We start from the raw sequence: 87,833 nt of genomic DNA on the forward strand, positions 1-87,833 counted from the left end.
GCGGGCGGCACCTGGGCGGCGGCCTTGCCCGCGCTGCGCCCGGAGCCGGAGGCGGGCTTGACCGGCGGGCGGCCGCCGCGGCGGCTCTCGATCAGGGCGACGGCCCGCTCGGGCAGCCAGGCGGAGGCGGTCCCTGAGTCGTCGGAGCCGGAGGAGAACAGGTGCGGGGCGAGCTGGGCCTGGAGGTCGGCGGGCGAGGGCCGCATCGCCGCCTCCATGTGCATACAGGTCTCGATCAGCGGCCGCAGCTCCTCGGGCAGCCCCTCCAGGTCGGGCCCTTCGCGCAGCAGCATGAAGACGGTCTCGACGGGGTTGGCGCCGTGGAAGGGCGCGTGCCCGGTCGCCGCGAAGGCGAGGGTGGAGCCGAGCGAGAAGATGTCACTGGCCCCGGTGACGCTGCGGGAGTCCTTGGCCTGCTCCGGCGACATGTACGCGGGCGTGCCGACGGCGACGTTCGTCATCGTCAGCCGGGTGTTGGAGACGCCGGACGCGATCCCGAAGTCGATCACGCGCGGCCCGTCCTCGACGACGAGGACGTTGGACGGCTTCAGGTCGCGGTGGACCAGGCCCGCGCCGTGGATGGACTGCAGGGCCTCGGCGACACCCGCGGCCAGCCAGCGGACGGCCTGGGCCGGCAGCGGCCCGCACTCGTTCACTATCTCTTCGAGCGAAGGGGCCGGTACGTAGGCGGTGGCGAGCCAGGGCACGGCCGCGCGCGGGTCGGCGTCGACGACGGCCGCGGTGTAGAAGCCGGACACGGCGCGGGCCGCCTCGACCTCGCGCGTGAAGCGGACGCGGAACAGCTGGTCCTCGGCGAGCTCCGTCCTGACCGTCTTGATCGCGACGCGTCGGCCGGAGGCCGAGCGCGCGAGATAGACGAGCCCCATGCCGCCGGCACCGAGCCGGCCAAGCACCTCGAACGGCCCGATCCGCCTCGGATCGTGCTGCGTCAGCTGCTCCACCACTTGCCTGCCACCTCCCCGTACGAGACCGCGACGTATCGCGTATGCGTCGCATGAGTCGCGTACGAACCGACCGAGCGTGCAAACCGCTTCCGGTCAGCGTCTCACCAAGGAGCCGCGGCGGCGGCACGCACCCCGATTCTTCCGGTACTGGGCGATGGTTGCGAACCCGAGGGCGAACCGGGATGTCTCGCTCATTCAAGGCGATATCAGGTCATTCTCGGCACTTTTCCGGCGGCCTTCGATCCGCTTCGGTGCCTGTACGTGACCGTAACCACGGCCTCCGGGATCACGTCACCGGGTCCTGGAGCACGGCGAAGCCCGCGCCCTGATCGTCCACGATCGCGGCCATCCTCCCGTACGGGATGTCGAAGGGCTCGGCGCGCAGCCGCCCGCCGAGGCGCACGGCGGCGTCCGCGACGGCATCACAGTCCGTGACGTTGAAATAGACGAGGAAATGGGCGGGCATCTCCGCCGGGAACTGCCCGGCGACCAGGGACCGCCCGCCGATCGCGGTCTCCGGGCCGGGCGCGGTACCGGCGGGCGACCAGGTGCGGAAGTCCTCGCCCGCGTCGGCCAGGTCGGTGCCTCCGTACCCGAAGACCGACTCGTAGAACGGGTCGACGACGCCCTTGTCCCTCGAATACACCTCGGTCCAGCAGAAGGAGTCCGGCTCGCCCCGCTTCTCGAAGCCGGGGTGCGTGCCGCCCTGCCAGAGGCCGAAGACGGCGCCCTCGGGGTCGGCCGCGAGCGCCACGGTGCCGAGGGGCCCGACCGGGACGGGCTCACTCACGACCTGCCCGCCCTCGTCGCGGATCCGGCGGCAGAGGGCGTACGCGTCCGGGGTGGCGAAGTAGACGTTCCAGACCGTCGGCATGCGGCCGTCCCGCTTGGGCGCGAGCGCGGCGACGGCACGGCCCTCGCTGTACGCCCGCGCGAAGGGCCCGTACTCCGGATCCGCGCCCGGGGCGTCGAAGGTCCAGCCGAAGAGCTCGCCGTAGAACCGCTTGCCCGCCTCGACGTCGGACAGCTGGGCGTCCACCCAGCAGGGGACGCCCTCCGCGAAACCGGCCACCGGGGTGTCTGGCATGAGCCCGCCCTTTCTCGGGAGCTTTCCCCCTCAAAGTAAGGGTGCGACGCAAACCGCGCAGGAAAACCAATCGGCACGTTCCTGACCATCCGCCCCATTTGCAGTCGGCCGAATCGCGCTCCGATCACCCCTCGGTAAGCTGACGGCATGACAGGACAAGTACGCACCGTCGACGGCCGTGTTGCCGGTCGACGCGGTCAGGCGACGCGGCAGAAGTTGCTCGACTGCCTCAGCGAGATGCTCAGTTCTTCGCCGTACCGGGACGTCAAGGTCATCGATGTCGCCCGCAAGGCCGGGACTTCGCCCGCGACCTTCTACCAGTACTTCCCCGACGTCGAGGGCGCGGTCCTGGAGATCGCCGAGCAAATGGCCGTCGAGGGCGCCGGGTTGACGGATGTCCTCGCCGAGCGGTCCTGGGTCGGCAAGTCCGGCTGGCAGACCGCGCAGGAACTGGTGGACGGGTTCCTGGATTTCTGGCGCAAGAACGACGCGATTCTGCGCGTGGTGGATCTCGGGGCGGCCGAGGGCGACAAGCGGTTCTACAAAATCAGGATGAAAATCCTGAACTCCGTCACCAACTCCCTTACGGACACGGTCAAGGACCTCCAGGCCAAGGGCAAGGTGGACAAGGACGTCAGCCCGGCGGCGATGGCAGGTTCCCTGGTCGCGATGCTCGCGGCGGTCGCCTCGCACCAGAAGGGGTTTCAGAGCTGGGGCGTGAAGCAGGCTGAACTCAAGCCTAATTTGGCGCTGTTGGTGCATTTGGGAATCACCGGGAAGAAACCGACGAAGTAGTCCGCAGGGGGTCCCCCTGCGCACCCTGTCCTGTCAACGAAGGCGACGGGCCGTCCGACCAACGGCCCGTCGCCTTCGGCGTTTTGGGGTCTTCGTTCGTCTGCCGCGCCGTCGTGGCTGATCGCGCAGTTCCCCGCGCCCCCAAAAAACCTGCCCCTCCGGGGGCTTCAATCCAGCCCCTCCGGCGTTTGAGGAGCGGGGGTCCGGGGGCGGAGCCCCCGTGCCGACGGCAGTCTTTCGGGAAGGGGCGGGGAGGGGATCAATCTCTGCGCTCAAGCCGGAAGAGACGGATCTGACGGTCCACCCGGGCCTGGTACGTCGCGTACGGCGGCCAGAACCTCAACACCGCCGCCCACGCCTCCTCCCGCTCCGCCCCCGCGAGAAGCCGCGCCCTCACCGGAACCTCCACCCCCTTCCAGCTGATCGACACCTCCGGATGCGCCAGCAGATTCGCCGTCCACGCCGGATGCCCGGGGCGGCCAAAGTTGGAGCCGATCAGGAGCCAGGTGCCGGAGGACTCCTCCGGCATGCACGCCAGCGGCGTACGGCGCGTCCGACCGGTCTTCGCGCCGCGCGCCGTCAGTACGACCCCGGGCAGCATCTGCGCGCTGAGCAGCACCTTCCCCCGGGTGAGCCGGTGCACCGCCCGGTCCATCGCGGGGATGAACCGGGGCGCGACCTTCGCGAAGGCACGCGTCGAGGAGACCTTCTGGACGAACCGGATCCCGGGCGGCATCAGACGGCCACCTCCGCGTCCGCGGCCTCGGCCGCGAACAGTCCCGCCCGCTCCGCCGCCCGCGCCCGCAGCCGGTGTACGGGCCCGAAGAGCAGCTCGTCGCCCGCGGCCCGCTTGAAGTACGGATGCGCGTCGTGCTCCCCGGTGAACCCGATGCCGCCGTGCAGCTGGACCGCCTCCGACGAGGCGGTGCGCAGCGCCTCCAACGCCTGCGCGAGGGCGAGCGCACCAGCCCGTTCCGTACCGGCACCGCCACCACCACCACCGCCACCGCCACCGCCACCGCCACCGCCACCGCCACCGCCACCGCCGGAGGCGACCGTCGCCCACGCCGCGTAGTACGCCGCCGAGCGGGCCGCCTGAACGGCCACGTACACATCCGCGAGCCGGTGCTTGACCGCCCGGAACGAGCCGATCGCCCGCCCGAGCTGCTCGCGCCCGCGCACGTACTCGACGGTCTTGGCGAGTGCCGCGTCGGCGGCCCCTACGGCCTCGGCGGCGAGCACGGCCGCAGCCGCGTCACCGGTGGCGGCGAGCGCGTCGGTCACGGCCTGCGCATCGTCCACCCCCAGCAACTCCGCTTCGGCGTCCCGCAGTTCGATCCGCGCCTGGGGGCGGGTCTCGTCGAGCGCGGTCTGCCGTACGGCACCGACCCCGGGGGCGTCCGCGCGTACGAGGAAGAGCAGCGTGCGGGAGCGGGCGAAGCCGCCGGTGTGGGCGGCGACGACGAGCAGGCCCGCGCTGTGCCCGTCGAGCACCTGCTCGGCCTGCCCGTAGAGCCGCCAGCCCTCGCTGTCGCAGGTGGCCTGCACGCCGCCCGCGCGACCGCCGCCCGCCCAGTCGCCGGTGAGGTCACCGGTGAGGCCGAGCGCGGTGGCCAGGGACGTGCCGGGGACGGCGAGCGCCGCGGTGGTGCGCCCGGCCGCGATGTCGGGCAGCCAGGCCCGGCGCTGCTCCTCGGTGCCGAGGCGGGCCACGAGCGGGGCGGCGAGCACGGCCGTGGCGAGCAGCGGGCTCGGCACGAGGGCGCGGCCGGTCTCCTCACAGGCGAGGGCGAGCTCGGTGGCCGTGCGGCCGACCCCGCCGTAGCTCTCGGGTACGACGAGGCCGGGCAGGCCGAGCTGCTCGGTGAGGGTCTGCCAGAGCGCGGTGTCGTGTCCCGGGGGCGTACGGACCGCGGCCTCGACCTCGTCCGGTCCGCAGCGCCCCGCGACGAGTTCGCGCAGTGTGCGCCGGATCTCGTCCTGCTCCGCGGTGAAGGCGGCATCCATCGACGGGCTCCTCCCCTCGGAGGCGGGTACGGCACCGGCCTCCGATCTGACGGGCCGTCATGTTAGGACGGGCGGGCCGAGATGCACAGGGGCGAGATGCACAGGGCCGAGATGCACAGGGCTTACGCGGCAGTCCGCCCCCTGCTGCCGCCCCGCATGCACGGGAGCCGGATCCCTGCTGCCGCACCCGCCATCTGATGTACCGTCAGATTCATGTCATCCAAGCCCTCAGCCTCCACTCCACGCAAGGTCGCCGTCGCCGGCGTCGCCCTCTCGGACTGCGGCAAGGTCGACGACGCCACCCCCTACGCCCTGCACGCCCAGGCCGCCCGCCGCGCCCTCGCCGACTCCGGGCTCGACCGCTCCGTCATCGACGGTTTCGCCTCCGCCGGCCTCGGCACGCTCGCACCGGTCGAGGTCGCCGAGTACCTGGGCCTGAAGCCGACCTGGGTCGACTCCACCTCCGTCGGCGGCTCCACTTGGGAAGTCATGGCCGCGCACGCCGCCGAGGCGATCGCCGCCGGGCACGCCCGCGCCGTCCTGCTCGTCTACGGCTCGACCGCGCGCGCCGACATCAAGGCCGGGCGGCGCACCTCCGACCTCTCCTTCGGCGCCCGCGGCCCCCTCCAGTTCGAGGTCCCGTACGGACACACGCTGATCTCCAAGTACGCGATGGCCGCACGCCGCCACATGCACCAGCACGGCACGACGATCGAGCAGCTCGCCGAGGTGGCCGTGCAGGCGCGGGCCAACGCGGCGCACAACCCCGACGCCCTGTACCGCGATCCGATCACCGTGGACGACGTCCTGTCCGGCCCGATGATCGCGGACCCGTTCACGAAGCTGCACTGCTGCATACGGAGCGACGGCGGCGCGGCGGTGCTGCTCGTCGCCGAGGAGCTGCTCGCGGACTGCGCGAAATCCCCGGTCTGGGTGCTGGGTTCGGGCGAACACGTCTCCCACACCACGATGTCCGAGTGGGACGACTTCACGGTCTCCCCGGCGGCGGTGAGCGGCCGCCTCGCCTTCGAACGGGCCGGGGTGCGCCCCGACGAGATCGACCTGGCGGAGATCTACGACGCCTTCACGTACATGACCCTCGTGACCCTCGAAGACCTCGGCTTCTGCGCGAAGGGCGAGGGCGGCTCGTTCGTGGAGAAGGGACGGCTGTTGCGGGACGGAGCGCTGCCCGTGAACACCGACGGCGGCGGCCTCTCGGCCCAACATCCTGGCATGCGGGGCCTGTTCCTGCTGGTGGAGGCGGTACGGCAGCTGCGCGGCGAGGCGGGCGCGGGCCAGGTGAGGAGGGCGGACGGCAGCCTTCCCTCGCTGGCGGTGGCGTCGGGCACGGGAGGGTGGTTCTGCTCTTCGGGGACGGTGGTGCTGGGGCGGGGGTAGTTCGGGTTGCGACCCTGACCCGATTCGGTCGCCATGGGGAGCGGTTGCTCAGCTGTGCGCATGCCGGAGGGCGGCGGCGAGGGCTCGCGCGGTGGGGATGTTGCACCGGCCCAACTCGACGAGCGGGCTGCTCGGTTCACTCCCGTACGAGAGGGGGTCGAGCCCGAGGGAAGGCAGGGTGACACCCGCCTGTGTGAGCGCCTCGGCAAGCTCGTCCCGAGCGGCTTCGGCGTCCGCGAGGCTGTGCACGTTCACAGCACCTCACCCCGACTCCGGGCGTTGACCCGCGCGGTCTCGGCACGGAGGCGCTGCGCGGGGTCGGCAGGCTGTACGTCCTCGGGGGCGACGTCCCACTCCCGTCCGCCGCAGGCGGGGCGCAGGTACCAACGGCCGCCGTATTCACCCCGGAATAGGCCGAGTTGGTCCCTGCGGACGTCCAGTAGGAGCGTGCCGAGGGCGGGGGGTGACATGTGGTCAGAGCACACAATTTCTCCTAACCCTGTCTTTCTGTAGCCATTCCGCTACTGGGTGGGTTCAGACTGACCTAGGGTCATATCCGTCTTCAACGTTCCATACAGGGAGGGCACGTTGGTCAACCGCAAGGAGTTGAACCCCGACGCGAGCCCGGCTGCGGCCTACGGCGCGCGCCTGCGCACCTCGCGTGAGGCGCGCGGCTGGCTGCAGGACGAGCTTGCGCAGCGGATCGGCTACTCGGGCAGACACATCTCGGCGGTGGAAACTGGTCGCAAGCCGCCAACTCTGCGGTTTTCGCGCAGTGTTGATGCGATATTCGGCTTCACCGGCGGCCCCGATTCGTTCGAACGCGCGTGGAGCGAGCTCCGGAACGGGTCGCTGCTGGAGGGCTTTCCGGAGTACGTGGGGTATGAGGGCGGGCGGTGGAGCTGCGGCTGTACCAAATCGGGGTCGTTCCTGGTCTGTTGCAGACGCCCGAATACGCGCAGGTCCTGACGAACAGCGTCGCGCGACGGGGAGCCATCTCGCCCGAGCAGGCCACCGAGCGCGTCGCGTTCCTCGCTGAGCGCCAAGCCGCGCTGGAGCGAGCCCGCCCGCCCATGGTGATGGTGGTGATGGACGAGAGCTGCGTCCGCAGATGGGTCGGCGACGACGAGATCATGGACGCTCAACTCGCGAGGCTGGTCGAGTTCGCCGCCCGCCCCAACACCATGCTCCAGATTGCGCCGTTCACCATGGGTGAGCACCGTCCGATCACCCTGCCGGTCAACCTGCTGACCCTGGCCGACCGGTCTGTCGTGTGCTACGCGGAAGCAGCGACCCAGGGCCACTTCGATCGCGAACACACTTCCGTAGCCCCCATGCTGACGGCCTACCATCAGCTTCAGGCCGAAGCGCTCTCACAAGCGGAGTCCGTGGCCGTGATCAACCAGTTGAGAAAGGGCACCCCGTGACCACCGAATCCCCCCGCTGGCGCAAATCCTCGTACAGCGAAAACGGCGGCGACTGTGTAGAGGTCGCCACGAACCTCGCGCCCACCCGCGGCAGGGTCCCGGTCCGCGACAGCAAAACCCCCGACGCCCCTGCCCTCGCCCTGCCCGCCGACGCGTTCGCCGCATTCGTGACGGGTGTCAAAGACGGACGACTGGACATCGCATGACCACCGAATCCCCCCGCTGGTTCAAGTCCTCGTACAGCGAAAACGGCGGCAACTGCGTCGAGGTCGCCACGAACCTCGTGCTCACCCGCGGCACGGTCCCGGTCCGGGACAGCAAGACCCCGGGCGGCCCCACCCTCACCCTCCCCGCCGACGCGTACGCCGCGTTCGTGAAGGGCGTCAGGGACGGCGAGTACTGACCGTCAGCCGGACGGAGCAGCGCGGAATACCGGGTGCGGGCGGCCGAGTTGATGCCTGCGTGCTGCGCAGCCGCAGCCGACCGCCCGCACCTGAGGAGCTCCCATGGCCCTGTCCCCCGCCGAGCGCGAGAAGTTCCTGGCCGAGCCGCACATCGGCGCGATCTCGGTGAACGAGGAGGGCAGGGCGCCGCTCACCCTGCCGATCTGGTACCAGTACAAGCCGGGCGGAGAGCTGTGGGTGCTGACCGGCGTCGACAGCAAGAAGGCCCGCCTGATCGAGGCCGCGGGCCGCTTCTCCCTGATGGTCGACCGAGTCGCGCCCACGGTCCGGTACGTGTCGGTGGAGGGCCCCGTGGTCCGGTCCGAGAAGGGCACCGAGGCGCAGCTGCGGGAGATGACGGCGCGCTATCTCCCGGCCGAGAAGGTCGAGGGCTACCTCCAGTACTCGGCGGAGAACCTGGGCGAGAGCACGGTGTTCTACCTGCGCCCCGAGCGCTGGTACTCGGCGGACCTCGGGGAGGTCTGAGGGCACGGAGGCCGGGGCGGCGAGAATCACCGTATGAACGAAGCGAACGCGAACGCGCAAACGGGGGCCGCCGCCTTCGAGGCCCTGCTCAGATCGCAACGCGTCTGGGACGTGGAGCTCCCGCACTTCGACCCGGAGCGGGCACCCGCCGAACCCACGGAACTCTTCCACGCCTGGTTCGCCGACGCCTGCGCGGCCGGACAGCCCGAGCCGCACACCATGCAGCTGGCCACGGTCGACGAGGACGGCCTCCCCGACGTCCGCACGCTCATGCTGCACGGCGCGGCCGGCGGGGCCTGGCACTTCGCCTCGCACTCCGGCAGCCGCAAGGGCCGCCAACTCGCCGCCCGCCCCCAGGCCGCCCTGCACTTCTACTGGCCCGCCCTCGCCCGCCAGATCCGCATCCGCGGCACGGTGACGACGGCCCCGCCCGCCGAGGCGGCCGCGGACCTGCACGCCCGCTCGACCGGCGCCCTCGCGGCGGCGCTGGTCGGCCACCAGAGCGAACCCCTGGGCTCCGTGGCGGAGCTGGCGTCCGCGTCCGAGGCGGCCTGGGACCACGCCCACCGGCAGCCGGACACCGAGGTCCCGACCTGGACCCTCTACGAACTCACCGCGAACGAGGTCGAGTTCTTCCAGGGAGACGCCAGGCGCCGTCACGTACGGCTGCAGTACCGGCGGGACGGGGAGGGGTGGAGCAACGGGCTGCTGTGGCCGTAGCAGCTACACGGGCACGACCGTGAGGGTGCTGTCGAGGCCCTTGAAGTCCCCGGCGTTCCGCGTGAACAACGGCAGCCCGGCTGTTGACGCGATCGCCGCGATCATCAGGTCGAGGCGACGTGGTCGTGGGTCACGCGCTGCGGCGATCGTCAGCGAGACGAGGGTGCCGTAGCGGGCAGCCGCATCACCGTCGAACGGCAGCGGATCAAAGGCGGACACCGCTTCAGCCAGGCGCTCCACTCGGCTCGCCCGAGCCACAGGGTCCTTGGCCATGGCCACGCCCTGCTGCAGCTCGGCCATGGTCACCGCTGTCAGAGCGGGGCGGACGGGTAGCGCCGACGGATCGAGCCCCGCGAGGTCGATGAAAGTGCAGGTGTCGAGCACGCCCACCTGGTACCGCTCAGCCACGCGGCCGCTCCCACGGGTCGTCGTCGAGCCCGGTGCGGTCTTCGGTGCCGAAGAATGCGTCGGCCTCCCGCCGCATCTGCTCATAGTCGAGGCGCGGGAGCCTGCGGGCACGCGCCACCAGCTCCTCCGCGGTCAGCTCGCGGCGACGCGTGACGGGCCGCAGCTCGGCGACCTCTATGCCGTTGCGCGTGATGTGGTACGTCTCGCCCGCCTCGACCGCGTCCATGACGGCGGCGGAGTTATTGCGAAACTCGCGCTGCGTGATGGTCTTCATGCATCCAATGTAGCTCAGCGAGACACAGCGCGCTACGCACCCTCGTCCGCCCGCACCCGCCCATGCAGATGCACGTCCTGGTACGTGCCGTCCGCGTTGCGGTGGGCGTCGCGGAGGGTGCCCTCGTGGGCGAAGCCGCAGCGTTCGGCGACGCGGCAGGAGGCGGTGTTGCCGAGGGCGTGGTCGAGGACGAGGCGGTGCAGGCCGAGGGAGAAGGCCCACGCGGCGACCAGGGTGAGGCCGCGGGTGGCGACGCCGTGGCCGCGCGCCTCGGGCAGCACCCAGTAGCCGACGCCCGCCGAACGGTTGGGCCAGTACGGGGACTTGAGGCTGACGTGGCCGAGGACCGTACCGTCGTCCGCGTCCGTGACACAGAACCCGCCCTCCGTGCCCGCCTCCCACTGCCGGGCCCGCTCCCGCAGCGCGAGCCGGGCCGCGTCCAGGTCGTCGACGTGCCGCAGCGGGTTGTTGAAGAGCCGGAAATCGGGGTCGGAGACACCCCGCAGATAGGCGGACACGTCGGTGTCGGAGCTCGGGTCCCAGGGGCGCAGGAGCAGCCCCTCACCGCGGAGATCGGTACTGTTCAGGCGGAAGGTCACCCGGCCATTCAACCTCGCGGCCGGAACACCGGCACCGCCTTTTCCCCCTGGGTACGGAAGGCCACCCGGAGCTCCATCCCGACCCGCAGCCGCTCCTCGGAGCACTCCACGACCTCGGTCATCATCCGCGGCCCCTCGGCGAGGTCGACCACGGCGGCGACGTACGGCGTGCGCCCGCCGAAGGGCGGCAGGTCGTTGCGGTGCACCACGGACCAGGTGTAGAGCGTGGCGGCACCCTCCGCCTCGACCCAGCGCACCTCGTCTTCGTTCCAGCAGTGGGGGCAGAACTCGCGCGGGTAGTGGTGCGTACGCCCGCATGCCCCGCAGCGCCGGAGCAGCAGCTTCCCCTCGGCGGCCGCGTCCCAGTAGGCCTGCGTGAAGGCGTCGGGCTCGGGCAGGTCGAAGCGGGGTGCCGTCTCAGACGTCGTCTCAGAAGTCGTCTCAGAAGTCACAGGAACAGTCCCATCGCGGAGTCGAGCGACCAGGTCTGCCAGGACATGCCGAGGAGGGCGACGAGGGAGATCAGCGCCATCATCGCGTTCTGCCCCTGCTCGGCCCAGTCGTGGATCATCAGGACGAGGTAGAGGAGGTTGAGCAGGAGCCCGCCGAGCAGGGCGATCGGGGTGAGGAATCCGCTGATCAGGCCGAGTCCCAGGGCGAGTTCGGCGTAGACGACGACGTACGCCATCAGCTTGGGCCGGGGCGCGACAACCGTCTCGAAACCGCTCTTCACGGCCCCCCACTTGTGCTTGCCCGCGACGTCGGCGGCCCAGGCGATCCCCGTACCGCGCTCGAACCAGCCCTTCTTGTCCTTGTGCCGCCAGCTCTCCAGCCACCACAGGCCGAGCCCGACGCGGAGCACGGCGAGCCATTCGGCGCCACCGATCCAGATCGTCTGCATGTCCCGTCTCCTCATCAGCTTCTGACGGTACGTCAGTTTAGTGGGACAGTTCTACGTACGGCGGGGGGCGTGCGCAAGAGGAGAGATCGGAACGGATCGCGAGGGGCGCGGCCCGCTCGGCGCCGTAAGTCTCCCCTCCCCACCCCTTCCCGGCTGCGTCGATGTGCGGCTGGCGCCACGTAGCTGCGGCGCTGTCGTTCGGCTGCGGCTCCGTCGTGGCTGGTCGCGCCCCGCGGCGGAGCCGCTGATGTCACAGCCCCGCGCCCCTGAAAAACCAGCCCCTCCGGCGCCAAATCCAGCCCCTCCGGCGTTTGAGGAGCGGGGTCCGGGGCGGAGCCCCGAAGCGCCGCAGGCTTTCGGGAAGGGGCGGGGCGGGGAGAGAAAAGGCCCGTACTGACGGTTCCTGACACCACGTCAGTTAAGTAATCTGACAGAGCGTCAGCTCATGAATCGACACCGCGCACCCAGGAGGCGGGCCTCAGCGATGCTTGGATCGACTCACGGCACCCTCACCACCGACCCCCGCCGCACCCACGCAGTGGCCTGCGGCGAGCACCCCGCACCCACCGTGCACGGCACCGCACACGGGCCGGGCGCCGCCCTGGACCTCGACGTCAGCGGCCGTCCGCTGCACGCCGACGTTCCCGACCTGGACCGCTTCTTCCGGCCGGAGTCCGTGGCCGTCGTCGGCGCGTCCGATGCCGAGGGGCGGCCCAACACCGGCATCACGCGGCAGCTGATCGCCTGGGCCGAGCGGGTCGGCGCCCGCATCCACCCGGTGCACCCGACCCGCGAGACCGTCTTCGGACTGCCCTGCGTACCGTCCGTCGCCGAGCTGCCCGAGCAGGTCGACCTGGCCGTGCTGCTCGTCGGCGATCCGCTGCCCGTGGTCGAGCAGCTCGCCGAGGCCAAGGTGAAGTTCGCGGTCGCCTTCGCCTCCGGGTTCGCCGAGACCGGCGAGGCGGGCGCCGAGGCGCAGGCCCGCCTCACCGCCGCCGTCGAGCGCTCCGGGATGCGGCTCCTCGGCCCCAACACCAACCTCAACGCCTTCGAGGAGTTCCGCGACGACCTGGACGGACCGGCCATCGCCCTGATCACCCAGTCCGGGCACCAGGGCCGGCCGGTCTTCACCCTCCAGGAGCTGGGCGTACGCCTCTCGCACTGGGCCCCGACCGGCAACGAGGCCGATCTGGAGACCGCCGACTTCCTGTCGTACTTCGCGGACCGGCCCGAGGTCGGCGCCATCGCCGCTTACGTGGAGGGGCTGAAGGACGGCCGGTCCTTCCTGCTCGCCGCCGATCACGCGGCGCGACGCGGGGTGCCGGTGGTGGCGGTCAAGGTGGGGCGGACCGAGACCGGCGCGCGGATGGCCGCCTCGCACACCGGCAAGCTCACCGGCGCCGACACCGTGGTGGACGCGGCGATGCGGCAGTTCGGGGTGATCCGGGTCGACGGGCTCGACGAACTCCAGGACACGGCGGCCCTGTTGGCGCGGGCGCGCAAGCCGCAGGCGGACGGGGTCGTCGTGTACTCCATCTCCGGCGGCACCGGCGCCCACTTCTCGGACCTCGCGACGGAGGCGGGCCTCCACCTGCCGACCCTCTCCCGGGCCAAGCAGGACGAGCTGCACGAGTGGATCCCGTCGTATCTCAATGTCGCCAACCCGGTCGACAACGGCGGCCACCCCGTGGGTGACTGGCGCGGCCCGAAGATCATCGACGCGATCCTCGACGACCCGGACGTGGGCGTGCTCATCTGCCCCATCACCGGGCCCTTCCCGCCCATGAGCGACAAGCTCGCCCAGGACCTGGTGGACGCGGCCGAGCGCACCGACAAGCTGGTGTGCGTGGTCTGGGGCTCACCGGTCGGCACGGAGGCCGCGTACCGCGAGACCCTCCTCGGCTCGTCCCGCGTGGCCACATTCCGCACCTTCGCCAACTGCATCACGGCCGTACGCGCCTACCTGGACCACCACCGCTTCACCGCCGACTACCGCTCGCCGTTCGCGGACGCGCCGCGCACGCCGTCGCCCTCGTACCGCAAGGCGCAGTCGCTGATGCGGCCCGGGCAGCAGCTCAGCGAGCACGCGGCGAAGCAGCTGCTGCGGGCGTACGGGATACGGGTGCCGCGCGAGCAGCTCGTCACGAGCGCGGCGGCGGCGGTACGGGCGGCCGGGCAGGTCGGCTACCCGGTGGTGATGAAGGCCTCCGGCGCGCGTATCGCCCACAAGACCGAACTCGGCCTGGTCAAGGTCGGGTTGACCTCCGCGAGCCAGGTCCGCGACGCCTACCGCGAGCTGACCGACATCGCCCGCTACGAGGACATCGACCTGGACGGCGTCCTGGTCTGCCAGATGGTGGAGCGGGGCGTCGAGATGGTCGTCGGCGTGACACAGGACGAGCTGTTCGGCCCGACGGTGACGGTGGGGCTCGGCGGCGTCCTGGTCGAGATCCTGCACGACGCGGCGGTACGGGTGCCGCCCTTCGGGGAGGACCAGGCGCGGGCGATGCTGTCGGAACTGCGGGGGCGGGCGCTGCTCGACGGGGTACGGGGCGGGCCGCCGGTGGACGTCGACGCCCTCGTCGAGGTGGTGCTCCGGGTGCAGCGGATGGCGCTCGAACTGGGGGATGAGTTGGCGGAGTTGGACATCAATCCGTTGATGGTGCTGCCGCGGGGGCAGGGGGCGGTGGCGCTGGACGCGCTGGCGGTGTGCACCTGACCCCCAGGGGGCTCCGCCCCCGGCCCCCCGCTCCTCAATCGCCGGAGGGGCTGATGTGGCCGTCGTTCAGCTGCCCCGCCGTCGTGGCTGGTCGCGCAGTTCCCCGCGCCCCTAAAAAACCAGCCGCGCACCCACCCGCACCCGACAACTCACAGGAGCCCCAGTGACCCCAGTGACCCCAGCGACCCCAGCGACCCCAGTGACAGAACCCCACATCCTCCACACCACCACCGACAACATCACCTGGCTCACCCTCAACCGCCCCGAAGCCATGAACGCCCTCACCTGGGACCAGCGCGAACACCTCATCCAGCACCTGGCGGACGCCTCCGCCGACCCCGACGTACGCGCCATCGTCCTCACCGCCACCGGCAAAGGCTTCTGCGCGGGCGCGGACCTACGCGGCGGCGGGCCCGCCCCGAAGGAACGCGTACCCGGCGACGTGGCCCGCACCATCCGCAACGGCGCCCAGCGCTTCATCTCCGCGATCCTGGACTGCGAGAAACCGGTGATCGCCGCCGTGAACGGCACCGCCGCCGGTATCGGCGCGCACCTCGCGTTCGCCTGCGACCTCGTCATCGCCGCCGAACACGCCAGGTTCATCGAGGTATTCGTACGCCGAGGACTCGTCCCCGACGGCGGCGGCGCCTACCTCCTGCCCCGCCTCATCGGCCCCCAGCGCGCCAAGGAGCTGATGTTCTTCGGGGACGCGGTGAGCGCCGCGGAGGCGGAGCGGCTCGGGCTCGTCAACCGCGTCGTACCGGCGGACGAGCTGGAGAAGACGGCGCGCGCCTGGGCCGAGCGCCTCGCGCAGGGCCCCACGCGCGCCCTCGCCCTGACCAAGCAGCTGGTCAACGCCTCCCTTGACGTCGACCGGAGCGCGGCGTTCGCGGCGGAGGCGGCGGCGCAGGAGGTCAACATGACGACGGCGGACGCGCAGGAGGGCGTTGCGAGCTTCGTCGAGCGCCGCACACCGGAGTACCGGGGCCGCTGAAGACCGTACGAACGCAGCACGCAGCACGCACGTGACGTACACCCGCACGTGACGTACACCCGCACACACCTTCACTTCTGACGCATCGTCAGTTTCAATGAGCAGCGTGATGGGACACGCAGGGATGGCCGAGACAGCCGTCCGATACCTCAGGTCCGTCGGCGCCGCCACGGTCGCCGAGCCCGCCCCCGCGCACCCGCGACCCGATCTGCGCGCCGTCGGCGACGACGAGCGGCTGCCGCTCGCCGCGGGCGAGTTCCGGCGCGTGCTCGGCCACTTCGCCTCCGGCGTCACCGTGATCACGGCCCGAGCGGCGGACGAGGCGGACAGCCCGGCCGGCTTCGCCTGCCAGTCGTTCGCCTCCCTCTCCCTCGACCCGCCGCTGATCGCGTTCATGGTCGCGCGTACGTCGACGACCTGGCCGCGGATCGCCCGCGCGGGCGCGTTCTGCGTGAACGTACTGGGCGCGGAGCAGGGCGAGTTGTGCCGCGGCTTCGCGGTGAGCGGCGGCGACAAGTTCGCGGGCGTCGACCACACCCCGGCCCCGGTCTCCGGCGCGCCCCGCCTGAGCGGCGTACCGGCGTGGCTGGACTGCACGATCCACGCGGTGCACACGGGGGGCGATCACCTGATCGTGGTGGGGCGGGTGGACGCCCTTGACGCGGTGGCGGAGGGCGGCGAACCGTTGCTGTTCCACCGCGGGCGGTTCGGGGGATTCAGCAAGTAGGAACCTCACCGTCGGACGCCGTGCCGCCGATCGCCCTCCGGGCTCGTCCTCAAACGCCGGACAGGCTTGATTTCCCCCGCCGGATGACGACAGCCATCAGCGCCGCCGCCGCGCACAGCGCCCCCGACGCGTACCAGACCACGTCGTACGAGCCCGTCAGATCCCGTACGAGACCGCCGCCGAAGGCGACGACGGCCGCGCCGATCTGGTGCGAGGCGAGGACCCAGCCGAAGACGATCGCCGAGTCGTCGCCGTAGTGCTCGCGGCACAGGGCGATCGTGGGCGGGACGGTGGCGACCCAGTCGAGGCCGTAGAAGACGATGAAGAACAGCATCGGCGGGCGCACGTCCGGCGCGAGCAGCATCGGCAGGAAGAGCAGCGAGATGCCGCGCAGCGCGTAGTACGCGCCGAGGAGGCGGCGGGCGTCGAAGCGGTCGGTGAGCCAGCCGGAGAAGATCGTGCCGATGACGTCGAAGACGCCGATCACCGCGAGCAGTGAGGCCGCCGCCGTGATGGGCATGCCGTGGTCGTGGGCGGCGGGCACGAAGTGGGTCTGGATCAGGCCGTTGGTGGAGGCGCCGCAGATCGCGAAGGTGCCCGCGAGCAGCCAGAAGGGCCCTGTTCTCGCGGCGCGGAAGAGTACCTTCAGGGCGCGGCTCGCGGCCCCCTGCACGGGCGGCGGCTTCGGCACGAACTCCTTGGCCCCGTAGGGCGCGAGGCCCACGTCGGCCGGGTGGTCGCGAAGGAGCAGCCAGACGAACGGGACGACGGCGAGCGCGGTCAGGGCGACCGTGATCGCGGCGGGGCGCCAGCCGTGGCCCTCGACCATCCAGGAGAGCAGCGGCAGGAAGATCAGCTGGCCCGAGGCGCTGGCGGCGGTGAGGATGCCGGTGACCAGGCCGCGCTTCTCGGTGAACCAGCGGTTGGTGACCGTCGCGGCGAACGCGAGCGCCATCGAGCCCGAGCCGAGGCCGACCAGGAACCCCCAGTAGAGGACGAGCTGCCAGGCGGCCGTCATCCACACGGCGAGTCCGGAGCCGAGCGCGATCACGGTGAGGGCCACGGCGACCACGCGGCGGATGCCGAACCGGTCCATGAGGGCGGCGGCGAAGGGTGCGGTGATCCCGTACAGGGCGAGGTTTACGGAGACGGCGAAGCCGATCGTGCCGCGCGACCAGTCGAACTCGCGGTGCAGCGGATCGATGAGCAGGCCCGGCAGGGAGCGGAAGGCGGCGGCGCCGATGATCGTCACGAAGGCGACGGCGGCGACGAACCAGGCGCGGTGGAAGCGGCCGGACGGCGGTGCGGGGCGGGGCTTGCGGGGTCTGCGGGCTATGCGGGCGCTACGGGAGGAGGCTGCGGCGGTCGTCTCAGTCACGTACGCCAGCGTGCCGGGCGCGAACACGTCAATCGAGTGGCCCGAAGGACACTGTTCGGTAGGATCGGGCCATGGACCGGAACGGTACGCCCCCGCCCCGCCACCGCGTCGTCGTCCTCGCCCTGGACGGCCTGCTCCCCTTCGAGCTCGGCATCCCGCACCGCATCTTCGACCGCGCCAAGGACGCCGAGGGCTTCCGCCTGTACGAGACGGTGACCTGCTCGATCCGGCAGCCGGGCCCGGTCCGTACGGACTCCGACTTCTCGGTCCTCGTCGAGCACGGCCCGGAGGCGCTGGCCACGGCGGACACGGTCGTCATCCCCGCCTCGCACGAGCTGGGCCCGGTGTACGAGGAGGGCAGGCTCACCGACGAGCTGGCCGCCGCGCTCGCCCTCGTCCGGCCCGGCACGCGCATGGTCGGGATCTGCACCGGCGGATACGTCCTGGCGGCCGCCGGCTACCTGCACGGACGCCCCGCGACCACGCACTGGGCGATGGCCGAGCACTTCCAGCGGGTCTTCCCGAAGGTCGAGGTCGACGCGGACGTGCTGTTCATCGACGACGGCGACGTGCTGACCTCGGCCGGGGTCGCCGCGGGCATCGACCTGTGCCTGCACATCGTGCGCCGCGACCACGGTACGGCCGTGGCGAACGAGGTCGCCCGCCGCACCGTCGTCCCGCCGCACCGCGACGGCGGCCAGGCCCAGTACATCCAACGCCCCATCCCCGAGGCCCAGTTGGCGACCACCCGGACCGCCCGCACCTGGGCCCTCGCGCGCCTGCACGAGCCGATCCAGCTGCGGGACATGGCCGAGCAGGAGGCGATGTCGGTGCGCACGTTCACGCGCCGCTTCCGCGAGGAGGTCGGCGTCAGCCCCGGCCAGTGGCTCACCCGCCAGCGCATCGAACGCGCCCGGCACCTCCTGGAGTCCACGGAACTCTCCATGGACCAGGTCGCCCACGACGCCGGCTTCGGCACGGCCCAGTCCCTGCGCCAGCACCTCCAGTCAGCCCTCGGCGTCACCCCGACCGCGTACCGCCGCACTTTCCGCGCGGGCGCGGCGATCTGACCGCCCCGGCACCCTGCAGCCCGCCCCGCACGCCCCGCACGCCCCGGACGCCCCGGACGCCCCGGACGCCGACGGGCTGATATCTTGATTGGAAAACGTATATACGCATCCGGAGGTGGCCCCATGACCCGCACCGTCATCGACCTGGACGACGCAGCGCTGCAGGAAGCCGCTCGCCACCTCGGCACCACGACCAAGAAGGACACCGTCAACGCCGCTCTGCGGGAGATCGCGGACCGGCGCCGCCGCGCTGCCGCCGTGGAACGCATGCGGCAGATGGTCGCCATGGGCGAGATCGACTTCTCCCGCATCGAACACGCCGAGCTCGGCGGCTCGACCGATGGACCGACCGGCTCGAAGGGGCCGTCCGCCGCATGAGCGAGCTCTACCTGATCGACACAAGCGCCCTGATCCGCTTCTACTGCGGCACGTCGGGCTCCGAGTGGGACCAGGCGGTGAACGCGGGGCTCGTCGGAATCTGCGAGCCCGTACGCCAGGAGTTCCTGCGTGCCGTCGGCGGAACACCCGCGTACCACGAAGCGGACGGTCTGCTCCGGGACACCTTTCCGTACTACGCGATGCGCGACTCGGCCTGGGACGACACCGCGATCCTGCAGCGTGACCTCGCCAACCGCGGCATGCACCAGTGCGCCGGTCCCGTGGATCTCCTCGTGGCCGTCACCGCCGTCCACCACAAGCTGACCCTGTTGCACCAGGACGCCGACTTCGAGGCGATCGCCCGCCACACGGGCCAACCGGAGCAGCGGATCTTCGACAGCTCCTGAGCGCGGCGCCCTAGAACGTCACCACCCCCCGGGCCACCTTCCCCCCTTCCAGATCCGCCACCGCCCGATCGAACTCCTCCACCGGATACGTCGCCGACACCAGCTCGTCGAGCAGGAGTCGGCCCTTCAGGTACAGGTCCGCGTACAGGGCCATGTCGTGCTGCGGGCGGCTGGAGCCGTAGCGGCAGCCGAGGATCGACTTGTCCAGGAACATCGCCGCGGGCAGGAACGACGCCTCCACCTTCGGTGCGGTCATGCCGAGCAGGACGGCCTGGCCGTGCCGGTCGAGGAGGTCGACGGACTGGCGGATCAGCTCGGCGCGGCCCACGCACTCGAAGGCGTGGTCCACGCCGGTCGGCAGGATCTCCCGTACAGCGGCCGGTACGTTCGCGGTCGCCGACGCGTCCACGAAGTGCGTGGCCCCGAACTGCCGGGCGGCGCCCGCCTTCTCGGGGTTCGCGTCGACCGCCACGATCGTGGTCGCCCCGGCCAGGCGCGCGCCCTGCAGGACGTTGAGCCCGATGCCGCCCGCGCCGGTCACGAGCACGCTGTCGCCGCGCTCGACCCGGGCCCGGTTAAGGACGGCGCCCACCCCGGTCACCACCCCGCAGCCCATCAGCGCCGCCGACGTCAGCGGCACCTCCTTCGGGATCCTCACCGCCTGTACGGCCTTGACGAGGGTGCGCTCGGCGAACGCGGAGTTCGCGGCGAACTGGTACACCGGCTCCCCGCCCCGCGTGAACGGCCGCTCCGGGCGCCCGATCGCGCGGCGGCACATCGTCGGCCGCCCCCGGTCGCAGTCCGCGCACGCCCCGCAACTGGCAAGCGTGGACAGGGCCACATGGTCGCCGGGCGCCACATGCGCGACGCCCGCGCCCACGGCCTCCACGACTCCGGCGCCCTCGTGCCCGAGCACCACCGGTACGGGGAAGGGGATCGTCCCGTCCACCACCGACAGGTCGCTGTGACACAGCCCCGCGGCGGCGACCCGCACGAGCACTTCCCCGGGCCCCGGCGCCCGTATCTCCAGGTCGTCGACGACCAGCGGCGCCTCGCCATCGAACAGGACACCTCTCACGCTGCTCCCCTTTCGTGAACTGCACGTGGTCCCCCGGTGTTGAGCCCCCACCCCGCCCCTTCCCGACTGTGTCCGATTTGCGGCTGGCGCCGCGTGGCTGCGGCGCTGTCGTTCGGCTGTCCCGCCGTCGTGGCTGGTCGCGCCCCGCGGCGGAGCCGCAAATGTCACTGCCCCGCGCCCCTGAAAACCAGCCCCTCCGGCGCTTGAGGAGGCCCGTCCGGCGAGGACTTCGGGAAGGGGCGGGGAGGGGAGAACTCACGCGTTCGGCCGATCCCGCCTGCCCGCCGCCTCCGCCATCGCCTCAAGCTGCGCCAGCATCGGCATCGGATCCACCCCCACCGTCCCCGGCAGGAAGTCGGCCACCTTCTCCGGCGTCCAGGAACCCTCCGCATACCCCGCCCGCAGCTCCCGCGGCTGCGCCCACACCGCGATCTTCGGACCTGCGATCGTGTACACCTGCCCGGTGATCTTCTCGGCGCGAGCCCGCTCGCTCAGCAGGTACACGACGAGCGCCGCCACGTCCTCCGGCTCCCCGATCTCCTTCAGCTCCATCGGCACGTTGGCGGACATCCGCGTACGGGCGACCGGCGCGACGGCGTTCGCGGTCACCCCGTACTTGTGCAGACCGAGCGCCGCGCTCCGTACCAGCGAGATGATCCCGCCCTTGGCCGCCGAGTAGTTGGCCTGGGCCACCGACCCCTGGTGGTTGCCGGACGTGAAGCCGATCAGCGTGCCGCCGCCCTGCCTCCGCATCACCGCCGACGCCGCCTTGAACACCGTGAACGTGCCCTTGAGGTGGGTGGCGACCACCGGGTCCCACTCCTCCTCGGACATGTTGAACAGCATCCGCTCCCGCAGGATCCCGGCGACGCACACCACCCCGTCGATCCGCCCGTACTCGGCGAGCGCCACATCGACGATCCGCTGCCCGCCCGCCATCGTGGCGATGTCGTCGGCCACGGCGACCGCCTCCCCGCCCACGGCCTCGATCTCCTTGACCACCGACTCGGCGACCTCGCTGGTCGGTTCACCGCCCTCGATCGAGACGCCGTAGTCGTTGACGATCACCTTCGCGCCCTCGGCGGCCGCGGCGATCGCCACGGCCCGGCCGATGCCGCGCCCGGCCCCGGTGACGGCGACCACCTTGCCTGCCAAGAAGTTCCCCACGTCGGCCCCTTCCCGCGTTTTCTGACGGACCGTTAGATTTTACGGGTCATCAGATACGGGAGCACAAGCCCTGAGGAGGCCCCGATGTCCATGCCGCCGGAGTTCCACGACATCGCCAAGCGCGTGAACAACTGGGGCCGTTGGGGCGCGGACGACGAGTCCGGCACCCTGAACCTGATCACCGACACGGTCGTACGGGACGCCACCGCCGAGGTCCGCGGCGGGCACCGCATACCGCTCGCCCTGCCGCTCAAGGAGGACGGCGTGCAGAGCGGCCTGATCCGGGGCCGGATCAACCCGTTCCACACGATGGTGCAGGTCAACCAGGAACTCTTCGGCCCGGGCACGGTGGCCTGCAGCGACGACGCCGTGACGATGGGCCTCCAGTCGGGAACGCACTGGGACGCCCTGTCCCACGTCTCCCACTCGGGCCGCCTCTACAACGGCCGCCCGGCGGAGTCGATCACGGCGCACGGCGGAGCCGGGTTCGGCGCGGCGACCGCGATCCGGCACGTCGTCTCGCGCGGCGTCCTGCTCGACGTGGCCCGCGCCAAGGGCCTGGACCGCCTGCCCGGCGATCACGCGGTGACCCCCGAAGACCTGGACGAGGCCGAGGAGTTCGCGGGTACGAAGGTCCGCGCCGGCGATGTCGTCCTCGTACGGACCGGACAGGTGCAGGTCTATCTGGCGGGCGACAAGCACGGGTACGGCTATCCGTCACCGGGCCTGTCGATCCGTACGCCGGAGTGGTTCCACGCGCGGGACGTGGCGGCCGTCGCCAACGACACCCTGACCTTCGAGATCTTCCCGCCGGAGATCGAGAACCTGTGGCTGCCGGTGCACGCCCTGGACCTGGTCGAGATGGGCATGCCGCAGGGCCAGAACTGGTTCCTCGAAGAGTTGTCCACAGCCTGTGCACAAGAGTCGCGGTACGCGTTCTTGCTGTCCGCGACGCCGGAGCCGTTCGCGGGAGCCACGGGCACACCGGTCGCGCCGGTGGCGGTTCTCTGAGGAGCCGCGGCCTGTGCAGCGCGCGCACCACCACCACCCTAGGCGCCTTCTCCTCGGTGATGGTGGTGCGCAGCGCTCCCGGGCCGGTCCAGACGTCGGACCGCTCAAGTCCCGCCTGGTCAGGCTCCGTTCACTGATCTGCCGCCGGACGGCGGCCGGAGTAGAGGACCGCGAAGACCGCGGCGACCACGCCGGTCGCACCGGCGACGGTCCAGCCGGTGCGGAAGCCTGCCTCGGCGACCTGCCCCGCAGTGGTGTGGGCCGCGAGCACCGCCGCGATCGCGGCACCCGAGACAGCGCCGCCGACCACGCGCACCAGGAGGTTGACGCCACTGGCCGCGGCCGCCTTCTCGGGGGCCACGTGCTCGATCGCCATCGCCCCCACCGCGGCGTAGCCGAGACCGATGCCGATGCCCAGGACGGCGGTGCCCACGTAGATCGCGTACGGCTCGTCGTGCACCAGGATCAGCCACAGGTCGGACAGCGCGGTGATGAGACCGCCGAGCGCCACGACCTTCCCGGGTCCTGTCACCTTGGCCATGCGGCCCGCGTACGGAGTGACGGCCACGACAAGCACGGTCAGCGGGAGCAGGAACACACCGACGTCGAGGACCGACGCCGCGAAACCGCCGGTGGCCTCGGGGGCCTGGACGTAGGCGGAGATCAGGGTGATGTTGGCGAACATCGCGAAGCCGAGCAGCAGGGAGGCGACGTTGGCGCCGATGCTCGCCCGGTGGGTGAGCATGGAGATGGCCACGAGCGGGGTGGGCACGCGTTGTTCGGCGTAGACCCACAGGACGGCGAGCACGACGGCGGCGGCCAGCAGGCCCAGCACAGGACCCGAGGTCCAGCCCCAGGCCCGGCCCTGGCTGATGGCGACGAGCAGGGCCACCAGGGCGCCCGTGAGGAGCAGGCCGCCCACGAGGTCCGGTCGCCCGGTGCCGGTCGGGGCGGCCGCCGGAACCGTGAGACGCACCGCGATCGCCGCGAGGACGGCGAGGACGGCGATCGCCCAGAACACGGAGTGGTAGTCACCGACGGCCTCGGACAGGCCGCCGGTCAGCAGCATCCCGATGCCGCCCCCCATGCCGACCGTCGCGCTGAGCACACCCACCGCGGTGGCGAGCCGCTGCGGCGGCACGTTCATCCGGACGATGCCGATCGCCGCGGGGATCACCGCCACGGAGAAGCCCTGCAGGACGCGGCCCGCGATGAGCAGGGGCAGCGAGGTGGTGGCGGCGGCGAGCACCGCCCCGGCCGCCAGGAGGGTGAGTACGGTCATGGCCGTACGGCGGATGCCGTAGAGCTCGCCCAGGCGCCCGACCATCGGGGTGGCCACCGCACCGCACAGCAGGCTGACGGTGAAGGCCCAGGTCACCGCGGACAGCGAGGAGTCGAGGTGCTGTTGGAGCACGGGCAGCAGCGGGACCACGGCCGTCTGCTGTATCGCGGCGCACACGGCGGCGAACGTCAGGGCCGCGACCAGCGCCCAGGGCATGGGCCCGGTGTCGCCCCCGGACTCCGCGGCCGCCGGACGGGGCGTGGCCCGCTGGTCGGTGACACGGTCTCTCATGGGATCACTTCTCCAGCAGGCGCCGCAGGGCGTGGGTGTCGAAGGTGTCCTCCATGGCCGTGACGCGGCCTTCGCGCAGCGTCCAGGAGTGGATGAACTTGAAGGTGCCGGTGGCGCCGTTGTGCCCGGTGACGTGCCGGCTGCCGAAGACCACGATGCGGTCGGCGTCGATCACGAACTCTTCCGGCTCGACCTTCTGACCGGCCATGACGGACGGCACCTTGGAGAGGAACTCGCGGACGCCGTCGGGCCCTTGCTTGGCTCCGCCGACGCCGAGGTCGCTCATTCCCTCGGGGTGGACCCAGGCGACGTCGTCGGCGAAGGCGCCGAGTACGCCTTCCAGGTCGCGGCGTTCGAAGGCCGCGTAGATGCCCTTGATGATCTCTTCGTTGGTGTTCATGTGTGTGTCCCTGTCGTCTTCTGCTTCTGTCGCGCGGGTGCTGGGGGGAGGGGAGGGGGCGCCGTGGTCAGGCTGCGGCCGCGCGGTCCAGGAGCGCGTGGATCGCCTCCGGGTCCTGTGCGCCACCGGCCGCGAACCGGTTCTCGACCAGCAGGAACGGCACTCCGCTGATGCCGGTCTCGCGGGAGCGGTGCTCATCCGCTCCGACCTGGTCGGTGAAGTCGCCCGATGCCAGGACCGCGCGTACGGCGCCGGCGTCGAGGCCGCACTCGGCGGCGAGCTCGCACAGCGTGTCGTGGTCGCTCAGATCACGGCCCTCCGTCGCGTACGCCCGCATCAACCGCTCGGTCACCGCGCCCCGTTGACCCTCGACCGCCGCCAGTGACGCCACCCGGTGCGCGTCGAAGGTGTCGACCGGGAGGGCCTTGTCGAGTCTCAGGTCCAGGCCCGCGTCGGCGGCGACCCCGGTGACCATGGCGAGGCGCTCCGCGACCGCCTCGGCCGGGAGCCCGGAGCGCTGCGCCATGAACTCCGGGAGCGTGGTGCCGGATCCGCCCCGCATGCCGGGCACCAGCCGGTACGCCCGCCACGTCACTTCCGTCTCGTAGCGGCCCTGATGGGCCTGATAGGTCGTCAGGGCCTTGTCCAGGTGCTGCTTTCCGATGTAGCACCACGGGCAGACCAGATCTGCCCATGCCTCGATCAGCATGTGTACCTCCATGGCGGACGCCGATGGAACTCACGCTAGGACATGAGCTTTCTATTGGTAAGGACGCACTTTTGGGTAAGTTGGGCTGATGAAGGAGAGCCCCACGACGACCGACGGCACGGTGTTCGACAGCGACTGCCCGGTCCGCGACATCCTGAGCCACATCGCCACCCGCTGGGGGCTGCTGATCCTGGCCGCGCTCGGTGAACGTCCGCTGCGGTTCTTCGAACTGGCCAACAGAGTCGGCGGGATCAGCGACAAGATGCTCGCCCAGACCCTGCGACTGCTCACCCGGGACGGCCTGATCTCCCGCACCGTGGAACCCACCAACCCACCCCGGGTCACGTACGCGCTGACCGAACTCGGGCAGGACATCAGCGCGCCGATGCGCCGCCTGATGGAGCGCATCCAGGCCCGGACCCCGGACGTCCTGGCCGCACAACAGGCCCACGACGCCACCGCCGAGAGCTCCGGAGTCCCGCGCTCCCGTACTCCCTGACCTGCTGATTCCCGGGATCCGCCGACGCGCCTGGCGGCGTGCCCCCATACTCCTCGGCAACGCCCCGGCCATCTGGCGGCCATGTCCCGCCCGGGAAAACTGACAAAGTCCCGGAGAAGTCGCGAAGTAGCCTCCGCGATCTTTGCCCTGGTCGAACGCCCCTGCTCATTCTTGGGTCGAACCGCCCCGTGCGGTCTTCCCATGTATTCAGGAGAGGGACGTTGATGACGATCCAGGAATCCGTACCCGCCACCCCACACACGACTCCCCGGCCCCAGTCGGCCGCACACCTCGGTGACCTGTTGACCACGGCCGCCGCACACCACCCGACGCATGGGCTGCGGTACTGCCTGACCGACGACGTGACGGACAGCCGGCTCCAGTCGTACCCCGAGCTGCTCGACGAGGCACGTCGGATCCTCGCGGGACTGCGCGCGGGCGGCGCCGAACCGGGCCGCAAGATCGCGCTGCTGCTTGAGCGGCCGGACGAGTTCCTTCCGGTGTTCTGGGCCTGCCTGCTCGGCGGCATGACCGCCTGCCCACTGGTCCCCATACGTGGCGACCAGGAGCGCTGGACCGCCCAACTCCTGCACGTGAAGACCTTGTTGGACGACCCCCTCCTTGTCACCACGGAGCGGCTGCGCGACGAGCTGCCCGAGGTCGCCGGCCTTGAGGTGACCGGCCTGAAGGACCTCAGGGCGCACGCGGGGGACCTCGACCCCGGGCAGGTGCCGCTCGGTGAGCCCGGGCCCGAGGACGTCGCCCTGCTCGTACTCACCTCGGGGTCCACCGGCAACTCCAAGGCCGTGATGCTCACCCACGCCAACCTGCTGGCCTCGATGGCCGCGAAGGCGGAGGTGCAGCAGCTCGGCCCCACGGACATCACGCTGAACTGGATCTCGTACGACCACGTCGCCGCGCTGCTCGAAGCCCATCTGCTGCCGCTGTCGGTCGGCGCCACCCAGCTGCAGACCAGCCCAGACCTGATCCTCGGCGACCCGGTGCGCTTCCTGCAGCTGATCGACGCGCACCGCGTGACGATGACGTTCACGCCCAACTTCCTGCTCGGCCTGATCAACCAGGCGCTGGCCCAGCTGCCCGGAAACCTGCCCCTCGACCTGTCGAGCCTGCGGCACATCATCTCCGGCGGTGAGGCCAACGTGGTCGGCACGGGTGTCGCCTTCCTGGACAAGCTCGCCGTGTACGGCCTCGACCGGCGCGTGCTGTGGCCGGCCTTCGGCATGACGGAGACCTGTGCGGGCAGCATCTACAACCGCGAGTTCCCCGAGCGCGACCTGACGGCGGAGTTCGCCGCGGTCGGCCGCCCGGTGACAGGCCTCGCCCTCCGCGTGACGGAGAGCGGCAGCGGCCGGGTGCTCGCCGACGGAGAGGTCGGCGAGGTCGAGCTGCGCGGGCCGATGGTCACCGGCGGGTACTTCAACAACGCGCAGGCCACCGCGGAAGCGTTCACCGCCGACGGCTGGTTTCGCACCGGCGACCTCGGCCGGGTCGTCGACGGCCGGCTGACGCTCGTCGGGCGCAGCAAGGACAGCATCATCGTCAACGGCGTGAACTACTTCAGCCACGAGCTGGAGGCACTGCTCGAGGAGCTGGACGGGGTCCGTACCTCGTACGTTGCCGCCTTCCCCACCCGTCCGCAGGGGAGCGACACCGAACAACTCGTCGTGGCCTTCGCGAGCACGCTCGACGAGGGCGACGAGGCCGGGCTGCACCGCCTGCTGATCGCGCTGCGCAACAGCGTGGTCATGGCGTGGGGCTTCCGGCCGACGGTGCTCCTGCCGTTGCCCGTCGAGGCCTTCCCCAAGACCAGCCTGGGCAAAATCCAGCGCTCGCTGATGCGGAGGCGCCTCGAGGCCGGTGAGTACGCGGACCGGCAGAGTGCGGTGGACGACCTGGTCACCCGTCACCTGGGCGGCTACGTCGCCCCCGAGGGCGAGGTGGAGGAGGCACTGGCCGGGATATACGCCGAGCTGTTCGACCTGCCCGCCGATGCGGTCAGCGTAACGGCCAGCTTCTTCGACCTGGGCGGTACGTCACTGGACATCCTGCGCATGAAGCGGCTGGTCGGGCTCCGCCTCGCCGGCGTGGAACTGCCCGTACTCGCGCTCCTGATGGCGCCGAGCGTGCGCGAACTGGCCCGGCGGATCACGGTGGGCGCCGCCGCAGGACCGTCCGAGTACGACCCGATCGTGCCGCTGCAGACCAGCGGCGACAAGACTCCGCTGTTCTGCGTGCATCCCGGCGTCGGTGAGGTCCTCGTCTTCGTCAACCTGGCCAAGTACTTCGTGCACGAGCGTCCCTTCTACGCGCTCCGGGCGCGCGGCTTCAACGAGGGCGAGAAGCCGTTCGCTTCGTTCGACGAGATGGCCCGTACGTACGCGGCGGCGATCCGAGCCAAGCAGCCGCACGGGCCCTACGCCCTGGCTGGCTACTCCTTCGGCTCCGCGGTGGCCTTCGAGATCGCCAAGATCCTGGAAGCGGAGGGCGAGCAGGTCGACTTCGTCGGCAGCTTCAACCTTCCCCCGCACATCAAGTACCGGATGGACGAGCTCGACTACATCGAGACCGCGGTCAATCTGGCGATGTTCCTGGAACTCGTCTCCAAGCAGCAGGCCGCCGAACTGCCCGCGCAGCTGCGCCCGCTCAGCAAGGCGGAGCAGCTGGAGCACCTGATCAGGATCGCCCCGCCGGAGCGCCTGGCCGAACTGGACCTGGACCTGCCCCGCTTCACGGCCTGGGCCGACCTCGCCGACGGCCTGACCGGCCTGGGCCGCACCTACCAGCCGGGCGGCGACGTGCGGTCGATGAGCGTCTTCTACGCGATCCCGCTGCGCGGCACCAAGGAGGACTGGCTCGACAAGGAACTGCGCCGCTGGGACGACTTCACCCGCGAGGAGAACCGCTACCTCGATGTGCCCGGCGAGCACTACACGCTGATGGGCCCCAAGCACGTGGCGGCCTTCCAGGCCATTCTCCGGGCCGAGCTCGACCGGGCCCTGAACGGCAAGTGAGCGAGCACGATGCTCGTTCCGCAAGGAAAGCGAAAACACTTGATGCACGGTAAGAAGATCCTGATCACCGGTGGCACCGGGCAGGCCGCCCGGCCGGTCGCCGAGGCCCTGGCGGCCGACAACGAGGTCTGGTGCCTGGGCCGCTTCGGCACGCCGGGAGCGGAGGACGAACTGCGCTCCCAGGGGATCACCACGTACCGCTGGGACATGGGTGAGGACACTCTCGACGACCTGCCCGACGACTTCACCCATGTCATGCACTCCGCGGTGCACCGCGGCTACGACGGGGACTTCGACACCGCCATCGAGGTCAACTCGGTCGCGGTGGGGCGCCTGATGACGCACTGCCGCAAGGCCGAGGCGTTCCTGCACGTGTCGACCGGGGCGTTCTACAAGCGGCAGACGCTCGACCACCAGTACAAGGAGACCGACCCGCTGGACGGTGTGGCGGAGTGGCTGCCCACGTACCCCGTCTGCAAGATCGCCGCCGAGGGCACCGCACGCGCCTACGCCCGCACGCTCGGCCTGCCCACCACCATCGCCCGGCTCAACATCTCCTACGGTCCCGCCTCCTACGGCGGCGTGCCGGTCATGTACTTCAACAAGATGCTGGCCGGTGAACAGATCCCGATTCCACTGGAGGGACAGAACTGGGCCTCGCTGATCCACACCGACGATCTGGCACACCAGACTCCGCTGCTGTGGGGGATCGCGAGCACGCCCGCGACGGTGGTCAACTGGGGCGGCGACGAGCCGGTCGGAATGACCGACTGCGCGCAGTACATGGCTCAACTCACCGGCGTCGAGGCGAAGTTCGAGAAGACCCCGGTGACGCGGGAGACCTACGCCTTCGACAGCAGCAAGCGGCGGTCGCTGATCGGCGACTGCACCGTCGAATGGCACGACGGCATCCGCCGCACGCTCCAGTCCCACTTCCCGGAGATCCGCCTGAAGGAGGCATCCGCATGAGCGGCACGACGAACGGCGGTGCCGCCGGGGTGGAGGAGCGTATCCGCGCCGCGTACGACGCCTTCCACCGCCGGGACATCGACGCGATCCTCTCCTACTTCTCCTCCGACGTTGTCTGGGTGCACCCCGACGGCATGGAGCTGGCGGGCCTGGGCGGGGCCAAGCACGGTCACGCCGGGATGCGGGAGTTCCTCGGGCGGGTGCCGCAGGTCCTGGGTGGCATGGTGCTCGACCCGCACGAGTTCCTGGTGAGCGGCGACCGCGTGATCGTGCTCGGCGACCGGGAGGTCACCAGCCGTGAGGGCCGCAAGGAGACCCTGCGGTTCGTACAGACGTGGACCCTCGGCGAGGACGGCCTGGCCGTGCACTTCGAGGACTACTTCGACACCGTCGAGATGTTCCGGCTGATCGACCCGGAGTCGGTCCGCGCCCCGATACCGGGGGCCGCGGGATGAGCCGCGGCGACTCCCGGGTCCTGTACGTGCCGGCCGGCGGGGGCGAGAGCCGCTGGGTCTTCGGCGACAAGTACACCTTCAAGGCCGACGCCGAGACCACCGGTGGCGCCTTCAGCCTCCTCGAGGCACACGTCCCCGCCGAGGCCGGGCCCCCGCCGCATGTGCACGAGCACAGCGACGAGGCGTTCTATCTCCTCGAAGGCGCAGTGCAGTTCACCGACGGCGAGGAGGTGCACACGGTGGAGCAGGGTGGCTTCATCTTCGTTCCCCGCGGCAGTGTGCACGGCTTCAAGAACCTCGGCCCCGAGCCCGCCAAGATGCTCGCCTGGTTCACGCCGGGCGGTACGGAAGGGTTCTTCAAGGCGCTCGGTGTGCCCGCGGTCGAGGGCGCACCGCCTCCTGGACGGGCCCAAGTCCTCAAGGACGCCGAGGACGCAATGAAGATCGTCGAGAAGTTCGACTCGAAGTTCGTCTGACCTGGGCACGTCCCCACCCCCTCCGGCGCCCGTCGTCCCCCACTCTCCGGCGCCGGAGGGGGTGGCCTGCCCGCATCGACCGCGACCTGTGCCGCAACCACTGACCGGGAAGAGAGATGCCCGAGGACGTCACCATCGCAGCTCCCGCCACCCGGCGCACCGAAGCGCCCCGGACACCCGGCGCCCGGACCCCACGCCCCGCGCAGACCTGCCGGGTGTGGTGGGCCCGGCCGACGCGGTTCTCCGTACGAGACCTGGAGGTGCTCAGCACCGTCGAACGCGAGCGCCGCGAGTCCACGCACCGCGCCGACGACCAGGACCGGTTCACCACCGGAGCCGTCCTGCTGCGCCTGGCGCTCGGCTCGGCGCTCGGCATCCCGCCGCAGAACGTGCCCATCGACCGCAGGTGCCCCGAGTGCCAGGGCGCCCACGGCCGGCCCCGGGTGCCCGGCATTCTCGGTGTGGACTGTTCGGTCACGCATACCGAGAGCCAGGTCGGGATCGCCGTCGTCCGAGGTCGTCGTATCGGCATCGACGCCGAAGAGGTCGTCGAGCAGGACGAGTTCGACGACCTCGCGGCCACCGCGCTCACCCAGCGGGAGCGGGCTTCCCTCGCGCGGCGCCCGCGACGGTGCCGGGCGAAGGCCTTCACCGAGCTGTGGACCGCCAAAGAGGCGGCGCTCAAGGCGACCGGTGACGGGCTGCGGGTCTGTCCCAGTGCGCTGGAGGTCTGCGCCACCGGCACCGGCCTGCGCTTCACCCGGCTGCCCGATATCCCCGCCCTGGCCCGGGGTGCCGTCCTGCGCCCCCTCAGGCCACGAGCCGGAGTCGCCACGCTCGCCGTCCTGGGCAGGGAGCCCGTCACCGTGCACGAGAGCCCGGCGTCCGCCCTCTTCGGCGGCGCCTCCGCCACCCCCGCCGACGCCACCGGCCACTTCTTCGGAGACCGTGCGTGAAGACCACCACCCACCACCCCGCAACCCAGTGCGGCGCTCCTGCCGTACGCGCGGTGCGCGGCGCCACCCAGACCACGTACGACACCCCGCGGCTGATCGAGAAGGCCACCGGAGAGCTCCTCACCGAGATCATGCGCCGCAACGGCCTGGCCCAGGAGGACTTCATCAGCATCCTGTTCACCGCGACCCCGGACCTCTCCTCTGCCTATCCGGCCGCCACAGCAAGGGAGTTGGGACTGACCGACGTCCCTCTGATGTGCGCCACCGAGATCGCGGTACCGGGGTCGCTGAGCCGCACCATCCGCATCCTCGCCCATGTGCACACGCCCAAGACCCGCGAGGCCATACGCCATGTCTACCTCGGCGGCACGAAGGTGCTGCGGCCAGACCTGACCACCGCAGATACCGGCTCGACTCCGCCCCTGCCCCAAGGAGAGTGACCATGTCCGCGCTGCCCTCACCCCCACCCCTCGGCATCGACGGGGCACCCAGGCCCGCCCTCCGCGACGACGAGCCGTACCCGGTCACCGCGGTGCAGCAGCCCGAGTGGGCCGACCCGCTGCGAGCGGCCGCCGTACGGGCCGAACTCGCGGGCCGCCCCGGCCTGGTGGGCTGGGACGAGGTCCGGATGCTCCGTCTGCTCCTCGCCGAGGCCGCCACGGGCACCTACCAGGTCATCCAGGCCGGCGACTGCGCGGAGGACCCTGCCGAGTGCGAAGCGGAGGCCGTCAACCGCAAGGTCGGCCTGATCGACGCGCTCGCCGGCGTCATGAAGATCAATACGGGTAAGCCGGTCATCCGGATCGGGCGCATCGCCGGACAGTTCGCCAAGCCGCGCAGCGCTCCCACGGAAACCGTCGACGGCCGTGAACTCCCGGTCTACCGAGGCCACTTGGTCAACTCTCCGCACGCCACACCGGAGGACCGACGGGCGGACCCGGACCGCATGCTCAGCTGCTACGACGCCGCGCAGCGCGCCACCACGCTCCTGCAGCGGCGCACCGGCGCCTGGGTGCCGCCCATCGGCGCCCCGGTGTGGACGAGCCACGAGGCCCTGGTCCTCGACTACGAACTGCCGCTGCTGCGCCGCACCGCAGACGGCCGGACCATCCTGACCTCCACCCACCTGCCCTGGATCGGGGACCGTACCCGCCAGCCGGACGGCACCCACGTCCAGATCCTCGCGGAGGTGGCCAACCCGGTGGCGTGCAAGGTCGGTCCGTCCATGTCCCCCGACGAGCTGGTGGAGCTGTGCGCCCTGCTCGATCCCGGCAAGGAGCCCGGCCGCCTCACGCTGATCGCCCGCATGGGCGCGGGACAGGCAGCCGCCAAGCTGCCCGCGCTCGTCACGGCGGTACGCGAGGCCGGGCATCAGGTGCCCTGGCTCTGCGACCCCATGCACGGCAACACCTTCAAGACCGAGGGCGGCGTGAAGACCCGGTCCGTGCAGGTCCTGATCGACGAGGTCGTGGCCTTCCAGCAGGCGGTGACCGCAGCCGGAGGCGTGGCCGCCGGCCTGCACCTGGAGACCACACCGGACGACGTCACCGAATGCGTGTGGAGCACGCGGCAGGTGGGCGATCTGGGGGTGCGCTACACGACGTTGTGCGACCCGAGACTCAACCCCCGGCAGGCGGTCGCCGTCGCCGGCGCCTGGAGCACCCGCTGACCGGGCCCACCGACCCGACTGAAGGAGGCTACTGCCGATGCCCGTTGGCTATCTGGGCCCGCCCGGCTCGTTCACGCAGGCGGCGCTGGCCGGACTGGACGTGCCGCCGCACGAGAGCGTCCCCTACCCCAGCGTGCGCCAGGCGCTCGACGCGGTCCGCGCGGGGGCGGTGGACGGCGCGGTCGTCCCCTGGGAGAACTCAGTCGAGGGTTCCGTCACCGCGTCGGTCGACGCGCTGTCCCACGGCGACCTGTGCATCACCGGCGAGACACTGCTCCGCGTGGAGTTCGCCCTTGGCGTGCCGGCGGGCGGGTCTCTCGACTCCGTACGCCGGGTGCTGACGCATCCGCATGCGCACGCGCAGTGCAGCGCCTGGCTCCACCGCGAGCTGCCGCACGCCGAGGTGATCAACTCCGCCTCGACGGCCCGCGCCGCCCAGGAGGTGGGCAGCTCGGCCGGTCCCGGCGAGGCAGCCATCGCCGCACCGCAGGCCCTGCTCGACAACGGCCTCGACATCGCCGCCCAGGACATCGGGGCCCGGCAGGACGCCATGACCCGCTTCGTCAGGATCTCCCGCAGAAGGGCCCCGGCTCCACCCACCGGCGCCGATCGCAGCAGCCTCATCGTCCCCATGACCGGCCGGGTGGGCGAACTGCACATCGTGCTCGCGGAGTTCGCCCGCTGGTCGATACCGCTGACGTCGGTGCTCTCCCGGCCCGGTGGCGCGGGATTCGGCGACTACTCCTTTCTGCTCGAGTGCGAGGGCCATATCAGCGAGCCTTCCGTCGGCGCTGTCGTCACGGCTCTGCACCAGCGAAACAGCCGAACCATGTTCCTGGGCAGTTATCCGCGCGCCCATTCCCCTCACATGTCCGTACCGAGGTGACAACCATGAATTTCGCAGCTTCCGCACCTGCTCACGAGACGCTGACGCTCGCCGCGGATGCGCAGGACCTCCTCTTCAACGAGGCGCACACCGCGCACACTTACACATCCGAACCGGTGTCGGACGCGCAGCTCGCCGCCATCCACGAGCTGGTCAAGAACGCGCCTACGTCACTCAACAGCCAGCCGCTGCGCGCGGCGCTGGTCCGCAGCGACTCGGCTCGCGATCGGCTCGTCGCACAGATGGCGCCGGGCAATCGGCCCAAGGCACGGCAGGCGCCGCTCGTCGTCGTACTCGCCACGGACCTCGACTTCCACGAGACTCTGGCCAGGGTGGCACCGCATGTGCCCGACGCACGCGAGCTGTTCAGCGACGAGACCATGCGGCATGAGTCCGCCGTGGTCAACGCCTCCCTGCAGATCGCGTACTTCATCCTCGGCGTACGCGCCGCAGGCCTCGCGGTGGGTCCGATGTCCGGTTTCGATGCCCCGGCCGTGACCGAGGAGTTCTTCCCCGGCGGCCGGCATCGCGCCCTGGTGGTCGCGAACGTCGGTCACCCGGGACCTGACGCCTTCCGCCCGCGCGCTCCCCGCCTGGAGTTCGGGGAGGTCTTCAAGACGGTGTGACCCTGCGGGCGTCGGGCGGTACGGCTCGGTCCGTGCCGCCCGACGCCGAAAGCTGAGCGTCATGAATCCGGCACTTTGCCCACATCTTTGGGCTGTAACGTCATTCCGCGTGTGAAATCACCGGAATCACGGGGGGACAAGTGATCGGCACAACACTGGAATTAGCTCTGGGGATGCTCCTCGAAGGCCTCGAAGGGGAAGCGGCCGCAGGCCTGTACATGGCGGTTCTCGCCACGCTCAGACACCGCAGCCAGCGCAACTACGCCATCGAGTACCTGCACGGCCTCCTCACCGCCGAAGGGCGGAAGACCATCAGCAAGATTGCAGCGGGCACGGACCGCAAGGGGAGCGCACAGGCGCTGCACCACTTCATCAGCGATTCGCCCTGGGACTGGAACCTCGTCCGTCGCTCCGTGGCGCGTTTCCTGGACGACCGGGTGCAACCCCGGGCGTGGGTGGTCGCGCCGTTGCTCATACCGAAGTCCGGCCCTCATTCAGTGGGGGTGTCCAGCATGTTCGTCCCCGACGTGGGCAGCCAGGTGTCCGCGCAGCGGGCGTACGGCCTGTGGCTGGCGAACGAGGGTGCCTCGTACCCGGTGAACTGGCGCATCCACCTGCCGCAGCCGTGGCTGGAGGAACCCCGGCGGGGGCAGGTCGGCATCCCCACCGAGGCCGCGCCGTCTACCCAGGCCAATTGCGTCACTCAGGCAGTCCTGGACACCGCCTCCTGGGGGCTCGCGCACCGCCCGGTGGTCATCGACGCCCGGCAGACCGACCCGCGCGAGATCGTCACCGCCCTCGGTGACGCGGACATCCCCGTCCTCCTCAAGGTCAGCTGCTCCACCCTCGTCCAGCCGCAGCACGGCGAGCACGAGGAGTCCCCGGGCGCACCGGTCCCGGTGCTGCGGCTCGCGGCGGCGCTCCGCCAGCAGCGGCGCCACGTCACCTGGCGCGATCCGCGCAGCGGCGCGCTCAGCTCGTCGCTCGCGGCGACCGCACGGGTACGCCTCCCGGGCGGCCCCGCGGACCAGGACCTTGTGGTGCTGTACGAGTGGCGGAGCACGCGCGGCCGCCCCTCCGGGTTCTGGATCACGTCGATGACGGACCAGACCTCCGAACAGCTGGTGCGCTGGGGGCGCCTGGCCCTGCAGGTCTCCGCCGATGTCCAGAAGACCGGTACGGACGTGGGCCTGCGCGATTTTGAAGGCCGTACGTACCGCGGGTGGCACCACCACATGACGCTGGCGTCGGCCGCCCACAGCGCGCTCAAGCTCGCCTCGGCCACCCAGACGGTGGCTGCTCCTTCCAGATCACCGGACCAGAAATGGGCAGCGGTTTCATGAGACTTCATCACGTCGGCGTCAGCGTGGCCGACCTCGACGCATCGCTCGCTTGGTACGAGAAGGTCTTCGGTTTCCGCCGCGGATACAGCTTCGAAGAGCCGGGGAGGGGACTGCGCGGCGCGTTCGCCCTGGGCGCCGACGGAGTGCGGATCGAGATGCTGGAGCGAGACGACTCCGTGCCCGGAAGCGGCGAGACCGACCCGTTCAGGGCAAGTGGTGTGCACGGATACCACCACATCTGCCTCGAGGTCGACGACTTGGACGCGACCTACGCGCAGTGCGTGAGCCTCGGCGCGGCGGACATATGGGAGCCGCATGTCTCTCCGAACCCGAACATGCGGGTCGGCTACGTAGCGGACCTGGACGGCAATTTCATCGAACTGCTTGAACTCACGGGCGACGCGGGGGACCTCGGGTGAGCGGGTCGCGTCGGTTCGACGGGCCGGACGCTCATGACGGGCAGGCGACGAATCCCACTGCAGGTGTTGACGCCTCGTGTCCGTTTCCTCACCCTTGTGGCAGCGATCCGCCGTGAGGGGACGTCGAGAGCCTGACGAGGGGTAGACGCTCGGCGAGTGCGAGTCGTGTTCGTCCGGCGGCGCGCGGTGTCACGCTCGGGGTGACATGGGCGCGCCGCCACCCCCTGGCCGGTACGGTCAAGTCCCTTGCCGCAGAGGGAAGTTCAGCGGTACAGCACAGGGCGGCGCCCGGGCCTCAGGCGGGGAACGCCACGACCTGTGGCACGCCCAAGTGCCGCACCTCCGCGGCGTCCCCGGCGTCCCCGGCGTCCCCGGTGTCCCCCGCGTCCTCCGTCGTCTGCGGTTTCGGCTCGCAGCGGTCCACCTCGCACCAGATGCGCTTGCCCGCGCCGTCCGACTGCCAGCCCCAGCGGTCCGCGAGGCCGTCCACGAGGGCCAGGCCGCGGCCGTTGGTGTCGTCGCCCTCGGCCTGCCGGGGGCGGGGCGGGCGGGTGCTGGCGTCGGTGACCTCCACGCGCACGGTGCCCGGAGCGGACTCCGGCAGGCGCGGCAGGAGCAGGCGGAGCACGGCCGGACAGCCCGTGTGCACCACGGCGTTGGTGACCAGCTCCGAGATCAGCAGCACCAGCGTCTCCGCCAGCGGCTCGTCCGCCTCTATCCCGGAACCGGCGAGCCGTGACCTCGCCCACCTACGGGCCCGCCCCACCTCCGCGGGGTCGGGGCGGACCTCCGTCTGAACTTGAAGCACCTGCACCGCTCACACCATCCGAACCGGCGGACACATCGCCTCGTGTCTCGTCGGGGTCACGGAACGTGATCCCCGTACGACACAGCATGGTTGACGTACAGTCACCCCAACAAGCGCTTCGGGCATATTCCAGCGCGAAGGAGTACGCGTGCGGCATACTGTGCGACGCGCGCCGCGGGGTGTCGAACAGGGGGGCGTCTCACGCCGCCATGCCCTGCGAGAGGCGGGCATCGCCGGTTCCGGAAGCGCCACACAGGCCCCACCGGTATGGCTCGCCAACAGAACCACTCGCATCCCACGGAGCGTACCGGAGCGTCGCCCCGACTCCGCGCCGTGACGAGTCACGCCTAGGACACAAGCCGATATCGACGCCCCACGGTCACTCTGTGCTGCTTTCCGGGACCGTTCGTGGTCATCTCGGTAGTCATTCGATCACTTGCGGCGACGCCACCCTGCTCAGGTGCTTACACCACCCTGTTCAGGTGCTTACGGCACCGCCGCGCTCAGAGCGCCGCCGCCCACTCCTCCTCCACCGCACCCGCCGACGGCCCGAGTTCGGCCCGCAGCCAGGCCCGCTTCAGATAGAGGTGGACGTCGGCCTCCCAGGTGAAGCCCATGCCGCCGTGCACCTGCAGGCAGTCGCGCGCGCCCTGGACGGCCGCCTCGTCGGCGAGCAGGGCCGCGGCGCGGATCTCGGCGGGGTCGGCGGTGACCGCGGCCGCGTAGACCGCGCTGCGGGCCAGCTCGGTGCGGACGAGCATCTGCGCGCACAGGTGCTTCACGGCCTGGAACGCGCCGATCGGCTGCCCGAACTGCGTGCGCTCGCGCGCGTACCGCACCGCCGTCTCACAGCTGCGGGCGGCGCTGCCGAGCTGTTCGGCGGCGGTGAGCAGCGTGGCGAGCGGGTCCGGTGCCCCCGCGGGTGCCCGGTGCAGCGGGGTGAGCGGGTCGACGGAGCGGATGGGGACGGCCCCTGCGGCATCGCCCCGTACGACGTCCGAGGCGTCCAGCCAGGGCACGAGGCCGGAGCTGTCGACGGCGGTGACCACGGTGTCCCCGGTGGCGGCGCCCTCGACCTCGCCCGCCGCGAGGTGGGTGGCGACCAGCGGACCGGGAAGCAGCGCGCGGCCCGCCTCCTCGAAGGCGAGCACGGCCTCGGGCAGGCCGAGGCCCACACCGCCGTCGCGCTCGGGGAGCCGCAGCGCGAAGAACCCGGCGACGCCGAGGTCGCGCCACAACTCCCGGTCCAGGGCGGGCGGTTCGGGCGCGTCGGCGAGGGCACGGAGGGCCTCCCGTCCGAACCGCCCGGCGAGCAGCTCGCGCACGCCGGACCGCAACGCCCGCTGGTCCTCGGTGAGTTGGAAGTCCATGGCGGGCCTCACCGCCCCTTCGGCAGGCCGAGGATGCGCTCGGCGACGATGTTCCGCTGGATCTGCGAGGTGCCCGCGGCGATCGTGTACGAGAGGGAGGAGAGCCGGTCGAGGTTCCACTCCCGGCCGAGGTCGAGGCTGTCGGGCCCGAGGACCTCGGCGGCCGTGTCGTACAGCTCCTGGCGGGCGTGCGAGTAGCGGAGCTTGAAGACGGAGCCGCCGGTGCCGGGGACGCCGCCGGTGCGCTGGGCCTCGGAGACGTTCCACTGGGTGAGCCGCCACAGGGCGCTGAACTCGACGTTCAGGCGCCCGAGCCGGCGGCGCAGGACCGCGTCGTCCCAGCGGCCGTTCTTTCGGGCCTCGGCGGCGAGCGCGGTCAGCGTGCGGCGGCAGGCGACGACCTCGCCGACGAACGCGGTGCCGCGCTCGAAGGAGAGCGTGACCATGGTGACCCGCCAGCCGTCGTTCTCCTCGCCGACCCGGTTGCCGACGGGCACGCGCACCTCGTCGAGGAACATCTCCGCGAACTCGGTGGACCCGGCGAGGGTGCGCAGCGGCCGCACGGTGACGCCGGGCGCGTCCATCGGCATCGCGAGCCAGCTGATGCCGCGGTGTTTCGGCATGTCGTCGGTGACGGGGGTCGTACGGACGAGGAGTTCGCACCAGTCGGCGACCTCGGCGTGCGAGGTCCAGATCTTGGAGCCGCTGACGACGTAGTGGTCGCCGTCGCGCACCGCGCGCGTACGCAGGGACGCCAGGTCGGACCCGGCGTCCGGTTCGCTGAAGCCCTGGCACCACACCTCGTCGCCGCGCAGGATCGGCGGCAGCCAGCGCCGCCGCTGCTCCGGGCTGCCCTCGGCGGCGACGGTCGGCCCGGCGTGCAGCAGGCCCACGAAGTTGGCGCCGACGTACGGGGCCCCGGCCCGCTCGGTCTCCTCCAGGTAGATGAGGTGCTGCGTGGGGGTGGCTCCCTGGCCGCCCGCGTCGACGGGCCAGTGCAGGCCCGCGTACCCGGCGTCGTGGAGGCGGCGCTGCCAGCCCAGGTCGTACGCGCGGCGGCCGGGCCAGTCGGACGGGTCGGGGCGGGGCGGCAGGTGCGGGAGGACGTCCGCGAGCCAGGCGCGCAGGCGGGCCCGGAACTCTTCCTCTTCCTCGGTGTAGGCCAGGTCCATGAGCGCTACTTGTCGAGGTCGAGGTCGAGGCCAAGGTCGAGGTCGAGGTCGAGGCTGAGCATGCGGATGGCGTTGCCCCGCATCAGCTTGTAGACGGTCGCGTCGTCGAGGCCCTTGACGTGGTCGAGGGCGACCTCCTTGGTGTGCGGGAAGGTCGAGTCGACGTGCGGGTAGTCCGTCTCGAAGGTGGCGTTGTCGCGCCCGACGACGTCCAGGGACGCGACCCCGTGCTTGTCGCGGAAGAAGCAGCAGAAGATCTGCCGGTAGTAGTACGTGGACGGCGGCTCGGGGATCAGGTCGCGGACGCCGCCCCATGCGCGGTGCTCCTCCCACACGTCGTCGGCGCGCTCCAGGGCGTACGGGATCCAGCCCATCTGCCCTTCGCTGTAGGCGAGTTTGAGCGTCGGGAACTTCACGAGCACCCCGGAGAACAGGAAGTCCATCATCGAGGCCATGGCGTTGTTGAAGGACAGGGACGCCTGTACGGCGGGGGGTGCGTCCGGGGAGGCGGCCGGCATCTGGCTCGACGACCCGATGTGCATGTTCACCACCGTCCCGGTCTCCTGGCAGACCGCGAAGAACGGGTCCCAGTAGCCGGAGTGGATGGACGGAAGGCCGAGGTAGGTCGGGATCTCGGAGAAGGTGACCGCCCGCACCCCGCGCGCCGCGTTCCGCTTCACCTCGGCGACGGCGAGGTCGATGTCCCACAGCGGGATGATGCAGAGCGGGATGAGCCTCCCCCCGCTGTCCCCGCACCACTCCTCGACCATCCAGTCGTTGTACGCGCGCACGCAGGCGAGGGCCACTTCCTTGTCGTGCGCCTCCGCGAAGGTCTGCCCGCAGAAGCGCGGGAACGTCGGGAAGCAGAGGCTGGCCTCGACGTGGTTGAGGTCCATGTCCTTGAGGCGCTCGACCGGATCCCAGCAGCCGCGCCGCATCTCGGCCCGGGTGATGCCCTCCAGGGTCATGTCGTCCCGGTCGAAGCCGACGGCGGCGATGTTCCGCTTGTACGGGAACTTCAGGTCCTCGTAGATCCACCAGTCGGTGGGCGGTCCTTCCGGGTCCATGGTGATCACGTACTTGCCGCCGGTGTACTCGAGCTCCCCGATCCCGGCGGTCAGCGGCTTGGGCCCGCGGTCGCGGTACTTCTGCGGCAGCCAGGTCTCGAAGAGGTGCGCCGGTTCGATGACATGGTCGTCGACGCTGATGATCCGAGGCAGTTCCATGGGGGTCCCCTCGCCGCAGTACGAATCTGACGGTATCTAATCTGATGGGTCGTCAGAAAGAGGCTAGCCCCCGGACCTCTGGACCGACAAGGCGGTGACGCTTACGCTCTGCCTCGATCTGACAGATCGTCAGTTGAGGGAGATCGGGAGGCCGGCTATGCGGGACACGGCACACGAACTGGGCGAGTCCCCGACGCTCTGGGAACTGATCCGACGCCGCGCCGAACTCACCCCGCACCGCCCGGCGCTGATCCAGGCGGAGGCGGAGCGGGCCGCCGACCGCACGCTCACCTTCGGCGCCCTGCGCGAGCGGGCGGAACGCGTCGCGGCCGGACTGTACGAGCGGGGCGTGCGCCCCGGCACGGTCGTCGCCTGGCAGCTGCCCACCCGCATCGAGACGGTCCTGCTCACTGCCGCCCTGGCCCGGCTCGGCGCGACCCAGTCCCCCGTCATCCCCTTCTACCGCGAGAAGGAGGTCGGCTTCGCGCTGCGCGAGTCCAGGGCCGAGTTCTTCGCGACGCCCGGGGTCTGGCGCGGCTTCGACCACACGGAGATGGCCCGCCGCCTGGGCGCCCGCGGCGTCTTCGAGGCGTACGCGGACCTCCCGGAGGCGGACCCCGCCGTCCTGCCCGCGCCGCCCGCGAACGGCACCGACGTCCGCTGGATCTACTGGACCTCCGGCACCACCTCCGACCCCAAGGGCGTGCTGCACACCGACCGTTCACTGATCGCGGGCGGCTCCTGCCTGGCCCACGCGCTGCGCCTGTCGTCCGCCGACGTGGGCTCGATCGCGTTCCCCTTCGCCCACATAGGCGGCCCGGACTACCTGGTGATGCTGCTGCTCTACGGGTTCCCGGCCGTACTCTTCGAGAAGTTCGCGCTGCCGGACGCACTCGACGGCTACCGCCGCCACGGCGTGACCACGGCGGGCGGCTCCACGGCCTTCTACTCGATGTTCCTGGCCGAGCAGCGAAGGCTCCCCGAGGGCCGCAGACTGATCCCCACTCTGCGCCTGCTCGCGGGCGGGGGCGCCCCCAAACCCCCCGAGCTCTACCACTCCGTCGTACGGGAGATGGGCTGCCAACTCACCCACGGGTACGGCATGACCGAGGTCCCGATGATCACCATGGGCGCCCCGGACGACACCCCGGAGCACCTCGCCGGTACGGAGGGGCGGCCCCCGGCCGGGATGGAGATCCGCATCACGGACGCCGAGGGGAAGCCGCTGCCGGCCGGGGTCGACGGGGAGGTGCGACTGCGCGGGGAGGCCGTCTGCCGGGGCTACCTGGAGCCGTCGCAGTCGGCCGCGGCCTTCGACCCGGACGGCTTCCTGATCACGGGCGACCTGGGGCACGTACGGGAGAGCGGCCATCTGGTCCTCACCGGCCGGGCGAAGGACGTGATCATCCGCAAGGGGGAGAACATCTCGGCGAAGGAGATCGAGGACCTGCTGCACGCCCACCCCGCGGTCGGCGAGGCGGCGGTCATCGGCCTCCCGGACCCGGAGCGCGGCGAACGCGTCTGCGCGGTTCTCGAACTCCCGTCGGGCTCACCGGAGTTGAGCCTGCCCGAGCTCTGCGCGTACCTCCGCGAGGCGGGCCTCTCCCCCCACAAGCTGCCGGAACAGCTGGAGGTGGTGGAGGCCCTGCCCCGCAACGAGACGCTGCGCAAGGTGCTCAAGTACAAGCTGCGCGAGCGGTACGCGTGACGGCTCCGGGCCGGGGGCGCTCAGGCGTCCGGCGCGGGTCGCTCACGCGTCCGGCGCGGGTCGCTCAGGCGTCCGGCGCGGGGGTCGTGAAGTAGGCGGCGAAGGCGGTCAGGATCTCCTCCTCGGAGATCCGGCCGTCCCCGTCGGTGTCCAGGGCGGCGGCCGCGGCGGCGGCGGTCTGCGGATCGGCGCCGAGCACCTTCAGGACCCGCTCGGTCCCCTTCGGGGTGGCGCCCTTGCCGTCCTCGTCGGCGACGGCGATCGCGGCCTTCAGGAACGGCCGCGCGATCTCGGCGAACCGCTGCGGACTGTCCCGCAGCCGCTTGACCGCACCGGTCACGAACTCCTCGCGGGTCACCCGCTGATCCCCGTCGACATCGGCGATCCCGGCCATGCCCTGCCAGAACGCCTCAGCACCCGCGTACAGCGCCTGCCCCTTGTCGCACCGCGCGGTCGTCCCGAACTCGGCAAGGACGGCCTTCGCCGCACCGCTGAAGTCCTCGCGGTCGATGTAGCCGTTGCCGTCCTGGTCGAAGCTCGCGAATCGCGCGGCAATCTTGCGCTCGTACTCTGCGCTGTCCATCTCGGCCTCACTGATCAGGTGGGTGATGCGTTCCACTGCGTTCACCACGGAGCGTACGTCGCCGATCGCCGACCTGATCCCCGAAAGCCGCAGCTTGTAGCAGGACCGGTGAGATTCTGCGACCAGATCGACGTCCGCCCGGTTCACTCGGGCCTTGGCGACTCCAGCCGATCCGCCTCCCTCGTTATACAGTTTTCTATATGTTGCTCGGGTGTGGACCACTGAGATCGAGCCCGAGGTCCGGCAATGGCTGGAGCAGTTGCCGGACACTCACTATGACAAGGTCGAACGCGCCGCCGACATGCTGGCGGAGCACCCGACGACTCTGGGAGAGCCTTACTCTCGCCACCTCGGCGGAAAGGTGCGTGAGTTGCGATTCCTCATGGAGGGGAACTCCGTCCGCATCACCTACTGGCTCGCGCCCCAGCAGCGAATCGTCCTGCTGACCGTGTTCCGTAAGACCCGCATGCGGGAGGACGCGGAGGTCGAGCGGGCGCGACGGACTCAGGAGCTGTGTGAAGCGTGGCACTCGAAAGCCGAGCACACCTACGACCGGAAGGAGGACGGCTCGTGAACCACTCCCAGTGGAAGACCCGGCGCACCAGGAAGCTTCTGGGCGAGCGGGTCCGGGAGTCGCAGGCCTACCTGGACGCCGGGCACGCCTTCGCGCTCGGGCAGGCCGTACATGACCGTCGTACCGCTCTCGGCCTGTCCCAGAGCGAGCTGGCGCGGCGGGCCTCGATGACTCAGCCGCAGATCTCCACCATCGAGGGCGGGGACTCCGTTCCTACGCTGCCGCTGCTCACGCGGCTCGCGGCAGCACTTGAGGCCGGACTCACCATCGACCTGGACGGGGACGCCTCTTCGTTCGCCTTCAGGCCGTACGGCGAGGACTGCGAGCCCGAGACGGATCCCGGCGCCGCGACCAGTGAGGCGGCGACAGCCTGAGCAGCGGGAAGCTACGCCGACAGCGGCGAAGCCTCCTCGTCGACCGCTGTGCGGAGGTCCGGGAAGACCTCGAAGAGGCGGCGGACGCCGAGGGCCGCCAGGACGCGGTTCACATGGGAGCCGTCCTCCGCGCCCTGCGCCGGGAGGATCAGGCGGAGGCGGCCGCGGCAGGAGCGGATGAGGCGGCGGGTGGCTATCAGCACGCCGACGCCGGAGGAGTCGCAGAAGAGGACTTCGGAGAGGTCGAGGACGAGGCTGCGGCGGCCATCGGCGACGGCGTCGTGGACGCGCTGGCGCACGATCGGCGACGTCACCAGGTCCATCTCACCGCTGACCTGGATGACGGCCCAGCCGCCCTGATCGCCGTCGGTCACTTCGAGCGCCATCCGCCACGCCGCCTCTCGTTCCACTCGTACGCCGCGTACGGTTCCGGTTCGGTCTACAACCTTCAGCCATCACGGCCCACATCCGGAAGCCCTGCTTACGGTTCCTTGGTTCGCGGTTGCCCCGCCACTCCCCCGTAAAACACCCCACCTGAACAACAGGCCATCCCGCAGGCCTATCACATATGCACCGATTCGATCTACGTCGATCCAGTTCGTTCAACGGACTTCAACGAATTTCGACGCGGTTCCGGCCCAACTCTCAGCGCAGTGTGACCAATTCACTACCATCCGCAGCCGCTCCGCGCCGCCCGTTGCCGCAAACCGAGGTGCGTTGTCGGTGGCGGGCACTACATTCGATGGAGGGTTCGCGCACGTACGGTCGGAACGCACGGTCGGCACGTCGGTCGTGCCACGGCAGGAGGGGGCCACATGGCAAAAGACGCACCGCCCCGCTGGGACCGCAAGATGCAGCAGCGGCTCGCACGCGGAGAGGCGGCCGCGCTCGGCGAGCTGTACGACCGGCTCGCCTCCCTCGTGCACAGCCTCGCCCACCGCGTGCTCGACGACGACGCGGCGGCGGACCGCGTCACCCGCGAGGTCTTCGCCCACGTCTGGGAGAACCCCGGGGAGTACGACCCGAAGAAGGGCCCGATGCGCTCCTGGCTCGCCGGCCTCACCCACCGGTACGCGGTGGCGCGGCTGCGGCGGACCGAGACCGAGGCACTCGCCGACGGCGGCCAGGGCACCACGGAGGACATGGAGCAGAAGGTCCGCCGCGCCTCCGTCGCCGCCCGCGCGGACTACATCGTGACGTCCATGCCCGCCCCGCTGCGCGCCGCCCTCGAACTCGCCTACTTCCAAAGGCGGGACTACCGCCAGACCGCCGCCGACCTCGGCGTGACCGAGGACGAGGCCAGGCGCCGCCTCCGCCTCGGCCTGCAACTCCTGTCCACCGCCAACGAACAGCGGCCCGCCGCCGCCCCTCCGCCCGGCTACGGGAGCGCACTGTGAACGCCGACCCCTTCGAGCCGGACGACGGCCCCGAGGGTCACGACGGCCCGGACCGGCACCCGGACCGGCACCCGGACCGGCACGGCGAGACCGACCCCCGCCACGGCCGCGCGGACGACGACATCGCGACCGGCGGCGCCCTCGCCGAAGGCGGGCCGGGACCGGACGGCCGCCCGCGCGAGAACGGCCGGCCGGGCCCCGGCGAGCACCCCGGCGCCCGGCCCCCGCACGGCGGCGGCCTGCGCATACCGCCACCGCGCAGCTCCATCGAGGACTCCGGCCGCCCGCTGCCCGAGCCGCCCCCGCTGCCCGCCGTGCCCGCGCCCGCGCCGCCCGTCCTGGAGCACAAGGTCCTCAAGTCGCTGCTCGGCGCCTGGGCGCTCACCGCCTGCTCCGCCGAGGAGGCCGCCGCCGTCGAGCTGCACCTCGGCAGCTGCGGCGCCTGCGCGGACGAGGCACTGCGGCTGCGGGACGCCGTCGGCCTGCTGCACCCCGAGGAGAGCCTCGACCTCGACCCGGGCCTGCGCTCCCGCGTCCTCGCCGGCTGCCTGGACCGCCGCCCGCCCCGCATACCCGTCCCCGACTGGGCCGCGCCCTACGACGCCGAGACGGCCCGGCTCGACGCCCTGCTCCAGGACTTCGGCAGCGGCGAGTGGCACGCCCCGGTCCGCCTGAAGTGGTACGAGGGGGACGAGGCCGTCACCCGCCGCACGACGGTCGCCGGGGTCATCGCCCACCTCCTGACGGTCGACGGCCTGGTCGCGACGACCCTCGGCCTGGACGACCCGCTGCCCGAGGCCGCGCGCGCCGCCCTCACCGGCGCCTCGCCCTCCGAACGCACCGAGGCGTACTGGAACGCCTCCCGTTTCCCGGCCACGCGCGGTGTCCGCCTGCCGTGGCGGGAGCAGAGCCACACCGTCATCCGCACGGTGTCCTTCGCGGGCGGCGGCTCCGCCGAACTAGCCGTGCCCTACGGCGAGTTCGCGCTGCCCCTGCGGGACTCGATGCTCGACCGCGCCTTCGAGTGCTGGGTGCACGCGGGCGACATCGCGGACGCGGTGGACTACCCGTACCAACCGCCCGCGCCCCGGCACCTCAACCGGATGATCGACCTCGCCGCCCGCATGCTGCCCGGCGCGCTCGCCGACCGGCGCCGCGCGGGCTTCGCCGCACCGGCGAAGGAGCTGGTCGCCGCCGGGGCGCCCGGGCGCAGCCTGCGCCTGGAGGTCGAGGGGCACGGCGGCGGCGAGTGGCTGATCCCGCTCGACTCACCGGGAGCGGCCGCGTCGGAGGAGTTCGAAGTGGCCCATGTCGCCCTGGACGGCGTGGAGTTCTGCCGCCTCGCCGCCGGGCACGTGCCGCCCGAGGACGCGGCGGCCGGTCAGGTCGGCGACCGCGAGGCGATCCGGGACGTCCTGTCGGCGGCGGCCTCGCTCAGCCGGATGTAGCCGCGGTACGCAGAGGTCTGCCGCGGTACGCAGAGGTCTTACGTACGCGGAAGTCTTACGCGAAGACGACCGTGCGGCGGCCGTTGAGCAGGACGCGGCGCTCGCTGTGCCACTTCACCGCGCGGGCGAGGGCCTGGCACTCCACGTCCCGGCCGACGGCGACGAGCTGCTGCGGCGTGACCTCGTGGCCGACGCGCTCGACCTCCTGCTCGATGATCGGGCCCTCGTCGAGGTCGGCCGTCACATAGTGCGCGGTCGCGCCGATCAGCTTCACGCCGCGCGCGTGCGCCTGGTGGTAGGGCTTGGCGCCCTTGAAGCTCGGCAGGAACGAGTGGTGGATGTTGATGATCCGCCCGCTGAGCGCCGTGCACAGGTCGTCCGAGAGCACCTGCATATAGCGGGCGAGGACGACCAGTTCGACGTTCTCCTCGCGTACGAGAGCGAGCAGCTGCGCCTCAGCCTCCGCCTTGTTCTCCTTCGGCACCGGGATGTGGTGGAAGGGGATGTTGTACGACGACACGAGCTCGGCGAACTCCGTGTGGTTCGAGACCACGGCGGCGATCTCCACGGGCAGCGCGCCGGTCCGGGCCCGGAACAGCAGGTCGTTCAGGCAGTGGCCGAACTTGCTGACCATCAGAACGATGCGCATCTTCTCGTCGGCCAGGTGGATCTGCCAGTCCATCTGGAAGGAGTCACCGACGGCGGCGAAGCTGGCGCGCAGCTTCTCGGCGTTCAGGGCCTCGGCGGAGAAGTGCACCCGCATGAAGAACAGCCCGGTGTCGTGGTCGCCGAACTGCTGGCTGTCCTCGATGTTGCAGCCGGTCATGAACAGGTAGCTGGACACGGCGTGCACGATGCCCTGCTTGTCGGGGCAGGACAGCGTGAGGACGTACTGGTCGGTCATACGGGGAAGGCTACCTGCCCCTCTGTGGGCAGGCGTTCCGCAGGGCGGAACGGGTGGGCACAGCCCCACGTGCCGGGTGCCGATCCGTCCGACCTCAGCTACGCCGACCTCGTCAGGATCCGCAGAACCTCCAGCGTGCTGGGCGCCGCGTCCGGATCCTCCCCGTCCCCAGCGGCCAACCGCACATGCGCGTCCCGCGCGGCCCGTACGGCCTCGTCCCAGCCGTGGTGGTCGAGGTAGGCGGAGACGGGCGCGTCGGGGCCGACCTGGTGCATGATCCGCAGCACCCGCAGGACGGCCAGGTCCACGAGGGCCGCCTCCTGGGAGTCGCGGAAGATCGTCCCGACGTACTTCTCCGCGGACCAGTTGTCGAGCCAGGTGTCCTCGACAAGGCGGTACACCGCGTCCGTCACGTCTCCGTACCCGTCGACGCCCGCGAGCCAGACGGTCTGCTGGAACTCCGGGTCCGAGAGCATGTGCAGCGCCGAGCGCACGTTGCTGCGCCAGCGCCACCACGGCATGTCGTTCAGAGGCATGCCGCCCATGGTGGAGGAGCGGCGGCCGCGACGGGAAGGGTTCTCCGAGCTTTGCACGGTTGTCGATCGTACGTTCCCCACGCACGCGCGCCCACCAGCCCCTGGAGTTCACCTTCACGTCACTCACCGTTGAGCCGAGATCACTCAAAGGTTAGGGACCGACCGGAATGGTGCATGTCCATGACTGTCCGGCGCCGCCCTCGGCTCTCCCGCCCGCTCAAGACCGCTGCCATCACCGTGACGGCCCTCGCGGCGATCGCCACGGCGGCGGTCGGCTGCGGGGCGCTCCCAGGGTCGTCGGGGGAGTCAGGCGACCCCGTCACCGTGATGACCTGGGCGCCCGACCGGACCCAGGCGACCGACATGCCCGGAATGCCCGCGATGGCGCGCGCGTATGCCCGCTGGGTCAACGACCACGGCGGCCTCAACGGCCGCCCCCTCAAGGTCCTCACCTGCAACGACCACAACGACTCCGTGGGCGCCGCGAACTGCGCGCGGCGCGCGGTGAAGGCGAACGTGGCCGCCGTCGTCGGCTCATACAGCCAGCACGGCCAGGCCTTCCTCTCCCCCCTTGAGGCCGCCGGTATCCCGTACATCGGTGGCTACGGGCTGACCGAGGAGGAGTTCGTCAGCCCGATGTCGTTCCCGGTCAACGGCGGTGTCGTCGCGCTGCTCGCCGGGAACGGGCGGCAGCTGGCCCGGGACTGCGAGCGTGTCGCGCTCGTACGGCCCGACACGCTCGCCGGTGACCTGCTGCCCGGACTGCTCAACTCCGGCCTCGCGCAAGGCCATCGCAAGCCGGCCACGGACATCCTCGCGGCGGAGGACTCCGGCGACTACAGCCGGCAGGCCGCCGAGGCCCTGACCGCCGCGGGCGCCGACCCCTCCCTCGTCAGCACGCTCGGCCGCGAAGGGGCCTCCGAGCGGGCCCGCGAGGGCTGTGTCACGGCCGCGCTCGGCGACCGTACGGACAGCTTCTTCGACTCGTTCCGGCGCACGCAGGAGGACCACCAGAAGGTGCAGATCTCCTCCGTGCTCGGCAGCGTCGACCAGACCTCGGTGGACCGCACGGGCGGCGCGTCCGGCCCGTACGAGGGTGCGTACGTGACGAGTTGGTACCCGGCGGCCGACGATGCGCGCTGGGACCCGATGCGCCGGGTGATCCGCGAGGAGGCCTTCGGGGACCACCGGATCGACCCGGCGAACGCCGGTGTGCAGACGACCTGGATCGCGTACACCGTGTTCAAGCAGGTCGTGGAGTCGCTCGGCGACGGTGAGGTGACCGCGCGGACCGTGGCGCGGGCGCTCGACGACGGCGTGCGCGTCGGCACGGGCGGCCTCACACCGACGCTCAGCTGGCGCTTCGAGGACACCGTGGCGGCGAGTGAGTTCCCGCGCCTGGTCAACGCGAACGTGACATACCAAGTGGTCCGCGACGGACGGCTCGTGGCGGCCCGCAAGTCCGCGGTGGACGTCTCGCAGACGCTGGAGGAGGCCTCCTGACCGAGAGGCCTCCTGACCCGCGCCAGGAGGCCCGGCCGGGAAGCCCTCCCCTCAGCCCTTCAGGACCTTCAGACCCTTCAGGACCCTCAGGCCTGACCGGTCACAGCTGGATCCAGGTGTGCTTCGTCAGGCCGTACTTCCCGGCGATCGTGTTCCACAGCGGCGCCGCCTGCTTCTTGGCCGCGGTGGCCTCACCGCTGGCGGTGTTCCCCGCGGCCCGCGACTTGGTCGTACGGGCCTTGCCCTTGACGCAGCCCTTCTTGCCCTTCGCGGCGACCTGATCGGCCCACGCGGCGTAGTGGTTGTCGGCCGAAGCGGACGCCTTCCAGGCCTTGTTGAGGGACGCGGTCAGCGTGGCGTGGTCCGGCAGCTGGTCGACCTCCAGCTGGGCGAGCCGGGTCACGAGGCCGGTGCGCTGCTTCGCCGCGTCGCGCAGATCGGTGGCGGACTGGCCGAGGTTGCGGCAGGCGTCGATGCTCTTGACCGAGTTGATGACCGCCGTACGGCTGTCGTTGCTCTCGGCGAGCAACTTGTCGAGCGCGACGGCCTGTTCCTCGGCCGGGTCGGTCGTCGGCGACGGCTTCTGCTCGGCGGGCGCCGACTCGGCGGCGGTCTTCGGCTCGTCCTTCTCGTCCCCGCCGCCGCCCGCGATCAGCGCGCCCGCGCCGACGCCGAGCACCGCGATGGCCACACCGATCGCTGCGAACAGCGGCACCTTCGATCCCGTACGAGGGGCGGGCGGCTCGGGCGGACCCGCGTACTGCCCCTGCCCCATGCCCGGGCCCGGCTGCGCCGGCGGCTGGTTGAACTGCGGCATCTGCTGGGTGGATTCGGCACCGCCGGCACCGTCCGCACCGCCGGCACCGGCCGGCTCACTGCGGAAGAGGCTGTCGAACTCGGCGGGCGGCTGCCGGTCACCGGGCGCGCCGGGCCGGATGCCGTACGGGGCGGCCGCGGGCGCCGGGGGCACGGGCGGGATGTACTGCGTGGCCTCCGAGTCGGGACCGCCCGCGGCCGGGGGCTGCGGCATGGCCTGGCGGCCGAGGAACTGGGTCGCGTCGGCGGCGGGCGCCTCCGGCGGCAGCGCACCGGGAAGCGGAGCGCCCCCCTGCGTTCCCTGTGCCTGCTGCGCCTGCTGCGCCTGCTGCGCCTGCTGCGCGTTCTGCGGTACGGACAGGTACTGCGTCGCCTCGGCGTCGGCGGGCGGCAGCGGGGCACCGCCCTGGGCGGGAGGCGGCAGCGGAGCGGACTGCGGAGGCTGCTGCGGCTGCGGGAGCGCGGCACCGGACTGCGCCTGGTGCGGCTCGGGAAGCGCGGCACCGGGCTGCGGCTGCGACTGCGCGGGCAGCGCGCCGAGCGGGGCCTGAGGGGCCTGCGGGGCCTGCGGCTGCTCGGCGGGCGGGAGTCCGGGTGCGGCCTGCTGCGGCGGAAGGCCGGGCGCCTGCTGCAAGGGCTGGGGCTGCTGAGGCTGAGGCGCCTGCTGCTGCGGCTGCTGCGCGTAGGGCTGCGGGTCCTGCGCGTAGGGCTGCTGGTGCTGCTGCGCGTACGGCTGCGGGGCGGCGGGCTGCTGCGGCGGGTACTGCTCGTACGGCTGCGGGGGCTGGGGCGGCGGGCCGTCGTAGGGGAACTGCTGGGGCTGCTGGGGCTGCTGCGGGTACTGCTCGTACGGCTGCTGCTGCGGGTCCTGACCCCAGGCCTGGCCCGTCGCGAAGCCGTCGTTCTGGCCGTACGAAGGGCCTGCCTGCGGGACGTCCGGGCCCCAGGGCTGCCCCCACGGGGTGCCGCCGGCCGGCACCGCCTGGTCTCCGTAGGTGCCCGGCACCAGGGGCTCTCCGCCGTCTGCGGGCAGCACGACACCTTCGTGCGCGGGCCGTGCCGCGGGTATCTGCGGCTCCTCGCCCTGTCCGCTCTGCGTCACCGGGACTCCTACATATGGGGGGACCTACGGAATCGTCGGCTCACGCTACCGGGTCCCCTATATGGGGTGCTACGCAGCTCCTGCCCGTGATCCGTTCCGTGACCTGCCGTAACCAGGAGTTCACCGAAGGGACGTGGAATGCCTCACCCGGCTCACGCACCGGGCCCGTTCAGGCCGCCTGCTCGTGCAGCCGGGCGCCGAAATCCCGTACCGCCTGCTGGTCGCGGAAGGGGGCGAGCCGGTCCTGGAAGTCCTCCAGGTACTCGCTGCCCCGGTTGGAGCGGAGCGTGCCGAGCAGCTCCACCGCCTGCGTACCGGTGTGGCAGGCCAGCTCGACCTCGCGCTCCTGCAGCTGCGCCGTGGCCAGCAGGACCAGGCCGATGGCGCGGCGGCGGGCGCGGGACTCGGGGTGGCCGTCGAGGGAGTCCTGGGCGGCGCGCGCGGCGGCCTGCGCGTGGCCGAGGTCACGGTGGCAGTGCGCCAGCTCGTCCGCGAGGTACGCCCCGTCGAAGTGCCGGATCCACACCGGGTCCTCGACCACCGAGTCCGCCCGGTCGAGCGCGGCCTCCGCCCTGGCCGCCACGGTGTGCGCCGAGCGGGCGTCCCCGAGCAGGGCGTGCCCGCGCGCCTCGGCTGCGTAGAACATCGCCTCGGCCCGCGGGGTGACCTGGCCGCGCGCACCCTCCTGCGCGGCCCTGGCCAGCTGGGCGATCTCCCGCGGGTTGCCGAGCTGGGCGGCGAGGTGACTCATGGACGCGGCCAGGACGTACCCGCCGTAGCCGCGGTCGCCCGCCGCCTGGGCCAGACGCAGGGCCTGGATGTAGTACCGCTGGGCGAGGCCGGGCTGGCCGGTGTCCACGGCCATGTAGCCGGCGAGTTCCGTCAACCGGGCCACGGCGGCGAAGAGTTCACGCCCGACGGCCTCCCGGTAGGCCCCGGCGAGCAGCCCGGAGACGACGGAGTTGAGGTAGTGCACGACGACCGGGCGTACGTGTCCGCTGCCGTACTGGTGGTCGAGCTGGACGAGGGAATCGGTCATGGCGCGCACCGCGGCGACGTCCGAGCGGCCGACGCGGCTGCCCGCGGTCCTGGCGACCTGGGTGTCCACCGCGCTGATCAGCCAGTCCCGGCTGGGCTCGACGAGCGCGGAGGCGGCGACGGCCGAGCCGGAGAGGAAGTCGCGCCGGCCGACGTCGCTGCGCCACAGCTCGCAGACCTGCTCGACGGCGCCGAGGACGGTGGGCGAGAACTGCAGGCCGACGCCGGAGGCGAGGTTCCTGCCGCCCGCCATGCCGATCTCGTCGATCGTGACCGCGCGCCCCAGCTTGCGCCCGAGCGCCTCGGCGATGATTCCGGGCGCCCTGCCGCGTGGCTGCTGGCCGCGCAGCCAGCGGGCCACGGAGGTCTTGTCGTACCGGAGATCGAGACCGTGCTCGGCGCCGCACATGTTGACGCGGCGGGCGAGGCCGGCGTTGGAGCAGCCGGCTTCCTGGATGAGCGCCTGCAGCCGTTCGTTGGGCTGCCGCGCGACGAGAGGCCTTGCTGCCATGGCGTACCCCCTGTGTGCGCCGGAAGTTGCGTCCGGAAGTGGTGCCCGGACGTGGTGTCCGGACGTTGCGTCCCGGTGATCGATGCCCATCGGGTCGATGAAAATGCGGAACAATTTCCGGCATAGCGCGATATTGCCGCCGCGGCGTCGACCTGCCCGTGACGTGAACAGCCGCGCCCCCGCCGACCGCTGCCCCGGCCGTCCGGCCGCCGGAATCTCTCCGTACTTCTCTCGGTACCTCTCCCGGTACCTCTCCCGGTACCTCTCCTGCGTACCTCTCCTCTCAAGCGGCTACCCGCCCCCGCTGCCGATCCGCGTGCGCGCCCCCGGTCATGCACCCGTGCGCCCCATGTGCAGGAACGATGCGCCGGGTCGGCGTACCCGAGTGACGCAGGACCCGCCCAGGTCAACGCCCCGCGAGCGGCCGCCGGAACGGGCCGAAGGCAGGGCGTAACCCAAGGTGACGGCGGGAGTTGAGCTGAGCGTGGAAGAGACCATCGAAGTCGCCCGATCCGCGCAGGTCCCCCAGCAGCGCGGGGAACAGCTGCCCGACACCGCGGTGCGCTACGCGAAAGAGCGGCACTGGGACGTGTTCCCCGGCACCTGGCTGGAGGCGGAGGGCGGCGTCGAGCGCTGCAGCTGCGGCGAGCCGTCCTGCGCCCTGCCCGGCGCCCATCCCGTACGCGAGGACTGGACGAACCAGGCGACGGGCAGCGCCACCGTCGCCCGCCGGCTGTGGTCGAAGCAGCCGGACTCCTCGATTCTGCTGCCGACGGGGCGGACGTTCGACGCGATCGACGTGCCGGAGACCGCCGGGTTCCTGGCGCTCGCGCGGATGGAGCGGATGGATCTCGCGCTCGGCCCGGTGACGCTCACCCCGTGCCGCCGGATGCAGTTCTTCGTGCTGCCCGGCGCCACGGCCAAGACCCCTGATCTGGTACGCAAGTTGGGCTGGCCGCCGGCCTCCCTGGACCTGCGGACGCTCGGCGAGGGCGACTGGGTGGCGGCCCCGCCGACCCGGGTCGGCGGGCGCGGCGCGGTCCAGTGGGTGCGCAAACCCACGCCCGCGAACCGCTGGCTGCCGGACACGGAGGAGCTGATCAGCCCGCTGGCGTACGCGTGCGGGCGGGAGCGGCGGGTGTAGGTCCCCCGCGCGCGCGTCCGCGACGCGCCCCGAGCTTCGTCACGGAGCCCGTCCCTCACCTGGGGCGGGCTCCGTATCGTGTGCCGGACGGACGGACGGTCGGTCGGGGCAGACGGACGGCCGGACGGACGGACGGGCGGTCGGTCGGTCGGGGCGTACGGTCGGTCGGGGCGGACGGACGGATGGTCGGGGCGGTGCGCGGACGAAGGGCGGAAGTCGTGGCAGCGGACGCGGTGCGGGTGCGGGGCCTGTGGAAACGGTTCGGGGAGCAGATCGCAGTCGCCGGGATCGATCTCGCCCTGCCCGCGGGCAAGTTCATCGGTCTGGTCGGGCCGAACGGCGCGGGCAAGACCACCACGCTCTCCATGGCCACCGGGCTGCTCCGGCCCGACCAGGGCAGTGTGGAGGTGGTCGGGCACGATGTGTGGCGCGATCCGGCCGAGGTGAAGGCGCGGATCGGGGTGCTGCCGGAGGGGCTGCGGCTGTTCGAGCGGCTCTCGGGGCGCGAACTCCTCGCGTACACCGGGAGGTTGCGCGGCCTTCCGGGCGACGAGGTCGACAAGCGGGCGGGCCAGCTGCTCGACGTACTGGACCTGAGCGGGGCGCAGCACAAGCTCGTCGTGGACTACTCGACCGGCATGCGCAAGAAGATCGGGCTCGCCTCGGCTCTGCTCCACAACCCCGAAGTGCTGTTCCTGGACGAGCCGTTCGAGGGCGTCGACCCGGTGTCGGCGCAGACGATCCGCGGGGTCCTGGAGCGCTACACCGCGTCCGGTGCGACGGTGGTGTTCTCCTCGCACGTGATGGAGCTGGTGGAGTCGCTCTGCGACTGGGTCGCCGTGCTGGCCGCGGGCCGCATCCGCGCGCACGGCACGCTCGCCGAGGTACGGGGCGAGGCGCCGTCGCTGCAGAGCGCGTTCCTCGAACTGGTCGGCGCGAACGGCCGGGACACCGGGGAGAGCCTGGACTGGCTGGGCGGCGGGGCCCGATGACGACGGCCGCGGACACCCCTGGGCTCACCTCGACCCTCGTACGCCTGAAGCTGTCCCTGCTGCGCAACGGGCTGCGGCAGTCGGCGGGGCGCAGGGCCGCGTACCTCGCCTCCGTCGTCGTGTCGCTGCTCGGCGCGGCGCTGCTGCTGCTCGGGCTGCTCGCGCTGCGCGGCAGCACGCACGCCGCGACGGTCACGGTGCTCGCCCTGGCCGTCCTGGCCGTCGGCTGGGCGGTGATGCCGCTGTTCTTCCCGAGCGGCGACGAGACCCTGGACGCCACGCGCCTGGTGATGCTGCCGCTCCGGCCACGGCCGCTGGTGCGGGCCCTGCTCGTGGCCTCCCTGGTCGGCATCGGGCCGCTGTTCACGCTGTGCCTGGCGGCGGGTTCGGCGGTCGCGGTGGGGCGGGGCGTGGCGGGGCTGCTCACCGGGATCGTCGCGGTGCCGTTGGCACTCGTGCTGTGCGTGGCGCTCGCGCGGGCGGTGGCGTCGGCGAACATCCGGTTGTTGACCAGCCGTAAGGGGCGCGATCTGGCGGTCCTGAGCGGCCTGTTGATCGCGGTCGGCGCGCAGGTGATGAACTTCGGTGCGCAGCGGCTGAGCACGCCCGGCGGGCTGTCGAGGCTGGATCCGGCGGCGGAGGTCCTGCGCTGGATCCCGCCGTCGGCGTCGATCGGCGCGGTCGACTCGATGAGCCGCGGCTCGTACGGGACCGGCATGACCCAACTCGCGCTGTGCGGCGTGACGTTGGCGCTGGTGGTGGCGTTCTGGGGGCGGAGCCTGACGCGCCTCATGACGTCGCCCGACGGGTCCACGCTGCAGGCCGCCGAACCGCGGCGGGACCGGGGGCGGGCGCACGGCCTGTCCCGGCTGCTGCCCGCGGGCCGCACGGGCACGGTGATGGAGCGCAGCCTGCGGTACGTCTGGCGCGATCCGAAGACCAAGGCGGCCTGGGTGACGTCGCTCGCGATCGGCCTGATCGTGCCGCTGTTCAACGCGCTGCAGGGCACCGGCTCAGTCTACTTCGCGTGCTTCGCCTCGGGCATGCTCGGCATCCTGATGTACAACCAGTTCGGCCAGGACACCTCGGCGTTCTGGATGGTCGCGATGACGATCTCCTCGCCCCGCGACGCGTACGTCGAACTGCGCGCCCGCGCCTTGGCGTTGACCGTGCTGACCTTGCCGTACGCGGCGTTCGTGGTGGTCGTGACGACGGCTGTGCTCGGCGACTGGGGGCGGCTCGCGGAGGTGCTCGGCCTGTCGTTCGCGCTGCTCGGCGCGATGCTGTCGACGGGGGCGTGGGCCTCGGCCCGCTTTCCGTACTCGATCCCGCAGGAGGGCTACAAGAACGTGGCTCCCGGGCAGGCGGGGCTCGCGTGGATCTCCATCTTCGGCGGGATGGTGGGCGCGGCCCTGCTGTGCGCCCCGGTGATCGCGCTCTCGATCTGGCTGCATGTGGCGGGCGCGCGGGACGCATTGTGGGTGCTTCTGCCGGTCGGGGCGGTGTACGGGTACGGGATCACTCTCGTGGGCCTGAGGTTGGCCGCGCCTCGGGTGGCGGGGCGGTTGCCGGAGATCTTGGCGGCGGTCAGTCGGGGGTGAGGTTCTTTTGGGTCGTGCCCCCGCGCCGTCGACTCGGGCGCCGTCGATCGCCCTGCGGGCGCTCTTTTACCCCACCCCGCCCCTTCCCGAAGTCCTGAGCGGACGGCTCCGGGGGCTGCGCCCCGGGCCCGCTTCGTCGTTCGGCTTTCGCGCCGTCGTGGCTGGTCGCGCAGTTCCCCGCGCCCCTATCCCGGGCGGAGCCCCGGGATAGGGGCGCGGGGGCGGAGCCTCCGGAGCTGTCCGCCAGGACTTTCGGGAAGGGGCGGGGCGGGGAGAAACCCGTCCCGTCAGCCGATCAGCGCGCCGTGCAGGAACGGCTCGATCGCCGCGCGCCAGGCCTCCGGCTGGTCGTAGTGGACGAGGTGGCCGGCCTCGGGGACCTCCGCGTACGTCCCGTGGGGCAGGACGCGGACCATCTCCTGGGCCTCGGCGCGGCCCAACTCCCCGTCCAGGCCCCGGACCACGAGCGTGGGGCACTGGACCTGGGCGAGCTCCTCCCAGTGCGCGTCGGTCACCCAGGCCTCCCGGGAGGTCAGCATCTGGGCCGGGTCGAAGACGGGGCGCCAGCCGTCCTCGGAGCGGGTCATCACCTCGGCGTAGAACGCGCCCCGCGCCGGGTTCGGGCGCTCCACCCACGGGTCGTCCTCGCCGAACCACCGGCGGACGTCGTCGAGCGTGGCGAAGGGCACGGGCCAGGTCTTGAACCAGTCGGTCCACTCCCGCTGCGAGGCGGCGCCGAGCGCGGAGGCCCGCATGTCGCAGATGATCAGCCCGCGCACCAGGTCGGGCCGCCGGGCCGCCAGCTGCCAGGCGGTGAGGGCGCCCATGGAGTGCCCGACGAGGACGGCGGGGGCGAGCCCGAGCTGGACCAGGGCTGCCTCGGCGTCCTCGACATAGGCCTCCCGTGTGTACGGCCCCGCGGGCTTGTCGCTCTCGCCGTGGCCGCGCTGGTCGAGGGCGACTGTGCGGTGCCGCTCGGCGAGCCAGGCGGCGGTGCCCGCCCAGTGCGAGGCGCCGCCCATCAGGCCGTGCAGCATCAGCACGCCCGCACCCTCGGCCTCCTGGGCCTTGGGTGGCTCGCCGAACTCCCGAGCGGCGAGGCGTGTGCCTCCCGCTCCGATCACGTCGATGCGCCGCATCCTTCTGGCACCCCCTTTGTGGGCCCGAGTTCCCTTGGGTCACCCGTAGATCGAGTCTGAGTCATCCCGTGGATAGAGTCTGAGCCGCCCCGTGGATCGAGTCACGGGTCGAGCCGTGTACCGAATCGCGGATCGAGCCACCCCCGTGGATCGAGCCGCGTACATCGAAGCCGTCGCGCGGATCGCGCCGCGTAAATCACATCACCTCACGACGTACGATCCACGCTATCGAACCTCCATTCGAGAACGCGGCTCCTGACGCCAACACCCCTCATTCGAGTGACCACACTCAAGGATTGACGGGCCCGGCCGAGGGGAGATCTTCAACGGGAGGCGGGCCGCTCGGGGAAAACGGTCCGAGGGGATTGACCTTGAGAGCTCGGGGCTCCAGGTCAGCACAGGGGAGGACGGGCCCCGGCGCTTCACGGCGCCGGGGCTCACCCGTTCCGTACGCGCCATCGTCCCGCCCCCTCCCCGGTGGCCAAACGCCTCACGGGACAGGCTTGCACGCAAAGCGCGCGGCCGCTGCCATTCCGCACTGTGAATCTTGGAATCCGGCAGCCGACGCCCACCGCCCGAAACAGCTCTGCCCGCCGGGCGGGACCCGGCGGGCAGTGCGTGCGGCTGTCGGCCTCTACCGCTTGGCCACGAAGACATGCGAGGCGATCTCCGCCTCCAGCTCGGCGGCCTCGCCGCTGCTGCCCACCAGGACACCGCCCGGCGACTGCGTCACGCTCACCACGGCGCCCGGCTGCACGCCGGCCCGCCGCAGCGTGTACATCAACTGCGCGTCCGTCTGGATCGGCTCCCCGATGCGGCGCACGACGACCGTCTTGCCGTCGCCCGCCGCGTCCAGGTCGGCCAGGCTGACCATTCCCTCGTCCAGGAACGGGTCGGCCTCGGCCTTCTCGCCCAGCTCCTCGAGACCCGGGATCGGGTTGCCGTACGGCGACTCGGTGGGGTGGCGGAGCAGTTCGAGGACGCGGCGCTCCACGGCCTCGCTCATCACGTGCTCCCAGCGGCAGGCCTCGGCGTGCACCTGCTCCCACTCCAGGCCGATCACGTCGACGAGCAGGCACTCGGCGAGCCGGTGCTTGCGCATCACGCGGGTGGCCAGGCGGCGGCCCTCGTCGGTGAGCTCCAGATGGCGGTCGCTGGCGACGGACACCAGTCCGTCACGCTCCATGCGCGCCACCGTCTGGCTGACCGTCGGCCCGCTCTGGTCGAGCCGCTCGGCGATCCGGGCGCGCATGGGGACCACACCTTCCTCCTCGAGCTCGAGGATGGTGCGGAGATACATCTCCGTCGTATCGATCAGTCCGGACATACGTGCCCCTCATGCTGTGACAGAAAAGAGAGCTGCGGAGCATTCCGCAGCGTCCTGCGCTGGCCCTGCACCAATTCTGACGCATAGCGCCGACAACCGTGCCGCGCCGGGGGATCCGGCCCCCGGCGACCGCTGTCCGACCGTTGTCCACAGGCCGCCACGGCCGTATTGACAGGGCACTGGTCCAGACCGCAACGTGATCGGCGGCAGGCATCCATGCCGCCCTTGTCAGGCACTTCCCGGGAGAGGCCCTCGGCGATGAACAAGCTGGCCGGACAGTACTTCGACGCCGCGATCGGACTCCTGGAGCGGGTGCGGGACGAGGAGGGGGACGCGATCGCCGCGGCGGCCACGGCCGTCGCCGACACCGTCGAGTCCGGCGGCCGCCTCTTCGCCTTCGGCGCCGGGCACTCCTCGCTCGCCGCGCAGGACGTGGTGTACCGCGCGGGCGGCCTGGCCCTGATGAACCTGCTCGCGGTGCCCGGTGTCGTCGGTGTGGACGTCATGCCCGCCACGCTCGGCTCCGCCCTGGAGCGGGTCGACGGGCTCGCGGCCGCCGTGCTCGACACCAGCCCGGCCAAGCCCGGCGACGTCCTGGTGATCATCTCGCTCTCGGGGCGGAACGCGCTGCCGGTCGAGATGGCGATGAACGCCCGCGCGCTCGGCCTGAAGGTGATCGGCGTGACCTCGGTGGTGTACGCGACGGAGACCCGCTCACGGCACGCGTCCGGGACCTTCCTGAAGGACCACTGCGACATCGTCCTCGACAGCAAGATCGCGATCGGGGACGCGGAGCTGACCGCGGAGGGGGTGGCCGCGCCGTTCGGCCCTGCGTCGAGCGTGGTCACGAACGCGCTGCTGCAGGCCACGATGGCGGCCGCAGCGGGAGAGCTCGCCGCCCGCGGCTTCGACCCGCCGATGCTGCGCTCGGGCAACGTGGACGGCGGCCACGAGTGGAACGGCCGGGTCTTCGAGGAGTACGGGGACCGGATCTTCTACCGGCGCTGAGTCACGACTCAGTACTTCTGCTCGACGAGTCGGGCCAGGTCGAGGGCCGCGGATACTACTGCTCGACGAGTCGGGCCAGGTCGAGAGCCGCGGATACTACTGCTCGACGAGTCGGGCCAGGTCGAGAGCCGCGGATACTACTGCTCGACGAGTCGGGCCAGGTCGAGAGCCGCGGATACTACTGCTCGACGACTCGGGCCAGGTCGAGAGCCGCGGATACTACTGCTCGACGACTCGGGCCAGGTCGAGGGCCGCGGCGACCCGGGCCGCGACGCTCTCCGCGTACCCGGCGTCGCCGCGCTCGAACGGGGTGCGGCTGGCCGAGCGCAGGAAGGTGACCACGCCGAGCGTCACGCCCCGGCTGCGCAGCACCGCGCACAGGGCGTGCACCGAGCCCTCGGGCCACTGCCGGGCGCGCGCCCAGTCCTCGGGCGGGGCCGCGCCCGCGCTCGCCCGCACCGATCCCGCACGGGCCGCGCACTGCAGCGCCGGATGCCCCTCCGCGTACCGCACCGGAAGCCAGGACCGGTCGCCCGGCAGCACGGGCCCCGGGGTCTCGGCGGGCGTGGCGGCGGCCCGGACCAGCCGCGGCGGGTCGATGTGTCCGGCCGGGTCGAGTACGTCGACCAGGGCGTGGTCGGCGAATCCGGCGAGCGCGAAGTCCAGGTGGACGCCGACCGCCTCCATCGGGTCCTCGCACTCGCCCGCGGCCCGTGCGGCGCGCTGGAGTTGATTGCCGCGGAAGCGCAGCTGGGCCGCCTCCTGCTCGGCGAGCCTGGACTCGGTGACGTCCTGGAACAGCCAGCCCACGCCCAGCGGAACGGGTTCCTCCGCGAGCGGCGAGGCGAGCCGCAGGAAGCCGCTGCGCCAACAGCGCCGCTCCCCGACGGCACCTCCGGTGCCTCCTGCGCCCCCGTCACCCCCCGCGCCCTCGGCACCCCCCGCGCTCTCGCCGCCCCGCACCGACACCCACAGCTCGGCGGGCGCGGGCGGCGCGCCTTCGGCGAGTACGTGCGTGAGGACGCTCTCCAGCTCCTCGACGCCCCGGGTGAGGAGCTCGCCGAGGGGGCGGCCGAGGAGGGCGGTGCGGTTGGTGCCGAGGAGGCGGGCCGCGTGCGCGTTGACGACGGCGGGGCGCAGGTCGGCGTCGATCAGGACGACGCCCCAGGAGGCGTCCTCGAAGAGCGCCTCGCTGAGGGCGATGGAGCGTTCCAGGTCGATCTGGGTGTGCACCTCGCTGAACGCGCAGTACACCCCGGCGGGCTTGCCGTCCGGGCCGCGCACGGCGGCGGACTGGGTCCGCACGAGCACCCGGCGGCCGTCCTTGGTGACCAGCGCGAACTCGTGGACCTGGCGGCCGGGCGCGGACATCGCGGAGAGCAGCCGCTGCTCGACCTCGGCCGCGTCGGCGCTGCGTACGGCCCAGCCGGCGAATCCGTTGCGCCCGACGGCCTCGTCGGAGGTCCAGCCGAGGATGCGTTCGGCCTCGCGGTTCCAGTGCGTGACGACTCCGTCGGCGTCGAGGGCGCAGAGTGCGGCGTCCATGCCGTCGAGGAGTGCCGCCAGCAGGTCGTCGGAGGCGGGGCCGTCGCGCCCGGGGCGTTCCCGCCCGGGTCCGACGTCGCTGCCGCTGCCGCTGCCGCTGTCGCTGTCGGTGCCGTTGCCTGTCTTGTGCCGGGAAGCACTCACCTGGCCACCCCCTGCAGGACGAGTGAGCCTTGCGGCATGCACCGCGCATGCAGTGCACACAGATCATTCAACTCGAAGGTGACGCAGCCCACACCAGGTTCCGGGAAAAAACGGTCCCGTTAATTCGCTTGAAGCGGCCGGGGCGGGTTCCTAGGCTGGAGTCACTTCGGAAAGGAGGTGGTTCGGCAGATGTATGCAAACCGGACAGGAGAGGTGACTGCGGGCTAGCGGCCTGCTGTCGCACTCAGTGCGGTGCCGGACCAGCGTGCGAGTGAGCACGCAGCCGGCCAATCCAACGCAGTCACCCGATCCGCGGGCCCGCCGGTGATGTCCGGCCGGCTTCCCGCCGCCGAGAGCGGCGGGAACCATGGCCCGCGGATCGTCTGCGTTCCGAAGCGTTCCGAAGCGTCCCGAGCGGCGGCTCAGTCCGCGATCTGCGCGTACCCCTCGATCGACTGCGGCGAGCGCGTGCCCGGTCCGACATACGTCGCCGAGGGCCGTACGAGGCGGCCGGTGCGCTTCTGCTCCAGGATGTGCGCGGACCAGCCGGCCGTGCGGGCGCAGGTGAACATCGACGTGAACATGTGCGCCGGGACCTCGGCGAAGTCCAGCATGATCGCCGCCCAGAACTCCACGTTCGTCGCGAGGACCCGGTCGGGGCGGCGGGCGTGCAGCTCCTCCAGGGCCGCCTTCTCCAGGGCCTCGGCGACCTCGAAGCGCGGCGCCTCCAGCTCCTTGGCCGTACGCCGCAGCACGCGGGCGCGCGGGTCCTCGGCGCGGTAGACGCGGTGGCCGAAGCCCATGAGGCGCTCGCCCTTGTCGAGGGCCCGCTTGACGTACGCGGTGGCGTCGCCGGTGCGCTCGATCTCCTCGATCATGCCGAGGACGCGGGACGGGGCGCCGCCGTGCAGCGGCCCCGACATGGCGCCGACCGCGCCCGAGAGCGCGGCGGCCACGTCGGCACCGGTCGAGGCGATGACGCGGGCCGTGAACGTCGAGGCGTTCATGCCGTGCTCGGCGGCGGAGGTCCAGTAGGCGTCGACCGCCTTGACGTGCTTGGGGTCCGGCTCGCCGCGCCAGCGGATCATGAACCGCTCGACGACGCTGGACGCCTTGTCGATCTCGCTCTGCGGCACCATCGGCAGGCCCTGGCCGCGCGCCGACTGGGCGACGTACGACAGGGCCATCACGGCGGCGCGGGCGAGGTCGTCGCGGGCCTGGGCGGCGTCGATGTCGAGCAGCGGTTTCAGGCCCCACACCGGGGCGAGCATGGCGAGCGCGGACTGCACGTCGACGCGGATGTCTCCGGAGTGCACCGGGATGGGGAACGGCTCGGCGGGCGGCAGGCCGGGGTTGAAGGCGCCGTCGACCAGGAGGCCCCACACGTTGCCGAAGGAGACGTTGCCGACGAGGTCCTCGATGTCGACGCCGCGATAGCGGAGCGCGCCGCCTTCCTTGTCCGGTTCGGCGATCTCCGTCTCGAACGCGACGACTCCTTCAAGTCCGGGTACGAAGTCGGACATCGGGCGGCTCCTGTGGGTCTGGGGGACTCGCGTTTGTGGGTGCGCTTCTGGGTGCGTTCGCGGGTGCGTCGCGGGTGCGTCGCGGGTGCGTCGCGGGTGCGTGGTGGGTGTGTGGGGCGGTCCTCGGACGATAACCCCTGGTGCGGGATTTGGGGAGCCCTCAGTGCCACTTCGGGTGATTTACGCGGCACTCAGTGCCACATGGGTGGGGTGGGAGGGGTGGGTGAACCGCCGTGGACGTACGGCAGGATGGCCCGCGTGAACGCTTCCGACTCCGTGCCGCCGCCCGAGCCGGCGGCGATGCGCCGCCACTACCGCGCCGAGGGCATCACCCCCGAGGCCCTCGCCGCGGACCCGATGACGCAGTTCGCCCGCTGGTTCCACGACGCCGCGCGGGCCGAGGAGCAGGGCGCCCTGTACGAGCCGAACGCGATGGTCGTCGCCACCGCCGACGCCGAGGGCCGGCCGAGCTCGCGCACGGTGCTCCTGAAGGCGTACGACGACCGCGGGTTCGTGTTCTTCACCAACTACGAGTCCCGCAAGGCCCGCGAGATCACGGCCCATCCGTACGTCTCGCTGCTCTTCCCCTGGCATCCGATGGCCCGGCAGGTGATCGTCTCGGGTACGGCGCTGCGCACGGGGCGGGACGAGACGGCGGCGTACTTCCGCACCCGGCCGCACGGCTCGCAGCTCGGGGCGTGGGCGAGCCCGCAGTCGACGGTGGTCGGCTCCCGTGCCGAACTCGACGCGGCGTACGCGGAGTTGGAGCGGCGCTACCCGGAGGGGGAGCAGGTGCCGGTGCCGCGATACTGGGGCGGGTTCCGGGTGGTGCCGGAACGGGTGGAGTTCTGGCAGGGCAGGGAGAACCGCCTGCACGACCGGCTCGTGTACGTACGGGAACCGGGGTCCGACGGCTGGCGGGTCGAACGCCTGGCGCCGTAGGGGCCTTTTCCCCTCCCCGCCCCTTCCCGACTGTGTCCGATATGCGGCTGGCGCCGCGTGGCTGCGGCGCAAGTCGCTCGTCTGCCGCGCCGTCGTGGCTGGTCGCGCAGTTCCCCGCGCCCCTGAAAAACCAGCCCCTCCGGCGTTTGAGGAGCGGGGGTCCGGGGGCTGGCCCCCGAAGCCGTCCGCAGGACTTTCGGGAAGGGGCGGGGAGGGGAAATATCAGCCCCCCAACGCCCCCTCCAGCAGCCCCGCCCACTGCCCCACAACCCGCTCCCGCCGCCCCCGGTCATCCGTGAGGACATTCGCGAGGCCGAGGCCCCGGGCCATGTCCAGGAAGCCCTGGACCGTCTCCCGTACCCCGGGCACGGACTCGTCCGCGCCGAGCAGCTCCACGGCCATCCGATGCGTCTCGCGGCCGACCCGCGCCTCCAGCTCCGTCACGCGCGCGTGCAGCTGCTCCTCGTGCGAGGCGGCCACCCACAGGTGCAGGGCGGCCCGGAACAGCGGCCCGGTGTAGAGGTCGACGAGGGCCCGCAGGACGGCCGCGCGGTCCTGTGCGGGCAGCTCCCGCAACGCGCGCGACCGCTGCTCGGCGACGTACTCGACGGCCGCCGTGAACAGGTCCTCGCGGGTCGGGAAGTGGTGCTGGGCCGCGCCGCGCGAGACCCCGGCGCGCTCGGCGACGACGGTGACCGTGGAGCCCGTCCAGCCGTGCTCGGCGAGGCAGGCCACAGCGGCCTCCAGGAGTTTCTGTCGGGTGGCGCGGCTGCGGTCCTGCTTGGGGTAGCGGTCCGTGCGTGCCGAGTCGCTCACAACACCCATGCAGGATCCCGTCGTTCGAAGAATGCCGTCATGCCTTCACGGGCCTCCTTGGACGCGAACAGCGAGGCTGAGCGCTGTACGAGGTCCTCCGCGTCGCGGTCGAAGGCCTCCAGGACTCTAGCCGTGGCCAGCGCCTTCGACTCCGCGAGCCCCTGCGGTGAGGCCTTCCGGAACGCGCCGAGCACCGCCTCCAGCGCCCCGTCGACCTCCTCCGCCGCCTCCGTGACCAGGCCGATCTCCGCCGCCCGCGCCGCGTCGAACCGCTCCCCGGTGAGGTAGTACCGGGAGGCGGCGCGCGGCTGCAGGCGCGGCAGCAGCGGCAGCGAGATCACGGCGGGCGCGACCCCCAGCCGCACCTCCGTGAACGCGAAGTCCGACCCGGCCGAGGCAAGCGCGATGTCGCAGGCGCCGACGAGCCCGAGCCCCCCGGCCCGTACGTGCCCGTCGATCCGCGCCACCACCGGCTTGGGCAGCTCGACCAGCTGCCGCAGCAGCGCCACGAAGCCGTACGGGTTCGGCGGCTCCTTCAGGTCGGCGCCCGCGCTGAACGTGGAGCCGGTGTGGGTGAGCACCACGGCCCGTACGCCCGGGTCCTTGCCGCACTCGGCGATCGCCTGCGCGAGGGCGGTGACGAGCTGCGCGGAGAGCGCGTTGCGCTTCTCCGGGGCGTCCAGGGTGAGGGTGGTGACACCCCGGTCCTCGCTCACGGTCAACTGCTGCATGCGTGGTCCTCGGTTCCCCTCGGTTCTCTTCAGTGCTCTTCATCCGCGCTCTCGCGGTCCCGTAGTTCCCTGCGCAGGATCTTTCCGCTGAGGGCGCGCGGCACACCGTCGACGAACTCGACGCGGCGGATCTTCTTGTACGGGGCGACGCGCTCGGCGACGTACGCGACGACCTCCTCCGCGCCGAGCCGCGCCGCCCTTTCCTGCTCCTGCTCCTGCTCCTGCTCCTGCTCCTGCTCCTGCTCCTGCTCCTGCCGTACGACGAACGCCTTGGGGATCTCGGTGCCGTCCTCGTCGTACACCCCGATGACCGCCGCGTCGGCCACGGCGGGGTGGGTGAGCAGCAGGGCTTCCAGCTCGGCCGGGGCGACCTGGAAGCCCTTGTACTTGATGAGTTCCTTCACCCGGTCCACGACGAACAGCCAGCCCCCGGCGTCGACCTGGCCGATGTCGCCGGTGTGCAGCCAGCCGTCCGCGTCGATCATGTCGGCGGTGGCCTCGGGCCGGCCGAGGTAGCCCTTCATGACCTGCGGGCCCCGGATGACGATCTCGCCCCGCTCGCCGGGCCCGAGGTCGCGCGCCGGGTCGTCCAGGTCGACGATCCGCATCTCCGTACCGGCGACGAGCCTGCCGACGGTGCCGGGCGGCGGGTGCTGTTCGTCGAGCGGTACGAGATGGGTGCAGGGCGAGAGTTCCGTCATGCCGTAGCCCTGGATCACGGCGGGCAGGCCGAGGCGGCGGGCGCAGGCGGCGGCGAGGTCCGCGTCGAGTGGAGCGGCGGCGCTGAGGACGAGCCGCACGGACGACAGGTCGTACTCGGCGACCTTCGGGTGCTTGGCCAGGGCGAGGACGATCGGCGGGGCGACGTACAGGGCGGTGATGCGGTGCTTCTCGATCGCGGCGAGGAATGTGTCGAGGTCGAAGCGGGGCAGGACGACGACGGTCGCGCCGTGCCGCAGCGGGGCGTTGACCAGCGCGGTGAGCCCATAGATGTGGAAGAAGGGCAGGACCGCCAGGACCCGTTCGCCGCGACCGATGGGCATGCTCGGGTACAGCTGGGCCAGGTTGGTGGCGATGTTGCGGTGGGTGAGCATGACGCCCTTGGGGACGCCGGTGGTGCCCGAGGAGTACGGGAGGACGGCGAGGTCCCGCGCCGGGTCCAGGTCGACGTGCGGCTCGGGCGCGGTGGACGCGGCGAGTTCGCGTACGGAGCGGTGCCCCGCCGACCGATCCGTCTGACCCGACTGACCCGACTGACCCGTCTGACCCGACTGACCCGACTGACCCGTCTGATCCGTCTGATCCGTCTCGTCGCAGACGATGATCTCCCGCACCCTGCCCGCGAGTTCGGCCGCCGCGCGGGCCACGTCGAGGAGCGGGGACACGGTGACGATCCAGCTCGCCCCGGAGTCGCGCAGCTGCTTGGCGAACTCGTCGGGCGTGGACAGCGGGTGCACGGTGGTGACGGCGGCGCCCGCACGGGTCGCGGCGTAGAACACGGCCGGGAAGGCGAGGGTGTTGGGGCTGTGCAGCGCGAGCACATCACCCTTGCCGAGACCGGACTCCGCGAGACCGGCGGCGATGCGGCGGTGGGCGGTGTCGAGTCCGGCGTACGTGAGGGTGGCGCCGGTAAGGCCGTCGATCAGCGCCTCGGTCTCGCCGTACGCGCGGGCTTCGCCCAGGACGGCGTCGTGGATGGGGAGTTCGAGGGGGGCTACGTCGTCGTACTCGCTGCGGAAGACCATGGGCGACTTGGGCGGCATGGGCGCACTCCTTGCCTCGGGTGCGGTGCGAGGACTCTTCGCGGAACCTGCGGGGCTCGAACGCCCTGCGAGGCTCAGAGCGTGGCAGCAGACCCAGAAACAATCAAGCGTGCTGGTTCAGCTCGGGCCGGACTCACAGCCGGGCCGGACGGCGAAGGTGGCGGCAGGGCGAGGGCGGACCTGGCGACGTGCGCGTGTTCCGCCGCCTCGAGGAGGCCGCCCTCCTCGATGATCGTCGATCATGTGGATCACTACGATCGTCGCCGTCTCAGCGCTGGTCATCGGACTGCTCCTCAAGCGCTTCCTCCGAGCACGCCTGGTCGGCGAGAACGCCGAATCGGTGACAGTGCGGGACCTCATCAGCCCGGTGGAGACGCTCGCCACGCTGATCCTCGCCTTCGCCATCGTCGTGGCCGCCGAGTCCTTCGGGGCGGCCGGAGAAGCGAGCCGCACCGAGGCCGGGGCAGTGGATCACCTCTACGAGGTTGCGGACTTCGTGGAGGGGCCGGCCCGGGAGAGGCTCCAGGCGGACACGGTCTGCTATGCGCGTGCCGTTCAGTTTCACGAGTGGCCGCACATGGCCAGGAGTGAGACGTCCAAAGTGCCGAGCGTGTGGAGCACCCGGCTGCGAACAGACCTGAAGGAGGCCGACAAGAACGGGCCGACCTTCGAGATGATCGTGGCGGCTGACGACGAGCGGTCCCAGGCGCGTCAGAAGAGGGTCTCCGAGGCGTCGGCGACCATTCCTGAAGTCATGTACTGGTTCATGCTCCTGGCACTGGCCGTCGTGATCGCCGGGCTTGCCTTCTGCCTCCCCCACCGCAAACAGGGCACCGAACTCGCCTGCCTCGTCGTGCTGTCCGCACTGATCGCCGGCTGCTTGATGCTGACGCGCGACATCGATCGCCCCTTCGACGGCCTGATCAGGGTCGACGCTGCGGCGATGCGCGCCACCCAGACGGATATCAGCGACGACTTCGCCCGGGCCTACCCGAACAGCCCACTGCCGTGCGACGCCTCCGGAGCCAAGACGACACGCCCCACCGCCGACGCGTCCTGACCGCCGGCCGTCACCGCACTCCGCCCCGCACTCAGCCCCGCACTCCGCCCCGCGCGCCGCCCTCTTGGCGCGCGGGGCGATTCATTCGAGCGACTGTCACTGCCTGCTGCCGGTTTGCGCGTTGCCATCGCAAAGAACTCTCTGTTACCTTCCGCTACGTTACGTAACGACCGCTGGTGGCGGGCGGTTTGCCGGCTCACTCGCGGGCGCGCGGACCACCGAGTTCAAGGAGGACGCACATGACAGTTGAAACGGGCACGGCCCCGGCAGACGCCTCGCAGGAACAGCAGAGTCTCAGCACAGGCAGTGCAAGAAATCTCGCGACGACGACCAAGTCGGTCCCGCAGAACCAGGAGCTCAGCTCCCGGTGGCTGGCCCGGATGCTCCCCTGGGTGGACGTCGCGGGCGGTACCTACCGGGTGAACCGGCGTCTGTCCTACGCGGTGGGCGACGGCCGGGTGACGTTCATCAAGACCGGCTCCGACGTCCAGGTCATCCCGGCGGAGCTGGGCGAACTGCCGTTGCTGCGCGGCTTCGACGACCCCGACGTCCTCGCCGCGCTGGCCTCGCGGTTCGTGCAGCAGGAGTTCGAACCGGGCCAGGTGATCGCGCAGGAGGGGCAGCCCGCCGACCACGTCTACCTGATCGCCCACGGCAAGGTCGAACGGGCCGCCTCCGGAAAGTACGGAGACGAGGCACGCCTCGCGCTGCTGGCCGACGGCGAGACCTTCGGCGGGCAGGTACTGGGGGAGGCGGACGGCACGTGGGACTTCACGGCCCGCGCCGCGACCGCCTGTACGGTCCTCGCGCTGTCGCAGCTGGAGTACCGGGCGGTGGCCGACCAGCACGGGGAACTGGCCCGGTACGTAGAAGAGCAGCAGCGGGCCGACGGCAGCCAGCGGCGCAACAAGCACGGAGAGGCCGAGATCTCCCTGTCGGCCGGGCACGCGGGCGAGCCCGACCTGCCCGCCACCTTCGTGGACTACCAGGCCAAGCCGCGCGAGTACGAGTTGAGCGTGGCGCAGACCGTGCTGCGGGTGCACTCCAGGGTCGCCGACCTCTACAACGACCCGATGAACCAGCTGGAGCAGCAACTGCGGCTCACCGCCGAGGCCCTGCGCGAGCGCCAGGAGCACGAGCTGGTCAACGACAAGGACTTCGGGCTGCTCGCCAACGCGGACTACAACCAGCGCATCCAGACCCATTCCGGCCCGCCGACCCCGGACGACCTGGACGAGCTGCTGTCCATGCGGCGCAACACCCAGTTCCTGTTCGCTCACCCCAAGGCCATCGCGGCCTTCGGGCGCGAGTGCAACAAGCGCGGACTGACCTTCGGCACCGCCGACATCGGCGGCCAGCCGGTACCGGCCTGGCGGGGGGTGCCGCTGCTGCCGTGCGGGAAGATCCCGGTCGTCGGCGGGCACACCACGTCGATCATCGCGATGCGAACGGGCGAGGACAACCAGGGCGTGGTCGGCCTGCGCCCCACCTCGCTGCCCGACCAGGTGGAGCCGGGCCTCAACGTGCGCTTCATGGGCATCAACGAGAAGGCTGTCATGTCCTACCTGGTCAGCAGCTACTACTCCGTCGCGGCGCTCGTTCCCGACGCCCTCGGCCTCCTGGAGAACGTCGAGGTCAACCGCCCGCGCTCCTGACCGGCCCCCCAACCCGAGGACATGAGTCCCCGCCACGTCACCAGAATGGAAACCTTTCTCATGACCACCAGTGCGCCCGCGTCGGCCCAGGTCCTGCGCACCGCGTTCCAGCAGTCGGTCGCCGACTACTGGAACGCCGAGAAGGACCCCGTCAACCTACGGCTCGGTGAGGTCGACGGCCTCTACCACCACCACTACGGACTCGGCGAGTACGACACCTCCGTACTCGAAGGCCCCGAAAACACCCGGGAGGTGCGCATCATCGAGGAGATGCACCGCCTGGAGACGCAGCAGGCCCGGGTCCTCATCGACCGCCTCGGCGACGTCGGGAGCGAGGACCGCCTCCTGGACGCCGGGTCGGGCCGGGGCGGCACCAGCTTCATGGTCAACAAGCGCTTCGGCTGCTCGGTGGACGGGGTGTCGATCTCCCAGACTCAGGTCGACTTCGCCAACCAGCAGGCCCAGAAGCGCCAAGTAGCCGACAAGGTGCGCTTCCACTTCCGGAACATGCTGCACACGGAGTTCGAAACAGGCTCGCGCCGGTCCATCTGGACCAACGAGACCACCATGTACGTCGACCTGTTCGAGCTGTACGCCGAATTCTCCCGGATGCTGGAGAACGGGGGCCGCTACGTCTGCATCACCGGCTGCTCCAACGACGTCATGGGCCTGCGCTCCAAGGCGGTGAGCCGGATCGACGAGCACTACACCTGCAACATCCACCCCCGCAGCGAGTACTTCAGGGCCCTCGCTGCAAACGGCCTCGTCCCCATCGACGTCGTCGACCTGACGGCGGACACCATCCCCTACTGGGAGCTGCGGGCGAAGTCGTCCGTCGCCACCGGCATCGAGGAGCCCTTCCTCACCGCCTACAAGGAAGGCAGCTTCCACTACCTGATGATCGTCGCCGACAAGATCTGACGCACCTCAGCTGCCGGCGCATCTCAAGGCGCCGGCGCATCCATGACACGCCACGCTGCCCGGCACACCCCGGCACACCCCGGCGCCGGGCAGCCCGCCCGCGGCACCTCAGCCCGCCGCCCCACCGCATCCCGCTCCGAAGGGAACTGACCACCGTGGCATCCAGCATCCCGCTCGGGCCGACCGGCATGGGAACCGCCGGTCTGCGCATCATCGAGGCGCCACCCGCCGATGAGGCGTCAGCAGCGCCCGCGCACACGCCGTCCGGTGAGCAGCCGGTACGCCCCATCCCGGGCCTGCGTTTCCAGCCGGCCGTCCAGCCGGACCCTGCGCTGGTCGCCGAGGTGGACCGCCGCGCCAAGGAATGGGCGCAGGAACTCGACCTCGTCCCGGCGAAGTGGGACGACCAGTTCGAGGGCTTCGGCTTCGGACGCGCCGTCTGCCTCGGGCACCCCGACCACGCGGATCTCGACCGCCTGGTCGTCGCGGCTCGCCTCCTGGTCGCCGAGAACGTCGTCGACGACTGCTACTGCGAGGACCACGGCGGCTCCCCCGAAGGGCTCGGCGCCCGTCTCCTGATCGCCCACTCCGCACTCGACCCCCTGCACACCACCCCCGGATACGCGGCGCACTGGCGCGAGGGGCTGCGGGCGGACGCCCCGTTGAGGGCCTACCAGTCGGCCATCGAGCACGCCGCACCATGGGCCGCGCCCGCCCAGCTGGACCGGCTCCGCCACGACCTGGGGCGCCTCCACCTCGGCTACCTGGCCGAAGCCGCCTGGAGCCTGGACGACACGGTTCCGGACGTCTGGGAGTACCTGGTGATGCGCCAGTTCAACAACTTCCGGCCCTGCCTGACCCTCACCGATCTGGTCGCCGGCTACGAACTCCCCGCCCCGCTCCAGGCCCTCCCCGCCCTCCAGCGCCTGACCGCCCTCGCCGGGAACGCCGCCACCCTGGTCAACGACCTGTACTCCTACACCAAGGAGAAGCGCTCCCCGCGCCCCCACCTCAACCTGCCCGTCGTCATCGGCCGCCGCGAAGAACTCCCCGAACGCGAGGCCTATCTCAAGGCCCTCGACGTCCACAACGAGATCACGGGCCAGTTCGAAACCGAGAGCGCCCAACTGCGCGCCCAGTTCCCCGACGCCGTCCTCGGCCGCTACCTCACCGGCCTGGCCGCCTGGGTCGCCGGCAACCACGAATGGCACGCCACCAACACCTTCCGCTACACCCTCCCCGACTTCTGGCCCCACGAGGACTGAACGGGACACCGCCTCCCGCACCCGGACACTTCCTCGACCGGCGTCAGATCGATGTACGGGCGTACGAGACCGCTCATGCCCGTGTACGGGTTCCACGCGGCGGGATCGACGGCGTACGGCTTCTGGTGGTACGGCCGTCGAACACGGGGCCTCGGGACGGGCACCGGTTCGGGCACGGCGGTGGCGCGGTGTTCCCCTCGGGCGGGAAACAGCAAAGAGCACAAGCGCGTGAGGGCGCGCACGATAACGTCGGTCATGTTCGTCTCGTCCTTAACTGATGAGCCACGCCCCCGGACGGCTGTCACCGTCGCGGGGGTACTTACGTGGGCGCTTACAGGTAGATCTGCCGCCCGCAGCCACGGCAGTACGTCTTGCCGTCGCGCTGCTCGGTCTTCAGGTGGTCGCACATCGCAGCGCCGCGGCGAGCGCGCGGGCGGTCGCGATGTTGCAGCGGCCCAGTTCGATCAGGGCGAGCGGGGCGGGACCGACGCAGGACGCGATGTCGAGCCCGAGGGACGGCAGTTTCACCCCGGCTTTCGCGAGCGCGTCGCGCAGTTCGTCGCGCGCGAGCTCGGCGGCCCGGATCTTCTCCTCCGCGCTCAGCCGACCGTCTGAAGTGGGCATGGGCATGCTCCGTTCCGCCAACGCCCGTACTGCGTACAAGGGTTGGACTACCGTGCGTGTTCCGGTCATCACGAATATGGACTGAGACCAGCGATCGGACACGGCCAACGAGTCCAAATTCCACACCGGGCGGCCCAAATTCCACACCTTCCACAGAGGAGCGCGTCATGCCGACCAGGCGTGTGATCACGAGCCGGAGCCGGGAACCCCGGCAGCGGTTCGCGGAGGAGCTGCAGTCCCTACGCGCGGAGAGCGGCGCGAGCCTGCGCCAACTCGGCGAACAGCTGGGCTGGGACTGGTCGTTGTTCCACAAGATGGAGAGCGGGGAGACCCTGGGCGGCCCGGAGGTCGTCCAGGCCCTGGACGAGCACTACGGCACGGGCATCTTGCTGCTCACGCTGTGGGAGTGCGCGTTGGGCGACCCGACGCAGTTCCGGGAGAAGTACCGGCGGTACATGATGTTGGAGGCGGAGGCGTTGAGTTTGTGGCAGTACTCCCCGGACATCCTGCCCGGCCTGTTGCAGACCTCGGACTACGCCCGGGCCCTGCTCTCGACGGGCGGGCTCACCGGCGACGATCTGACGCGACAGGTCGAAGCCCGCATAGGCCGCAGTGCGCTGCTCGTGGAGGACGGCGCACCCCGGTTCCGCGCGATCCTCTCCGAGACAGTGCTGCGCACCCCGCTCGCGAAACCCGGCCACTGGCGCGCACAACTTGAGCACCTACTGCACATGAGCGAGCGCTCCAACGTGACGATCCACGTCATGGAGCACTCCGCCGGGCTGCACGCCCTGATCAACACCGACACCATGTTTCTGCGGTCCCCGGGGGGCCGCACGGTGGCCTGGGTAGAGACCGGATACTCGGGCGAACTCATCGAGAAAACCGACACTGTTGAGCAGCTACAGCTCAGTTACGATGCGGTGCGCGACCTGGCTCTCACCCCTACCGCGTCGCGGAAGTTCATCACGCAGATGTTGGAGGAAGCCCAGTGCGATCCATCGACCTGAGCGCGGTCACATGGCGCAAGTCGTCGTACAGCAACCAGGACGGCGGCAACTGCATCGAGATCTCCGACGACTACCCCACCCACATCCCCGTCCGAGACAGCAAGAACGCCCAAGGGCCGGTCCTCGTCTTCGAGTCGGCCGCCTGGGCGTCCTTCGTCGGGGCCGTCAAGGGTGGGGATTTCTCCGCCTGACTCCCTGCGCGCATCAGTTCGACGATCACTCTTGCTAGCCTGCACCAGCTGGTTCGACGAGCATGGGGGAGGCGGTACGGGTGGCCGGTAAGTTGCGAGCGTCGCCATCGGATCTGCATGCGGCCGGGAGTGCGCAGCACTCCGTCGCCGAGGAGATCAAGGGACCGATCGACAAGGCCGTCGCGGACACCAAAGCCGCGGCGGGCTCCTTGGAGGGATGGGCCGTCGGCGCGGAGCTCAAGGAGATCGAGGAGAGCTGGGAGACCGGACTCAGCGGTCTGTACCACCGTATGGACACGGGCTCGTTCAATCTGCACGAGACGGCCAAGACCCATAAGTGGAACGAAGAGTTGGTCGCCGGCGACTTCGAGGCCTTCGACGGAACGGGCGGTGGCGTGATCGCTTCGGCGCCCGCCTCGGCCGGGCCGGGGATCCAGACGATGTCGGCCCCTGCCGGACCCGGCACTGGGCCAATACCGGGCGGTCCCACGCGGCCCGGCCTCGACGACTTCATGGACGCCAAGCCGGCCATGCCGACGTACACGCCGGAGGCCGAAGGGCACGCCGCGGAACGGGATCCGCGTGCGAGCTGGACCACGGGGGAGATGCTCGACGCGCAGCCCATCACGCCGACGTACACACCCGGCGCGGCAGGGCACGCCGCGGAACGCGACCCCGGCGCCAACTGGACCGCCGAAGACATGCGCAACGCACAACCCATCACGCCGACGTACACACCCGGCGCAGCGGGCCACGCCGCGGAACGCGACCCCGGCGCCAACTGGACCGCCGAAGACATGCGCAACGCGCGGCCCGTGACGCCGAGCGTCGACCCTGATGAGATCCGGGGTGGTCCTGCGCGCAACGAAGGTCCCACTCCTGACCGCTTCAACGACTTCGGGTGATCGGCTGTGCCTTCGTACTTCAGTCTCCTGTTCAAGCAGGACTTCTCGGACCTCAAGGCCGCCGGCAACTCCTGGGAGAAGCTGTCCCGGAAGATGCACGACGCCTTCGACACGCACCGCACCAAGGTCACGGGCCCGCTGCACGCGAACTGGGAGGGCGACGACGCGAAGAACGCGCTGCGCTTCCTGGAGGACATCGAGACCAGGGTTCAGATCGTGCAGACCGAGGCGATGGCGATCACCAAGGTGATCGACACGACCCGGCATCGCATGGAGCAGGCGCAGAAGGACCTGCGTGCCGTCGTCAACGACGCGGAGGCCCAGCACTTCAGGATCGACGACGACGGAAACGTCCGGCTCCCGAAGCAGTGGGAGGAACCGCAGCCGGACGAGAGTGACGAGACCCGCCACGAGCGCCAGACCAAGGAAGCCCTGCTCCAGGACTACCAGGTGGCGATCAACCGGGCGGTCGACGAGGCGCTGCGCGCCAGCGGCGAGGGGCAGAAGGCCCTGGCGGAGCTCGACGGCGAAATCCTCGACCACAAGAACAAGCAGATGGCAGCCGAGTCCGCACGCGACGCGGACAAGGTGATGGACCAACTGGGGCTGAAGGGCCCGAAGGTACCCGACGACCCCAAAGCCGCAGCCGAGTGGTGGAAGGGCCTGGACGCCGACCAGCAACGGGAGTACGCGACCCTCTACCCGGGCAGGATCGGCGCCGCCGACGGCCTGCCCTCCGACGTCCGCGACGACGCCAACCGGCTCAGCATGGAGCAGGAGCTGAACGCCTTGCAGCGCGGGGACGCCTACGCGGTCCCCGGCAACGACGACCGCCTGCACAATCTGCAGACCCTGAAGGCGGAACTCGACAAGCGGGACGGCGCCCCCGAGAGCAAGCAGCTGTACCTGCTCAACCACGACGCGGGCGGCGACGGGAAAGCCGTGATCGCGATGGGCAACCCGGACACCGCTGACAATGTCGCGGTCCAGGTCCCCGGAACCTCCACCACGATGGATTCCACCGGCGGCCAGCTGACCCGTATCGGCAAACTCCAGGACGCGGCGGAGAACGCGGACTCGTCGGCGTCCACCTCCACCGTGTACTGGCTGGGGTACGACGCCCCGGAGGCGCCCCTCATGGAAGCCGCGAACACCGACGTCGCCGGACCCGGCCGGGCCGAGGACGGTGCCCAGCCCCTGCGGGACTTCACCCACGGTCTGCGCGCCTCCCACGAGGGAGAGCGGGCGAACCTCACCGTCATGGGGCACAGCTACGGAAGTACCACCGTAGGGGCCGCGGCGTCCGGCGGCGAAGGTCTGGACGCGGACAACATCGCCGTGGTCGGCAGCCCCGGCATGACCGTGGACCGGGCCGGCCAACTCAACACCGACAACGTCTACTTCGGCCAGGCTCCGGACGACGGCATCGGCTGGGCCCAGGGTCTGTCCCTCGGCCGCGGACCGACCCACCCCGACTGGGGCGGAACCCGGTTCGAGACCGACACCAGCGGCCACAGCGGTTACTGGGACGACGGCAGCCAGAGCCTGGCCAACCAGGGCCGGATCATCGCCGGCCAACAGCCCGAGGAGTACGTACCGCCGGGGCAGCACAATGGCTGAGCACCGCAGACGCACCCCGGTAGCCATCCTGACCCTCCTGTCCGTCCTCCTCACCGGAGCCTGCATGTCCCAGCAAGACATCAACAAGCCTCTGCCGCGCAAGAGCCGCGCTGACGCCCTGGCCTGGGCCAAGGAGTACACCGCGGCCATGGCCCATTACGGAGAGGTGAAGATCACCGACGATCCGGCCCCAAGGACGAACTTCCAGGACTGCGTCGGCAAGAACGACGAGGTCCCGGAGGACGGGCGGTACATCCTGGTCTACGCCACCTACGTCAAGCTCCCGCAGGCCCAGCACATCGACACCATCCGCAAGGTGCGCAAGGCGCTCGAAGGCCATGGAGTGCGCATCACCGGCCACACCGAGCGCCCCGAGGTGCCCGAGGCCATCCTGTACGGCAAGAACGACAAGGAGGGCAGCTTCATCATCGCGGACTCGGTGAAGCCGCCGGACACCATCCGCCTCTCCGTCACCACACCTTGCTTCCTTCCGCCGGGAGTGGAACAGCAGCAGTTCTGAGCGCGGACGCCTTGAGGATCAGTACGACTTGGGCAGCCCCAGCGACTGATGTGACACATAGTTGAGGATCATGTCGCGGCTCACCGGAGCGATCCGGGCCACTCGGGCCGCCGTGATCAGCGAGGCCAACCCGTACTCGCGCGTCAGCCCATTGCCCCCCAACGTGTGCACCGCCTGGTCGACCGCCTGGACGCACGCGTCCGCCGCCGCGAACTTCGCCATGTTGGCCGCCTCGCCCGCACCCACGTCGTCCCCGACGTCGTACAGATGCGCCGCCTTCTGCATCATCAGGCGGGCCAGTTCCAGGTCGATGTGGGACTTGGCCAGGGGGTGGGCGATCGACTGGTGGGCGCCGATCGGGTCCCGCCAGACCTGGCGTTCCTTCGCGTACGCCACCGCCCGCGCGACCGCGTACCGGCCCATGCCGATCGCGAACGCGGCCGTCATGACGCGCTCCGGGTTGAGGCCCGCGAAGAGTTGCAGCAGGCCCGCGTCCTCGTCGCCGACCAGTGCGTCCGCCGGGAGCCGGACCTCGTCCAGGACCAGCTCGAACTGCTTCTCCGGGGCCTGGACCTCCATGTCGATCTGGTGGCGCTGGAAGCCCGGCGCGTCCCGGGGGACGATGAACAGGCAGGGCTTGAGGCGGCCCGTACGGGCGTCCTCCGTGCGGCCCACGATCAGGGTCGCGTCGGCGATGTCCACGCCGGAGATGAAGACCTTGCGCCCCGTCAGGACCCAGTCACCGGAGGTGCCGTCACGGCGGGCCGTCGTCGTGATGCGGTGCGAGTTGGAGCCCGCGTCGGGTTCCGTGATGCCGAAGGCCATCGTGCGGGTGCCGTCGGCGAGACCCGGCAGCCAGGCCCGCTTCTGCTCGTCCGTGCCGAAGCGGGCGATGACCGTCCCGCAGATCGCGGGGGACACCACCATCATGAGCAGCGGGCTGCCCGCCGCCCCCAACTCCTCAAGCACGATGGACAGTTCGGCTATCCCGCCGCCTCCACCCCCGTACGACTCCGGCAGGCTCACCCCCAGGTAGCCGAGCTTCGCCGCCTCCGCCCACAGCTCCTCGGGGTGGCCGCCCTCGCGGACGACCTTGGTCATGTAGTCGCGGCCGTACCGTTTGCCGAGCACGGCGACGGCGGCGCGCAGTTGCTGGTGCTCCTCGGTTTCCAGGGTGGCGGTCATGACTCTTTCTCCTCCTGTACGACGGCGAGCAGGGCGCCGACCTCGACCTGGCGGCCGGGTGCGGCGTGGAGCGCGGTGAGCTTGCCGGAGGCGGGAGCGGTGACGCGGTGCTCCATCTTCATCGCCTCCAGCCAGAGCAGGGGCTGCCCGGCCCGGACCTCGGCGCCTTCCGTGAGGCCCTCCGCGAGCCGTACGACGGTGCCGGGCATGGGCGCGAGCAGGGAGCCGGGGGCCTGGTCGGCGGTGGCGTCGGGGAAGCGGGGCAGGGCGGTGAGCGCGGCGCCGTTCACGTGGACGCGGCCGTCCGGGTACGAGGAGACCCTGAACTGCCGCCGTACGCCCGCTACTTCGAGCAGGACGAGATCCGGACGTACCTGAAGGACCCGCACCCCGTCCGCGTCGAGGCCCGCCCGCGTGTGCCGGTACCGCACCTCGTGCTCGGCCCCGTCCGGCTCGCTCCGGTACCGCTTGACCTGGTCCTGCGAGTGCAGGTTGCGGAAGCCGCCGAAGCGGGACCGGCCGTGCGCGTCGGCGAGCGCGGCGGCGAGGGGGGCGTACGGGTCGAGGGCGGGAGCGGTGAGCGCGTCCAGGTGGCGGTCGTAGAAGCCGGTGTCCATGCGGGCGGCGGCGAACTCCGGGTGCCGGAGCGACCGTACGAGGAAGTCGCGGTTCGTGACCGGTCCGTGCACCTCGGCCCGCTCCAGGGCCCCGGCCAGGCGGCGCAGTGCCTCCGCGCGGGTCGGGGCGTGGGCGACGGCCTTGGCGAGCATCGGGTCGTAGTGGACGCCGATGGTGTCGCCGTCCGCGCAGCCCGTGTCGACCCGCACGCCTTCCACGGAAAACCGGTGCAGCAGGCCCGTCTGCGGGGCGAAGCCGTTCGCCGGGTCCTCGGCGTACAGGCGCGCCTCGACCGCGTGCCCGCGTGGGGCGGGCGGCTCCAGCTCAAGGGCCGACCCCTCGGCCACGCGGAGCTGGAGGGCGACCAGGTCGAGCCCGAACACGGCCTCGGTGACGGGGTGTTCGACCTGGAGGCGAGTGTTCATCTCCAGGAACTGGGCCGTGCCGTCCCGCCCGACGAGGAACTCCACCGTGCCCGCGCCCACGTACCCGGTGGCCCGCGCGGCGCGCACCGCCTGCTCGTACAGCGTCTCCACCAGGGACGGGTCGAGGCCGGGCGCCGGGGCCTCCTCGATGACCTTCTGGTGGCGGCGCTGGAGTGAGCAGTCGCGGGTGCCGAGCGGCCACACCGTGCCGTGCCGGTCCGCGAGCAGCTGCACCTCGACGTGCCGCCCGCCCTCCACGTACGGCTCGACGAACACCTCCCCGTCCCCGAACGCACTCGCGGCTTCAGCCCCGGCGGCCTCCAACTCCTGCTCCAGAAAGGCCAGTTGGCGTACGACCCGCATGCCGCGTCCGCCGCCGCCCGCCGCCGCCTTCACGAGGACCGGCAGGTCGGCCTCGGTGACCTCGGCAAGCGGCGCGATGCCCATCAGCTCCTTGGCCCGCGTCTTCGACGCCATCGCCTCGATCGCCTCGGGCGGCGGGCCGATCCACAGCAGGCCCGCGTCCGTGACGGCCCGCGCGAAGTCGGCGTTCTCGGACAGGAAGCCGTAGCCGGGGTGCACGGCGTCGGCCCCGGCGGCCTGCGCGGCCTTCACGATCAGGTCGCCGCGCAGATACGTGTCGGCGGGGGCGGAGCCCGGCAGCCGTACGGCCGCGTCGGCCTCGCGTACGTGCAGGGCGTCCGCGTCGGCGTCGGAGTGCACGGCGACCGTGGCGATGCCGAGTTCGCGGCAGGTGTGGAAGACGCGGCAGGCGATCTCGCCCCGGTTGGCCACCAACAACCTTGAAATCATGGTCACTTCACTCACATCCGGAAGACGCCGAAGCCACCCCGCGCACCCTCGTACGGGGCGGTGTGGATCGCGGACAGGCACATGCCGAGGACCGTCCGCGTGTCCCTCGGGTCGATCACGCCGTCGTCGTAGAGCCGCCCGGACAGGAACATCGGCAGCGACTCGGACTCGATCTGCTGCTCGACCATGGCGCGCAGGGCGGCGTCCGCGTCCTCGTCGTACGGCTTGCCCTTCGCGGCGGCGGACTGCCGGGCCACGATGGACAGGACCCCGGCCAGCTGCTGCGGGCCCATGACGGCGGACTTGGCGCTCGGCCAGGCGAACAGGAAGCGCGGGTCGTAGGCGCGGCCGCACATGCCGTAGTGCCCGGCGCCGTACGAGGCGCCCATGAGCACCGACAGATGCGGCACCCGGGAATTGCTGACCGCGTTGATCATCATCGCGCCGTGCTTGATGATGCCGCCCTGCTCGTACTCCTTGCCGACCATGTAGCCGGTGGTGTTGTGCAGGAAGAGCAGCGGGATGTCGCGCTGGTTGGCCAGCTGGATGAACTGGGCGGCCTTCTGCGACTCCTCGCTGAACAGCACGCCCCGCGCGTTGGCGAGGATCCCGACCGGGTAGCCGTGCAGCGCCGCCCACCCGGTGACCAGGGACGACCCGTACAGCGGCTTGAACGCGTCAAAGTCCGAGCCGTCGACGATCCGGGCGATCACCTCGCGCGGGTCGAACGGGATCTTGAGGTCGCCGGGCACGATGCCGAGGAGTTCCTCGGGGTCGTACTTCGGCGGCTTCACGGCCACCGGGTCCGGATCGGCGTACGCCTTGCGCCAGTTGAGGCGGGCGACGACGCGGCGGGCCTGGCGGAGCGCGTCGGGCTCGTCGGCGGCCAGGTAGTCCGCGAGGCCCGAGGTGCGGGCGTGCATCTCGGCGCCGCCGAGCGACTCGTCGTCGCTCTCCTCGCCGGTGGCCATCTTGACCAGCGGCGGCCCGCCGAGGAAGACCTTCGCCCGCTCCTTCACCATGATCACGTGATCGCACATGCCGGGTACGTACGCGCCTCCGGCGGTGGAGTTGCCGAAGACCACGGCGACGGTCGGGATGCCGGCCGCGCTCGACTGCGTGAGGTGTTTGAAGAGGGCCCCGCCCGGGATGAAGATCTCCTTCTGCGAGGGCAGGTCGGCGCCGCCGGACTCCACGAGGTGGATCGACGGGAGGCGGTTGGCGAGCCCGATCTCGTGCGAGCGGAACGCCTTCTTCAGCGTCAAGGGGTTGCTGGCCCCGCCGCGTACGGTCGGGTCGTTGGCGGTGATCAGGCACTCGACGCCCTCGACGGTCCCGATGCCGCAGACCATGGCGGCACCCACGTGGTAATCACTGCCCCAGGCGGCGAGCGGCGACAGCTCCAGGAACGGGGTGTCGGGGTCGAGCAGCAGCTCGATCCGCTCGCGGGCGAGCAGCTTGCCGCGCCCCCGGTGCCGTTCCACGTACTTCTCGCCGCCGCCCGCGAGCGCCTTGGCGTGCTCGGCCTCCAGCTCGGCGATCTTGTCGAGCATGGCGGCGCGGTGGGCGGTGTGGTCGGGGTCGGTGGGGTCGAGCGAGGACGGCAGCACCGTCACAGCAGCACCTCCGGTAGGTCGACGTGCCGGGAGCGCAGCCACTCCCCCAGGCCCTTGGCCTGCGGATCGAACCGCGCCTGCGCGGCCACGCCGTCACCGAGCAGCCCCTCGACGACGAAGTTCACGGCGCGCAGATGCGGCAGCACATGGCGCACGACGGTCAACTCTGCGGTCTCCGGCAGGAGTTGGCGGAGCCGCTCGACAGTCAGCTCATGGACGAGCCACCGCCAGGCCTCCTCCGTACGCACCCACACGCCGAGGTTGGCGTCCCCGCCCTTGTCGCCGCTGCGGGCCCCCGCGACCAGGCCGAGCGGCACCCGCCGGGTCGGGCCCTCGGGCAGCGGCTCGGGCAGGGCGGGTTCCGGGACGTCCTCAAGCGGCCGGGTGCGTGCGGGCGGCGGCACGTCCACGCGGGAGCCGTCGGGCAGCACGGCGGTGTGCGGGACCTCGCCCTGCTCGACGTACGCGGCGTGGAACACCCCGTACGGGGCGCCCTTGCCGGGCGGGGCCGTGACATGGAAGCCGGGGTAGCTGCCGAGGGCCAGCTCGATCGCGGCGCCGCTAACGGCCCGGCCGACCGCCTCCTGCTCCGGGTCGCGCACGAGGAGCCGCAGCAGGGCACTGGCGGTCTCCTCGGTCCCGGCGTCGGCGCGGTCGGTGCGGGACAGCTCCCAACGCACGTCGGCGGGGCGGGACTCGGCCCGGTCGAAGGCGTCCTCGACCTGGGCGCGCACGAGGTCGGCCTTGGTGTCGACGCCGAGCCCGGTGAGCACGAACACGACCTCGTTGCGGAACCCGGCGAGCCGGTTGAGGCCGACCTTGAGCGTCGGCGGCGGCGCCTCCCCGCGCACCCCGTCGATCCGCACCCGGTCGGGCCCGTCCTGCGTCAGGCGTACGGAGTCGAGGCGGGCGGTGACGTCGGGGCCCGCGTACCGGGCGGGGCCGGTCTCGTAGAGGAGCTGGGCGGTGACGGTGCCGAGGTCCACCCAGCCGCCGGTGCCGTCGTGCTTGGTGATGACGCTCGACCCGTCCGCCCGGATCTCCGCCAACGGGAAGCCGGGGCGCCGCAGTTCACGCACCGGGTCGCGCCCCGCCTCGTCGAAGAACGCGTAGTTCCCGCCCGTCGCCTGCGTCCCGCACTCCAGGACGTGCCCGGCGACGACGGCCCCCGCGAGCTCGTCGTACGCCTCGGGCCCCCACCCGAAGTGCGCGGCCGCCGCGCCGGTGACGAGCGCGGCGTCGGTGACGCGGCCGGTGACGACGATGTCCGCCCCGGCCCGCAGGCAGGCGGCGATGCCGTGCCCGCCGAGGTACGCGTTGGCGGTGAGGACGCCCTCGCCCCAGCCCCCGCGCCCGGACAGGTCGTCCCCCTCGACATGCGCGACGGCGGCGGGAACGCCGACCTTCCGGCTCAACTCCCTCACCTTCAGGGCCAGTCCGGCAGGATTCAGCCCACCCGCGTTGACGACGATCCGTACGCCGCGCTCGTGCGCGAGCCCCAGGCATTCCTCGGCCTGCCGCAGAAAGGTCTTGGCGTAGCCGAGCCCGGGGTCGCGCAGCCGGTCGCGGCCGAGGATGAGCAGGGTCAGCTCGGCGAGGTAGTCGCCGGTCAGGACGTCGAGGGGGCCGTCGGCGAGCATCTCCCTCACGGCGTCGAAGCGGTCGCCGTAGAAGCCCGAGGCGTTGCCGACGCGCAGCGGCGCGGGACTCACCGCGCACCGCCCGGGGCCCGGCCCTTGCCCGGCAGCCCGGCGAAGCACTGCGCGATGTCCAGCCAGCGGTCGGCGTCGGCGCCCTCGGCGCGCAGGTCGAGGTCGTCGCGGTGGGCGCGCTGGGTGACGAGCAGACAGAAGTCGAGCGCGGATCCGGTCACGCGCTGCGGCGCCTCCTCGGGCCCGTACGCCCACAACTGGCCGTCAGGGCTGTCCAGTTCGACGCGGAACTCCTCCGCCGGTACGGGCAGGCCGCGCACCCCGAACGCGAAGTCCCGGGTCCGTACGCCGATGTGCGCGATGTGCCGAAGGCGCGCGGTGGGTTCCCGGTGCACGCCGAGCGCGTCCGCGACGTCCTGCCCGTGCGCCCAGGTCTCCATCAGGCGGGCGGTGGCCATCGAGGTGACGCTCATCGGCGGCCCGTACCAGGGCAGCCGCTCCCCGGCGGGCCGCGCCCGGAGTACGCGCTGCAACTCCTCGCGCCCGTCCCGCCAGCGCGCGAGCAGCTCGCCCGGGGGGAGTACGGCCAGCTCCTCGGCCCCGTCGTCCACGAAGCTCTCGGGCGCGGCGGCGGCCTTCTCCACCTCGCGGGCGAAGCCCTCGGCGTCGGTGGCGGCGAGCAGGGCGGCCCGGTCGGTCCAGGCCAGATGCGCGATCTGGTGAGCGACACTCCACCCGGGCGCGGGCGTGGCCCCGGCCCACTCCTCCGGGCCCAACTCCCCAACGAGGGCGTCGAGTCCGGCACTTTCGTCACGCAGGTCGTCGAGCACGTACACGGGGTCGGGCACGGGCGTTCCCCTCACGTATGCGGTGTGCGGTGAGCATGGCAGCGGCACAGGAAACAATCAAGCGTGCTTGGAAAATCCGACGCTACACAACAGCGTCGATGCCGGGACATACTGGCCCCGTGACCACAGACGACGAACGTCATCAGCGGGCCGAATGGACCCGCGCCTACCTGGCTGAGCACTTCGGCGTCTACGTGACCGACGAGGAGAGTGCGGCCATGGGGCGCCGACTCCGCGAGGCCTTCGCGGAAGCCCAGCGGGACCGCGGGACGCGCCCCGGCGCCGCGTAGCCCTGGACGCGGTTTCCCTGCCCTGGACGCGGTTTCTCTTTTCCTACTCCTTTGACACAATGGAGCCATGTCCGAGACGACGTACAGCATCGGCGAAGGGCCCTCGACACGGGTCAGCCTCTCCCTGCCGGAGGGCACCGCCGAGGCCATCCGGGCGCGGGTCGGCAAGCGGGAGTTCTCCGCCTACATCGCCGCGGCCGTCGAGCGGGAGCTGCGCGGTCAGGTGCTCGACGAGTATCTGGCGGATTACGAGAGCCGCCAGGGCCCCGTCTCCGAGCAGGCGCGACAGCGGGCCCGGCAGGTCTTCGACGAGGTGTTCGCCGAGGGGTTCGCCGAGGGGGGGCAGTGGCCCGCCGCAGGCTGAGTCACGAGGGGACCCTCATCCTCGACAGCGAGGGGCTCTCCAAGCTGCTCGGCGACGACGAGACAGTCGTCGCCCTGGTCGCGGAAGCCCGCTCCCGAGGCATGGAGGTGGTGATCTCCGCGCTCACCATCATCGAGGCCGTCCACGCGCGGACGAACAAGCCCCGTTTGAACTGGATCCTGTCCGGCCTGCGCGTCATCCCCGTGGGCGACGAGGAGGCGAAGGCAGCCTCGACGCTGCTGATGGCGGCCGGCCTGCACGGCCACAAGTACGCCATCGACGCCGCCGTGGCCGAGGCCGCGCTGCGACAACAGCGCCCGGTGGTCATGCTGACCTCCGACGTCGATGACATGACGAAGCTGCGCGGCGATCGGATCCGGCTCGTCGGCGTATGAGGCCCGCGGAGTCCGCGCCCCGCCCCACCCCTCCCGCAAAGCCCCCTCACCTGCGTCCGAACCGCCCCGATGCTCGCCGCCACCACCAGTGCGATGGCCAGCGCGTCCGTCCAGGACAGGGCCTGATGGAGGATCAGGAAGCCCGCCGTCGCCGCGATGGCCGGTTCCAGGCTGGATACGGGCGACGGCCTGGTAGAAGAGGCCGTTCATGGCGGCCGTCGTCGCGCCGAAGACCAGGACCGTGCCCCAGTCGGCCCGCGTGTGGCCGCGCACCTTAGGACGGCAGACCAGGAGCAGGACCACGGCCGCCGCGACGAGGCGGATCGTCACCACACCCAGCGCACCGGCCCGCGGCATCAGCGTCACCGCGACCGCCGCGCCGAACGGTTTCCGTCTGTGGACGTCCCGCCCCTCCCGTCCGTGGACGTCCCGTCTCGGGGGATGGACCGCGCAAACCCCCCGTCCGGGGACCCGCTAGGCTCCCGACGTGGCTGAGATCCAGATTCCCGCTGACATCAAGCCCGCCGACGGCCGTTTCGGCGCGGGCCCCTCCAAGGTGCGTACGGAAGCGCTCGACGCTCTGGCCGCCACCGGAACCTCCCTGCTCGGAACGTCCCACCGCCAGGCCCCGGTCAAGAACCTGGTCGGCCGGGTGCGCGAGGGCATCCAGAGCCTCTTCCAGCTCCCCGAGGGCTACGAGGTCGTCCTCGGCAACGGCGGCTCGACCGCGTTCTGGGACGTCGCGACGCACGGCCTGATCGAGAACAAGTCGCAGCACCTCTCGTTCGGCGAGTTCTCCTCCAAGTTCGCCAAGGCCGCCAAGCTGGCCCCGTGGCTCGCCGAGCCCACGGTCATCCAGAGCGAGCCGGGCACCCACCCGAGCCCGCGGGCCGAGTCGGGCGTGGACGTGTACGCGTACACGCACAACGAGACCTCCACCGGTGTCGCCGCCCCCATCAAGCGGGTCGAGGGCGCCGACGCGGGCTCGCTCGTCCTGGTGGACGCCACCTCCGGCGCGGGCGGTCTGCCCGTGGACATCACCGAGACGGACGTCTACTACTTCGCGCCGCAGAAGTCCTTCGCCGCGGACGGCGGCCTGTGGCTGGCCGCGTTCTCCCCGGCCGCGATCGAGCGCGCCGAGCGGATCCACGGAAGCGGCCGGCACGTGCCGGAGTTCTTCTCGCTGCCCACCGCGATCGACAACTCCCGCAAGAACCAGACGTACAACACCCCGGCGCTCGCCACCCTGTTCCTGCTCGCCGAGCAGCTGGACTGGATCAACGGCCAGGGCGGCCTCGACTGGGCGGTGCGCCGCACGGCCACCTCCTCGCGCACGCTCTACGGCTGGGCCGAGGAGTCCAAGTACGCGAGCCCCTTCGTCGCGGACCCGGCGCAGCGCTCGCAGGTCATCGGCACGATCGACTTCTCGGACGACGTGGACGCGGCCGCCGTGGCCAAGGCGCTGCGCGCCAACGGCATCGTGGACACCGAGCCGTACCGCAAGCTGGGCCGCAACCAGCTGCGCGTCGCGATGTTCCCGGCGATCGACCCGGCGGACGTCGAGGCCCTCACGGCCTGCGTGGACTACGTGATCGAGAAGCTGTAACAGCTCCGCTCGTACGCGACGAGGGGCCCCGGGCCAGAGGCACGGGCGGGGCCC

The 87,833-nt window shown here is 71.3% G+C and carries 89 protein-coding genes and 2 pseudogenes; 50 read left to right on the forward strand and 41 right to left on the reverse strand.

Annotation, left to right across the window (positions count from 1 at the left end; all coding sequences use genetic code 11):
- Together QIT00_RS26530 and QIT00_RS26535 are read right to left on the reverse strand one after the other, a co-directional pair.
- Nucleotides 1–965, reverse strand: a 965-nt coding sequence (locus tag QIT00_RS26530) for a serine/threonine-protein kinase (RefSeq protein ID WP_282537930.1), incomplete at its 3' end; no start/stop codon positions are given.
- A gap of 286 nt (nt 966–1,251) precedes the next feature.
- Nucleotides 1,252–2,037, reverse strand: a complete 786-nt coding sequence (locus QIT00_RS26535) for a VOC family protein (RefSeq protein WP_282538010.1) — start codon at nt 2,035–2,037, stop codon at nt 1,252–1,254.
- 162 nt (nt 2,038–2,199) lie between these two features.
- Between QIT00_RS26535 and QIT00_RS26540 the strand changes: the two genes are divergently transcribed.
- The gene (locus QIT00_RS26540; RefSeq protein ID WP_282537931.1) at nt 2,200–2,847 is read left to right on the forward strand and encodes a TetR family transcriptional regulator; all 648 of its coding nucleotides are present in this window, start codon (nt 2,200–2,202) and stop codon (nt 2,845–2,847) included.
- Nucleotides 2,848–3,106: 259 nt separating this feature from the next.
- Here QIT00_RS26540 and QIT00_RS26545 read toward each other — a convergent pair whose 3' ends face one another.
- Entirely contained in the window at nt 3,107–3,583 is a 477-nt protein-coding gene (locus QIT00_RS26545) for a nitroreductase family deazaflavin-dependent oxidoreductase (protein ID WP_282537932.1), read from the reverse strand.
- Nucleotides 3,583–4,854: an acyl-CoA dehydrogenase family protein gene (locus tag QIT00_RS26550; RefSeq protein ID WP_282537933.1), complete on the reverse strand. Its 1,272-nt coding sequence runs from the start codon at nt 4,852–4,854 to the stop codon at nt 3,583–3,585. The genes QIT00_RS26545 and QIT00_RS26550 overlap by 1 nt, the downstream gene beginning before the upstream one ends.
- A 213-nt stretch (nt 4,855–5,067) precedes the next feature.
- Between QIT00_RS26550 and QIT00_RS26555 the strand changes: the two genes are divergently transcribed.
- Nucleotides 5,068–6,252, forward strand: a complete 1,185-nt coding sequence (locus QIT00_RS26555; protein ID WP_282537934.1) for a thiolase C-terminal domain-containing protein — start codon at nt 5,068–5,070, stop codon at nt 6,250–6,252.
- A 48-nt stretch (nt 6,253–6,300) separates the two neighbouring features.
- Here the strand turns inward: QIT00_RS26555 and QIT00_RS26560 are convergent, their stop codons facing one another.
- Both QIT00_RS26560 and QIT00_RS26565 read right to left on the reverse strand, forming a co-directional pair.
- A complete protein-coding gene (locus QIT00_RS26560; protein WP_408909856.1) occupies nt 6,301–6,507 on the reverse strand; it encodes a hypothetical protein in 207 nt (68 codons plus the stop codon).
- Nucleotides 6,504–6,722 carry a hypothetical protein gene (locus tag QIT00_RS26565; protein ID WP_282537935.1) on the reverse strand — a complete coding sequence of 73 codons (219 nt, stop codon included), beginning with the start codon at nt 6,720–6,722 and terminating at the stop codon, nt 6,504–6,506. Before QIT00_RS26565 ends, QIT00_RS26560 begins: the two co-directional genes overlap by 4 nt.
- A gap of 118 nt (nt 6,723–6,840) precedes the next feature.
- On the opposite strand from QIT00_RS26565, the pseudogene QIT00_RS26570 reads away from it, so the two are divergent.
- The 5 genes and pseudogenes from QIT00_RS26570 to QIT00_RS26590 all read left to right on the forward strand — a co-directional run bounded on the left by QIT00_RS26570 (nt 6,841) and on the right by QIT00_RS26590 (nt 9,328).
- Nucleotides 6,841–7,679, forward strand: a pseudogene (locus QIT00_RS26570) (helix-turn-helix domain-containing protein).
- Entirely contained in the window at nt 7,676–7,885 is a 210-nt protein-coding gene (locus tag QIT00_RS26575) for a DUF397 domain-containing protein (RefSeq protein ID WP_282537936.1), read from the forward strand. Before QIT00_RS26570 ends, QIT00_RS26575 begins: the two are co-directional and overlap by 4 nt.
- Nucleotides 7,882–8,082 (forward strand): DUF397 domain-containing protein, encoded by a 201-nt coding sequence (locus tag QIT00_RS26580; protein WP_282537937.1) that lies wholly within the window; start codon nt 7,882–7,884, stop codon nt 8,080–8,082. Before QIT00_RS26575 ends, QIT00_RS26580 begins: the two co-directional genes overlap by 4 nt.
- Before the next feature lie 103 nt (nt 8,083–8,185).
- Nucleotides 8,186–8,608 (forward strand): pyridoxamine 5'-phosphate oxidase family protein, encoded by a 423-nt coding sequence (locus QIT00_RS26585; protein WP_282537938.1) that lies wholly within the window; start codon nt 8,186–8,188, stop codon nt 8,606–8,608.
- Nucleotides 8,609–8,641: 33 nt separating this feature from the next.
- The gene (locus QIT00_RS26590) at nt 8,642–9,328 is read left to right on the forward strand and encodes a pyridoxine/pyridoxamine 5'-phosphate oxidase (RefSeq protein ID WP_282537939.1); all 687 of its coding nucleotides are present in this window, start codon (nt 8,642–8,644) and stop codon (nt 9,326–9,328) included.
- A 3-nt stretch (nt 9,329–9,331) separates the two neighbouring features.
- Here the strand turns inward: QIT00_RS26590 and QIT00_RS26595 are convergent, their stop codons facing one another.
- The 5 genes from QIT00_RS26595 to QIT00_RS26615 are packed head-to-tail and all read right to left on the reverse strand — an operon-like array spanning nt 9,332 to nt 11,510.
- Nucleotides 9,332–9,736 (reverse strand): type II toxin-antitoxin system VapC family toxin, encoded by a 405-nt coding sequence (locus QIT00_RS26595; RefSeq protein ID WP_282537940.1) that lies wholly within the window; start codon nt 9,734–9,736, stop codon nt 9,332–9,334.
- Nucleotides 9,729–10,010: a type II toxin-antitoxin system Phd/YefM family antitoxin gene (locus tag QIT00_RS26600; protein WP_282537941.1), complete on the reverse strand. Its 282-nt coding sequence runs from the start codon at nt 10,008–10,010 to the stop codon at nt 9,729–9,731. The genes QIT00_RS26595 and QIT00_RS26600 overlap by 8 nt, the downstream gene beginning before the upstream one ends.
- A gap of 32 nt (nt 10,011–10,042) precedes the next feature.
- Nucleotides 10,043–10,609, reverse strand: a complete 567-nt coding sequence (locus QIT00_RS26605) for a GNAT family N-acetyltransferase (protein ID WP_282537942.1) — start codon at nt 10,607–10,609, stop codon at nt 10,043–10,045.
- 8 nt (nt 10,610–10,617) lie between these two features.
- Nucleotides 10,618–11,061, reverse strand: a complete 444-nt coding sequence (locus tag QIT00_RS26610; RefSeq protein WP_282537943.1) for a Zn-ribbon domain-containing OB-fold protein — start codon at nt 11,059–11,061, stop codon at nt 10,618–10,620.
- A complete protein-coding gene (locus QIT00_RS26615; RefSeq protein ID WP_282537944.1) occupies nt 11,058–11,510 on the reverse strand; it encodes a DoxX family membrane protein in 453 nt (150 codons plus the stop codon). The genes QIT00_RS26610 and QIT00_RS26615 overlap by 4 nt, the downstream gene beginning before the upstream one ends.
- Before the next feature lie 484 nt (nt 11,511–11,994).
- Between QIT00_RS26615 and QIT00_RS26620 the strand changes: the two genes are divergently transcribed.
- The 3 genes from QIT00_RS26620 to QIT00_RS26630 all read left to right on the forward strand — a co-directional run bounded on the left by QIT00_RS26620 (nt 11,995) and on the right by QIT00_RS26630 (nt 15,950).
- Nucleotides 11,995–14,229, forward strand: coding sequence for an acetate--CoA ligase family protein (locus tag QIT00_RS26620; protein WP_282537945.1), 2,235 nt, complete (start codon nt 11,995–11,997; stop codon nt 14,227–14,229).
- Between the two features lie 271 nt (nt 14,230–14,500).
- On the forward strand, nt 14,501–15,223 hold the full coding sequence (locus QIT00_RS26625) for an enoyl-CoA hydratase/isomerase family protein (protein WP_282538012.1): 723 nt from the start codon (nt 14,501–14,503) through the stop codon (nt 15,221–15,223).
- 109 nt (nt 15,224–15,332) lie between these two features.
- On the forward strand, nt 15,333–15,950 hold the full coding sequence (locus QIT00_RS26630) for a flavin reductase family protein (RefSeq protein ID WP_282537946.1): 618 nt from the start codon (nt 15,333–15,335) through the stop codon (nt 15,948–15,950).
- 49 nt (nt 15,951–15,999) lie between these two features.
- Here QIT00_RS26630 and QIT00_RS26635 read toward each other — a convergent pair whose 3' ends face one another.
- The gene (locus QIT00_RS26635; protein WP_282537947.1) at nt 16,000–17,328 is read right to left on the reverse strand and encodes an MFS transporter; all 1,329 of its coding nucleotides are present in this window, start codon (nt 17,326–17,328) and stop codon (nt 16,000–16,002) included.
- Nucleotides 17,329–17,399: 71 nt separating this feature from the next.
- Between QIT00_RS26635 and QIT00_RS26640 the strand changes: the two genes are divergently transcribed.
- The 3 genes from QIT00_RS26640 (at nt 17,400) to QIT00_RS26650 (ending at nt 19,183) form a co-directional block, all read left to right on the forward strand.
- Complete coding sequence (locus tag QIT00_RS26640) at nt 17,400–18,398, forward strand: GlxA family transcriptional regulator (RefSeq protein WP_282537948.1); 999 nt, start codon at nt 17,400–17,402, stop codon at nt 18,396–18,398.
- 123 nt (nt 18,399–18,521) lie between these two features.
- The gene (locus tag QIT00_RS26645) at nt 18,522–18,776 is read left to right on the forward strand and encodes a type II toxin-antitoxin system VapB family antitoxin (RefSeq protein ID WP_282537949.1); all 255 of its coding nucleotides are present in this window, start codon (nt 18,522–18,524) and stop codon (nt 18,774–18,776) included.
- Complete coding sequence (locus QIT00_RS26650) at nt 18,773–19,183, forward strand: PIN domain nuclease (RefSeq protein WP_282537950.1); 411 nt, start codon at nt 18,773–18,775, stop codon at nt 19,181–19,183. Before QIT00_RS26645 ends, QIT00_RS26650 begins: the two co-directional genes overlap by 4 nt.
- A gap of 10 nt (nt 19,184–19,193) precedes the next feature.
- Here the strand turns inward: QIT00_RS26650 and QIT00_RS26655 are convergent, their stop codons facing one another.
- Nucleotides 19,194–20,261 carry a Zn-dependent alcohol dehydrogenase gene (locus QIT00_RS26655; RefSeq protein ID WP_282537951.1) on the reverse strand — a complete coding sequence of 356 codons (1,068 nt, stop codon included), beginning with the start codon at nt 20,259–20,261 and terminating at the stop codon, nt 19,194–19,196.
- Nucleotides 20,262–20,516: 255 nt separating this feature from the next.
- The gene (locus QIT00_RS26660) at nt 20,517–21,428 is read right to left on the reverse strand and encodes an SDR family NAD(P)-dependent oxidoreductase (protein ID WP_282537952.1); all 912 of its coding nucleotides are present in this window, start codon (nt 21,426–21,428) and stop codon (nt 20,517–20,519) included.
- Nucleotides 21,429–21,512: 84 nt separating this feature from the next.
- Between QIT00_RS26660 and QIT00_RS26665 the strand changes: the two genes are divergently transcribed.
- A complete protein-coding gene (locus QIT00_RS26665; protein WP_282537953.1) occupies nt 21,513–22,439 on the forward strand; it encodes a cyclase family protein in 927 nt (308 codons plus the stop codon).
- A 130-nt stretch (nt 22,440–22,569) separates the two neighbouring features.
- On the opposite strand, the gene QIT00_RS26670 is transcribed toward QIT00_RS26665, so the two are convergent.
- From QIT00_RS26670 to QIT00_RS26680, 3 genes are all read right to left on the reverse strand, one after another.
- Complete coding sequence (locus QIT00_RS26670) at nt 22,570–24,012, reverse strand: MFS transporter (protein WP_282537954.1); 1,443 nt, start codon at nt 24,010–24,012, stop codon at nt 22,570–22,572.
- A 4-nt stretch (nt 24,013–24,016) separates the two neighbouring features.
- Complete coding sequence (locus tag QIT00_RS26675; RefSeq protein WP_282537955.1) at nt 24,017–24,412, reverse strand: nuclear transport factor 2 family protein; 396 nt, start codon at nt 24,410–24,412, stop codon at nt 24,017–24,019.
- A 67-nt stretch (nt 24,413–24,479) separates the two neighbouring features.
- The gene (locus tag QIT00_RS26680; protein WP_282537956.1) at nt 24,480–25,121 is read right to left on the reverse strand and encodes a DsbA family oxidoreductase; all 642 of its coding nucleotides are present in this window, start codon (nt 25,119–25,121) and stop codon (nt 24,480–24,482) included.
- An 88-nt stretch (nt 25,122–25,209) separates the two neighbouring features.
- Here QIT00_RS26680 and QIT00_RS26685 point away from each other — a divergent pair, with 88 nt between their 5' ends.
- From QIT00_RS26685 to QIT00_RS26740, 12 genes are all read left to right on the forward strand, one after another.
- Nucleotides 25,210–25,620: a winged helix-turn-helix transcriptional regulator gene (locus QIT00_RS26685; protein WP_282537957.1), complete on the forward strand. Its 411-nt coding sequence runs from the start codon at nt 25,210–25,212 to the stop codon at nt 25,618–25,620.
- 224 nt (nt 25,621–25,844) lie between these two features.
- Complete coding sequence (locus tag QIT00_RS26690) at nt 25,845–28,652, forward strand: non-ribosomal peptide synthetase (RefSeq protein ID WP_282537958.1); 2,808 nt, start codon at nt 25,845–25,847, stop codon at nt 28,650–28,652.
- Nucleotides 28,653–28,694: 42 nt separating this feature from the next.
- A complete protein-coding gene (locus QIT00_RS26695) occupies nt 28,695–29,621 on the forward strand; it encodes an NAD-dependent epimerase/dehydratase family protein (RefSeq protein WP_282537959.1) in 927 nt (308 codons plus the stop codon).
- Entirely contained in the window at nt 29,618–30,076 is a 459-nt protein-coding gene (locus tag QIT00_RS26700; protein WP_282537960.1) for a nuclear transport factor 2 family protein, read from the forward strand. The genes QIT00_RS26695 and QIT00_RS26700 overlap by 4 nt, the downstream gene beginning before the upstream one ends.
- Nucleotides 30,073–30,552 (forward strand): quercetin 2,3-dioxygenase, encoded by a 480-nt coding sequence (locus QIT00_RS26705; protein ID WP_282537961.1) that lies wholly within the window; start codon nt 30,073–30,075, stop codon nt 30,550–30,552. Before QIT00_RS26700 ends, QIT00_RS26705 begins: the two co-directional genes overlap by 4 nt.
- A gap of 116 nt (nt 30,553–30,668) precedes the next feature.
- Complete coding sequence (locus tag QIT00_RS26710; protein WP_282537962.1) at nt 30,669–31,508, forward strand: 4'-phosphopantetheinyl transferase family protein; 840 nt, start codon at nt 30,669–30,671, stop codon at nt 31,506–31,508.
- The gene (gene aroH, locus QIT00_RS26715) at nt 31,505–31,948 is read left to right on the forward strand and encodes a chorismate mutase (RefSeq protein ID WP_282537963.1); all 444 of its coding nucleotides are present in this window, start codon (nt 31,505–31,507) and stop codon (nt 31,946–31,948) included. Before QIT00_RS26710 ends, aroH begins: the two co-directional genes overlap by 4 nt.
- A 2-nt stretch (nt 31,949–31,950) precedes the next feature.
- Complete coding sequence (locus tag QIT00_RS26720) at nt 31,951–33,177, forward strand: 3-deoxy-7-phosphoheptulonate synthase (RefSeq protein ID WP_282537964.1); 1,227 nt, start codon at nt 31,951–31,953, stop codon at nt 33,175–33,177.
- A gap of 37 nt (nt 33,178–33,214) precedes the next feature.
- Nucleotides 33,215–34,063, forward strand: a complete 849-nt coding sequence (gene pheA / locus QIT00_RS26725; RefSeq protein ID WP_282537965.1) for a prephenate dehydratase — start codon at nt 33,215–33,217, stop codon at nt 34,061–34,063.
- Nucleotides 34,064–34,068: 5 nt separating this feature from the next.
- Nucleotides 34,069–34,689 carry a malonic semialdehyde reductase gene (locus QIT00_RS26730; protein WP_282537966.1) on the forward strand — a complete coding sequence of 207 codons (621 nt, stop codon included), beginning with the start codon at nt 34,069–34,071 and terminating at the stop codon, nt 34,687–34,689.
- A gap of 173 nt (nt 34,690–34,862) precedes the next feature.
- The gene (locus QIT00_RS26735; RefSeq protein ID WP_282537967.1) at nt 34,863–36,032 is read left to right on the forward strand and encodes an IS701 family transposase; all 1,170 of its coding nucleotides are present in this window, start codon (nt 34,863–34,865) and stop codon (nt 36,030–36,032) included.
- Nucleotides 36,029–36,451: a VOC family protein gene (locus QIT00_RS26740; protein ID WP_282537968.1), complete on the forward strand. Its 423-nt coding sequence runs from the start codon at nt 36,029–36,031 to the stop codon at nt 36,449–36,451. Before QIT00_RS26735 ends, QIT00_RS26740 begins: the two co-directional genes overlap by 4 nt.
- A gap of 295 nt (nt 36,452–36,746) precedes the next feature.
- On the opposite strand, the gene QIT00_RS26745 is transcribed toward QIT00_RS26740, so the two are convergent.
- The 4 genes from QIT00_RS26745 to QIT00_RS26760 form a co-directional block, all read right to left on the reverse strand.
- On the reverse strand, nt 36,747–37,265 hold the full coding sequence (locus tag QIT00_RS26745) for an ATP-binding protein (RefSeq protein WP_282537969.1): 519 nt from the start codon (nt 37,263–37,265) through the stop codon (nt 36,747–36,749).
- A 497-nt stretch (nt 37,266–37,762) separates the two neighbouring features.
- Entirely contained in the window at nt 37,763–38,629 is an 867-nt protein-coding gene (locus QIT00_RS26750; RefSeq protein WP_282537970.1) for an acyl-CoA dehydrogenase family protein, read from the reverse strand.
- An 8-nt stretch (nt 38,630–38,637) separates the two neighbouring features.
- Entirely contained in the window at nt 38,638–39,801 is a 1,164-nt protein-coding gene (locus QIT00_RS26755; protein ID WP_282537971.1) for an acyl-CoA dehydrogenase, read from the reverse strand.
- A 5-nt stretch (nt 39,802–39,806) separates the two neighbouring features.
- Nucleotides 39,807–41,027: an amidohydrolase family protein gene (locus QIT00_RS26760; protein WP_282537972.1), complete on the reverse strand. Its 1,221-nt coding sequence runs from the start codon at nt 41,025–41,027 to the stop codon at nt 39,807–39,809.
- 157 nt (nt 41,028–41,184) lie between these two features.
- On the opposite strand from QIT00_RS26760, the gene QIT00_RS26765 reads away from it, so the two are divergent.
- A complete protein-coding gene (locus QIT00_RS26765) occupies nt 41,185–42,735 on the forward strand; it encodes a class I adenylate-forming enzyme family protein (protein ID WP_282537973.1) in 1,551 nt (516 codons plus the stop codon).
- Nucleotides 42,736–42,799: 64 nt separating this feature from the next.
- Here QIT00_RS26765 and QIT00_RS26770 read toward each other — a convergent pair whose 3' ends face one another.
- Entirely contained in the window at nt 42,800–43,318 is a 519-nt protein-coding gene (locus QIT00_RS26770) for an EF-hand domain-containing protein (RefSeq protein ID WP_282538013.1), read from the reverse strand.
- Between the two features lie 211 nt (nt 43,319–43,529).
- On the opposite strand from QIT00_RS26770, the gene QIT00_RS26775 reads away from it, so the two are divergent.
- Together QIT00_RS26775 and QIT00_RS26780 are read left to right on the forward strand one after the other, a co-directional pair.
- Nucleotides 43,530–43,892: a type II toxin-antitoxin system RelE/ParE family toxin gene (locus QIT00_RS26775; protein ID WP_282537974.1), complete on the forward strand. Its 363-nt coding sequence runs from the start codon at nt 43,530–43,532 to the stop codon at nt 43,890–43,892.
- On the forward strand, nt 43,889–44,266 hold the full coding sequence (locus QIT00_RS26780) for a helix-turn-helix domain-containing protein (RefSeq protein ID WP_282537975.1): 378 nt from the start codon (nt 43,889–43,891) through the stop codon (nt 44,264–44,266). The genes QIT00_RS26775 and QIT00_RS26780 overlap by 4 nt, the downstream gene beginning before the upstream one ends.
- A gap of 11 nt (nt 44,267–44,277) precedes the next feature.
- Here the strand turns inward: QIT00_RS26780 and QIT00_RS26785 are convergent, their stop codons facing one another.
- Complete coding sequence (locus QIT00_RS26785; RefSeq protein ID WP_282537976.1) at nt 44,278–44,652, reverse strand: STAS domain-containing protein; 375 nt, start codon at nt 44,650–44,652, stop codon at nt 44,278–44,280.
- A gap of 429 nt (nt 44,653–45,081) precedes the next feature.
- Between QIT00_RS26785 and QIT00_RS26790 the strand changes: the two genes are divergently transcribed.
- Together QIT00_RS26790 and QIT00_RS26795 are read left to right on the forward strand one after the other, a co-directional pair.
- Nucleotides 45,082–45,663, forward strand: a complete 582-nt coding sequence (locus QIT00_RS26790; protein WP_282537977.1) for a sigma-70 family RNA polymerase sigma factor — start codon at nt 45,082–45,084, stop codon at nt 45,661–45,663.
- Nucleotides 45,660–47,111: an anti-sigma factor gene (locus QIT00_RS26795; protein ID WP_408909857.1), complete on the forward strand. Its 1,452-nt coding sequence runs from the start codon at nt 45,660–45,662 to the stop codon at nt 47,109–47,111. Before QIT00_RS26790 ends, QIT00_RS26795 begins: the two co-directional genes overlap by 4 nt.
- Nucleotides 47,112–47,166: 55 nt before the next feature.
- On the opposite strand, the gene purU is transcribed toward QIT00_RS26795, so the two are convergent.
- Together purU and QIT00_RS26805 are read right to left on the reverse strand one after the other, a co-directional pair.
- On the reverse strand, nt 47,167–48,015 hold the full coding sequence (gene purU, locus QIT00_RS26800) for a formyltetrahydrofolate deformylase (protein WP_282537978.1): 849 nt from the start codon (nt 48,013–48,015) through the stop codon (nt 47,167–47,169).
- Between the two features lie 98 nt (nt 48,016–48,113).
- The gene (locus QIT00_RS26805) at nt 48,114–48,560 is read right to left on the reverse strand and encodes an SCO4402 family protein (RefSeq protein ID WP_282538015.1); all 447 of its coding nucleotides are present in this window, start codon (nt 48,558–48,560) and stop codon (nt 48,114–48,116) included.
- A 171-nt stretch (nt 48,561–48,731) separates the two neighbouring features.
- Here QIT00_RS26805 and QIT00_RS26810 point away from each other — a divergent pair, with 171 nt between their 5' ends.
- Complete coding sequence (locus tag QIT00_RS26810) at nt 48,732–50,054, forward strand: ABC transporter substrate-binding protein (protein WP_282538016.1); 1,323 nt, start codon at nt 48,732–48,734, stop codon at nt 50,052–50,054.
- 100 nt (nt 50,055–50,154) lie between these two features.
- On the opposite strand, the gene QIT00_RS26815 is transcribed toward QIT00_RS26810, so the two are convergent.
- Both QIT00_RS26815 and QIT00_RS26820 read right to left on the reverse strand, forming a co-directional pair.
- The gene (locus tag QIT00_RS26815; protein ID WP_282537979.1) at nt 50,155–51,972 is read right to left on the reverse strand and encodes a hypothetical protein; all 1,818 of its coding nucleotides are present in this window, start codon (nt 51,970–51,972) and stop codon (nt 50,155–50,157) included.
- A gap of 169 nt (nt 51,973–52,141) precedes the next feature.
- Entirely contained in the window at nt 52,142–53,521 is a 1,380-nt protein-coding gene (locus tag QIT00_RS26820; RefSeq protein ID WP_282537980.1) for a transcriptional regulator, read from the reverse strand.
- A gap of 484 nt (nt 53,522–54,005) precedes the next feature.
- Here QIT00_RS26820 and QIT00_RS26825 point away from each other — a divergent pair, with 484 nt between their 5' ends.
- The 3 genes from QIT00_RS26825 to QIT00_RS26835 all read left to right on the forward strand — a co-directional run bounded on the left by QIT00_RS26825 (nt 54,006) and on the right by QIT00_RS26835 (nt 57,258).
- Complete coding sequence (locus QIT00_RS26825; protein WP_282537981.1) at nt 54,006–54,665, forward strand: bifunctional DNA primase/polymerase; 660 nt, start codon at nt 54,006–54,008, stop codon at nt 54,663–54,665.
- Nucleotides 54,666–54,847: 182 nt separating this feature from the next.
- Nucleotides 54,848–55,657, forward strand: coding sequence for an ABC transporter ATP-binding protein (locus QIT00_RS26830; RefSeq protein WP_282537982.1), 810 nt, complete (start codon nt 54,848–54,850; stop codon nt 55,655–55,657).
- Entirely contained in the window at nt 55,654–57,258 is a 1,605-nt protein-coding gene (locus QIT00_RS26835; RefSeq protein WP_282537983.1) for a transporter, read from the forward strand. The genes QIT00_RS26830 and QIT00_RS26835 overlap by 4 nt, the downstream gene beginning before the upstream one ends.
- Before the next feature lie 287 nt (nt 57,259–57,545).
- On the opposite strand, the gene QIT00_RS26840 is transcribed toward QIT00_RS26835, so the two are convergent.
- Together QIT00_RS26840 and QIT00_RS26845 are read right to left on the reverse strand one after the other, a co-directional pair.
- Nucleotides 57,546–58,397: an alpha/beta fold hydrolase gene (locus QIT00_RS26840; protein ID WP_282537984.1), complete on the reverse strand. Its 852-nt coding sequence runs from the start codon at nt 58,395–58,397 to the stop codon at nt 57,546–57,548.
- A 634-nt stretch (nt 58,398–59,031) separates the two neighbouring features.
- Nucleotides 59,032–59,724 carry a metal-dependent transcriptional regulator gene (locus tag QIT00_RS26845; RefSeq protein ID WP_282537985.1) on the reverse strand — a complete coding sequence of 231 codons (693 nt, stop codon included), beginning with the start codon at nt 59,722–59,724 and terminating at the stop codon, nt 59,032–59,034.
- A 258-nt stretch (nt 59,725–59,982) separates the two neighbouring features.
- On the opposite strand from QIT00_RS26845, the gene QIT00_RS26850 reads away from it, so the two are divergent.
- Nucleotides 59,983–60,732 (forward strand): SIS domain-containing protein, encoded by a 750-nt coding sequence (locus tag QIT00_RS26850; protein ID WP_282537986.1) that lies wholly within the window; start codon nt 59,983–59,985, stop codon nt 60,730–60,732.
- A 219-nt stretch (nt 60,733–60,951) separates the two neighbouring features.
- Here the strand turns inward: QIT00_RS26850 and QIT00_RS26855 are convergent, their stop codons facing one another.
- Both QIT00_RS26855 and QIT00_RS26860 read right to left on the reverse strand, forming a co-directional pair.
- Nucleotides 60,952–62,277 (reverse strand): PAS domain-containing protein, encoded by a 1,326-nt coding sequence (locus QIT00_RS26855; protein ID WP_408909858.1) that lies wholly within the window; start codon nt 62,275–62,277, stop codon nt 60,952–60,954.
- Nucleotides 62,278–62,843: 566 nt separating this feature from the next.
- On the reverse strand, nt 62,844–63,944 hold the full coding sequence (locus QIT00_RS26860; RefSeq protein WP_282537988.1) for a citrate synthase 2: 1,101 nt from the start codon (nt 63,942–63,944) through the stop codon (nt 62,844–62,846).
- A gap of 249 nt (nt 63,945–64,193) precedes the next feature.
- Between QIT00_RS26860 and pdxH the strand changes: the two genes are divergently transcribed.
- Nucleotides 64,194–64,886 (forward strand): pyridoxamine 5'-phosphate oxidase, encoded by a 693-nt coding sequence (gene pdxH, locus QIT00_RS26865; RefSeq protein ID WP_282538017.1) that lies wholly within the window; start codon nt 64,194–64,196, stop codon nt 64,884–64,886.
- A 222-nt stretch (nt 64,887–65,108) separates the two neighbouring features.
- Here pdxH and QIT00_RS26870 read toward each other — a convergent pair whose 3' ends face one another.
- From QIT00_RS26870 to QIT00_RS26880, 3 genes are read right to left on the reverse strand one after another with little or no spacing between them, the layout of a single operon-like run.
- A complete protein-coding gene (locus tag QIT00_RS26870; protein WP_282537989.1) occupies nt 65,109–65,711 on the reverse strand; it encodes a TetR/AcrR family transcriptional regulator in 603 nt (200 codons plus the stop codon).
- Nucleotides 65,699–66,433 carry an enoyl-CoA hydratase family protein gene (locus QIT00_RS26875; RefSeq protein ID WP_282537990.1) on the reverse strand — a complete coding sequence of 245 codons (735 nt, stop codon included), beginning with the start codon at nt 66,431–66,433 and terminating at the stop codon, nt 65,699–65,701. Before QIT00_RS26875 ends, QIT00_RS26870 begins: the two co-directional genes overlap by 13 nt.
- Nucleotides 66,434–66,462: 29 nt before the next feature.
- On the reverse strand, nt 66,463–68,178 hold the full coding sequence (locus QIT00_RS26880; RefSeq protein WP_282538018.1) for a 4-coumarate--CoA ligase family protein: 1,716 nt from the start codon (nt 68,176–68,178) through the stop codon (nt 66,463–66,465).
- A gap of 259 nt (nt 68,179–68,437) precedes the next feature.
- Between QIT00_RS26880 and QIT00_RS26885 the strand changes: the two genes are divergently transcribed.
- From QIT00_RS26885 to QIT00_RS26900, 4 genes are all read left to right on the forward strand, one after another.
- The gene (locus tag QIT00_RS26885) at nt 68,438–69,256 is read left to right on the forward strand and encodes a bestrophin-like domain (protein WP_282537991.1); all 819 of its coding nucleotides are present in this window, start codon (nt 68,438–68,440) and stop codon (nt 69,254–69,256) included.
- 239 nt (nt 69,257–69,495) lie between these two features.
- A complete protein-coding gene (locus tag QIT00_RS26890) occupies nt 69,496–70,911 on the forward strand; it encodes a family 2B encapsulin nanocompartment shell protein (RefSeq protein ID WP_282537992.1) in 1,416 nt (471 codons plus the stop codon).
- Between the two features lie 60 nt (nt 70,912–70,971).
- On the forward strand, nt 70,972–71,832 hold the full coding sequence (locus tag QIT00_RS26895; protein WP_282537993.1) for a geranyl diphosphate 2-C-methyltransferase: 861 nt from the start codon (nt 70,972–70,974) through the stop codon (nt 71,830–71,832).
- A gap of 155 nt (nt 71,833–71,987) precedes the next feature.
- Nucleotides 71,988–73,097 carry a family 2 encapsulin nanocompartment cargo protein terpene cyclase gene (locus tag QIT00_RS26900; protein ID WP_282537994.1) on the forward strand — a complete coding sequence of 370 codons (1,110 nt, stop codon included), beginning with the start codon at nt 71,988–71,990 and terminating at the stop codon, nt 73,095–73,097.
- Between the two features lie 393 nt (nt 73,098–73,490).
- Here the strand turns inward: QIT00_RS26900 and QIT00_RS26905 are convergent, their stop codons facing one another.
- Nucleotides 73,491–73,721, reverse strand: a complete 231-nt coding sequence (locus QIT00_RS26905) for a hypothetical protein (RefSeq protein ID WP_282537995.1) — start codon at nt 73,719–73,721, stop codon at nt 73,491–73,493.
- 167 nt (nt 73,722–73,888) lie between these two features.
- Here QIT00_RS26905 and QIT00_RS26910 point away from each other — a divergent pair, with 167 nt between their 5' ends.
- The 5 genes from QIT00_RS26910 to QIT00_RS26930 all read left to right on the forward strand — a co-directional run bounded on the left by QIT00_RS26910 (nt 73,889) and on the right by QIT00_RS26930 (nt 77,967).
- Nucleotides 73,889–74,731, forward strand: coding sequence for a helix-turn-helix domain-containing protein (locus QIT00_RS26910; RefSeq protein ID WP_282537996.1), 843 nt, complete (start codon nt 73,889–73,891; stop codon nt 74,729–74,731).
- Nucleotides 74,713–74,922, forward strand: a complete 210-nt coding sequence (locus tag QIT00_RS26915) for a DUF397 domain-containing protein (protein WP_282537997.1) — start codon at nt 74,713–74,715, stop codon at nt 74,920–74,922. The genes QIT00_RS26910 and QIT00_RS26915 overlap by 19 nt, the downstream gene beginning before the upstream one ends.
- An 80-nt stretch (nt 74,923–75,002) precedes the next feature.
- The gene (locus QIT00_RS26920) at nt 75,003–75,827 is read left to right on the forward strand and encodes a hypothetical protein (protein ID WP_282537998.1); all 825 of its coding nucleotides are present in this window, start codon (nt 75,003–75,005) and stop codon (nt 75,825–75,827) included.
- A 6-nt stretch (nt 75,828–75,833) separates the two neighbouring features.
- On the forward strand, nt 75,834–77,447 hold the full coding sequence (locus QIT00_RS26925; protein WP_282537999.1) for an alpha/beta hydrolase: 1,614 nt from the start codon (nt 75,834–75,836) through the stop codon (nt 77,445–77,447).
- A gap of 64 nt (nt 77,448–77,511) precedes the next feature.
- Complete coding sequence (locus tag QIT00_RS26930) at nt 77,512–77,967, forward strand: hypothetical protein (RefSeq protein WP_282538000.1); 456 nt, start codon at nt 77,512–77,514, stop codon at nt 77,965–77,967.
- Between the two features lie 18 nt (nt 77,968–77,985).
- Here the strand turns inward: QIT00_RS26930 and QIT00_RS26935 are convergent, their stop codons facing one another.
- From QIT00_RS26935 to QIT00_RS26955, 5 genes are read right to left on the reverse strand one after another with little or no spacing between them, the layout of a single operon-like run.
- Nucleotides 77,986–79,152, reverse strand: coding sequence for an acyl-CoA dehydrogenase family protein (locus tag QIT00_RS26935; RefSeq protein WP_282538001.1), 1,167 nt, complete (start codon nt 79,150–79,152; stop codon nt 77,986–77,988).
- A complete protein-coding gene (locus QIT00_RS26940) occupies nt 79,149–81,008 on the reverse strand; it encodes an acetyl/propionyl/methylcrotonyl-CoA carboxylase subunit alpha (protein ID WP_282538002.1) in 1,860 nt (619 codons plus the stop codon). Before QIT00_RS26940 ends, QIT00_RS26935 begins: the two co-directional genes overlap by 4 nt.
- Nucleotides 81,009–81,019: 11 nt before the next feature.
- Nucleotides 81,020–82,624 (reverse strand): acyl-CoA carboxylase subunit beta, encoded by a 1,605-nt coding sequence (locus QIT00_RS26945; protein WP_282538003.1) that lies wholly within the window; start codon nt 82,622–82,624, stop codon nt 81,020–81,022.
- Nucleotides 82,621–84,336, reverse strand: coding sequence for an acyclic terpene utilization AtuA family protein (locus QIT00_RS26950; protein WP_282538004.1), 1,716 nt, complete (start codon nt 84,334–84,336; stop codon nt 82,621–82,623). The genes QIT00_RS26945 and QIT00_RS26950 overlap by 4 nt, the downstream gene beginning before the upstream one ends.
- Complete coding sequence (locus tag QIT00_RS26955) at nt 84,333–85,124, reverse strand: TIGR03084 family metal-binding protein (RefSeq protein WP_282538005.1); 792 nt, start codon at nt 85,122–85,124, stop codon at nt 84,333–84,335. The genes QIT00_RS26950 and QIT00_RS26955 overlap by 4 nt, the downstream gene beginning before the upstream one ends.
- 119 nt (nt 85,125–85,243) lie before the next feature.
- Between QIT00_RS26955 and QIT00_RS26960 the strand changes: the two genes are divergently transcribed.
- From QIT00_RS26960 to QIT00_RS26970, 3 genes are all read left to right on the forward strand, one after another.
- A complete protein-coding gene (locus QIT00_RS26960; protein ID WP_282538006.1) occupies nt 85,244–85,414 on the forward strand; it encodes a hypothetical protein in 171 nt (56 codons plus the stop codon).
- Nucleotides 85,415–85,481: 67 nt separating this feature from the next.
- Complete coding sequence (locus QIT00_RS26965) at nt 85,482–85,778, forward strand: hypothetical protein (RefSeq protein ID WP_282538007.1); 297 nt, start codon at nt 85,482–85,484, stop codon at nt 85,776–85,778.
- Nucleotides 85,760–86,173: a DNA-binding protein gene (locus tag QIT00_RS26970; protein WP_282538008.1), complete on the forward strand. Its 414-nt coding sequence runs from the start codon at nt 85,760–85,762 to the stop codon at nt 86,171–86,173. The genes QIT00_RS26965 and QIT00_RS26970 overlap by 19 nt, the downstream gene beginning before the upstream one ends.
- Nucleotides 86,174–86,338: 165 nt before the next feature.
- Here QIT00_RS26970 and QIT00_RS39010 read toward each other — a convergent pair.
- A pseudogene (locus tag QIT00_RS39010) lies at nt 86,339–86,530 on the reverse strand (EamA family transporter); the annotation flags it as partial.
- A 130-nt stretch (nt 86,531–86,660) separates the two neighbouring features.
- Here QIT00_RS39010 and serC point away from each other — a divergent pair.
- Nucleotides 86,661–87,779 (forward strand): phosphoserine transaminase, encoded by a 1,119-nt coding sequence (gene serC, locus QIT00_RS26980; protein ID WP_282538009.1) that lies wholly within the window; start codon nt 86,661–86,663, stop codon nt 87,777–87,779.
- The last annotated feature ends 54 nt before the right edge of the window (nt 87,780–87,833 follow it).

The sequence above is a fragment of the Streptomyces luteolus genome (genome assembly GCF_029968015.1).
In the GTDB taxonomy this organism is placed as follows: Bacteria; Actinomycetota; Actinomycetes; order Streptomycetales; family Streptomycetaceae; genus Streptomyces; species Streptomyces luteolus.

Coding starts and splice junctions, on each gene's coding strand:
- QIT00_RS26540 (WP_282537931.1), top strand. CDS start 2,200: ATGACAGGACAAGTACGCACCGTCGACGGCCGTGTTGCCGGTCGACGC.
- QIT00_RS26545 (WP_282537932.1), bottom strand. CDS start 3,583: ATGCCGCCCGGGATCCGGTTCGTCCAGAAGGTCTCCTCGACGCGTGCC.
- QIT00_RS26550 (WP_282537933.1), bottom strand. CDS start 4,854: ATGGATGCCGCCTTCACCGCGGAGCAGGACGAGATCCGGCGCACACTG.
- QIT00_RS26555 (WP_282537934.1), top strand. CDS start 5,068: ATGTCATCCAAGCCCTCAGCCTCCACTCCACGCAAGGTCGCCGTCGCC.
- QIT00_RS26565 (WP_282537935.1), bottom strand. CDS start 6,722: ATGTCACCCCCCGCCCTCGGCACGCTCCTACTGGACGTCCGCAGGGAC.
- QIT00_RS26580 (WP_282537937.1), top strand. CDS start 7,882: ATGACCACCGAATCCCCCCGCTGGTTCAAGTCCTCGTACAGCGAAAAC.
- QIT00_RS26585 (WP_282537938.1), top strand. CDS start 8,186: ATGGCCCTGTCCCCCGCCGAGCGCGAGAAGTTCCTGGCCGAGCCGCAC.
- QIT00_RS26590 (WP_282537939.1), top strand. CDS start 8,642: ATGAACGAAGCGAACGCGAACGCGCAAACGGGGGCCGCCGCCTTCGAG.
- QIT00_RS26600 (WP_282537941.1), bottom strand. CDS start 10,010: ATGAAGACCATCACGCAGCGCGAGTTTCGCAATAACTCCGCCGCCGTC.
- QIT00_RS26615 (WP_282537944.1), bottom strand. CDS start 11,510: ATGCAGACGATCTGGATCGGTGGCGCCGAATGGCTCGCCGTGCTCCGC.
- QIT00_RS26620 (WP_282537945.1), top strand. CDS start 11,995: ATGCTTGGATCGACTCACGGCACCCTCACCACCGACCCCCGCCGCACC.
- QIT00_RS26625 (WP_282538012.1), top strand. CDS start 14,501: ATGAACGCCCTCACCTGGGACCAGCGCGAACACCTCATCCAGCACCTG.
- QIT00_RS26630 (WP_282537946.1), top strand. CDS start 15,333: ATGGGACACGCAGGGATGGCCGAGACAGCCGTCCGATACCTCAGGTCC.
- QIT00_RS26640 (WP_282537948.1), top strand. CDS start 17,400: ATGGACCGGAACGGTACGCCCCCGCCCCGCCACCGCGTCGTCGTCCTC.
- QIT00_RS26645 (WP_282537949.1), top strand. CDS start 18,522: ATGACCCGCACCGTCATCGACCTGGACGACGCAGCGCTGCAGGAAGCC.
- QIT00_RS26650 (WP_282537950.1), top strand. CDS start 18,773: ATGAGCGAGCTCTACCTGATCGACACAAGCGCCCTGATCCGCTTCTAC.
- QIT00_RS26665 (WP_282537953.1), top strand. CDS start 21,513: ATGTCCATGCCGCCGGAGTTCCACGACATCGCCAAGCGCGTGAACAAC.
- QIT00_RS26670 (WP_282537954.1), bottom strand. CDS start 24,012: ATGAGAGACCGTGTCACCGACCAGCGGGCCACGCCCCGTCCGGCGGCC.
- QIT00_RS26675 (WP_282537955.1), bottom strand. CDS start 24,412: ATGAACACCAACGAAGAGATCATCAAGGGCATCTACGCGGCCTTCGAA.
- QIT00_RS26680 (WP_282537956.1), bottom strand. CDS start 25,121: ATGCTGATCGAGGCATGGGCAGATCTGGTCTGCCCGTGGTGCTACATC.
- QIT00_RS26685 (WP_282537957.1), top strand. CDS start 25,210: ATGAAGGAGAGCCCCACGACGACCGACGGCACGGTGTTCGACAGCGAC.
- QIT00_RS26690 (WP_282537958.1), top strand. CDS start 25,845: ATGACGATCCAGGAATCCGTACCCGCCACCCCACACACGACTCCCCGG.
- QIT00_RS26695 (WP_282537959.1), top strand. CDS start 28,695: ATGCACGGTAAGAAGATCCTGATCACCGGTGGCACCGGGCAGGCCGCC.
- QIT00_RS26700 (WP_282537960.1), top strand. CDS start 29,618: ATGAGCGGCACGACGAACGGCGGTGCCGCCGGGGTGGAGGAGCGTATC.
- QIT00_RS26705 (WP_282537961.1), top strand. CDS start 30,073: ATGAGCCGCGGCGACTCCCGGGTCCTGTACGTGCCGGCCGGCGGGGGC.
- QIT00_RS26710 (WP_282537962.1), top strand. CDS start 30,669: ATGCCCGAGGACGTCACCATCGCAGCTCCCGCCACCCGGCGCACCGAA.
- QIT00_RS26720 (WP_282537964.1), top strand. CDS start 31,951: ATGTCCGCGCTGCCCTCACCCCCACCCCTCGGCATCGACGGGGCACCC.
- pheA (WP_282537965.1), top strand. CDS start 33,215: ATGCCCGTTGGCTATCTGGGCCCGCCCGGCTCGTTCACGCAGGCGGCG.
- QIT00_RS26730 (WP_282537966.1), top strand. CDS start 34,069: ATGAATTTCGCAGCTTCCGCACCTGCTCACGAGACGCTGACGCTCGCC.
- QIT00_RS26735 (WP_282537967.1), top strand. CDS start 34,863: ATGCTCCTCGAAGGCCTCGAAGGGGAAGCGGCCGCAGGCCTGTACATG.
- QIT00_RS26740 (WP_282537968.1), top strand. CDS start 36,029: ATGAGACTTCATCACGTCGGCGTCAGCGTGGCCGACCTCGACGCATCG.
- QIT00_RS26750 (WP_282537970.1), bottom strand. CDS start 38,629: ATGGACTTCCAACTCACCGAGGACCAGCGGGCGTTGCGGTCCGGCGTG.
- QIT00_RS26755 (WP_282537971.1), bottom strand. CDS start 39,801: ATGGACCTGGCCTACACCGAGGAAGAGGAAGAGTTCCGGGCCCGCCTG.
- QIT00_RS26760 (WP_282537972.1), bottom strand. CDS start 41,027: ATGGAACTGCCTCGGATCATCAGCGTCGACGACCATGTCATCGAACCG.
- QIT00_RS26765 (WP_282537973.1), top strand. CDS start 41,185: ATGCGGGACACGGCACACGAACTGGGCGAGTCCCCGACGCTCTGGGAA.
- QIT00_RS26770 (WP_282538013.1), bottom strand. CDS start 43,318: ATGGACAGCGCAGAGTACGAGCGCAAGATTGCCGCGCGATTCGCGAGC.
- QIT00_RS26785 (WP_282537976.1), bottom strand. CDS start 44,652: ATGGCGCTCGAAGTGACCGACGGCGATCAGGGCGGCTGGGCCGTCATC.
- QIT00_RS26790 (WP_282537977.1), top strand. CDS start 45,082: ATGGCAAAAGACGCACCGCCCCGCTGGGACCGCAAGATGCAGCAGCGG.
- purU (WP_282537978.1), bottom strand. CDS start 48,015: ATGACCGACCAGTACGTCCTCACGCTGTCCTGCCCCGACAAGCAGGGC.
- QIT00_RS26805 (WP_282538015.1), bottom strand. CDS start 48,560: ATGGGCGGCATGCCTCTGAACGACATGCCGTGGTGGCGCTGGCGCAGC.
- QIT00_RS26810 (WP_282538016.1), top strand. CDS start 48,732: ATGACTGTCCGGCGCCGCCCTCGGCTCTCCCGCCCGCTCAAGACCGCT.
- QIT00_RS26820 (WP_282537980.1), bottom strand. CDS start 53,521: ATGGCAGCAAGGCCTCTCGTCGCGCGGCAGCCCAACGAACGGCTGCAG.
- QIT00_RS26830 (WP_282537982.1), top strand. CDS start 54,848: ATGGTCGGGGCGGTGCGCGGACGAAGGGCGGAAGTCGTGGCAGCGGAC.
- QIT00_RS26835 (WP_282537983.1), top strand. CDS start 55,654: ATGACGACGGCCGCGGACACCCCTGGGCTCACCTCGACCCTCGTACGC.
- QIT00_RS26840 (WP_282537984.1), bottom strand. CDS start 58,397: ATGCGGCGCATCGACGTGATCGGAGCGGGAGGCACACGCCTCGCCGCT.
- QIT00_RS26845 (WP_282537985.1), bottom strand. CDS start 59,724: ATGTCCGGACTGATCGATACGACGGAGATGTATCTCCGCACCATCCTC.
- QIT00_RS26850 (WP_282537986.1), top strand. CDS start 59,983: ATGAACAAGCTGGCCGGACAGTACTTCGACGCCGCGATCGGACTCCTG.
- QIT00_RS26855 (WP_408909858.1), bottom strand. CDS start 62,277: ATGGACGCCGCACTCTGCGCCCTCGACGCCGACGGAGTCGTCACGCAC.
- QIT00_RS26860 (WP_282537988.1), bottom strand. CDS start 63,944: ATGTCCGACTTCGTACCCGGACTTGAAGGAGTCGTCGCGTTCGAGACG.
- pdxH (WP_282538017.1), top strand. CDS start 64,194: ATGGCCCGCGTGAACGCTTCCGACTCCGTGCCGCCGCCCGAGCCGGCG.
- QIT00_RS26870 (WP_282537989.1), bottom strand. CDS start 65,711: ATGGGTGTTGTGAGCGACTCGGCACGCACGGACCGCTACCCCAAGCAG.
- QIT00_RS26875 (WP_282537990.1), bottom strand. CDS start 66,433: ATGCAGCAGTTGACCGTGAGCGAGGACCGGGGTGTCACCACCCTCACC.
- QIT00_RS26880 (WP_282538018.1), bottom strand. CDS start 68,178: ATGGTCTTCCGCAGCGAGTACGACGACGTAGCCCCCCTCGAACTCCCC.
- QIT00_RS26885 (WP_282537991.1), top strand. CDS start 68,438: ATGTGGATCACTACGATCGTCGCCGTCTCAGCGCTGGTCATCGGACTG.
- QIT00_RS26890 (WP_282537992.1), top strand. CDS start 69,496: ATGACAGTTGAAACGGGCACGGCCCCGGCAGACGCCTCGCAGGAACAG.
- QIT00_RS26895 (WP_282537993.1), top strand. CDS start 70,972: ATGACCACCAGTGCGCCCGCGTCGGCCCAGGTCCTGCGCACCGCGTTC.
- QIT00_RS26905 (WP_282537995.1), bottom strand. CDS start 73,721: ATGCCCACTTCAGACGGTCGGCTGAGCGCGGAGGAGAAGATCCGGGCC.
- QIT00_RS26910 (WP_282537996.1), top strand. CDS start 73,889: ATGCCGACCAGGCGTGTGATCACGAGCCGGAGCCGGGAACCCCGGCAG.
- QIT00_RS26930 (WP_282538000.1), top strand. CDS start 77,512: ATGTCCCAGCAAGACATCAACAAGCCTCTGCCGCGCAAGAGCCGCGCT.
- QIT00_RS26935 (WP_282538001.1), bottom strand. CDS start 79,152: ATGACCGCCACCCTGGAAACCGAGGAGCACCAGCAACTGCGCGCCGCC.
- QIT00_RS26940 (WP_282538002.1), bottom strand. CDS start 81,008: ATGATTTCAAGGTTGTTGGTGGCCAACCGGGGCGAGATCGCCTGCCGC.
- QIT00_RS26965 (WP_282538007.1), top strand. CDS start 85,482: ATGTCCGAGACGACGTACAGCATCGGCGAAGGGCCCTCGACACGGGTC.